Genomic DNA, 115,343 nt, shown 5'->3' with positions numbered 1-115,343 from the left:
AATGATTTCTTTTGTTGTTACTTTTCGTTTATATGAATAGCTTAATATTAAATTTATTACTGATAATAATAGAAAAAGATATTGTGGGTTAATAAGCATATTTTGAATGGTCTTAATTAATAAATATCCTGTAATAGGTAGCCCTATTATATATGATGTATATTTAAACCATTCTAAATTACTTCTATAATTAACTATACCTATTAAAATAATAGTACTACTACATAAAAATACATAAAGGAGCCCAATGGTTGAATCCGTTATAAAATAAGATATTGAAAATAATAAAAAAGTAATTAATATTCCTATAAATAACCTAATCTTATTCCAGCTTTCATTCCTTTTCATATATAAAATTCTCTCTAATACTGCTAATCCAATTAATACTATTGATAGTATCAATACAATCATAATATCACATCCTTCCCTTGCCACTTCTCTATTCTTCTATCTATAATTGCAGACATTCTCACCATGTGATTATTTTAGCTTCTCCACTATAAAGTCTAAATCTAAGAAAAATGCCTGTCTTTTATCTTCATCCTCTATATCTTCAAATCCCAATTGATAAACCTTAGGATTTGTATTAGATTTTACAGTTAACAATTTATTTTTTGAATCATAGGAACAAATATATCTAGTGTAAGTAGTTTCATTATACTTTTTATTTCTAACAAATCCATTGGGCATTGTCATTGCACTCATTATATTATAAGAATTAGAAAGTGCTTCCCTATAACTCTTAGATTTAACATTCATTTTAGTTAAGTAAAATGCTTTAATAAATCTAGAAACAGGATCATATCCTCCTGGTAAATCTTTAGAAGAGTTAAAATCATTGAGATTATCTAAATCCAAAACTTTTTTTAGTCTTCTAACATGGGATTCGAATCCTGGGGAATTAGTCATTACATCATATGGATTTTCATAACATATTAATTTCATTTTTTTAGGCTCAATAATAATACATCTTTTAGTAGAATCGGCAAACATAAAATGGAAGTCTGGTGATATTACACTTTCTCCCTTGTGATTTTTAGTAGATATATGAATATTGGGTAAATCTTCAATTAATTCCTCTACGGATTTGTAATTTGCAAGTGCATAGGTAAAATAATGCAAACTAGATATATTAACTTTTTCTGCCCTTACTTCATTAGCATAAAAATTAAATCCTGAAAAAGCATTGGTAATTCCCATTAGTCCATATTCATTTACACCGTCTTTCAATGGGTCTTTGTTCTCAAAACATATACCTAATATCTTATATTTTGAATACAAGGGATTCCCCATTAAATCATTACAAAAATTATAATTCCTTGGTAAATAAAGCACATTATAATTTAAAGGAATTTCATAGTCCATTGTTCTTCCCATAACACAACCATCTTTATAATCTATTTTTATACCTGTACACATTTTGTCCACCTCATTATTCTATAAATATCTTCATATTCTATTTTTCTAAAATCCATACTTATTTATTATTTTATATAAACTTATTTACATACTACCAAACATTCAAAAACCAATCAATACTTGTAAGATTTATAAAAACTTCTATTTACCAGTTGTATTATTATATTAAAATGGGTATTATTTAAAATAACTAATTTATAAAAAGGAGAGTTATATATGACTAAATACCTTATACTTTACAGGCATGGAATGGCAGAAGATAAATCTAGAAATACCAACGATGATCTAAGGTCACTTTCACTTAGAGGAAAAACATTATTAAAGAAAAGCATCTCTGGATTTAAAACGATGCTAGGTAACTCTAACAATATACAAATTTATTCTAGTCCAAAATTAAGAGCAAGACAAACTGCAGAAATTCTTTCAGAGGAACTATCTCTTGAAAATCCAATCTTCTTAGATTTTTTAGGAACAGGTGGTAACATCCGCCTAATTCGAGAACTTATGGAAAACACTGAACCTGGTTCTACTGTCATTATAGTAGGTCAACAACCTTTCCTTTCCATATGGAGTCAAGAGCTTTCAGGGATATTTCTTCCTTTCAAAAAGGGAAGTGCCGCATGCTTTAAATTTCCTGATGAAGTTGGAGAAGTCAAAGCTCAATTAAGATGGTATCTGCAAACCCGTGATTTTGTAAAAATAGACGACAAATAAATAATAATAATGAATTCCAATGAAATATATTTCATTGGAATTCATTATTATTAAATTACTATTATGATATAATATTATATTAGAAAATCTATTATATATACGTTAGGAGGAAATTTAATGTCAAATAGAAAATCTTGGAAGGAATATTTTATGGAAATTACTGAGTTAGTAGCAACTCGTTCTACCTGTGATAGAGCATTTGTTGGCTGCCTTTTAGTTAATGATGATAATAGAATAGTTTCTAGTGGGTACAATGGATCTGTTTCAGGAAATCCTCATTGTGATGATATAGGACATACTATGAGAGATGGGCATTGTATAGCAACTATCCATGCTGAAATAAATGCATTACTATATTGTGCTAAGGAAGGTATTTCTGTAAAGGGTTGTACAGCCTATGTAACTCATTTCCCTTGTCTCAATTGTACAAAAGCATTAATACAAGCTGGAATTAAACATATTTATTATAAAAATGATTATAGAATTGATGATTATGCTGTAGAATTACTTAATAAAAATGGAATTGGATTTGAGAAAATAGAATAACTGTAGTTTTTGGTGCCTGGCACCAAAAACTACAGTTATTATGAAAGCATTGCTTCTTTAGCTAATTTATCTGCTTCTTCATTATATTTTATTCCTGAATGAGCCTTTACTTTTATAAATACTACATTTAATTGAGATTTTATAGAATCATAAAATTCTTTATAAGCCTTAGTTCCATTTTTATTGGTTTTCCAATTTCCCTTTGCCCATTGTTCTATTCCAGTATAGTCAAAGTGAAGATATAAAGTATCTTTACCCTTCTCTATGGCTAACTCCATAGCTACCATAGCCCCTTTTATTTCTCCTGATACATTTCGCATCTCAGCTAAATCTTTATTATCTTCTCTGCCGCTATAGGTTTCTTTGCCATCTTGTGTGATAAATACAACTCCATAACTATAAGACCAACTATTTATATGGAAACTTCCATCTACATAGGCTATTGCCTCTTTTTCTTTTAGTTTAGCTTCGTCAAATTGTTCAGTTTCTTCATTTCCATTATTTATAAAATTCATTGCTTCTTCATATGTAGAGAATTTTTTATATTCTGCTCCCGAATATCCTCTTACTTGTTCTTCACATTTTGCCCAAGTTTCATATATACCTTTAGTTTTTCCTTTCCTTACTGCATAATAGAATTTTGCCACTTTTTCACCTCTTTTTGAATAATATCTTATTATAACATAATATCATTGTTTCAATTATGAATAATTAATATTTTATTCTAACAAACTAATATAATCAATGATATAATAGAGTAGATAATATGTCTAAGGAGGGAATTTGCTAATGGATATTAACTTAATAGGGGTACCATTAAAATATGGTTGTGATAGAGATGGTGCTCAATTAGGACCTGCTACACTTAGGGAAAAGGGAATTATAGATATTATTAAAAAAAATGGACATAATGTTCATGATATGGGTGATATATATATTCCTTATGTCCTACCTGAGGATAAATATAAGGATCACCCAAAAATGAAATATCTAAATACTATAGCAGAAATCAATTGTAATTTAGCAAATAATGTGTACTGTTCTCTTATGGGGCAAAACTTTCCATTTGTTATAGGTGGGGATCATGCTTTAGGTGCAGGGAGCATTGCTGGTGCTAGTAAGTTTTTTGATAATTTAGCCGTAATATGGATAGATGCCCATGGAGATATAAACACCTTTGAAACTTCACCTTCTGGGAATATACATGGAATGCCCCTAGCAGCTTCCATGAATGTTGGACATCATATACTTACAAATATTTATTATGACGGAATTAAAGTAAAACCTGAAAATGTTTATATCCTTGGTGGCAGAGATATTGATCCTGGCGAATTCGCTTTAGCAGACGAGTTAAATCTCAATATGTATACTATGGATATGGTACGCGAAAAAGGACTAGATAATATATTAAAAGAAATTATTCATAAAATAAAAACTTCTAATGTAGATGGAGTTCATATAAGTTTTGATATAGACGTTCTTGATTCATCTCTTGTTCCTGGTACTGGAACTCCAGTATCCGAAGGATTTAATATAAATGAATGCAAAGAAGTCTTCACAGCACTGTTAGATGAAAAATTTGTTACTTCTATGGACTTTGTAGAATTAAATCCTAAAATTGATAATGAGGACGGAAGAACTATTAAACATTGTATTGAAATGTTAGAACATATATTTAAAATAATTAACAGTTAAAAAATATTTTAAAAGGAGATAAACTATTCTTATATAGATTATCTCCCTTTTTTTTCTATTCTTCTTCTCTTATATTATTTAATATTGACTCCATTTGCTCATAAGTCATATATCCTGGTACTCCACCTAATAAAATTCCCTCTTTATCTACAAAGTATGATGTAGGAAAACCACTTATTAAATATGTCATAGCTATTTCTCCATCTTCATCTAAAAGTACTTCAAACTCATATTTACCTTTTTCTATATAGTTTTCAACAGTTTCCTTTTTTTCCATTACATCTATAGCTAATACAACTAAATCATCATTTTCCTTATCTAGTTTTTCAAGGTCTGGCATTTCCTTCTGACACCAGGTGCACCCCGTTGACCAAAAATTTATTAGGACTATTTTCCCTCTATAATCTGATAAAGATACTTCCTCATCCTTTAGGTTTTTAAGAGTAAAATTTGGTGCTTCCTTTCCTATGGCTATATCCAAATCTAATTCTTCTTCATCAACTTCTTCTGATATACTTTCTTCTGGTATGTTTTCCTCTGTTTTCTTATTATTCTTCTCTAGTATCGGTTTATTGCAGCCTGTTGCTACAACCATTAACAATAAAATCATTAATAAAAGTTTTTTCATATTTACCTCCCTTATTGTAATAATCTACTTATATTTATTACTTTATTAAAAAATACTAGCAATCCAAAAACTACCATAATAAAACCACTAATCATAGGCATATATTTTAAAAGTTTATCTGCCTTTTCCATGAATTTTGTAAATATATTTATAAATAAAGCTGTTAATATAAATGGTATTGCCATACCTATGGAATATACCAATAATAAATAAACTCCTTTTGAAACAGTGCCTACTCCTCCCGCATAAATAAGTATAGAAGCTAATACAGGACCAAAGCAAGGTGTCCACCCTGCAGCAAATGCCATTCCCATTAAAATTGAGCTAAACCAGTTAGTAATCTTTTTAGGTGCCTTAGTTCTTCTTTCAAAATTTAAGAATTTAAATTTTAGAATACCCATCATATTTAAACCAAATAAAATTATAATCCCACCACTAAGTTTTGAAAAAATATCCTTATTTCTAATAAACAACTTTCCCAAGAAACTGGCAGATGTACCCATTATTATAAATATAATTGTAAATCCTAATACAAATCCTATTGTTCTTGATAAAGCAAATAATTTTTTTTCTTCTAGTTCATCTTCCATATTAACACCAGTAATATACATTATATAAGCTGGTATCAATGGAAATATACATGGTGAAAAAAAAGATATAAATCCAGCTAAAAACGCTGCTGGAATTGAAACATTTCCTAATCCCATAATTCCCCTCCCTAAATTAAATTTATTTTAATACTTTTACCCTATTTTTCTATAAAAAAACATTTTACCTCATACCCCTATACCCTATTATGCCTTATATTGAATTTGAAATCAATAGTTAATTATAGTATGATTTATTTATCTAATTTACTTAAGGAGGCATATTAATGAATAAGGAAGGTATTATTACTAAGTTTCTGGATTATATAAGAATCTCAAGCCCTAGTCATAGAGAAGGAAATTTTGCTGAAATATTAAAAAAGGATATGGAGAAAATTGGATTCGAGGTAATGGTTGATGATGCTGGAACAAAGGCTAATTCTGATACTGGAAATATAATAGGATACTTAAATGGAAATAAAGATATAGAACCTATTATGTTTTGTGCTCATATGGATACTGTAACTCCATGTGAAAATATTGAACCTATTATTGAAAATGGAATAATAAAATCTAAAGGAAATACTATTCTTTCTGCCGATGATAAGGCGGGAATAGTTAGTATACTAGAGGGTATCAAATATATTAAGGAAAATAATATACCTCATGGAGATATAGAAGTTGTGTTTACAATATGTGAAGAGGTTGGTCTATATGGCTCCAAATATTTGGATTACTCTAGAATAAAATCTAAAATGGCATTTGTCTTAGATGCCAGTGGAGATATTGGAGGAGTTAATATACAAGGCCCTGCCCAAGCACAAATTTATGCAAAATTTCATGGTAAAGCTGCTCATGCAGGTTTAAACCCAGAAAAAGGTATTAATTCTATACAAATTGCATCAAGAGCAATTGATAAAATGAATTTACTTAGAATAGATGAAGAAACTACAGCAAATGTAGGTGTTATCAAAGGTGGAACTGCAACAAATATTGTAGCAGAAATTACTGAAGTAGAATTTGAATGTCGTAGTTTAAATGAAAACAAATTAAATAAACAAGTGGAAAATATGGTAAATGCTATGGAAGAAGCAGCTAAAGAATTTAATGCCACAGTAGATATAGAAATTAATCATTCCTATCCGACATTTAATTTAGACAATAATGCACATATATTAAAGATAATAGAAAATTCAATGAAAAAATTAAATATTCCTTATATGCCCAAATCTACTGGCGGTGGTTCTGATACGAATATTTTCAATAGTAAGGGGCTTAAAGCAGCTACTCTTGGAATTGGTATGTTTGGTGCCCATAGTATAGATGAATATATAGCCATAGATGATATTGTTAAAATATCAGAGTTAGTTGTTGCAATAATCCAAAATATATATGAAGAAAGTAAATAGAGGTGAAATATATGGATTTAAAGGAAATTAGAAATATAGCAAGAGAAAACCTAAAAGGATATTGTAGAGTATGTCCCATATGTAATGGATTAGCTTGTGCAGGAGAAGTCCCTGGTATGGGTGGACATTTAACAGGTTCCTCTTTTAAATCTAATGTTGAAGATTTGAGTAAAGTAAAGATAAAATTAAAAACTATTCACGATGCAAAAAAACCTGATTTAAAGTTTAATTTTTTTAATACACAACTGGAAGTGCCAATAATTAGTGCTCCTATTACAGGTACATCTTTTAATATGGGTAATGCCTTAACAGAAGAAAAATATATATCTAGTGTAGTAAATGGTAGTATAGATGCTGGGACTATTGCCATGATTGGCGACTCAGCTAATCCTACTTTTTATGAAACTGGATTGGAAATTCTTAAAGAAGTAAATGGTAAAGGTGTTGGAATATTAAAGCCTAAGGAAAATAGTATTGTCATAGAATCTATAAAGAAAGCAGAAAATATAAATACTATTGCTGCAGGAATGGATATTGATGGTGCTGGATTAATCACAATGGCATTACAAGGTGCTCCCGTTAGTCCTAAAACTGTAGATGAATTAAAGGAAATCATTCATTCTACTAACCTTCCTTTTATTTTAAAGGGCATAATGACAAAAGATGAAGCAATTCTAGCAGTAGAAGCTGGAGCTAAGGCTATAGTTGTTTCAAATCATGGAGGCAGGGTACTAGACCATACTCAATCCACAGCAAAAGTACTACCTGAAATAGCAGAAGCCGTTAAAGGAAAAATAATGATTCTTGTTGATGGTGGAGTCCGTTCAGGAATAGATGTTTTTAAAATGATTGCCCTAGGAGCAGACGCTGTTTTAATTGGCAGACCTATAGTCTTTGGTGCATATGGCGGATATAGAGAAGGGGTTTCATTAATAATAGAAAACATGAAAAACCAACTAATTCAAACAATGATATTAACTGGTGCTAAGAACTTAAATTCAATAGATAATTCTATGATTTCTATTGAATGGTAATTAAGACGGGATCTTCCCGTCTTAATTACTCTTCCCGTAGATAATTCCACCCACCAGAAACCATAATTGTAGCACCTCTAAGAGATGGGTAATAGTTAATCTGATGGATATTTTTTTAACTGGTACTCTTTAAAACAACCTCTTAACATCCCTTGTGTGTAAATACTTATCAACTGCAAATATAATAGCTAATGATATAACACCTAAAAGTATATCCATAGTATTTGAACTGCTAATTAACATTTTTCTTGCAATGGCATACAATATTACTTCAAGAACATTGCCTGCTGAATGAGTTATTAGCATAAGTGCAAGCTCTAATCCAACAACAAGCAATAGTATGTGAGTTAACAATCCTTGTAATATTTCATAGGACGCACTAGCTTCCGTCATAAAAACCTTATGAATAAGAACAATTATATCCTTTCCACTTAAAATTACTGTAACAATAATAAAAGCTGCCAATAAAATCTCTATCCATAAAATAAAGTTTTTCATTGCCTTTTCTAATTTTTTTAATAGATTTCCTAATTCATCTTGCACTTAAATCACTTCCTATTCTTTTTTTTCTATTATATCCTATTATGATAAAGTTTTCACTAAAAAAATATTGCGATAGATAAATCTTTTATCTATCGCAATTCAATATTAAAATGAACATGGACTATATCCACAATCTTGACACTCAGAACATCCACCACTATGCATCATAGCTCCCCCACAAATTGGACAAATTTCCGGATTTTCCTTTACTTGTTCTGCTGCTAATTTATTTAACTCATTTTTTAATTCATCTATCCTATCTAATCTACTTTCCTTTGGCTTATCTGTAATAAGTATACCAGATCTTGCACAACCATCACGATAAATAGTAACTCCTTTTAGTCCTCTTTCCCAAGCATATAAATAAAGTTCTTCAACTTCTTCAACTGTAAATTCATTAGGTACATTAACTGTTGATGAAATACTGGCATCAATATATTGTTGCCATGCTGCCTGAACGTCAATTCTGTCTTTATAATTTAAATTTGAAGTTGTGATGAAGAAATCTGGCAAATCTTCTTCACGAGAAATATTGTTTCTATCCATATAGTCTTTAACAATAGGTGTAAATACCTTATAATAAGTGTCAGTATTATGAAGGGATTCTGATTTTCTAGTATAAGATACTTGGAATATTGGTTCAACACCATTACTACAACCTATTAAAGTTGAAATACTTCCTGTAGGTGGTATAGTTAATAATTGACTATTTCTAAGTCCATATTCTTTAATTAATGTCAATACATCATCAGTTGCGTTTGCTAAAAGAAAAGGTGAATTAAGAACTGCTTCCTTTTTATACTTAGGGAATGTACCATGTTCCTTAGCCATTAAAGCTGATTGCCTTAAAGCCTCATTAATCATAGTATGACCTATTTTGTGAATTACAGAAATAGACTCCTGACTTCCATATTTTATTCCTAGTTTAATGAACATATCTGCTAATCCCATAATTCCAAGTCCAATTTGTCTTAATTCCCTCGACATTTCTCTTTGTGCTTCTAATGGATGCAAATCCATATTTTCATCTAATACTTCATTTAAATAAATAACACCATCTCTTACCATTTGTCCAAATTTTTCATATTCAAAATATGCATATTTTGTAAATGGATTTTTTACAAATTCTGATAAATTGATAGAGGATAAATTACAACTGCCAAAGGCCGGAAGAGTTTCTTCTGCACATGGATTAACTCCAGCAAATTCAAAATCCTTGTCTTCACTCATTAAATGCCAAGAATTTATTTTATTTGTAAATAATATTCCTGGTTCAGCCATATTCCAATTATTCTTAGCTAATTTTTTAAATAACTCTCTAGCATTTACTTTCTTGCTAATTTCTTCTCCTGTTGCTTCAACTTTAAAGTATAGATTGTATTCTTCATCATTTTTTACTGCATTCATAAACTCATCATCTATATTCACAGATATATTTGCGTAGTTAACTCTAGATAAATCATTCTTCACATCAATAAAATCCTCTATATCAGGATGATTGCAGTCCATATTCAGCATTAAAGCACCACGTCTGCCTCTCATTCCAATAAGTCCTGTTACCATAGAAAATAAATCCATAAAAGAAACAGCACCTGTTGTGGTATTTGCTGCATTATTTACTCTAGAACCTTTTGGTCTTAGCTTTGAAATAGCTAAACCTACTCCACCGCCATAAGAATAAGTCCTTGCCAAATATTTTGCAGTATCAAATATAGATTCTATATTATCTTCAACCTTTGGCATTACATAACAATTTGATAGAGTAATCTTTCTTCCAAACTTGTTTAACCCTCTACCAGCTAAAATACGTCCTGCTGGCATAAATTTTTTATCTTTTATAGCCTTTTTAATAGCATTGTTACCGCCACTGACTCTAGTTATAAACCCTTCAAAAGACTCATTTTCAAATCGATATTTCTTTTCATATATATCCCTTTGAAGATCTGACATTGTCCATCCTTGTTCTCTTAACTTAGCTCTTTCTTCTCTGTATATAATATAAACTTTTGCTACATCTGGTCTTGATTTCATAAGCTCTATCTCTACAAAATCTTGAATTTTTTCTATATTTACAATCTCTAGTTTATTAAAATCTATAAAAGCTTTATTAGCAATTTCTTTAGCTAGTCCTTCATCAACACCTAATTCCGTTTCTGCCATAGCCTTTTTAATAGCATTTACAATCTTTTCCTCTTCAAATGGAACTATATTCCCATTTCGCTTTTCTACATTTAACATAATGTTCCCCCTTAATATAGTGAATAACTATTCACTTATTTCATGATTATTTATTTTTGATCATTAACTATTCTTTCATATCAACTATATATAGTATGTATATGCAAGTTTACATACTATATATATTAAATCTACCAAATATTATATTAAAAATCAAATTAAATTATCTTAATATAACATTTGAATTAAAGGGGACAATAGACCTAATATACCTCCCAGAAGAGCACCTAACCATGTAATAGCCTTTAATTCTTTATTAGCTATTTCTAAAATTAGGTCTTCTGCAAAATCTACATCAAAACTATTAATCTTATCCTCAACAATCTTTGATACATGAAAAATTTCAATAATACGAGGAAGCTCATGTATAGCAAATTTATCAAAAATAGTTCTAACAAAATCATAAACATTCACAAATGTATCTTCATCTATTTTTTCACCTATAAAAGACATTGGCTTATTTAAAAATTGTTCAATTATATCTTTAGTAAAAATAGATATGCTTTCTTCCAGTTTATCTGAATTTAATATTGTATCTATATTCCTATTTAAATAGTTTATAATCTTCTCCTTAGTATCTAACTCTGAATCTTTTAATTTATACTGTATTGTTTCTAACAGGATATTATAATTTTCTTTATTAAAAATATATTTAAGCAAAACATCTATACTTTTCATTGGCATTTCATTATCCATACTGTTTGTTAGACTTTTTGCTATTTCCGAAGTCTTAGATTCTAATAACTTATGGATAGAAGACTTAACTATCATAATTATACTATCATTAGCTTCTTCACTTTCTATATATTTTTCAATCATATTAAACACTTTATCAGAAATTAAATCCGGGCTAATAAAGGCTGCTATTAGCTTATTTACATTTTGAAAAACTAAATCTGAAATTGAATTCTTAATTTTTATTTGGATATTAGGATCTTTAAATCCATCTTTTATACTATTTCCTATGTGATTCCCATTTTCATCAATATATTTGTCTATTGAGATTAATATATCCTTAGGAATTAATTCACATATCTTTCTCTCATCTTCAGTAAATTCCTTTAGCTTTAATTCTAGCTTATTTGCTAATCCATCCTTTAACTCATGAGAATTAGATAGCTGCAATAATATTTCTTTTAGCCTTTCATCTACTGCCCTATATACCTCTTCGGAATTAATATCATTTATTTTATCTTCAACTAATTTAAATATCGTGGATTTAATATGCTTCCCTCTAATCTGAGAAATAATTATACCCCTAAAACTATTTTCTATCCTCTCTATAAAGCTATGATAATTTTCATTTAATAAATTAAATAAAATTTCTTTTATTGAGTGATTACTTTTTTTTAATTTACTTACCCTGTCCTCTAACCATAGCCTAATTTCTTTATCCTTATTTTCATTAGATAGGGATTCAACTATGGTTTCAGGTGATAATAAATAAACTCCTACTGTTTCCCCTATACTTTTAGCTATTCTATGTCTTTCTTTAGGTATAAGCCCTGGTGTAAATGGTACCTTTACTCCCATTATTTTCTTTTCATAATGGGGTCTAAATAACATTTTTATGGCAAGCCAATTTGTAAAATATCCTATAGTAGCGCCAACAATAATTGGTATTAATATCTTCATACTTTTCTCCTTTCAAAAACAACAGGAGCGGTCCATCTCAAAACCGCCCCTTAATATTACATAAGTTCACATATATTATTTGTAAATTCAATAGGGTCTTCTATAGGTAATCCTTCTATTAATAAAGCCTGATTATATAATAAATTAGTATAAAGTTTTAGTTTATCCTTATCATTTTCATAGGCAGATTTTAATGTATCAAATACATGATGGTTTATATTAATCTCTAATATCTTATTTGCTTTTATACCGTTACTATCTGGCATTTGACTTAAAATTTTTTCCATTTCTATTGAAAGATCTCCTTCACTGGATAGACAAACAGGATAGTTCTTAAGTCTCTTAGATGGTCTAATATCCTTTACTTTCTCTGATAAGGTTTCTTTCATAAATGAAAATAGATCCTTGTTTTCTTCTATTTCCTTTTCATTATCCTGATCATTTTCATCAGATTCTATACCTAAATCCCCTGATGATACAGACTTAAATTCCTTTTCTTTATATTTCATCAGCATCTTAATTGCAAATTCATCTATATCATCGGTGAAATATAGGATTTCATAGCCTTTATCTTTTACTAATTCAGTTTGTGGTAATTTATCAATTCTTTCAACAGATTCTCCAGCTGCATAGTAAATATATTTTTGCTCCTCTGGCATCCTACTTACATACTCATCTAATGTAACCATTTTCTTTTCCTTTGAAGAATAGAAAATAAGCAAATCTTGTAATACTTCCTTGTGCATTCCAAAGTCACTATAAATTCCAAATTTCAATTGCTTACCAAAACCCTGAAAGAATTCTTCATATTTTTCTCTTTCATTTTTTAATAATAGACTTAATTCATCTTTAATCTTATCTTCAATTTTCTTGGCAATTAATTTTAACTGTCTGTCATGCTGTAATATCTCCCTAGATATATTTAAAGACAAGTCCTCTGAATCCACTATGCCTTTTACAAAACTAAAATAATCTGGAAGTAAGTCAGCACATTTATTCATAATAAGTACTCCATTGGAATATAGCTCAAGTCCTTTTTCATACTCCTTTGTATAAAAATCATAAGGAGTTTGACTTGGTATAAATAATAGAGCATTATATCTTACAACACCATCAACAGATAGATGAATTGATTTTATTGGTTCATCGAATCCAAAATGCTTTTCTGCATAGAAATTTTTATAATCTTCTTCTGTTAGTTCATTTTTATTCTTCCTCCAGATTGGAACCATACTATTTATTACTTGCTCTTCTTGATACTCTTCGTATTCATCTTCTGAACCTTCTTTTAATTTACTCTTTGTAATATCCATTTTAATAGGATATCTAATAAAATCAGAATATTTTTTTATAATTCCTCTTAATCTATACTCTTCTAAAAATTCATCATAGTTCTCGTCTTCTGTATTTTCTTTGATTTTTAATATTATATCTGTTCCAATAGTATCTTTTTCTGTAGGCTCTATGGTATATCCTTCTGCCCCTTCTGATTCCCATTTATATCCTTCATCAGAGCCAAAGGTTCTACTTATAACTGTTACTTTGTCTGCTACCATAAATGCAGAGTAAAAACCAACACCAAATTGACCAATTATATCAAATCCATCTTTTAATTCATTTTCATTTTTAAAAGCAAATGAACCACTATTTGCAATTACACCAAGATTTTGTTCCAAATCTTCCTTTGACATTCCAATTCCTGTATCAGATATGGTTAGTGTCCTATTATCTTTATCAGCAAATATTTTGATATAATAATCATCCTTATTGAAACTAATATTTTCATCAGTTAAAGCCTTATAATAAATTTTATCAATGGCATCAGATGAATTGGAAATCAGTTCTCTTAAAAATATCTCTTTATGTGTGTAGATTGAATTTACCATTAAATCAAGCAAACGCTTGGACTCTGCCCTAAATTCCTTTTTTTCCATAGATATCTTCCCTTTCCTTTTTACTATTGTAAATATTATTAGCACTCTAAGTATTGGAGTGCTAATAATATTTATATATCATATTTATTTTTTCATGTCAACATCTAAGCTACTTATTTTTTAATCTATTAAACATAATGCTCTCTATGGCTATATGCTCTATTAACCCTTCTCCCATTTCTTTTAATTTGTTATAGGTATTTACATAGGTTGGGCAACCCGTTGATGGAACTAGATAATTTTTTGTAACCTTGTTAATCCCCTCTATTAGTTCAACTATTTCTTTATTATCACCTTCCACATTCTCAACTATTTTCATTATATCTCCCAATAACTCTTCTGAAGGCTCCTTTTCATAGTCCATTATCATATAAAATAATGCCCTTTCTTCCTTTATAATATGTGATTCTAATATGGTCTTTAATTGTCCAAATAATCTATGAACCTTTTCTAAAATATCTCCACTATCTTCAAAATGAACTTTAAATATTGTATATACTAATTTTTCTATTTCTGGCAATTCCTTTTTTAATTTAATATGATAATTTCTCAAAATATGCTCTATTATTTCAGAGTATCTTACTATTTGCCAATCTACATTTTCATTATTTAATTTAGCCATCATATCTCTCCTTCAAATGTTCTCTTATAGATATAATGATACCCTGTTGTAAATTAACTAACCCTAGAATATATAAATTGCTTTCACCAAAGTCATCCCAATCCTTTTGTAATTCCTTATTTGGATGACTTCCCCACTTTAACTGAAATATTTCTCTATTCATTCTGATTTTTAAGTCCTGAGTAGCTTCAATGTAATACTTATTATTTGAATTAGAACGAATAATAAATATTCCCATATCTGATTTGGTTTACAAATACTGTTCCTTTAGCTCTTTTTTCCTATCCATCAACTAATACCCCATCTCTTTTAATATTCTAGACAAAGTTCTAAGTCTCTCACCAATAAGCTCACTATCATTACTTAAAACCTGACTAAATAATTTTATATCCTCATCTATCTTTTCATTGTCTGTACATATGGAAACTGTCATAGCATCACCTTGTAATCCAACTCTGTCTATTATAGGGTTTTCAGTATCATATAATTTATCATATCTATATGCTTCCCTAAAATGTTCTAATGCTCTACAAACTAAAATTGATAAATCAAGAACTCTATGGATAGGTAATTCTTCAGATTGTCTAGACCATTTTTCTCCTGTATATCTCCTTTGACTTTTTATGTCAATATAAAATGCTTCTAGACTATTAATAGTCTAGAAGCATTTTATCAACCCTGTATTATCTTATTTTTCTTATTAAATCTAAACTCTTTATACCCCATAATCACTACCCAAACATAAGCAAGAGTCTTTGGTATCATTAAAATTCCAATCAATGGAATTGTATTAGCCCATAATACAACAGGTATATAAAAACCAAAGGATAATATTATTGCCAACCACATAAATTTAAAATTATTATCATCATGCTTTTTAGCTTCACAATAAAAAATCCATATGATAATGATTCCCATAATGGCAAATGGAATATTTCTATATATTCCCCATAAAACAGGTGCATTAAAATTTAACCAATCATTTTGAGGAAAAAAACATAATGCTATTCTTATAATACTTAAAATATAGATTGAGAATGTAAGTCCTCTACGTCCTTGAATCTTGTAACGCTGTCTCCATATATGGTATAAAATCACATAAAATATAGTCATAGTAATAGATGTTATAAGCTTTCCTATACCAAGTATATTAGCATTATCTTCCAAACCAGTTGTAAACAAAGCATATGATCTAGGTATTAAATGAAATGAATCACCTATTCCTAATACAACTGCCATAATACCAAATAACTTAAATTCATTGTTATCTTTACTTTTAAATATCATTACCATACCTATGGTAATAACCCCTAGTAAATAAACTATGTCAAATAATGTTTCCATAATTGCCTGCATAATAATCACTCCTTATATAATATTCATGAACATTGTTCACCAATGTTTAAATTAAAAATCATACTTTAGTATGATCTTAATTTGACATTATTTTCTTTAAAATTGTTATAAAAAAACTTATATCTTCCTCTTCTTTTCTAAGCATTGTAAGCATATTTTCAAAAATAAACTGTGCCATTTTTTCTTTTGAAAATTCTTCAGACCATGGATACCCTTTTAAATCATTATCCATATCTATTAATGTTTTAATTCTAAAAGAAATTTTTTCAAAATATTTATTTTGCCTTTGTTTTCCTAATATCTTTTCTTGGGTTTTTAGTAATGAAAGCTGTTCCAACCAATTTTCTTTGAATTTATGAAGATAATGATACAATATACTATAAATCTCTTTTAAATTATCATAAAAACTTCTATAAGAAAAACTTTTCCAATCAACATTTGCAAAAGCACCTTCCCAAAATTCTTCAATAACAGCTACTAATAAATCTGCTTTTGAAGGAAAATAGTTATATACTGTACCTACAGCAATACCACTGCTCTTAGCAACGGCACGAATATTTATATTGGAAATACCTTGTTTCATAGCAATATCTTTAGCTTCCGATAAAATAATATCCTTGTAATTTTTATTATAGTTATCCATATTTTATTTCACCTCATGAACACCGTTCATATATAGTATAATAATTATTTCTTATTGTCAACATCTTTTTATTTAATAAAACAACACTCTATTTCCCTTGTATATCAATAACCACTATTTCTGGTGGGTTAAATATTCTAGGCAATCTTGGATTGAAGGACACCCCTCTACTTACAACATGAGTATAATTTTCATGCTCATATAATCCACCAGCATATTTTGGAAAGAATCCTTGATCTGGAGCAAAAAGTCCATTTAATATAAAAGGGATTCGTAACTGCCCACCATGGGAATGACCTGAAAGTACCATATCAAAAGATAAAGAATTATATAAATTAACTTCTTCTGGTCTATGAGATAATAATATATTATAACTTGACGAACTATCTATATTTAAAAATGCTTCATAAATTTCTTCATGCCAGTCAGACTTGGGTCTCTTATATCTAATTATATATGGGTCATCTACTCCCCCTATAACTAGTTTAATTCCATTTATATTTACTTCCTTATAATCATTTTCCAAAACATTGATATTAAAAGACCTAAAAATTTCTTTAATATTATCTACTTCCCCTGTCCAAATTTCATGATTACCTGTTACGTAAAATACAGGTGCTATATCTTTTATAGCTTTTAAAAACAGCTCAGTACCTTCTATAGGAACCATATCATCTGCAATATCACCAGCTAAAGCAATTATATCTGGATTTTGCTTTTTTATCTTATTTGCAATTTTACTTTGATTTTTACCATATATATGACTATGTAAATCAGATATAAGCACTATTCTTATGGACTGATTACCTAAAAGTTTATCTGTTTTAACCGTATATTTCCTTGTAACAAGCCCATTATAGAAACCTAATAAAGTAAAAATAATGAGCAGAACTAATCTAACTTTAGATTTTCGTTTTTGTTTAATCATATAGCCTCCAATGTACTTTAAAAAATATAATATCTATCCTCCATATATTATATTTTATGACAGTAAAAAATGGGTTACATATATATTACAAATTAAACTACATATTGTACTGGACTACTTCTCGGTATATTGTTCATACACGTGGCAAGGGAACCACTCTTATGCTCCTTGAGAAATTCGGATATTAAAATCTTTAATTCTTCTGCCGATACTTTTTTATCTTTCACTTAATCACTCCTTATTAATATTCTAAAATTATCCATAACTCTACCACTTTACTTCTCTATATATAGTATTATTTTCCTCTTCTTGTAAATTATTCTTTAAGATACTTGGCATAAGGACTATAATGATAATAAAGGATTAATTGCTAAGAATAGGTATAAACTAAATTATATAAGGAGGTTTCTATGAATAATTTTGAATATAATCTTGAAAAGTATGCTGAGCTTGCTGTAAAAGTTGGAGTTAATTTAAAAGAAAAGGAAGGTCTGATAATAACAGGTAATACTCATACCTTACCCCTTGCAAGATTAATAATGAAAAAGGCATATGAATTAGGAGCAAAGCATGTAGAATTTCAACTAAATGATGATGAAATGAGTTTAATAAGATTTAAATATGGAAAAGATTATGTATTTGAAAATTTTCCAGAGTGGAAAGCAAATTCCCTTGAAGCTATGTACAAGGACAATTATCATCATATTTTCATTCTTGCTTCTGACCCTGAATTATTAAAGGATATAGATGGAGAAATAGTTGCTAAAAGTCAAAAGTCAGCATCTCAAGCAATGTCACCTGTAATGAAATATAGAATGACTGGACTTACCAAATGGAATATAATAGCTATGCCATCAGCTTCATGGGCAAAGTCAGTATTTCCTGATTTAGATGAAAAAAATGCCATAGAAAAACTTTGGAAAAATATTTTTGCTGCAACTAGAGTTGATGAAGAAGATCCAATAAAGGCATGGGAAACACATGATAAAAATCTAAAAAAATATAGGAACTTTTTAAATGAAAAGCAATTTGAAAAGTTGGTATTTAAAGGGCCTGGAACTGATTTGGAAGTATACTTAGCCAATGGACACTATTGGATGGGCGGGGCAAAAATAAGTCAATCTGGAGATTCCTATGTAGCCAATATTCCTACGGAAGAAGTCTTTACTACTCCACACCGTTTAAAAGTAAATGGTACTCTAAGAGCTACAAAACCTCTAAGTTTAAATGGAAAACTTGTAGATAATTTTGGTTTTACTTTTAAAGATGGTAAAGTAGTAGATTTCTATGCAGAAAAGGGATATGATGTTTTAGAAAAACTTATGGAAAATGATGAAGGTGCTAAATATTTAGGAGAAGTTGCCTTAGTACAAGACGATTCCCCTATATCAAATACTGGTATACTATTTAATGAAACCCTATTTGATGAAAATGCCTCCTGTCATTTTGCCCTAGGTCGTGCTTATGCCTATGCCATGAGAGATGGATCACATATGACTCAAAAAGAGTTAATGGATAAAGGTGCTAACTTTAGTTTAATCCATGTGGATTTTATGGTAGGTGGGCCAGAACTCAATATTACAGCATATGAAAAAGATGGTAATATAGTTAAATTGTTTGAAAATGGAAACTGGGTGTTTTAGAAAATATAAAATTTTCACCTATTTATTATAGGTTTTCTAACCTCTAACTCTATAATAATATATTTAGACATGAGTAACAAATTAATAACTTGTCTAATATACTAGAATATAGACAGATTTAAAGTTCAATAGAGGGGAGGATAAATCATGGCTACAAAATTATTCAAACTTGCAATAGATGCTGTTACAACAACTGATACTGATCTTAAGCCAGAAATCAAACAATATTTTTATGAATTAAGAGAAGATGAAAGAACTGGTAGTACCCTTACTATCCCAGCTAATCAGTTTATAGATGACGCTGGTAATGCTATAACAGGAAATCTGACAACCAAATCTACAGACAATGGATATTATCTGTTATTTATCAATGGAACATTACAACAATCTAGTCTATTTACAGTTAGTGCTGATGGCTCTCAAGTTGTTATTACTGAAGCAGCTACAGTTCCCGTTGGTGCACCAATTACCTTAATTGTAAACAACTTTGCTCCAGCCTCTGATTCTACAACTACAATAACAACTTAATTATCATATTTGAGGATGTGCTATAAATTGCACATCCTTTTAGATTTATCCAATTATTTATTTTGGTTTTAAAGAACTCATTTTTATTATATACATAAGATAATGAAAGAAAATATCTTATATCTTTATTTTTGGAGTGATAATTATGTTTAAAGATAAACTTTCTAAAATTATTTCTTGTTTAAGAAATAAAAAAAAATCTTTTAATTCTGAAAAACAACTATTATGTGCAGATGTTTATCAATACAATACATTGTCTGATGGAATAAAAAGAATTTATACAAATGATGATGAGTTAAAAGAATATGGTAATAAAGATATTCTTGATCCCAGTAAAGTATCTTATTTTGACTTATTTATCAATGGAGTATTGCAACCAAAGGTAAACTATGAGATTCATAAAGGACTTCTTGTCTTAAATACAGAAGATATCCCCCCAAAAGGTACTACTATTATCATTAATTTTATTACCTTTAAGAAGGGTATTTCAAAGAAACTTAATTCTGCCATAGTAGATAGCAATATTCCTTCTGGATATATATCAACTGAACCTGTGACTGACATGGATATTAATATTGGAGATAATGTAAAGTCCTATCTAAAACTAAAGAAAATTATTATGTCAGGTCCCCAATGTATTTTTACAGGACATATATCCAGTTGGGAGTTCACACTATTAATAAGCAATATAGAAAATATACCAGTAAACAATATTATTGTCACAGACAATATTCTGATAGACTCTATTTTAGACATACAAAATCTTTCCTCATCTCATGGTCATATCCTTATAAAAAACAAAATGATTACTTGGAATATAGATGTTTTAAATGTAGGAGAATCTGCAGCTGCAAGTTTTAAAGTGAATGGTTATTTTAAATGTAGTGGAATTCGTTTTATCAGCAGAAGTTTCTCAACTGGAAATAGTTCACTAGGTCATGTAAAAACAGATATTATTTCTAGTATTCCAATAGAAGTTATCAAAGGATTAGATATTACCAATACTCTTACATCAGGTTCAATGGAGATAAACATTGGAAAAGTCGGTGCTTGGAGAATAGAAATAAAAATAGCTAATCTTAGTGATAATAATATATTAAATATTGTTGTAACAAATACTTTGCTTATTGAAAATATCAATAATATTAAGATTGTTAGTTTATCTCAAGGAACTGCTGACTTATCTGGGAATGAAATCCTTTGGAAAATTGATATACTAAAAAGTCTTGAAACTTCCCTTCTAGTTATAGATATAGCAGGGTCATTTTCAATGGATGGTTTTAGAAACTTATGTACTTCTTCAGTAGTAGGAAATATATCTACTGGTAAAATACTTGCAGGTCCTTCACAGGATTTTAAAATAATAGTCTTTCCACCTGGCAACCCACCAAAAGAAAAATTGCTACTTGAAAATTCTGTATTAAATAAACCTTTAGCTGCCTTCTCCAATAAATTTAAAAGATGGAGATTTTCTCTAAAAGTTACTAATCTGACAAATAATATTTTAGAAAATATTATTGTTACAAATTATTCTCTATTTGATGAACTCCATAATATCAGTATTCTATTTGTATCATGGGGACATGTTTCCATATTTAACAACTCTATTATTTGGAATATTGAAGAACTTCCTCCAAATAAAACCTTAACAGCTATCTTCGAAATAGAAGGTCTTTTTACTGCTACTGGACTACGCTCTCTAAACAAGACCATTGCTTTAGGGTTAGATCCAAATTCAAATACTTGTATACTATCAAATATATCTTCTGGGGCATCTATAAAAATCTTAGATTATTTACATGACTTCAAGAATACTTCTATCATTGTCAACAAAGTTTATTCTCAATATCAACAAAAAAATTGCTTTAAATGTATAAGTATAGATATAGGTGATAATAACTTTAAAAACATTAAATTCAAATCAGGATTTATTATAAAAAACAGTCTAGTAATAACTAAAATAAAAGATAGAATAAACTGTAAAAGAGTTGAATTTGTCTTGAGAATACCCTTTGAAATAACTACTACAGATAATACTGTTATCAAAGGACATCTTCCTGATATAGTTAAGGATATTATTATGTTTATACCAGAAGCAAGAGATGAACTTTCATTTAATATTGTAGTAGAGACTAATTCAAAGCTTTTGAAAACTCCTATTAAGTCAGATAATCAATTAAACTTTCCAGTAGGCATATTTATTATTATTAAGGCAATAGGAAAGGTTCAGATATTAATACCTAGTTTTGAATTTTATCCAGAAACTTCATATTGCCAAGATTTTATTGAGAATTCAAACTGTAGCTTTTTTAAATCTAAAGATTTTCCTAATTTTTTTCCATCTCCAGATAATTTATATATTAGAAAGAAATCATTAAATACCAATTTAGATAATAGATGTCCCTCTATATTCGGTAATTTAATCATTAAAAAATATATTGTATCAGGTCCTATTGAGATTAATAACAATATCTCTTATACATGGAAAATAGAAATTCATATATTAAATAACGGATACGGTCCTCTTAGCAATGTGATTATGACGGATACCTTATTCTTAGATAATTTAGTTAATGTTAACATCATAAGCTTAACTCAAGGTACTGCCTCCTTGGAAAATAATCAAATAATCTGGCATATAGGAAGCCTAAATTCTAATGGTATAGTTGTACTAGGGGCAGAAATTACTGGCTCATTTAATAATAACAGTTATAAAATTCTCAGTGCAGAAAACTACCAATATAATACAATTTCAAATGGAATTAAGAAAGAGTTTAACAACAATGACGAAATAAAAACATACGGTAATCAAGGAATTCCTGACCCAAATCAAGTTTCCTATTTTAATCTCTTTATTAATGGAGTATTACAGCCAGAAACAAACTATATAGTAAAACCAGGTACTTTAACACTAAAGACAGCAGATATTCCTCAAGAAGGTGTACCCATTATCCTACAGTCTCTAAAAATAAAAGATGAAAACAATCAAATTCTTAAAGCAGAAACTTATCAATTTAATACACTTGCTTGTAAAAAAATAATTTATACCAATAAAGATGAGTTGACTATGTATGGTAATAGAGGAATTCTTAACCCCGAAGAGATTTCTTATTTAATTCTTTTTATAAATGGTGTAAGTCAACCCAAAACTAATTATATAGTTGAAACAGGCATGCTTATATTAAGAACAGAATGTATGCCAGTAGAAAATTCACCTATTTGTATAAAATTTATTTCTTTATTCCTATAAATTAACCATCTTTTATATGGAATTTGTGACTTTTTTACCTTTTCTAGTAATTAATTTTAAATATAGCACCATATTCTCTAAGCTTTGTTTCATTTCCTATCCATACAGGTGTTCCTTTATCAATTAGATTATACAAGGCTTCTACATCTTCATTATACATTCTAACACAGCCTAATGAAATGTATTTGCCAATACTATTCTTGTTAGAATTTCCATGTATGCCATAGGAGCCTCCTCCCCTTATACTTAACCCCATCCATCTCTTACCAAGGGGATTATTTGGCTCTCCTCCCTTTATAGGTTTATGTTTTCCTGCCCCTCCCCATGCTGGGTTTACATATTTTGTTACTATAGTAAATTTCCCTTCTGGAGTATATTCTGGCAACTTCCCTGTTGCAACAGGATATTTCTTTACTATTTTTTTCTCCCTTATATGGTATAAGGTATTACTGCTTTTATTAATTATTATAAAATCTCCTATTGATATTTCTGAAGTAAATTCTACTTCTATTTCTGAAATACTTATCTTATTTAATTCCATATCTTCATTTATCTTTTGATATGTATTTTTCCCAACTATACCATCAGATTGCAATCCATTCTCTTTTTGATATCTAGCTACAATATTTTTTGTTTTATTATCAAAATAATAACCATCTACTATATCTGTATATCCCTTTTTCTTCAAGAAACTTTTAAGCTTCAAAACCTCATCACTAGATATGCCTTCTCTTAGCATTAATCCATTAATATCAAATTTTATAATTTCTGCTTTCTGTTCTTCCTGGACTTCTTCAGGAAGGATTTCCTTAATTTCTTTATCTATTTCTTCTTGCCTTTCTTCTTGAATATCTTCCTCAACTTCTTCCTGTTTTTTTATTATGACTTCATCCTTAGAACCTTCCTTTAATCCTTCTATTAAGCCCTGAATACTATCTGCTTTTTCTTCTGATTCATCTTGAAACACTATACTCTCTATAATATTTATTTCCCCATTATTCATATCTCCATTTACTGGATCACCTAACATAATTGGGGGAAGTATCATAAACATTAATATATAACTATTTAAGCCCATTTTAATCCTCTCCTTTTCAGATATAAGTTCTCTTAAATTGTATTTTCATATTGGAAAATTTATGAGTTAAAAATTACAATAATTCCTAGTAAATTGGTAGGTTTACTTTTAAAAATTAGTGGTATAATTATATAAATGATAATTATTATCATTTATATAATTTATTTCATGTAAAGGAGATTTTTATGGCAAAAAATTTATTAAATATAAATAGCTTGAAGGTAAATATAGAAGGTAAAGAAATATTAAAAGGACTTAGTTTACAGGTCAGAGAAGGAGAAACTCATGTTATCATGGGACCTAATGGAGGTGGAAAATCTACTTTAGCATATACATTAATGGGACATCCAAAGTATGAAATTACAGGTGGAGAAATAGAATTTGAAGGAGAATTAATAAATAATCTAAAGGCTGATAAAAGAGCTAAAAAAGGAATATTTTTATCCTTTCAATATCCAGAAGAAATACCTGGTGTTACTGTAGAAGAGTTTTTGAGAACTGCAAAAACATCAGTTTCAGGGGAAATACAAAAGCTTATCCCCTTTAAAAAGCTATTGAAAGAAAAAATGGAGCAGCTAGAAATGAAAGAAGAATATGCATCTAGATATTTAAACCTTGGATTCTCAGGAGGCGAGAAAAAGAAAAACGAAATTCTACAGATGTCTATTTTAGAACCTAAGCTTGCTATTCTAGATGAAACAGACTCTGGTCTTGATGTAGATGCCATAAGAATAGTAGCAGAAGGTGTAAAAAAAATCAAAGATGAGAAGAACTCCATTTTGGTAATAACTCACTATAATAAATTATTAGATTATCTTAACCCAGATTATATCCATATATTACTTGATGGAAAAATAGTCAAAACTGGTGGAATAGAATTAGCCAAAGAAATTGATGAAATGGGATATGAAAATATTAAATCAGAGTTTTCCATTAAATAGAGGTGAGAAATATGGAAAGAAAAAAAACATTTATCAAAGATATTAATAGGAGAATTTATGATATAAAAAATGATTTTTCTTATAAATATAAATCTGATAAGGGATTAACTCCAAAGATAATAAGGGAAATATCAAGAGAAAAAGACGAACCTGAATGGATGACTAATTTTAGATTGAAATCATTAGAAATATATAATAGTAAGCCAATGCCTATTTGGGGAGTAGATTTATCAGAACTGGATATGGAAAATATAATAACCTATATTAAACCCGATGCTGCTATGAAACATAGTTGGGATGATGTACCTGAAGATATAAAAAAAACCTTTGAATTATTAGGTCTTCCTCAAGCAGAAAGAGAATCTTTAGCTGGAGTGGGAGCACAGTATGATTCGGAAGTTGTATATCATAATATCAGACAAGAATTAGTAGACCAAGGAGTAATATATACTGATATGGAAACAGCGTTAAAGGAATATGAAGATATAGTTAAAGAATACTTTATGAAACTTGTTCCCCCTAATGACCATAAATTTGCGGCTTTACATGGAGCAGTTTGGTCAGGAGGTTCCTTTGTCTATGTACCAAATGGAATCCAAGTAGATATTCCACTGCAATCATACTTTAGACTTAATGCACCAGGAGCTGGACAATTTGAGCATACCTTAATAATTGTAGAAAAAGGAGCAAACCTTCACTTTATTGAAGGCTGTTCAGCACCAAAATATAAGGTAAACAATCTTCATGCTGGTTGTGTAGAACTTTTTATAAAGGAAAATGCAAGTTTGAGATATAGTACCATAGAAAACTGGTCTAGAAATATGTATAATCTAAATACCAAAAGAGCTGTAGTAGATAAAAATGGTACTATTGAATGGGTTTCAGGTTCCTTTGGTTCCAAGGTTTCCATGCTATATCCTATGAGTATATTAAGGGGAGAAGGTGCAAGATCAGAATTTACAGGAATTACCTTTGCAGGAAAAGGGCAGCATTTAGATACTGGTACCAAGGTTGTCCATGCAGCTCCACACACAACATCAACAGTTAATTCTAAATCCATCTCTAAAGATGGAGGTTATGCATTTTATAGAGGACTACTTAAAGTAGCTAAAGATGCATATGGCTGCAAATCATCAGTATCTTGTGAATCATTGATGCTCGATAATAAGTCTAAATCAGATACTTTGCCAATAATAGAATTGAATAATGACAATATAGATATAGGTCATGAAGCTAAAATAGGTAGAATTAGCGATGAAGCTATTTTTTATCTTATGAGTAGGGGAATTAGTGAAGAAGAAGCTAAAGCCATGATAGTTAGGGGCTTTGTAGAGCCAATAACTAAGGAACTCCCCCTTGAATATGCAGTTGAATTAAATAATTTGATTAACATAGAGCTAGAAGGCACTATTGGATAAGGAGTGATAAAATGCTTTGGAAAAGAATTGGATTAGAAGATTTTGAATTTCCTAAGGTTGCAGATTATAAAAAGGATTATATAAAACTTGAAAATAGTCTTCCCCCTGGAGTTGAGTTAATAAAAATAACTGAAGATGCAGATGACTATTTTAATATAGATGGAATTCAAGGGTTAGGTGATAAATTTATTTCCTTCGCTAAAGAATTTTATAATAGTGGTATAGCTTTATCCCCTTCTAGAAACACCAAAATTATCGCCCCTATAAAAATTGAATTTAATATAGATGATAAAAATCCTATTGTTATAGATAAAAATATTATTATAGCTGAATCAGGTAGTGAGATAACCTTAGTTATTGACTATAGCTCTAGTGAAAAAGTAGAAGGCTTTCACAATGGACTTACTGTTGTATATGCAAAAGAAAACTCTGTAGTCAATATAATAAAAATTCAGAGGATGAATGATATTTCATGTAATTTTGATTCAAATATTGCTTTTGTAGAAGGACAAGGCAAAGTAAATTGGCTCTCAGTAGAGTTGGGGAGTAATATTAGTGGTTGTAACTATACCACCTTTTTAGAAGGTGAAGCCAGTGAGTCCAATCTTTCATCTATATATTTAGGAGATGGTACACGTAAAATGGATTTAGGCTATTCCATGATACACCAAGGTTCTAGAAGTATAAGTACAATTGAAACTAAAGGAGTTCTCAAAGATAAATCTCGAAAAGTATTTAGAGGAAATCTTGATTTTAAAAGAGGAGCTAGGCATTCTAAGGGAACTGAAGAAGAATATGTAATACTGCTTGATCCCACGGTGAAATCTGACTCTATCCCCGCATTATTATGTGATGAAGATGATGTAGAGGGAGAACATGCTGCAAGTGCAGGACAAATTGATGAAAATAGACTTTTTTATCTTATGAGCAGAGGATTAGATGAAAGAGAAGCGAAAAAGCTAATTATAGAAGCATCCTTTAGACCAGTAATTGATAAAATACCCTTGGAAAATTTACGCAAATTAATTAGTAATGAAGTTGATAGGAGACTTATAAATGATTAAACTAAATCCCCAAGAAATAAAAAAAGATTTTCCTATATTTAATCAAAAAATAAACGGTAATAGATTGGTATATTTAGACAATGGTGCTACAACACAAAAACCTATACAAGTTATTAATTCCATAAATGATTACAACAAAACCTCTCATGGCAACCCTCATAGGGGGGCTCATCAACTCAGCATAATGGCTACAGAAGAATATAATTTAGCTAGAGAAAAGGTAAGAGAATTTATAAATGCTAAGTATATAGAAGAAATTATCTTTACAAGAAACACTACTGAATCCATTAATCTAATTGCCAATTCCTATGGAATGGAATTTATAAAAGAAAATGACGAAATACTCTTAGCAATCTCGGAACATCATAGCAATATACTTCCTTGGCAAAGGATAGCAAAAGAGAAAAAAGCAATTTTAAAATATATGTATTTAAATGAAGAGGGAAGAATTCCTCCAGAAGAAATAAAGAAAAAATTAACTAATAAAACAAAGATTGTATCTATTGCACAGATGTCTAATGTCCTTGGAACTATTCATCCTTTAGGCGAAATAATAGACTATGCTCATAAAATAGGCTCCATAGTTATAGTAGATGGTGCCCAAAGCACTCCTCATATTCCAGTAGATATTCAAGATCTGGATGCAGATTTCTTTGTTTTTTCTGCCCATAAAATGTTAGGTCCTATGGGAATAGGAGTATTATATGGTAAGAAAAACTTATTAGAAAATATGCCTCCATTTTTAATGGGAGGCGATATGATAGAATATGTTTATGAACAGGAAGCTACATTTGCCCCCCTTCCATATAAATTTGAAGCAGGGACACAAAATGTAGAAGGGGTTATAGGACTTAAAACAGCCATTGATTATTTACAAAAAATAGGATTAGATAATATCCATAATCACGAAAAAATCCTAGTAGAATATGCTCTAGAAAAAATGCTAAGTATACCCTATGTAAATATACAAGGACCTATAGATTTGGAAAAACGAGGTGGAATAATATCCTTCACCATAGACGATATACATCCACATGATGTGGCGTCTATTTTGGATTCCTATGGTGTTGCCCTTGGGGCAGGACATCATTGCTGTCAGCCTTTAATGAGATATATTAATATTCCTGCAACTTCAAGGATAAGCTTCTATCTCTATAATACAAAAGAAGATATAGATCAATTTATTGAAGGAATTAAAAATGTAAGGAAGTGGTTAGGCTATGGATCTTAATTCAATATATACAGAACTTATTATGGAGCATAATAGAAGTGGACACAATAAAAAGCCCTTATTAAATCCAGATATTACTGAAAATGGTCATAATCCTAGCTGTGGTGATGATATTAGTTTACAATTAAAACTTAATGGAAATATAATAAAGGATGCTTCATTTACTGGAACTGGATGTGCCATATCTCAAGCATCTACATCTATGATGATAGACTTGATAAAGGGCATAAATATAGAAGAAGCACTAAATTTAGTGGAACTCTTTATAGGAATGATTAAAAAAGAAATCAATGATGAAAATGAACTAGAAAAATTAGAAGATGCTATGGTTCTTCAAAATATTTCTAATATGCCTGCCAGAGTAAAATGTGCAGTTTTATCATGGCATACACTGAAGGAGGCTATTAACAAAATAAAGATGGTTTAAACCATCTTTATTTTGTTTTTTCACTAATAGCTACTGTTTTCTTGCTTATATCCAATATATAATCTGCTAAATAATCTAAACTTTCATCATGCATTACTGCCACTATCGTTTTCGTTCCTTTTATTGAATCTAAATATTTTACAACATTATTCTGAGTCATCTTATCCAAATTTAACATAGGCTCATCTAAAAACATATAATCACTTGGTTGGGATAAAACTCTTAATAAATTCAATTTCTGTTGTTGTCCAAAACTTAAATTCACAGGATTATTAGTTATTTCTTTCCTGTCAAAATCTATATTCAACATTTTATAAACTTTAGGTTCCGGCTCAATACCCAATAGATTATCTTTAAAACCTCCATTAACAATAAGAATAGGATAAGTTAAGTAACTATAATTATCTATATCTTTAGATATAGATAGATTTCCCTGACCAAATTCTTTTGCTAAATTTCCTGTTATATAATTTATTAACATTGATTTACCACTGCCATTTTCACCCTTTATTATTACAAATGAATTTACTGGTATATCAATACTTCCCATTCTAAATAATAAATCTGTCTTCTCATTGTTTTTATACATACTAAAACCATTTGAGCTAATTAGAGTATCTGAAGTTCTTATATCTTCAAACCCAGATGATTCTTTCGACTCTTTCTCTAATAAGTCTATTCTATTAATATTGGCTTGATTAGCTTGCTTTCTTACAATAGTTGATACTAATTCAGAAATAGGTCTTGAAATGAAATTAATTAATTGATATAAAAACAATACCTGTCCAACTGTCAATTTTGAATTAAAACCCATATAAGCTGAGATTGATAAAATTAAAATACTATAAAACTTTGTTATAATCTCAGGTATACTGGTAGATAATATTTCATACAGCTTAAATCTTGTTACAAAATCTAAATACTTATAGGATGATGAATTAAATCTATTTATAAACACTTTCTTTGTTTTAGAAATATTTATCTCTCTTTTTGATTCAATTATACTTCTAGTTTCATTTAAGAACAAATCTTGAGTAGGTAATCCCTTTTCTTGATACTCTGCAATAAGTTCACTAGGCTTAGAGGAAGCAAATAATGCTAATGGGATATATAGCATAAAAAGAATTCCTATAACTTTATTAATATAAAATATAACTCCTATCACAAATATAACAATCATTAAATTTGAAACCCAGCGAACGTATAATTCAATTGCAATACTCCCGTAAGAAAAGGCTGAGTTAGTAACTACATTGTAATAGAACCCTTTATCTTTCTTACTATAATTTTTATAGTTTAAATTTAAAAGGTTAATCAAAGCATTTTTAGATATATCAATAGAAGCAATCAATTCATTTCTAATAGGTAGGTATTTTCCCAAAAGTATTGTTGTGAAACTACTAACCATTGCTATAAAAACTGCAGCAATTATCCAATATTTAAATAAATATATTTTATTCCCTATTAGTACCTTATCTATTAGGAAAGATATGTTATATGAAAAACAAATAACTACAAAAGAATTAAAAAATAATCCTAATGCCAAAAGAAGATGTTTAGTCTTTCTTTTGTAACTTTTCATAATTCACCCTCATTAATTAAATTATATTATCTAACATATTCAAAGTCAGTCTCAACTCATCTAAAATCATTTCTTTGCAATTAGAAACATGTAAATCGTTTGCCACAAAACATCCTCTCGAACATATATATTTATATTTACACTCATTGCATTTGTCATTATGTTTATTATTATATTCCTGTATAGCTTGTATCTTTCTAGTATTTAGGCAATAGTTTGTTTCGTTAAACTTACCTATAATTAAATTTTTATCCTCAGGACAAGTGTATATATCTTTAGTATTAAAATCCAATACCCATGTATTTCCGGCTTCACATCTATTACATGATACTCCTTCTTCATTTAATATTCCTATTATTTTATTCAGCATATTAGAATTAATAGATATATTTAAATTTTCATATTTATTTAAATTACCAATACCATTAATATAATTCATGAAATCTATTTGAGAATATGAATAATTCGTATGCAATACCCTATTTAATATAATATTCATTCTTGGGGTGTTTGAAAATCTACTATTAAAATATTCCAGTGTATTAATTAAATCTCCATTATTATTCTGGTCAATATTAATCTGTATTGATACATCTTTATCTGATAATTTATACATTTCAACAACGTTAATCAAATAATCATATGTATATTTATTAGTAATACGTCTTTTATTATGAAAATCCTTAGTTCCATCTATAGTAATTATGATATTTTTAAATTGTTCATTAGCCAGTACAATATTCTTTATCTTGTCCGTATGATATCCATTAGTATATACATTAACTGTGGTGGGATATATAAACTCTAAAAATTCTAATACATTTTTAATATTTTCTTCTAATAATGGCTCTCCTCCAAATAAATAGATTTCATCGAAGTAGTTTAATATCTTTTTTAAAAATTTATAGTAATCATCTAAATTATCTATAGGATTCTGTCTATAATCATGATTCTGATAACAATATACACAATTTATATTACAACTAGAATTAAATTTCACATAAAGTTTTCTCAAAACTGGCTTCAATTCCAAGTTAATAGGATAAATTCTATCCGAAACTCTCATACTTTTATTATCTAAATCCAAATATACTCTTTGACCCCTAAATTTAAAATACATACTTTTTCCTCCAGTAACAATATAACAATAATCTGTTATTTTAATATAAGATATAAATCCTCTTAAAATAGAGGATTTATATCTTGATTTGTATAGCTAACATATTACTACGCCACTACAACAATGTCCTGCTGTGTAGAAATTACTCTTTAAAGTTTTTTTACTCCTTACAAGTACTTTCATACTATAATTACCTCCTTTATATTTATTATTTAAGCTAAAATAGCTAAAATTGCTCTCTAACAATAAAGGTTAGAAGATCATCTAATACAACTTTTTCTGGTATACATCCAGAAAATCCTAATTCTCTCTTAACTTCACATCCACCCATACATAGTGGAAGAACCTTACATTCACTACATTCTTCAGGATAAGGAAAATCTTTTCTTTCATTAATTATATTGCTTACGGTGAATTCATATTCCATACTATCATCCTTTCCAGTACATGATAGAAGCTCAAGCTTAGGAGATAAGTAGTATGCATTTTTTGTTACAAAAGGACATGGATTTGGTAAACTATTTGGAATAAGAATATCTTTACCACATAATTGGAGAGTCTTAAAACATTCCAAATAAGCCATGCAAAATTCATCATAACTAAGCATTTCGAATTCAGCATCTAAAGAATGCTTTTCCATTTGTGAAAATACAAAAGATATACGTTCCAAATATTTTGAATACCTTTTAGTCAGATATTTTATTAATTCACTAGCTTCCAAAACATTTTCTTTACATAAATTAATTCTAAAAATAATTCTAGAGTTAATTCTATCTATAATATTATCTATATTAGATATTATTTTATCAAAACTATTAAAATTAGATTTTCTTAAATGATTATGAGTATCTTTCATCCCTTCAATCGTAATTTGAATTGTTTCAAAATTAATTTGAATAATATTTTCAATATCTAATAAATATCCATTTGTTACTAAATAAGGTAAGTATAATATATGGAGCTTATCACACATCTTCTTGAATTCATTATGTAAATGTAACAGGATATTATAATTGAGCAACGGTTCTCCACCAAAATATGATATTCTCAATTCTTTATAGTTATTTATTTCAAGTAGTGTTTTTACTTTCTCTAATAATTTATTTGCTTCTTTAATTGTCATTTCAACTGGATTTCGAGTTTGATAACAATAAACACAATTAAAATTACATTTCTCAGTTAATGATAACGTTATATCTAGGCTAAAAAAATCATTTTTCACATTATAACCAACTTCCTCTATTAACTCCTTAAATTCATCAACCTCATTATCTATTAGATATCCCTGTTCAATTAATTCATTATAATATTTAGGCATATCTAGTAGATTAGAATTATCAACCTCTATTAAACCATTTTCTTTACAATTAAATACAAATTCCCTATTGTCTACTTTAAAGTGATGATTATAAATTGATTCTTTTAATTTAATCATTTTTCCACCTCTTAAAGATTTTATTTTATATCATTATGGTATAAGCTCAGAATATTGCAATTATTTTGATTATTTTTAACCTCTTATGCTTTATTTTGTCTTATATGATTTTATTTTTGTTAAGATCTTAATTATTTTATTTTTATAGCTATTAAATTTACACATATAAACAATGTACTTACAGTTCCCCCATGGAAAACAAAATATGATATTAATATCAATACATAGTAAAACCAAATTCAAATTAGCTTATGATTAACTAAATATTAATGTGTAAAATTCATCAAGAATAGTTAACATAGTATTCAAATTTTGTGTATACAGTATTATACTAACATCATATCTTGTATATTCCATATTTTTTAAGATACATTGAAATAATTTTTTGAAACTTCTTTTATATTCTATACTTTTATTTGTTTTCTTTTGAACAAAAGAAAAAAACAAAGCAAAAATAATTACCCTATTGATTTAAGTTCATCAACCTTATTATGTTTTCAGCTGTTTTTTCCATATTCTCTTGTCCTTTTTCTAATGCTTCTTCCAATGTGGTTATATCTCTTGTTATACTGAAAATAGAATCAATCCCCATAGTATATAAAGTTTCTATATTAGTTCCTACTCTACCTGCTAAGGCTACCACTGGTTTATTGTATTCTTTTGCAAGCCTTGCCACTCCAATAGGGGTTTTTCCAAATTGAGTTTGAAAGTCAATTGATCCTTCACCAGTCCATACCATATCTGCATAAGGTAATTTCTCTTCAAGCTTTGAATACTTAATTACCATATCAATGCCTTTATTTAATCTGCCATTTAAAAATGCCATAAGCCCTGCACCAAGTCCACCAGCCGCTCCTGCTCCTGACTCATATAAAACATCTATACCTAATTTCTCTTTTATTAAAATACCATAATGTCTCAAATTATTATCTAATACTTTCATAATTTCAGGGGTTGCTCCTTTTTGTAATCCAAATACATAGGAAGCCCCCTGCTTTCCACATAAAGGATTGTTCACATCACAAGCAACTTCTACAATAACATCCTTCAAACGATTATCAAAATTAGATAAATCAATTGTAACTAATTTATCTAATTCTCCTCCTCCAAATCCTAATTCCTTACCCTCTTTATCCAGAAATTTACCACCTAATGCTTGTACAACTCCTATCCCACCATCATTAGTTGCACTGCCGCCTATACCCATTAATAATTTTTTAACTCCATGATTTAAACAGGACTTTATAAGTTGTCCAGTACCATAAGTAGTAGTTATTAAAGGATTTCTTTTTTCAGAGGGTACCAAATGAATACCACTTGCACTAGCCATTTCTATTACTCCAGTTTCTCCATCTCCTAAAATACCATAACTTGCTTCTACTTCATTTCCTAATGGTCCTATTACTTCTACAGTATATATCTGTCCATTTGTAGCATCTACTAAGGACTGCATTGTTCCCTCTCCTCCATCAGCCATTGGAACATGTATACAACTAATACTATTATTTGCCTTTTTAATTCCTCTTTCCATAGCATGGCAGACCTCTTTAGCTGTCATACTTTCTTTAAATGAATCAGGTGCTAATAGAATAACAAAATCTTTTTTCATATTTAACCTCCGAATGTTATTCATAAATCTTTCACTTCAACTATAGTTAGTTTACTATATTAATGGGATTACCTGATATAAAAGCTTTTAAATTATCTACTGCTATATTCATAAGCCTTTGCCTGCTTTCTTTTGGTGCCCATGCAATATGAGGGGTAATAATTATATTTTTAGCACTAAGCAATGGATTATCTAACTTAATAGGTTCTGATGATACTACGTCACATGCTGCTCCTGCTACCTTCCCAGCATTTAAGGCATCTCTTAAATCTTCTTCTACAATTAATTGACCACGAGAAGTATTGATTATCATAACTCCATCCTTCATCTTATTAATTGTATCTTTATTAATTATGCCCTTTGTTTCTGGAAAAAGCGGACAATGTAAAGAGATGACATCTGATTTTTCCAAAAGTTCCTCTAAATCAGCATATTTACAAGTTTCTGTTTCAAGCTCTGATCTTCTATTATTACTAAATGCCAAAATATTCATCCCTAATGCTTGTGCAATTTTAGCAGTTCTTTGACCAATTCTGCCGAATCCTATAATGCCCATAGTCTTTCCATCAAGCTCAACCATTGGGTGATTCCAAAAACACCAGTCCATATTATTTGTCCATTCACCATTCTTTACCTCATCTGAATGTTCACCCACATGATGACAAAGTTCCAATAATAGAGCCATTGCAAATTGTGCAACTGCATTAGTACCATAAGTTGGAATATTGCAAACAGGAATATTTTTATTCTTTGCAGCTATTATATCTATATTGTTATATCCTGTTGCAAGTTCACCAATAAACTTTATATTAGGGCATGAATCTAAAATTTCTTTTGTAATTTAGCTCGTCCCAACTCAAGTCTCCTGGATTTAAAGTATATCCGTCTAAAACTACAATTTTCATAATATACACCTCATTAAATTTATATTTATATAGTTAGAAGCAAAAATAACTTCTTATACCCATATCCTTAAACCACATAAGTATCTCAATTTTTTTAACATATATCTATTATATTCTATATTTAATCTTATAACCATATTTGTTATACTTTCTTCCAAATATACAATTTTTGGTATATTAACTTTTTGGGTTTACATAATAAAGATACTCTTATATAATATTCCATATTGCATGCAATCATAACTGCTGAATCCTAAATATTATAAGTAGGTAGGGAACCTTCTATCCCAAGCCCGTCAGCTAACTTCGGAAGCATTATTACGGAAGGAGTGTGTATGCCAATGAAAGGAAAAAAAGTATTATCAGTCTTGATAGTTTTAACATTGTTATTGGTACCAATAAGCAAAGTATTTGCAAGGGAAAGTTATATAACTTTAAAATTTGGCAACAAAGGAAAAGCAGTTTCTAAGCTTCAACAGGCATTAAAAAATCATGGATATTATAGAATTTCCATAGATGGTGTCTATGGTAAATCAACTGAAAAAGCTGTTGTTAATTTTCAAAAGGATAATAAATTAGTAATTGATGGTATTGCAGGAAAACAAACCCAAGAAACTCTATATAGTAAATCTACTACAGTTTCAAGAGGAACCACTTCCTCTAGAACACACAGCAATGATGACATACTTTGGCTGGCTAGAATAATTGAAGCAGAAGCAGGAGGAGAGTCATATAAAGGCAAAGTAGCTGTTGGAAGCGTTATTCTTAATAGAGTTAATTCTAAAGAATTTCCTAATACTATATATGGTGTAATCTTTGAGTATTATGGCAAAATACCTCAATTTAGTCCAGTGGCTGAAGGAACAATATATAATAATCCATCACAGGATAGTATAAAAGCAGCTAAGGATGCTCTAAGTGGAGCAAAACCAGTAGGAAATTCAACATATTTCTTTAACCCATCCAAAGCAGCTGGAACTTGGATCGTAAAGAACAAGACCTATGTAACAAAAATAGGTGGACATAGTTTTTATGCGTAACTAATACCCTGCAAGGAGTTTCTTGCAGGGTATTAGTTATTATATTTAATCATTAGTATTAGATTTTTTTAACATAGTCGATAAAATTATATATATAATAATAGATATTAATATTGAATTTATTGCCGTAGAACCGAATTTAAATATATATGAAAATAATCCCCCTACAATTACTGAAATGAAAGCAATTGGCTTTATTTTTTCATATTCATGTTCTCCATCAAACTTATATTTTTCTTGCTCCTTTAATATATAGTAATCAGCTATTAGTACACCACCAAAAGGAGGTAAAAATGTACCTAATAATTCTAAGAAATAAATAAAATAATTTTGTATCCCCACTGTAGCAATTAAAGTAAAAATAATTCCACAAACTGCAGTAATCTTATGCTTATTAACTCCAGGCTTTATATTGATAATTCCTAAAGCAGCAGAATATAAGTTATTATCGTTACTTGTCCATTGTCCAAGTATTACTATCATCAAAGCCATGGTTCCTAAACCTAAAATGATTAAGCCGTCCATAATAGTTGATGCCATAGTAGCCTTTGCTATTACTAAACCACCCCAGTTAGCAACTGCAAATATTATCATAGCAATAACAATACCAATTCCATTATGCTTTGGTGATTTAGCATATCTAGAAATATCTGGCTGTAAAATAGCTCCTGTAATCCAGCCTCCCACAACTATAGTTATACCTATTCCTAAAGAAGCTGGATTATCAACACTAGATTGAACAATAGCACTATATCCATATTGGTTGATGGCATGAATACCAGAATATAGACACATTCCCAACAGCAAAGGAGATGCAATCATACTCAAAGCTGTCATACCTTTAAAACCAACAATAGCTGTGGACATCATCAGTATACCACCCCATAAAGTAGCTATTTTAGGATCTGCCCACTTTGCATTAGGTACTAATAGATGAATAGTTTCCCCAAAATATCCACATTGGTAAGAAAACCAACCCAACATTGAAATGGCAAATACTAAGCCTACAATCTTTGAACCTTCTCTTCCAAAGGGTTTCCTAGCCAACATTGAGAAAGACACACCTTTGCTGGCACCAATCCCTCCAGTAAAAGCTGCTATAATTCCAAGAATAATACAGCCTATAACTATTGATAAGACAGCATCTCTATAAGACAATGTTTGAGCTAAAGATGCACCTGTATAAAGTGTAGACATAGCTACTGCCATTCCAGTAGTAACTACTGCAATATTTATCTGTGAGCGTCTTTTATCAATAGGTACTGGTCTATCAGGATAATCATAAAATTGGTCTTCCTTCTCTTCATTATATTTTAACTTATCATCCACTTAGTTTCCCTCCCATTTTAAAGTTTAAAATCAGTATAAGTAAACTTAAATTTTGATATAGGTTATCTCAATATATTTCATCAAGATAACCTTATCAATTAAAGGCGTTCTTCTATAGGCTTATAATCTATATCATATCCAAAGTATCTTGGTCCTAATACTCCAATTCCCTTTTCTGTTTTAAATATTTCTCTTGCTTTTAAACCAATAACACAGACTTCATCACCAACTTTTAATAATGGATTAGCATATGGCTCACCAGTTTTAGCATCTACTACAACAATTATATCGGGACTTGTTATAATAGGTTTATCGTTTTTCCACATTATATGATTTTCGTTTTTAAACCAGATTTTATATATATTATCCTTAAATCCTTCTTTACCAGTAATGGTATGGGTTCCCCAGTAATATCCTAGTTTATCCTCAGTATCCTTTCCAGTTACTGTACCTTTTACTAATAGGTATCCATCTAATTTTTTAATTATTTCTTCAATAGGATTAAATCCCTTTTCTCTGGATTCTCTTATCATTTTTCCTAATTCATAACATTCAGTAAGAGTACCAGGGATGATAGTTTCTTTCATCTCTTTACCAGTCATTAGGAACCCAGCTTGACCAGCTAATCCATATGCTCCTGAAGCTATTAGTTTTCCTATCCTCTCTACCATTCTATAATTAATAGCTTTATCAATTATACAAATGTTATCAAATTCATCTACAGATGCTACTGGCCATAAAACCTTTCCATTTATATAAGGTGTTGTCTGCAAAATTTCTGGTATAGCTCTTCCAGTATAATCTCCATCTACGCAAGGAATTCCGTTTAATATCCCTGCAGCCAAAGGCCCTGGCGTATTAGCTCCGCCTAACTCAATAGGCACCACAGCTCCTATTTTCTTTCCTGTATACTTTGAAAGTTCAGCCACTGCTTTACCTAATCTCTCTTTTTCTTTATTAATAGAATCAGTTAATCCAAATCTTTCCATTTCCTTCTTTACTTCATCTGTATGAGGAGCAATAGAACCCATTAAAAATGGACATACTGTTATAGTATCATCATCTATTTCATTTACATCTATCCATCCAACTTCATTTCCCTTTTCGATTTCTGACATCAATGAATCTATTCCATTACTTGGTAATCCTCCACCTCCAGTTCCATAAAATGTGCAACCTCTTACGAAATCTTCTACTTCTACCCTATTTGTTAGCCTTTTTGTTGCCATTATTTAAGCCTCCTTTTAATCACTTATCTTATGAATTTACCTTACTTATTTTTCTATGATATAATCATACTATAGTTTAAAATGTGTATGTGCACATAAATTTTGATATTGCCTGTGCTACATATACATTCGTGTATTATCTAACTAAAGTAATCTTCCCATGGAATTTGTACTGAAAAAGATACAGTAGTATGATAATGATATGCTTTTACAAATAAACTATATTAAAGATTAATTCTTGGGCTAATCTAAATCATTAGGAGTGATCTTATGCTTGAGTTAAATGAAATAATGAAACTAGATATTATGAAAGGGGCAAAAATTTTATCTGGTAAGAAAAATCTAAATAATAAAATACGAAGTGTAAGTGTATTAGAGATTCCCGAAGCAACACCATTTATAAAGGATTCTGAATTATTGATATCTGCCTTTTACTCCATACGTACAGATATAAAAAAACAGATAGAAGTTATCAAGATGTTAAAAAACGTTGGATCAAGTGGTCTTATTCTATCCCATGTAGGATTAATATTAGATAGAGTTTCCCAAGAACTTATAGATATTTGCGAAGAACTGGATTTTCCTCTTATTTTAGCTCCAGCTGATTTAGCCTATATTGATATTATTTCACCTATTATGGATACTCTATTATATAATCATAATAAAGAATTAAAACAGACATTGAAAATATATGATATTATGTCAGAGACAATAATAGATAAGCAAGATCCTACAAATATTTTAGAGACACTTTATGACCTAATAAATAGACCTATACTCTATTTTGATTGCAATCAGGATTGTGTCTTTCAGAAAAGCATTGATAAAGAAAGAGAAGAAGTAAAATCCTTTATTATAGAACAAATAAATAATAATTTTAATACTTTTCTAGATAAAAAAGATGTATATATCAATTATAAAGATGACGTAATTCAATGGCTGCTAACACCTATAATAAGTAATTTTAGATATTATGGTATATTGGCAATATTCCTTCCTACAAAATTAAATGATTTAGATTGGATAGCAATTAATCAAACTAAAAACTTTATATCAATAGTAACCTTAAACAATATAAATAGAAGGGATTATAAAATATCCGTAAAAAAGGAATTTATTATTGACTTAATAAGCAAAGAGCCAGTTAATGAAGAAATGACTATAAAAAGAGGCTTAGGACTAGGCTATAATATTGACCTATTAAAATTAGCCATTGTAATAGATATATATGATTTTAACTCGTTATCAGAAAATAGATCTGAATACTATTTGATTCAACTTAAAAAAGATATTTTCCAAACTGTTGAAAATAATATCTCTATGAAATCTAATGAGTACATTATTATAGACTATAGTGATAAGATTATTTTATTATTATATAAGGATATAGATGAGAAAACCACAAAGGAAAAAGCCCTTAAAATAAGCAATTATCTTATAGAAAAAATAAAAACTACAAATAAGATTGATGTTTCTATTGGTATAGGTAAATACTATGAAAAATTTAAGTATATCTATAAAAGTTATAATGAAGCACAGACTGCAATAAAAATCTCTAATAAATTATTTTCAGTACCTCAATGTACTTCCTATAATGAAATTGAAATATATCATTCTATCCTTGAAAATGCAGACTTTAACTGGGTAAATAAAATCATCAAGGAACTATTTGGCAAGCTTATAGAATATGATAATGTAAATGACTCAGAACTTTTATATACACTAATTAAGCTTCTAGAAAATAATCTCAATACAAAAATGACAGCAAAAGAATTATTTATCCATAAAAATACAATAGCACAACGAAAGAATAAGATCATAGAGATTCTAGAAGTAGATCCATTTACTTATCCTAATATAACAAAATATACTTTAGCAGCCTTGTTGTATAAATATTTCCATAATAATTTCTTGAAAAACAATTAATTATAAATTCAATAATTTAAAATCTAATGCTGATATATAAAGTTTATTAATGTCTCCATAATAGCCATAGCCATTTTCAGCCACCCTTTCTGGCATTAATAATCTAATTTTATAATAATGGTACAATGTATTAATTGATACACCAGAAACTTTAGCTACACCATGTACTGTATATACCACTTAGCACCACCTCATAATTAAGTATAAACCCTTACCTTAGGTTGTGGTTAAATCATTTTAAAAATACTTTTATATAGAATCTCTGTATAGATTAAAGGAATACACGCAAAATCTTACACTAACTATCACAAACGCCTAAAGTGCAATAGTGTATGGTATCATTCCATGATTATTAACCACAGCTCTCTCTAAACTTATTGCCTAGTCAACAGGATTGATTTTTCTTATCCATTTTGACATTAATTCCTTGGACATAAATGCAACATACTTTTCTCCAATTTCTTCATATTGGACTTTTGAATATAAATTTCTTTACTATCTTGTTTTTCTCGTTCCCACTATGTCATCACTGAAATAAGCCCTGCCATCTACTTTTTGCCTTTTCACCACAATACATCATTGAAATTATAGCTTTCTGCAAATCATATCTAACTCTGCTCGTGTTGTTGGACAAGCATGGCATAGGTAATACATTAGATTTTTCAATTGTTTCACTCACTCACAATCCATGCTACGACTTCGACATGTCTTGAGAAGATAATAATGATGTCATAGGAAGATGGTAAACCCTTGGTTTATATATTATTATAACACACCTATCTTCTCATCTTGAGACCTCCACTTTTTGGTAAAGTTATACTCTAAGTTGAAAATTCAAGATACTCTAAATCATGTATTTTATTAGTTTTTCAATTAACCTTTTCGCATTTTATATAAACCTTATAATTTCTTTATAATTAGATGCTAAACTATATATAGCAATTTATGAGGAGGGTTATTATATGACTTTAGAGAACAGTACAAAAGAAGCCAAAGGGTGCTATTATTAATTTCAGTTTAAAAGCAAAATAAGCTTACTTTTATAAGTCCGACTTATAAAAATAAGCTTTTTGCCCTAGTATTAGAGGATTTCACTCCTTCTTTCCGGATAATTTTATTTCCCACATAATACATCTGACATTTATAAAGTGAAATCCATTTTTCTCCTTAAAAACTTGATTAATTCAATGATTTAAAAATATATAATCTTCTTAATTAATAACTACTGGATTTTCCATGACTACTTTATTGATTCAGCAATTTTCACATTTTCGTCTCTTCCAAAATTAGTGTACATTAAATATCTTACACCATTTGTTTCCCAAACAATTCCCTCATCTCCTATAATAGCTTCTTCACCATTTATTTTTACTTTTTGAACATTGTTAAAAAATGTTTCACTGGATGATTCTTCACATATATAGGTCTGAAATATGGATACTATTTCTTCTGTTTTGTTATTTATATAATATACGCCACATCCCCCATCAAAAATCTTTCCATTATCATCTTTATAAAACTCAACATAATCAAATTCAAATCTTTCTGGCAAATAAGCTGGTAACTTTATATCAAAACAAGTATATCCATTTATTTTCTTAGGATCTTTAACTATTACATCATCAACTAGATGCTCTTTTGCATTTTTCTCCATATTTTCTTTTTGTACTGCCTCTGTTATCAATGTTCCATCAGAATCTATTCCAAAAACCTTTTCTCCATTTCCATTATACATTTCATCTTTGTTATCCAATGTAATCTTTTTTATTATATTTCCATCTTTATCAAATATTTTTCCTTTAGCTACTTCAGGTATTTCTTGGTCCTTCCACTTAATATCTTGGCTTTCAAATATTGTTATATTGTTTAGAGATAGAGATCTAATAATTTTATCTACCAACTCTTGTGCAAAAGCTGTTTGCATGGTTATTGTCAATGCACATAAAACAGATGCAGCTATAATGCCTGCTTTTTTCATATTTGTTGTCTTTTTCATATTTTCTTCCTCTCTATTTTTGATAACACTTAATATATTGTCAAATTCTTTGTTAATATCTTCTGGTATTTTGTTCAATTCTTTCTTAAATTTTTCTTTCATCTTAGCATCAAACATTTTATCATTATTCACCATAATTAATAATCCTCCCCTAATGTTTCTTTTAGCTTTGATCTAGCCCTACTAAGCCTTGATTTGACTGTCCCTTGTGAAATATTTAAAATTTTCGATATATCCTTAACTGAAATATCTTCAAAATAGAATAACGTAATCAATATCCGTAATTCTTCATCTAATAAATTTATTGCTCTAACTAAATCCATATTTTTATAATCATCGGTATATTGTTCCCCTACATCTCCAACATTTTCATCTAAAAACATATTTCCTTTGTTTTTCCTCAATATTTGATTACACTCATTGATTAATATTCTTATCAACCAAGTTTTAAAATACTCATCTTTTTTCAAGGTACGAACATTCTGAAATGCTTTAATCAATGTATTTTGAATAGCATCTTTTATATCTTCTTCATTTTTCAAAATTCCTCTAGCCACTCTATAAATGTTTAATCTATTTTCATCTATAAGTGCTAAAAATGCTTCATTATCTCCTTTCTTCGCTTTATATACTTTTGTCTTTTTTCTATATTTAGAAAATGATATTAGTTCCATTTTGTCCTCCTATTCCTCTTTTACTTAGCTAAGTATTACACTTATTAGATGGATAACAATCATATATGGTTCTCTATATTTTATTTTTTTAATATTAGCGTAAAATAATATGACCTCTGCCATTTAAATCTATTTCTTTTCTATTGATAATACGCACTACCACTTTAGACTCTTCGCTTTGGATCCTTGCATTTTGGCAAGTCCCCCTTCACACAACTATTCATTTTATTATATTATCATAAGTCTTATTCTTGTATAAAAGATAAAATAAAAAATCAGATTGTTCAGATTTTCTATGATTATATGGTTCTAATATAGTGCTATTATCAACACCCCGTAAAAACTCCCATCGGTTTTCACCAGATAATTCATAATACCACTGCTGCTGCAATATCCAAAACTTACAGGTACAACAAGTCCTGGAAGAATAAAGTCCGTATAGTTTTCACTTCCAATAACCTGCATGGACTGTCCAACAACAGCACTATATGAAACCAACCAAAGTATATTATGTAAAATAAACTTATTCCTCGCTTTTTGTGTCCTCTTTTGTAAACTCTACCTTCCTGCAATAAAATTTTCTTATCAAGTTGATTTGAGTTTAGTTCATAAAAAATCCGAAAGCACAGAACTTCCGTCTTCTTCACCCAAACTGTAAAATGGTATAGGAATCGAACCCTAGGTGGAGGTTATTCTAAATCATTTGAGAGCAACCATCAAATAGACCAGAATATTAGTTAATCTAACGCAGGACGGACTTTAAGAGCGTATGCCCGTTGTCTTCGTTATTGCTCCATTTAGATACGGTGAAGAAGTGGACTAAATAAACGCAGGGTAGTAATTTTATTTTTCACCGTAATTCCTTCCTTTATGTTTTCAGCTATAAAAAGAGGGCTAAATTTATTTGGTCTGATATGCTAACCTAAAAACTTATCCTCCTTTATTTTCTGTATTTAGTTTTGCAAAAGGAAAACACTAAGACTTTTACATCTCAGTGCTATTGATATTTTTGAATTTAATTCTAAAGATAATATAATTGTTCTTTTGGCTCTCTAGCAAATTCTATGCTCTTTTCTATCATTTCGTTATAATCTCTTCAAGAGTTATCTGTTCCAAGAAATAAAAAAACCCGTCCTCCCGCCTGATTTCCGATAAATTTATCTTGTTCAGGTTGGTATGTATCTTCCATTAGTGTAAAATGAAGTTTTTTGTATAAAATTCTATAGCTTTATCATAGTCTTTTACTACTAAAGCAACGTGTACAACAGATTGAATTATTTTTATTTACCTCACTTTCTATACAGAATATAAATTACCTAACATAATATGAGAACTATGTCTTAACTTTACTTAATGCCATCTATCTCTAACATTAACCTATTAAAATAATCTTCCATAAATTTAAGTCTTTCTTTTCCAATTTCTTTAGCCTTTTTTGTATACAATTTATTGGGAATTTTTTTTAACTTCACTTTATACTCAATGAAAGGTGTATGTTTTGAGATATCTTTTAACCGTCCTTTTTCAACAGTATTAGATTCGAGATAGTCATTAAGTGGCTCGTTTGCTATTAATCTTTGTCCAAACTGTCCTGCTAACATAAAAGTACGTGCAATTTCACTACCCAAGATAGCATGGTCAAGTTCTCCTGTTTTATCTTTACTCTCTTCTACTCTAGCAATATCATGCAACAATGCTGATGGAATCATAAAATTATTCTATTTCTTCCCTGCTGTAACTTGTTGCCAATCACATCTCACTCTGCTCGTGTTATTGGACAAGCATAGCATAGGTCATAAATCAGATTTTTCAATTGTTTCATTCCCTCACAATCCATGCTACAACTTCAACATGTCTTGAAAAGATAATAATGGTGGCGGAAATATATAGTCCTCCCTTAGTAGCAGAATATATTTCCAAATTAGAATTTCCATCTAAATCATGATATATCACCCTATATTTTTTATACCAATTTCATCACTTTAGCCCACATCTATAGCATATTATAATTTCCATTATTTTCTTATAGCCTTTTTACAAACTCAGCCATAACTAACCACCATTCTGCCAAGAAAGATATAAGTCAAAGAATAGACAAAATCTTTTTAGCTATTTCATTCATTTTCATCAACTATTATTGATATATAATAAAGATTAGTATAACTATTAACAATAGATGTAGTTTATACTAATCTTTTAAATTTGCTAACTATTATTTTAATTTATTGTAGATTTTCTCTAAATCTTATTTGTCTATATCATCTTAAATTAGAAATAGTTATTCACATATATCAGGAAGTTCATTTGAGGTGTCTGTTTTATTACTATTGAATTTCATACCCACCACTGATGCACTGACCAGTGCAATTAATGAACCTAGTGAAATAGCTCTTAATACAATAATTAATATATTGATTTTACTCATTTTTGCATCATGTAATTTTATAATATTATCCAATATTTTTGTTGGCATCCCTACAAATAGTAACCCTATTACATTATTATTTTTATCCTTTATGGGCTGGTATGCAGTATAATAACTTTCACCTAGTATTTCTGCCTCCCCTATATACAACTCACCATTTATTACTGTTTGATATGCATTATGATCAGTTCCTAAAAATGTACCTATTGCTCTTTCGTTTTCGTCAGACATAATATTTGTTGAAATTCTTTTAAAGTCATCTTTAACCTTAACAAAAATAGTAGACTTATCTCCTAAGTCTTCTAATACAGTATCTACCACCCCAAACCTACCTTCTATACTATTGCCATCACTATCAAGTAAAGTTCCATCTCCTTGAGTTAATGTCCCATAAGAGTTATTGATATATTTCATCGTTAAATTTATATTATTTTCAACATGCTTTTTTAACAATTGATTCTTAATATCATTTATATTTTTTGTACTGTTTGAAAATCCTAATAAACCTACAATCATACTAGCTAATAAAGCTATCATCCCACAATATGCTATTAACTTTGTTTTATTAATTTTCATAAATTACTCCCTCCGTTTTACCATTTACACTCCCCACTTTATATAACAAATATTTATTCCTAAGACTATTCATCTAATCCTACAAACACTTTCTTAAAACCTAGCCATGCAAAACATGATATAGCAGCTATTGTTCCCAGCCTTCCGCCAATACCTATATATGCACTTCTAGCTGCTATAAACAGTATTCCTGTCATTAAAGATATTACAGCCATTTCTAAAAGATTTAGTGCATTCTCAAGAGAAATCATTCCAGCATAAGAAGAACAAGCTGCAGCTGTTGCTAATACATTCCCCATTAAAGGAAAAAAATAGGGAAGCATAAGCCCAGATACTAAAGTTATGATGGCTGAAGCAATAACCGCTCCTCTCTTTAAAATATTGGATACTATATAGGTAGCCATACCTGCAACTATTGATATTATTAAAATGATTACTTCTTCCATGAAATACCTCCTAACTAAAAATCCTCATTATTGTTTTCGCAATTATTGTAGACAACGCCGCCGTAGTTCCACCTTTTCCACCAATACCTGCATAAATTTCTACAGTAGTTAAAAGAATTAATCCCACTATTAAACTTCCTAGTGCAGCTGCTGCCATAGAGGGTATTACTGCCAATGAACTCATTCCAACAAAGGATGATGTATATGTTATACCTGCCAAATCATTTGGAAGAAATATGGCAGCCATTACACCTACTAATCCATTAGCAATAACTGCTCCATATCCCATCTTATGATTTATAAACCATGTTAAAGTAACCCCTATAAATGAACATATTAAAACATATAAACTTCTCTTATTAAATTTAATTTTATCGTCTTTTCCTATTAATTTTTTAAAATGATCTGCTAAACTTATAGCAAAAAAACAGCCAAAAATTATTAAAATTTCTGTCTTATAAAAATTTTCTTCATTAGCGGCTGTTGAAATAATTAATCCCCCTCCAGTTGCAATAAAAGCCATTAATCCTAATAGCCTTCTACTCCTTTTACTAAATAACTTTCTATTCATTTTGTCGCTACCAAAGATTTATAAAATTCTATAATTTAAGTGTTTTTCTATTATCTAATTCCTTGGTAACTTCCTCCCTTTTATTTGTTTTATATTTTTCAATATTTGGCAAATGATTATCAAGTGCCATTATGCTATATACCTTTAGTTTAATTTATATTCATTTAGAAAGCAATATTGAATTAAATTTCCTTAAATTATAAAAAGAAAAAATGTTAATGTAAGTCTAATAAAGTCTTTACTTCTAGTCTTTCTATCCTATATATTGAAGATTACCATAGAACAATAATCTTTAAGATAGTCAAAATATATAAAACCCACATATGATTATTGTACTAATTGTATGAATAATGTTTTTATATTGGTTTTCCATATAGTTCACCCTAGTTTATTACATAATTTGAAAATTCTTTGATTATATTATTGCCTTTAGTGTCAATATAAAATAAGTTTTAAATCTAATTGGAGATGAATTTATTTCTAATGAATATAAAAAAATACACCTTAATAGAAATATACATCTTTCTAAGGTGTATTTAAAATCATCAATATTATTCTATATTAGTTGCATCTATTGCATCAATTTCTTTTCTATATTGTTCAAGCTCACGTTGATTTCCATAGATAAAATGTCCTTCAATAATTTCTTCCCAAACTGGTTTATCTACAGAATAATCATGAACTGACGGATCATAAACAATTAGCTTTTTATTCTTTTCTATTTCTGGATCTGGCTGTGGTACTGCTGATAGTAAGGCTTTTGTATATGGATGTAAAGGATGTCTAAATAATTCTTCAGATTCTGCCAATTCCACTATTCTTCCTTTACTTATAACTGCAATTCTATCAGATATAAAACGTACTACAGATAAATCATGAGAAATAAATAAATAAGTTAATCCTTTATCCTTTTTAAGTTCATTTAGTAAATTAAGAACCTGTGCACGAATAGAAACATCTAATGCTGATATGGGTTCATCTGCTACTATAAACTCTGGTTCCATAACTAAGGCTCTTGCTATACCAATACGTTGTCTTTGACCTCCTGAAAATTCATGTGGAAAACGAGAAGCAAATTCTGGCAAAAGACCTACTTCAAGTAAGGCATTTCGAACCTTTTCTCCACGATCCTTCTCATCTTTATATAGGTGGAAATTTAACAACCCTTCTGATATTATATATTCAACTTTTGCTCTTTCATTTAGAGAAGCCATAGGATCTTGAAATATCATCTGACATTTTCTAATAACTTCTTCATCTAATTCTTTAGAAATTTTACCATTTATCCTTCGACCTTTAAAATAAATCTCACCTGATGATGTTGGGTTTAATCTTAATATAGCACGACCTATAGTAGTCTTTCCAGAACCCGACTCCCCTACTAAAGAAAAGGTTTCACCTTTATAAATATGAAAATTAACATCATCTACTGCTACAAATTTTTTTTTACCTTTTCCAAACGTTATTTGTAAATTTTTTAGTTCAACTAACTTTTCTCTTTCTGCCATCCCCTTAACTCCTCTCTATCTTATGATTATGAGCACGCAATCTTTTAATAGTCTCTGGCTGTTCTATCTTTGGAGCTCTTGGATCTAAATACCAAGTTTTTGCCTTATGAGTTTCGGATATACTAAAAAATGGTGGTTCCTTTACAAAATCTATTGCTAATGCTCTTTTATTACGAGGAGCAAATGCATCACCTTTTATTTCATGGAATAAATTTGGTGGAGTTCCCTCTATTGATGGCAATGCTTCACCTTTTACAGTTAACTGAGGTAGTGATGACAACAATGCCCAAGTATATGGATGCCATGCATTGTAAAATATCTCATTTAAAAGTCCATATTCTACTATCTGACCAGCATACATAACTGCTACACGTTCAGCTACATTGGCTACAACTCCTAAATCATGAGTTATATATATAACTGTCATATTCAATTCTCTCTGTAAACTACGAATTAAATCCAGTATCTGTGCTTGAATTGTAACATCTAAAGCCGTTGTTGGCTCATCACAAATTAATATCTTGGGAAGACAAGCCACTGCTATTGCAATAACTACACGCTGTCTCATACCACCTGAAAATTCATGTGGATACTGATTGTAACGACGTTCTGGATCATCAATTCCTACTTTGGCTAGCATATTAATGGCAATTTTCTTAGCATCTTCTCCCTTTAAACCTTGATGTAACTCTACACTTTCCTGAATCTGCTTTCCTATAATCTTTAATGGGTTAAGTGAGGTCATAGGATCTTGCATTACCATAGCTATCTCTTTACCTCTAATATTAAGCCATTCTTTCTCTGTTTTATATTTTGAAATATCTTCTCCTTTATACATAATAGATCCATTAGTGACACTACCATTAGCATCTAACATACCTACAAAGGATTTTGTAAATACTGATTTTCCCGAACCTGATTCTCCTACAATTGCTAATGTTTCACCTTCATATAAATCTAGAGAACAGTTACGGATTGCATTTAATTTTTGTCCGCGTAGACTAAATTGAATTTCCAAATCTCTTATGGATAAAATTGGTTCCTTTTTCATTAATTCTTCCTCCTGTTCTGAAACTTATACATGGTTTCTTGGATCCGATGCATCAGAAAACGCATTCCCTAAAAGGTAAAATGTTATAGAAATAATAGATACAATAACTGCAGGGAATATCAATAAATATGGGTAGTCCAAGAAGAATGTTCTGGCATTTCTAAGCAGTATACCTAATGAAGGTGTATTTATATCAAGACCGAGTCCCAAATATGATAGCATTGATTCTGTGGCAATTGTACTTGGTATTGACAATGCCAATCTCAATATAATAACGCTTACTAATTGTGGCAAAATATTTTTTAGTAAAATTCTCCATGTAGGCGTACCTAATGATCGAGATGCAAGGTTGTATTCCCTATCTCTATGAATCATAACTAAGTTTCTTACATTTCTTGCCATCACTAACCAACCAAATGCAATAAGAGATATTGCCATAATCCAAAAACTTTGTCCTACTACAAGTGCAATTAAAGTTAAATATATTATACTCGGAACATTATATATTAAATTATATAACTCTGTAAAAAATCTATCTAGTTTTCTAACATAACCCCATAAACACCCAATAATAACACCTACTATACACTCTCCTAAACCAACTATTAAAGCTAGTTTAATAGATATCTGAGAAGCATACCAAACTTGAGACCAATAGTCACGACCTAAGTTATCTGTTCCAAACCAATACTCAGAATTTGGGCTAATAAATCCTTTTGTAGTATCTGGAACTAAGGATGCATAGTCATATTTGCCTATTTTCAAAGCTATAAAAGAAAATATCACCAATGCCAAGAATACAAAACTTAATATTACTGCTGATTTTTTCTTTAAAAAGTTTTGAAATACCGATTTCCAATAGGAATAATCTGAATATCCAATTTTTTCTGCAGCTTCAGGAGAATAATCTACAAAGTAAAAAAGCTCATCCTCATTTATTATTTTTTCATCTAATGTTTTATTATGCACAGCCATTATCTAGAACCTCCTTCACTAGTCAGTGTAATTCTAGGGTCAATTAACATCATAAGTATATCTCCAAAAAATACACCTAATATACCTAGTGTGGCATATAAAATTGTTACTGTCTGAACAACATTTAAATCATACCTATTTATTGAATCTACCAATAAAGGACCCATTCCTGGTATAGAGAAAAAACGCTCCACAAGAATTGAACCACTTACAGTTGATAGAAATGATGCTGGTAAATACTGAGCTAACGGTACAAATGCATTCCTCAGTACATGTTTTCTCATTATCTTTTTATTAGGCATTCCCTTTATTCGTGCTAGTTTTATATAATCTTTATTAATTTCATCTACCATATACCTTCTAGTCCACAACGCCCACCATGCAATACTGCTTATACATAAACATATAACCGGTAAGATACTTGATGGTCCTGGATTTCTTGTAGAATACATGGATGGTAAATTTAATAATCTTGTCCCCAATATTAAGACCAGTGAATATGATACCAGTGGTGGCACTGCATTAGCAAAAATAGTATAAGCTGTACCAATATGATCTCCTAATTTATCCTTAAATCTTGACTGAATGGTACCCATGGTCACCCCAGTAATTAATGAAATACCTAATGCTGTTATTCCTAGCTTCATAGATATGGCAAATCTAGTAGATATAATTTTAACTACAGGTACACCATTTTGAATTCTTCGGGATTCCCCAAAATCAAAACGAGCTAATTTCCCATAAAAATCGACTAATTGTTTTGGTATAGGATCTAGTAATCCTGCTGCTAACAATTGTTCATTTTTCTGTGCTTCTGTAAATTTCATCAATTGTTCTTCAGTAAAATAATAATCCGTTGGAAGCATCCTCATAAGTAAAAATACTATTGTTGCTATTAGTAAGACTGTTACAATAGATTGTAACAGTCTTTTTGTACTATACTTAATCATATATAGTCACCATCCTATTTCTTCCCTTTATTATGCGCCTCTTGAAGAGCTGCAGCTTCCTCTGTAGTGTATCCATTAGAGTTTGTTCTTATATTTTTTAATTTTTCATTTTGTATACCAAACATGGCATTCATTTTACTAGTATTATCGTATTTAGCCAATGCAACCATCTGTTGATACATAGCTGGTATAGTAAATGCATTGTCTAGCATATAAGCTTCTGCTTTTGCATAAGCCTTATAACGAGCATCTAGGTCAGTAGTTATAGCATCTGCTGCTTCTACTAATGCAGTAAATTCTTTATAAGCTGTAAGTAATTCTTTGTTTGCTTCTGTCTCTTTTGTTATCTCATTTATATATGAATAGTTTGCTGAATAGTAAGCATTGTCACTACCATATGTTTCTTGTCCTAGATAATTTTGTGGATCACCATAGTCTGCACCCCATCCGTTAATTGCTATTGAGTGAAGATGTGGCTGTACAACTTCTTTTCTAATTGATGATACATAAGTTTTTATATTAAATTTTACAAAATCATCTCCCAAACTCTCTGAGAATATTTGTTTTAATACGTTAGCTGTATCTAAAACAGTTTGGTTACCTGCTGCGATATAATAATCAATTTCTACTGGGAAAGTAACACCTAATGCTGTTAATTCTTCCATAGCTTGTTTCTTTAACTCAGCTGTTTTTGCCTCATCTAGTCTCACCATTTTCTTTCCATTAAGTTCTGGTAAGCCCATTTCTTGTCTAACTAATTCTGTATATTCTGTACCGTCTGAAGTATATACTAAACCCTTCATAGTATAGAAATTATTCTCTCCTATATATGGGTCTAAGGCATTTTGTCTCTTATAATAATTTTCTAAATTTAATCCATAGTACCAAGTTTGTCTAAATGCTTTATTTGCAATTGCTGTATTCCAATTTGTATCAGGTGTTCCATCTTCTTTATTTTTATTAAAGTTAAAATGGAACTGATATGAGTACTTAGACAGTACATCTGGTACTAAATAGTTATAAAATTGGTGATTTTCATCTTTACTTATTGTATTTACTTGACTCTCTGTTAATTGAACATAATCAATTTCTCCTGATTGATATAATTGATATGCCACGTCTAAGGATTCTACCATCTTTATAGTTACTGTATCAAATAACTGTGCTTCCTTATCCCAATATAATGGATTTTTAGTAAATACTTTTTCATTACCTTGGATATATTGGGTCATTGTATAAGCTCCACTATACCACATATTTTCATTGTTCATAGATCTAACATTGTCTGCTCCACCTAGTTCATCAACCATTTGTTGCGACAATGGATATAAACAGTTATAAGTTGCTACTGTATCAAAATATGGTTTTTCTGTTATACATTTATAAACTAATTTGTTACCGTCTATTTCCAATCCAACCATTTCACGGAACTTTGAACCCGCTTCTGCTGTTAAAGCTTTTGCTTCTTCTGCCGAAAGAGTTTTTGTCCACTCATAATACTCTTCAGCGCCTTTTATCATTTCAATTGGCATTGATGTATTTGATGAATCGTTTTTATGGAAATTAAGAATCCACTCAAGTCCTGTTGCAAAGTCTTCTGCTGTAAGAGCTGCCTTTTCTTTACCATTCATATCAACCCATTTAACCCCATCACGAATTTTAAACGTCCAAGTTAATCCGCCATCTTCCGTATTCCATTCTTCTGCTATTGCTGGAACCAATTCACCATATGTATCCACTTCTAGCAATGGATCAAGTAAATTAGTTAAGTTTTCAGAGTCTTCAGCTCTTTGGCTATATAAAATATTGAATGTTTCTAGTTCTCTAGTTTGTACCTTAGATATAACTAAATCCTTAATAGCTGTGGCTGTTTTTGTCTCTCCACCATTATCAGCATCGTTATTACCATTAGTTTTTGAGTCCTTACCACTACAAGCACTAACCACTAAAACTAATACTAGAATTAATGATAGTAATTTGAAATTTCCCTTTTTCATAATATTTCCCCCTTTTGTGATAAAAAAATAACAAAATATAATTGTTCATTTCATCCTAATTTTGATATAAACGCTTAATATTTCAAAATTATAATTTGTTAATTTGTTGATAATATTCTGAACATTAATTATATTTATTAAAAATATTTTACCAAAAACAATTTACATTGTCAATCAGATTTGAAATGGCTAAACATTCCTATAAAAACTAATAGATTATATAATCCTTTCAAAATCTGATATTTATTGTTTATAAACACATAATGATTATTGAAGGAATTAAAAAACAAATTCCTGTTAAAATGTTAGCTATCAGTGCTGATAATACTTCATCTTTTTCTTCAAGCTCATCACTTGTAACTTCTCCTTCTAAAAAGTCAATTATATTCTTTGGTTTATAACTAGACTTATCTTTTTCCTGACGACTCTTTCTTACCATACCAATACTAACTCCATCTAACTTTAGATAGTTAAACCATGCCATAGTTAATAGAACCACTCCTATAAAAAAGAAGGCCTCTTCAACCATTATGTATGTTTCACCCTCATTTATAAAATAATTCCACAGTAATGACAAAGTAATTCCTAAAAATGCCCTTGATATAATCTTATATATAGTTGGCTGTATCAAATACGAATATATCCTTAATAATTTTTTCATTTTAAAAATCCCTTCTATATAATAAAGTCAACCTAATAAATAATTTATAGTTATAAATAATAATATATAATATTTAACTTGTTTATAATGTGTAATATGAACAATATATAAATGTTGTTCCATATATTGGATACTATTTATTATTATCTTTTACAAATTCTAATTTCTTTAAAAGTTCCTCTTTAGTTTCTTCAGTTAAATATCTTGTTGGAACAATATGTGCAGTAAATCCACTTAGATAAATAAGTATCATATCCTCATAGACTTTTATCTCTTTTATACCTTCTTTTGATGTTATTTCAGTAGAGTGTTCACTAATAACTTTTATATTATTTCCTTTTATTATCATGGTATTATGACATATCATAAATGAATTATCTCCATCGTTCAGCATATCTTTGGCAGATTTTCTTATTAATTTTTCATATGTTTTAGGAAATCTTATTATCCATATTAATATAAATAGTATAGAAATAATACCCCAATAAAGTTTTGGTTGTTTGTATAAACTTGGTCCTGTAAAAAATATGACTACTCCACATAAAATAGGAATTATATATTTAAGCATATTGTATGTTTTTTTATGAGATTTTGAATTCTTAGCATGATATATATTAAACTTTATATAATCCTCTTCTGTTACTTCATACTTTAGTTCCATAATATTCCTCCTTAATTCCATATAAATTTGCAACTAATTCATCAATGTTATACTCAGTTCCTAATTTCTCATTATCAGTATCACAAGTATAAGAAAAATAAATCTTTACCTTTGATAATTCAATTGGTATCTCTATAAATCCATTCATTCTAAAATATCTTGTTATAGCCCATTCTCCTATTCCACTCATTCCAAAATGCTATATACCCATTTCTTTCAAACTCATCTTCTGGTATAGTTTTAATTGTAGATTCCTTATAATAATTTTCTACTATATTGGCAAAACTCATAACTTCCTTTTTATATTGAAGATAATAAAGAAAAGCAGTATTTCCACTTTCAGTTATTAATTTAATGATTCCATCATCATGTAAAACAGTCCAATCTATGCCATCATTACATCCAATTATGTCTACCTCATCTAAAGTTTTGTTGGCTATCATAGTATGTCCACAACAAGGTAGCATTTGTTCACCTTCTGTTGGTAAATGATCTTCTGTTAGTGTTTTTAACATTCTAAGGGCTGAGGCACTTACTGTTGCTCCAATATAAGATAGTTCTTCTCCTCCTATGATAACTACTATGTCTCCATGTAGACATAAATCATTGGGATCATCCTTTGACTTATTTATCCAATACAAATCTTTTACCTTTATTTTAAAATTTTCACAACCTGTAAATACATCATCATAAAACTTTTCCCACAGACTTAGTAAATCTTCCTCTTTTTTAGCATATAAAATAAGTCCCCTATCATCATATAAATGAAAAATATATCCATTATCTATATCCATAATAAATATAGATGAAACCAAATCTAGTTTCCCTCCGATATCTGATAACACTATTTCTCTAAATAGATTTTTAATATCTATCTCATCTACTTGATATATATATCTATTACATATATAGGTATCTTCATCATCGGGGTATTTCCATTTTAATTTATAATTATCATATTGAGTTGTATTCTCTAATATACTTTCAATGAATTCCCTTTCCTTTAAACCATGATTACCATATATATCGTCATAAACAATTAGTAAATTATTGCTAAATTCCATAATTTTATATACTTCCATTGCTTTTTCAGTACATTCTTTTACATAATCTTCATTTAGACTATTATCTTCTAAATACGGATACTTCTCACTTAAGTTTATATGAAGCATATTCTTATACTTTAACTGAAATAAGACTGTATCTTTAGTTTTATATTGTTTTAATATTTCATTAAAATTTTGTTTTAAATCAGCTTTTATATTCATATTTATCACCCTCTTTTAGAACAGTTAAATTAAAAACTCTTTTTAAAATCCTTTCATATACAGGGTTTTGAAGTATTTATAGTAAATAATTCAATAGTTCTCCACCTTTCTTGTATACTCTATGGTAAGCTTGTTATGCATAGCACTTTGAAGCTTCAATGTAAATAGATATTTTAATTATCCCTATGCTAGATATTATTGATAGCATAAGTATAAGACTCATAATCCTAGTAGTCAACCTCATTGTTTCTCTTTCTACCACTAAAGCTTTAGCAAAAATTCAATCTTTTCATCATGTAACATTACCTTCTAGTAATCATCTATTTACTTAAAAATAGAACATATTTCAATGTATACACAATTATCACATTGAGGTTATAGTCATTAACAACTGCCTTACAATTAAAATAATCTTTAATGATATACCATTTCTCCTTGGATGAAAATTAAAAACTAGAACTATTAATTATTCAATTCCTTTGCTTAAAATCCATAGACCATTTATTTATTAAGTTATAGTCTATTTCTAATACCTAAAATATGTTTTTCCATTAGTAGTAAAAATTTTGTTATGGCTTCATAATCAACTTTATCTATCGTCGTATTATTATCTGCTGCTATGATTATATAGATACTTATAGATTTACTAATACAATCAACTCCAGAGAGTATGATAATATATTATTGCTTTGATAAATAAGTTTCCAAATCTTAAATTAATTTCACAAAATGCCTCTAATACATATTCTATATTCTATCAAAAATTCTCATCTGGAAGTAATTTAATTCAATGATAGATTTCATTTATTAAAGAATCTGATGGATTCCCGTAAGATGTTTTTAACAAGTCATTTAAAAACAAAACCAAATAAAGCATTCTCACCATATCCTTTGTTTAATAAAATATAAGTAACATTTACCATTATTATGGTATTTGTCTTTAAAAAGATTTGTCTAAATCTAAGACATTTAAATCTTCAACAAGAAATATATTTGTATTATATCTATCATTATTGTTTCCTTTTATTAATATGATATATAATATATCTGTCTTCTTCTCGGATGAAAGATTAAAATTATGTTTTATTTTCTTTGTGTAATAATAATCCGAATTAAAATCAATTCTATCTTCTTTTTCGATATTCAAATCATCTTCTATCTCAATAATCCTTTTCTTTATATTAGAACTCATTTTATGTAGATATAAATTGTTAACCTCAATATAATTTAATATATTTTCTGAATTACTTACTTCAAACCAAATAAACTTATTATGTTCTCCATGCCATTGTGGTCTACTTATTTTCATTTTTTTTAGCTTATCTTCCTTATCTATATCAATACCCCATTTATTTCTTAATTCAGTTTTTATATTCTGTTCTTGCTTATAAGCTTTGACGATATTAAAGCATACAAAAAATAAGGATATGACAAAAAGTAAAATAATAGATTTCTTTTTCATAAAAACCTCCTAATGGTTGAATTTCATCATTACTATCTTCTCAATATACCTTATTATAAAATTAATTAGCTGAAAATAATTATTATTTATTCTGACTTAATACAAGTGTTACGAATGCAAAAGAAGATTTGTTTATCTTACTTCTAATTAATAAGCAATGTATGTATTTATCTTCCACCATATAATCATAATATTTTTCTAAGTCTTGAATTTTCTCAAATATAAATTCTGTATTTCCGTCTTCTATTGAACTTAATATAAGTGGATTTATATCATAATCAGAAACAATATTACCTCTGTCATCTACAATATAATCATAAACTTCAAATTCAGTTGTTTCAAAATTCAGTGCTTCAATTTCAATTTTTTCTCTAAAATCAACAATTGGCAACTCAACAAATTTTTTACCCACCATATAACTTTTTATCCCTTCTTCAATATCTTCTTTCTCTTTATTATTTCTATCTCCATAATAAATTAACTTTAATTCTTTAGAATCATATAACATTTTAATAGCTGGCTCTTGTATCATACTATTTTGACAAGATGATAAAACTAATAATATTAATAATGTACTAATTATAATAAGTGAATTCTTAAAGCTTTTCACACTATTTCATCTCCTAAGACATAAATTTTCTTTACTTCTCATAAACCTAATTTTTCACCCCTATATGTTTATTCGATGTTATTTCTCTCTATATAAACCATAATAAGCTCAACCATTATTTCAATCCAAAGTATTGACCCTAATTCACCAAAATTCATTTTCTAATAATTATAAATAGATTACAATAAACCAAACAACTAAGTTAATATCCTGTAAACTAATATCAATATATTAAAAAGAAAATTGTTTATATGACAAAAAGGTAAACAACAATCTATCCCCTTAGTTCAAAAACCAACTGGTGAAGCTATACAAAGGTAGTAGTCTAAGAGTAATATTATGGATGAATATAACTTAACACCTACTCCCATTAGAGTTAATAAAAGATTGAGTTATGTATGTTTGAGAAGTAATTGGCTATAGTGATAATTCTAGCAAAGATTCACCTCTAGCTTATAGAACATTTGCAAAAGTTAAAGCTAAATTAGATGATATTATACTATTTAATATGGGAAGACGTTTTTAAATTTAATTATGATATAAAATATATAATGTTTTTTAGTTGTTGTGCTTTTACAATATCTTAATGAGATAAAACTAATTAAGCACATATCCCCTTTAACAAATAAAGGTTTTATTTAAATTATATCATTTCCATTCTCTATACAAAGTCCATTTTTTATTACGGCTACTGTATTCTAGATATATTGAGATATTAGTGAAATATTCTTTTCTTTTAAATACATCAAAAATTTTGTCATAATTATAATTTTTTCCAAGTTTACTTATTTTCACACCTGTTTTCCCATTATAAAAAGTAATGTTTTCAAAATCAAACAAAATTCCATCTTGAGAATGTTTAAAGATATAATCAATAATATCATCTGGCAAAGGTTCTATATGTTTTTTTCTTCCTTTTAGTGCATCTAAAATTTTACCATGCATAACAGACTTATAATCTTGGATGTTTTCCATATATATTTTAGTCCAATAATCATCATCATGTGCTAAGTATATATATTTATTATTTAGCCAATTCATAAAAGGCTCATTTAATGGCTTAAAGGTATGTCCAATATATAGAAGTTCTGCTAACTCTAAACTACTCATATTATTTATTATATTAATATCATCATAATCCACCCAAATAAAATCTCCATAACCATAGACGTCATCATTTATCAAATCTTCCATATTCTCTGAATCTACATAATCAAATCCAATATTTGTATTGTACTTTCCATCTCCAAATGAAGCCTTTAATAGAAGAATGTTGTTTGGCTTAACTTTTATGAATTTCATAAAATCTAAAAATGTCGCCCCACAAGAAAACACTTCGTTTTTTTCAAAATCACATATAGTATAATAAAAATATCTACATTTCATCCATATACCCCCAATAAATATAAATCTTAGCTTCTTGCCGAACTGTGAAGCTTACATATTAACTATCTTTCAATCTATTAAAATAGTTAGCTCCATTCATCTTGAATAAATATACACAGTAATATCATTAGATTCTGCTCTGAAGTTATTATTACAGATTAGTTGCAATCTAAATAATAACACACTACCGCTTGAACCTGTTTGAATCCTTCCTGAATATATAGGGATTTAGCCTTTTGATTATCAGCATTAACACATAGATAAGTCTTCATCGTATAGAAAGGAATCATCTACATCACCCCTATGTCTTTTACAATAATCATTAAATTCATTGATTCTATCACTACTCAATTCTATAGCTTTCATAAAAAATAAACCATCCTTCCTATTGAAATAACAGTTTTCACTAATCTTTTTCCTATTTTACCACATACTTCCTCTCAAGTCATTTATAAAATTTAGTAAACTATTTAGCAAAATTCTCTTTTTGTCAAACAGTCTTGTCCCCTAACCTAAAAGTTCCCTCAAACCGTAATTTGAGGGAACATAAATCAAACTTCACTATTCAGTAAAAATCCTTTAAAACTTTAGCATCAATCTATTCTTTAACTAGCAACATAATGGTCTCCACATGGGTTGGGAGATAGGTCAATAATGATGTTCTAAGTTAATATTACCTCTTTGGTAGTGGAATCATATGTTTTTATTCTAAAATTTAATTTCATTATACATAAAAACAAAGTTTACTCCAACGGATTCATGCATACTCCTACAAATAACAAACTACCATTTGATTCAGTTATACCGTATATAAAGGGACGATTAAGAATCATATCTGCACGCCCTTCTGGCATAGCACTCCCTGCATAATAAATTTGTGTAAATGCAGAGGCTTCAACCCCTTCTTCATCTATTGAAATACGGGTTTGTTGCTGTATCTGGCTAATATAAGCCATATGGTTTGTTATACCAGTAAAATCTGCATTCGGTGCAAAGGCAAGTTTTATATCTAATGCTTCTAGTTTATCTTTTAATTTTAGTTGTGAATCAAAATTAAACTTTGGTATCTTCCATACTATTTCCCCATGAAAATCCTTTCCTTCTTCAAAAATTTCTTTTATTTGTTCTGGTGATGACAACAGTTCATAAGTCGAAACTCCCTCATCTGGTAGTATAAATACCATTCGTCCACCATTTTTTAGTCCTAAGCCGGCTCTAGTAAAATTAGTTCCTTTAGAAAATCCAGCAGAACCAAATGTCTGATTCATAAAATCCACCTTTACTTCTCCCTCATTTAGTAGATAAAATACATCTTTTAATGTCTTTTCTTTATCAAAACGGTTAATCCATTGGTCATAAAAATATACTGTATTAATGATAGATAGTATTTGTTGGGGATTAGTTTCTATATCTGGTATTAATGTTCCATTAGTATTTTCGGCTATCCAATTACTCATAGTCCTTCCCGTTTCCTTATGAGAAAAATCTACATTATAAGAACTGGCATACCCAATAAATTAAGCAATTCCATTTCAGTTTCAGCCTTTGCTCCTATTGTTGCAAGTGCCAGAGAATAATATAACGATAGAGGTGAATAGTTTATATTCTTTTTAGACTCCTTAAGAATTAAGAAGCTAGTTTTATAGGCAAAGTCATTTATTACCCTAATTGTATTATCATCCACCGGGTTTTCATCTATTATCTTTCTCCAATTATCATAATCTCCAAATGCATATGCTTTTGGATATATAACTTCTGTAATAGGCTTAACATATTGATTACCTACCCTATCTCTCATTAGTAAACCTATGCTTATTATTACTAATATACTAGCAGCTAAAGTTAATATTCTTTTCATTTTAAACCTTAACCCCTTATTTGCTTTTACTTCCTCAATTAATTCATCATCAATATCTGTAATAGCATTGAATATTTTTTTCTCATTCATAGCAATACCTCCTCTTTTTAAAGAACATCTTTAAGATTAAGTCTTAGGCGAAACATATGACTGGCTAATTTATTTGGAGTTGTACCTATTCTTATTGCTAGTTTCTTTATAGAGTCACCATACCAATATCTTCGAACAAATAATATCTATAAGTAAATTCCATTAAGTAATCTATTTTCATAACTCTTTCTTGCAACACATGAAGAAAATCACTTAGTGTCAACTAATATATTGTCATTTATTATCACGTTACTATCTATCTTGGTTAGGGTTTTTGAAAACACATACTTCTTCTTACTATGAACCATTTCCCAAATTTCTATTTCCATATTAGGAGTTTCATTTTTACATAGCTCAAGGGGATAATATGATAATACTGTGAATTAATTTAATTAAAAAATAAACAACCTCTAGCTTATTATATTTAGTAATCTTCTTGGGTTATTTTGAAGTATATTAGTAATATCTCTGGATGATATACCTATGGATTGTAATAAAGGGATTGTATATTCAAACAAATAGTTGTATCCTAAGTTTAAATTAGCCTGATTCAAACAAGGAGAACCATTCTTCCACTTCCAATTACAGTCAGAACTAAGTAATACATTTTGTGTGTATCCTTCAATAATGAGTGACTCAACAAATTTCATTATTACTTTAGTTTTCTTTGATTTTGGGGCTGTACCAAAATCATTTATCTGTAAAAAGCTTCCACTATTTGCAATTGTTAACGCTTCTGAAACAAATTGCTCGCTACTAAGTTTATTATATTGTTTTTCATAATGACATATCATTAGTAATCTAGGATTCACGCCCATTTTTAAAAGTTCACAAAAATGATTATATGTATTATTTGGACAATGAAATGCAATAGGAAGATTAAATTCATTACTTAATTTAATAGCTGCGTTGATAAATCTACATTCATAATCTTTAAGTTGGTTTCTTGAGTTAGTTGCAATCTTTATTATTCCTGGTTTAATTTTTCTACTACTAATCCCTTTTATATATTTATTTCTTAGGCTTTGATATAGCTCTTCAACAGTTTTTCTTTTATCACTTTCTTTCACTTGACGACCACAATAGAATCCTATGCAGCATATAATTTCAACTGGAGAATTGTCAATAATATCTAAGTATTTATTCAAATTAGCATAAGGGGTTAAGTCTACAATATAGTCTATATCATATTTTGCTACCTTATCTAGTAATTTCAAAACATATTTTGTATTCTCTTCTGTTTTGGAATATGGATAGAGGTTAAATAAATGTTCATGTACAAGTATATAACCCTTTGATTTAATATTCTTCAATTATCTTCCCTCCATGTGAAGTCGTCAACTACAAATACAGTAAATCTTACTTCAAGTTATCCAAATGAAGTTACTATCTCAGTAACAACATCAGGTACTACTCTTTCATTAACTACTGCTGCCAAGGCAGAAGTGGAGGCTGGCAGAGTTAGGCTGACTAATACTGGTAAATACAGCTCATGATCTTAAAATATTTTACAAATCAATCTTAAATTTTTTAAAGTTGAACTATGAAATTATAGGATATTAAAAACGTTTGTTTTTTATTCTCATTTCATTATCAGAAGCTAGTACTAATTCTTGATTTCTTATACCACCAAACTCTTTAAATTATTTTTATTGTGTATATAAATCTTTTTCTTAGTCTGATATTTTTAATTTGTTGTAAATTTTCTCTGTATCTGTTAAATTGTATTGTTCAGTTTGACTATTTCCATCTGCATGTGCTGTAACTACTATGTATTCTCTATTATTTACTTCTCCAGAACTTACTAAACACAATCCTGCTGCTTCCGTATATCCTGTTTTTCCACATTTAATATAATTTTTATCTATGTCTAACACACTTCTTTTTAAAAAAAGATGGTTATTTATAGTATGCTTAGTAAAAGTTCCCTTTACTCCACGAGCCTCATACTCTTTTGATTCAACTATCTTTTTGAATTTTTTATTTTCTAATGCATATTTAAAAAGTATTCCTATATCTTCAGCTGTACTATAATTTTCACTATCTGTTATTCCTGTAGAGTTGGAAAAATGTGTATTCTTCATTCCTAATTCGTTTGCTTTTTCATTCATTAAACTAATAAATTTTTCTTCCGTACCAGAAACATATCTAGCTAAAGCTATACTAGACTCTCCTCCTGACTCTAAAAGTATTCCATACAATAAATCTATTATTTTAGGATTGTCCCCTGGTTCAAAACCTGAAACGCTTAATCCTTTAGTAATACAATAATCTATAATATCTTGTGTAATATTTGTTCTTTCATTTAAATTCCTAATATTTTCAATACCTACCACGGCTGTCATCACTTTAGTCATTGATGCGGGATGTATTCTTTCATTATAGTTTTTTCCCATAACTATTTTTCCTATATCTTTCTCTATTACTACAGCATTTTCAGACACAATATCTTCTATACTAATATATTCACTACTTGCCTCAATAGAGATTTTTTCTGTCTCACTTCCTATAAGATTACTTAAATCTAAAAATGTAGTTAATTTAAATAATACAACTATAGTTAAAATTCCCATTACCAATTTTTTTAAACACCTTTTTTTCTTCATTTAAATCACCTCTAATAAGAGATTACTATATGAAAGTGACTTTTACGTGACATTATAGAATTTTACTTCGAAAGTTAATCCATTATCATTAAAAGCAATTATATCTCCATTATGTTCTTCTATAATTGATTTTGATAGATTTAATCCTATTCCATATCCCGGTAAGGATGTATCACCTCTATAAAACCTATCAAAAATTCTCTTCAATATTTCTTCTTGTACTCCACTACCATTATCAGATATCTTTATAACCTTATAAATAGGATTAGAAGTCAATTCTATACTTACAGTATTTCGTGTATGTTCTAAAGAGTTTTTTATTATATTTAAAAAGGCTTCATAAAGCCATATTTCATCTCCTAATACATAAAAATCTTCTCCATGATATTCTATATTTATCTTTCCATCTCTATTTAAACTATTCAATATATCTTCTATTATCTCTAGCATAGATAGCTCTTTAAATTTATACTCTATAGCATTAGAGTTTATTTTCGAAAGCTTTAGAAGTACCTCTGTAAAGTTTTTAAGCTTTTCTAACAAGGTAAGTATTAGATTAAATTATTTAATTGTCACGTAAAAGTCATTTTCATATTGTATGATCTTTCTAGGAGGTAAGATATATGGAAATATTAAAAATTAAGAATTTAAAAAAAATGTATGGAGAGGGGCAAATTAAGGTTGAAGCATTAAAAGGAATAGATCTTTCTATTGAAAGAGGTCAAATGGTTGCAATAATGGGTCCTAGCGGCTGTGGCAAATCCACCCTTTTAAATTTATTATCAGGCATAGACACCATTACATCTGGAGAAATTAAAATTGAAAATACAAATATCTCAATTTTAGATGAAAATAGTCTTGCTCTTTATAGAAGAAGACAGCTGGGAATTGTTTATCAGTTTTTCAATCTAATTCCTAATCTTTCTGTAGAAAACAACATAAAATTACCTGTCTTAATGGATAATAAAAAAGTAGATCAGGAATATTTTAATGATCTAATAAAAAGCTTAGGTATTCAATCTAAATTAAAAGTATTTCCTGATAAGCTTTCTGGCGGACAACAACAAAGGGTAGCAATTGCTAGAAGTTTAATTTATAAACCTAGTATAATATTAGCAGATGAACCAACTGGTAATTTAGATAAACAAAATGCTAGGGATATAATAGAAATTTTTAGACTTTCAAACTTAAAATACAATCAAACTATAATAATAGTTACTCATGATGAAGAAGTTGCTCTATCTGCTGATAAAATAGTCCATATGGAAGATGGTCTAATCATTAGTAACGAGGTGATAAGATGATTTTACATGAATATGTAAAAGGAGATATAAGCTTAAATAAAAAATCTTATACTTCAACAATTATTACTATATTTCTAGCTGTAGTTATTCTTTCTACTTTTGTTTTTGGTGTTTCATCATACTACAAATGTTATAGAGATATAATAGGTAAAAGCACAGGAGGCTATCACTTCAGAATTGTAAATAGTATTTCTAGTAATGATGCAAAAAATTTACAAGAAAACAGATATATAAAGAAACTAGGATTATTTAATAATAAAGTTATAGACGAAGGTTTTGGATCCAAAGGAAAAACCAAATTATGCCAAATGGATAATAATGCTCTTTCTACTATTGAATCTTGGTTGAAAGAAGGCAGTCTTCCTAAACCTAATGAAATTATGATAAGTAATGATATGGCAAAAGAGATTAATAAAAATGTTAGTGATACTCTTGAAGTAAATGGTAATAATTATGTAATTTCAGGTATTTATTACGATACAACTTATGAATATCAAAATTTCTATAATATATTTTTAAATGTAGAACAAGATAAACTTTTAGAAAGTGGAGAAGAACTTTCTCCATTTATATGGTATAAAAATATATTCAAAACTTATAGCTTAAGTAAAGAAATAATAAACAATCTAGAAACAGAGTATATTACGTATAACTACAATTTAATGTATTTAGATCGATCCTTTGTTTTTGATCCAGAAGATAATTTATTAAAAGATCATACTTTCCAAGTAATTGTATTGATTTTATTCTTCATATTAATAATACTTTTTCACTCTATTATTACAAACTTATTTTTAGTACAAGAAGCAAAATCTATACAAGAATATTCCAAATTAAAAGCTATAGGTGCAACTAATGGAGATATTAATAAAATAATAAAACTAAAAGCATTATATATCTCTCAAATACCAATACTTTTAGGTATGTTTTCATCTGTTGGAATAGTGAAACTACTATTTTTTGCTATAAATAAGGTTGAAATTTACTTTTCTAAATCTAAAGAAATTCTTGAAAGTACTATGAATTTAAATCTAAGTTTAAACTTTAAATTTGCAATACTTATTTATATTTTAAGCTCAGCAATAATCTATCTAAGTACAAAGAAACCTATAAAGAAACTTAAGAAAAATTCTATTTTAAATGGGTTAAAAGGAGAAATAGACTCTAGATCTTATAAAAAACATGATCTTAAATATAATGGCAATATAGAAAAAAATTTATCTAAACAATTTTATAAAAATAGTAAGAAAAGCTTTAAATTTACAGGAATAACTTTAAAATTAGGATTTATTTTAATGGCTTTTATTATGACAATAATAACATACTATTCTTTAGAGGAAAAATATAATAATGTTGATAGATATACAACTTATGGTATCCAAGGAGAATACGCTACTATAAATCCTTTAAATGAAGATTTAATTAGTAACATAAAATCACTTAATATAGATGATTTTGTAAACTTTAGAAGTCAATCAGTATATATTGATTATAATGAAAATTTAATTGATAATGATTTTAAAAACTCTGGCAGTTTAAATAATCTAGAAGAAAATATTATATCTTTAGAAAATACACGGCTTAATATAATTGGATTGGAAGATAATAAATTCAATGAATTAGTAGCTAAAAGAGGATTAGATCCAAGTAAATATAAAAGTAATAGAGTCCTATTATTAAATACTGTTGGAGATAATTTTAATATTCCAGCATCAAGGATTACAGATAAACAATTCCTCAAAGAAGATATAAAAACTTTTTCCCTTTCAGAGTATGGAAATATTCTAGATACTAGGGGATATGAGTTTATTTTAAATGTAGAAGATAAAATCTATACACCACTTTTTGACTATCCTATATATAAAAATAGATTAAATTGTTATATGCCTAAATCTGAGTATATAAAACTATTTAGCAACTTTGAAAGAATTGCTGATTTAGATCAATTTGAATATATTGCTATTAAATCTTCTAATATTGAAAAAGACCAGACTGTGATAAAGGGTATGTCTCTTGATTATTTTAAAGATAGAGATTTTAGTTTGGTATCAGAAGTTGATGAAAATAATTTAATCCAAAAAAGAACTATAATAGGAAATATACTAGCTATATTCTTTAGTGTATTCTTTATTGTAGTAGGATTCTCTAATTGCTATTTTGCCTTTTATAATTTATTCTTAGAAAAAAAGAATGAATTAATATTATATAAATCTATAGGAATGGATGAGACACTACTGAGGAATATATTAAGACGCGAAAAAAATAAGATACTATTTAGTTTTATATCTTCAATGCCTATTCTATTAATTATATTAGCTATTATAGTATCTAAGTCTTCAAAAGTCTTTACTGCTATAGATATATTAACAAATATCAACTATATATTTATACTTGGATATGTTGCCCTAATATATGTATCTATATCAAAAATGTATAATAACTATAAAAGAGAAATAATTTAAAATAAAAAAGGTGTTTTATAACTAATTAATTTTAGCCATGGAATACCTTTTTCTATTTTATTTTTTACCTTTACACTTTTATAGTACCAAAAAAGCCCTACACAATGTGTAAGGCTATGTTTAATGTAGTTTTAAAAATCCCAGCATCTTATTATAGCTTAAATACTCTTAATTGTGCATCTAAATCTTCTGCTATTTTTGCAAGCTCTTCACTTGAATTAGCTATTTCCTCCATAGAAGCAGTTTGTTCTTCTACAGAGGCTGATGCTTCCTGAGTTTCTGCCGCATTTTCTTCAGAGATTGCTGATAAATTTTCTATTATAGATATAATGCTTTCTTTTTTCTGTTCCATTTCATCACTAGAATTACTAACCTTATGAGTTATATCCCTCATTATCTCTATTGCTTCTGCTATTCCCCTGAATTTATCGTCCGTTGTATTCACACTTTCTGCTTGAGAAAAAACAATTTGTCTTGATTCTTTCATAATATTAACTGAATTCCTTGTTTGAACTGTTAGCTCATTTATAAGATTTATAATTTCCCCTGTAAACTTATTGGATTCTTCTGCAAGTTTTCTTATTTCCTCTGCGACTACAGCAAAACCTCTCCCTAATTCCCCAGCCCTTGCTGCTTCTATAGCTGCATTTAAAGATAATAAATTTATTTGTTCAGATATACTCTCAATCATCTCACTATAATTAGCAATTTTTTCTGTACTTTCATAAGTGTTTTGAATGGCCTCTTGAGTTTGACCAGCTAAATTGCTGCTAACATCCATCTTTTCTACGAGATCTTTTAAGATTTCCAGTCCTTCATCCTTTAAACTATTTACTTTTTCCACAGAGGTATTTAACTCTTTCATCATATTTCTATTATCCCTTATTAAGTTTCCAAGTTCTAAAATAGAAAAGTTCCCTTGTTCTATATCTTTTGCTTGTTCACTTGCACCATTAGCAATATCCTCAATGACTACTGCTACTTCATTGGCAGCGGCAGCTGTTTCTTCACTTGTTGCAGTGAGTTGTTGGGAAGCAGCTGCCACTTGCCCTGACATATTTAATATATTTTGTATAACATTTTTCATAGCATTTTGCGTCTTATTTATAGCTTCAGATATTTCACCCAGCTCATTATTCTGATCCATTAAATCTTTTGGTATAGGATTAGATAAATCTCTTGATGCTATAAATCCTAATTTTTCTTTCAATTTATCTATAGTTTTTACTACAGAATTTGACATCCTGTATAAAACAATTCCTAAGAAAATAAAGATTATTATACCTAAAATACTAAGTGTAATAACATTTTTATAGATAATTGACTGCATATCTCCCACGGAATAATCTAGATGTAATGCTCCCATATGATTCCCCTCAATGATTAAAGGAATGCTTATTGCATAAACTTTTTCTTTCTTCTCAGGATGAAAATATTCACTAAAATGTATAGTACCTTCCTCTGCAGCTATCCTACTTCCTTCATCCTGTAATACTTCTCCTACAAGGGTTTTATCACTACTAGCAACTATCTCCATGCTCCTATTAAGCAGCATTACATCAATTATTTCTTCATGAGACATTATATCTTCTATTACACCTTGATAACCTAATTCATCCTCAATGTTTTTAATTTCATTAACGATTATCCCTATCTGAATAAAATTTCCATTTGATCCCTTCATGTAGCCATTTTTTTCAAAATTATCTGAAAACACATCTTTTCTAACCTCTTCAAATGTTTCCTTTTCATTATTCTTGATGAAATCATATATAGGATGCCCTTCTGTTGCTACCCATCCTATATTGTCAGCTATGGTAGAATAAATAATTCTACCTTCTTTATCGTACCAAGATATTTCATTAACCCCTAATTCATTAGATATTTTTCGTAATAAATCATTATTTATATTATCTTCATTCTTAATAACAGCTTTTCCCACATCACTGATTCTAACTTCTAGCATTGAATTTAGAGTTTCTAATAATTTTGAATTTTGTATAAGCCTTCCTATAACAGTTTCAGATATAAATTCTATATTGTGCTTAATTTCTTCCTGTAAGCCTTCCCTCATCATATAAGAAGAAGTAATCGTCACTCCTACTATGGCTATAAGCACAATTAATAATGGCATTAAAATTAACTTCTTCTTAATTGAACCTTTTTTTGTATTTTCCCTTGAAATTTTTGTTAAATTTTTTCTTAAACCTTTGCTCTCCAAGTTTTCCACCCTTTCATTTTGTATTTTGTTATCTATAATTTATAAAATACATACTTCTACTATCTCTTAAGTATTTTTAAATTTATTTTAAATTTCTATAGATTATAATTTAAAATATAAAAAATATTGTAGAAAATAGTAATAAGTATGCACTTTTATTCATTTAAGAATAAGAAAACTACAAAATTATTCAGAGAAGCTTCCCTGAAGAGCCGCAGCATATATGTCTAACTTCTCTAGAACGATATTATTATAACACATATAGAGTTACAATAACACTACTAGAGTTAATATTTATTGTAAAATGATATAATTTGTCGAAAATTTTATTTTAGTCATTTGTTTCCATCTCAACCATTACTTCTATCACACGTAGGATCCTTTCTTGTTCTTTACTTGGCAAGTGATTTATTTCCTCCCAAAGATTAGAGGCTTTTATTTCATTACCCTTAACTAAAACATCCTCAAGTAGTATATCAGTAGATACTTCCAAAGCATTGGCAATCCGTATAAATGTTTCTAATCTAGGGATCTTAACCCCCCTCTCAATAGCACTCATATAATTAGGACTTAAGCTCACACGCTCTGCTAACTCTTCTTGTTTCATCCCTAATTCTTCTCTACGATTTTGAATTCTTTTTCCTATATTTGATAAATCCATTTTTTCACCTTCCTAATAGAGTTACTCTAATACCTTTAGTATAGTTTTTTGACTAATTCTAATACAGTATCTATAAGCGTTACATCAACTCTATAGGATATGTAATTGCACAAAGATTACACGAGTTTAGTAATATGAATTTTCATTCTTATGGATTTCCTTTGATTTTTATTATATTTATCTTTTAAGGTTCATCCTACTTAATCCTTAAACACAACTTTTCCATATGATTGCCTTTTTACACATTAAAAACTATTTTTTTAAAATTAAAAAGCCATACACGCTCTGTGTAAGGCTATGGCTAATGTATAGTATATAAAGAATACGAAGTGATTACTTTTCAATATAATTAAAATATCTAATCTGATTTTCATCATCAAATGTACTATTAAAAGGTATCAAATCATTTGAATTAAATTTTATATAATCACCTTCATATTCACCAAAGTCAAATTCTAATCCAGTATTATTAGGGTATCCGTATAAATAACATACAACCTCATTATCTTTAAGAAATACTATTTGATTCATATTCTCATTTACAGTTTCACTTATATTGTCCCATTTATATCCAACAACCTCATACACTCTCTCTTTTGATACATATGGTCTAAAACTATACATCACATCCCAATCAAAAGGTGTCCATTTGTATAAGTCATCAATGACAGCAGTGCCACTTATAATATCAAATGAATGTCTCAATTGTTCAGCATTTACATCCCAAATATCTTTTTTAAGATAGCTTAATGAAAATAATATCATAATGCTTATAGTTATAATCACAGTCCATATATTCTTGTTTTTCTTCTTCATGAAATAAACCTCCCTTTAATTATGAATTAGTTGAACATAAATCTACTATACTGTAACTATATAGTGACAAAACAATACTTATCCAATTTCTTCTTCCATATAATTCATATAGTGAATATTTCCCATATTCTAATAAAAACATAAATAAAAAGAACATACAAGCAAGGTAAAATTATAATATATGTTAATGATAAGTAAAATCTACATACTTTTGCTTAGATTTTCAATATATATTTCAGCCTCATTTAAATCATTATTTATTATACCCATATATAATTCTAAAGCTTTATCTCTTTGATTTTTCAAAATAAGTATTCTAAAATCTTCATCTAAGCAATTTTCACCCTTTGTACCATCATCATTAATATAGAATCCATCAATAATTTCCCTTATTCCCCCTCCAAAATACCAATTATTTGATTCAACAAAATCAATAAATTTATCCCAAAACTCATCTTCAGATAATTCCATTGGCACCTCTATACATCCATTAATCTCAAATTCCCTTCTCATAGCCTGTCCTCCTATTACACTCATTCCAGAATTCTATATATCCATTTCTATCAGACTCATCTTCTAGATATGGATATTCCTCACTTAAGTCTATGTGAAGCATATATTTATTTCTTAATCTAAATAAAATTGTATCTTCAGCTTTATATTGTTTAAGTATATTTTCGAGAATTTCCCTCTAATAAATTCCAGTGTATTTTTTCAAATATTTCATATTAAGCTAGATTTATTAAACATTTTACCTAACCAACAATCCGTATAATCTTTATCACCTTCTACATAGAAATTCATTTCTATACATGAATTGTTTTTTACGACATCTTCATCTAATATTTTTATAAAGTCATCAATGTTTATTTTGTCCATATTATATTCCCCTAACTTATAAAGAATTGCTGCAAACTTTACTATTATTAAATCCCTGTCTTCATATTCTTGTATTTAAATATAATTATTAATTCATAGTTGTGTCTATTTTATCATATAGATTTTATCAAATAAACCTATATTTCCTTATTTTACTCATCACCAAATACAATCCATCTTTCCCTATCATAATCTTCATATTTTTCTGTAGTTACATTTTGTTCATAGTAAGCTCCAAGGAGTCTTTTAATATCCTGAGTCTTCTCCAGTACTATACCATACCCAATATTCCTGCCACCAAGGACGCCATATACATTTGTCTTTTCTTCTCTTCTTGGAATAGGTACATAAGAGAAGGTATCATTTCTGTCATCAGTTACTGGATTCGTCGAAGGATTTTTATCTAAATCTACAATCTTAATATTTATAATTGATTTAGCAGTTCCACTGTATATTCAGAACAAAAATACTTCTTTATAGCTTATTTTAGAAACCTTACCAAAGTTAAGGCGAACATTAGTTGGAGATTTATCTGATTCTCCTTTCTACAAAGAAAAACACTGCATAATAGCAGTGTCTACCTCAGTCATATGTATTTAATTCATATTTCCTATCAGTTTGTTTATATCTCCCTCTCCATCAACTTTTGTACCTTACCCTTCACTAATATCGTCAATTTGCTTTGCCTCTCTATTGGAAAAGTTTTTTTACATCTCTATCCATAAATAAACTAAACGTCGTTTTAAATTGTATTTTTTGCCCCATTTAATACTACCGATACAATGCATAATATAAATTATGTGCAACAATCATTAACTTAAAGCTACATAAATTAAATTTGAAACTGCATAAATAGCAAGTAATAATGAACTAATTGGAATTAATAAGTGTATCTTTCTTTTTGTTCCCTTGTAGTTAATCCATTCATCTATTGCTTGATTTGCAAGTATTATAAAGAGTACAGGGGTAAGAACTTTTGTAAGGACATCACTCTTCATAAAGAAAAGTATTAAATACATAACTGAAACTATACCTACAATAATGTGTCTTATCTTTGCCATATAACCATCTCCTAATAATATTTAAAAAGTCTTCTATAAGTTCTTTATCTATTAGATTTGTTTTTAATATTACTGCACATAAATCTACTAATATGCTCATCTATATTATATAATTCGCCTATCAATATAGCAATCAAATTTAACCATTTCATCCTGAAATCACTATTATGTTGTGGTTAAATCCTAATATTCTTCCCTAGAACCACAATAGACAATTAAAATTATTGCTTCACATGTTTAATTGCATATTCAGCTACCCTTTAACAAAATCTCATCTCTTCTGTTATAATTGTTTTCATAAGGAAAGATTCCTTCTATTTCAGAGGTATTTCCTTTTTTATTTTTTCTTGTTACAAATGTATTGTCTCCTGTGATTTAAACATCTTTTTATTTTTATCACAAAGCTCAATAATTAAATCTATTTCCCCTCTAATAACATGGAATAGCAACACCTTTAGTGATAAGATTTTAATGTTCTTTCACTTAGAATCAAATTATTAAATATTTAGGGTTGCATAAAAATCCTTTATAGTGTATAATTAAATTTATATTAGTTTTATATTTAATTTTCAAGTTTAATATGTTTAGAATTTTGATTCACATAAAATTAGAGATTATAAATTGGAACTAAGTATAATCTGTAATTTTATGTGAATTTTTTATTTCCATAAATTACAGAAATAAAAAATAATGGAGGTACCATAATATGACAGGTACAGTAAAATGGTTTAACGCAGATAAAGGATACGGATTTATTACAACAGAAAATAGTGAGGATGTTTTTGCTCATTTTTCACAAATTCAATCTGATGGATTTAAAACTTTAGCCGAAGGTGATCGTGTAAGTTTTAATGTTGAAAAAGGCACTCGTGGTAATCAAGCTGAAAATATAGTAAAACTATAAATGATTTAAAATCATAGATGTTATGATGTGAACCCTTTAATCCGGACTTTCGGATAATATTAATTATTCGGCTTGTTGCCTATACTCAATAGGTGACAGGCCGTTTAATTTTTCTTTTATTCTTTTGTTATTATACCAGTTAATATATCCTATAATGTTTTTCTTCAACTGATTAATTGATGTGAATTTTTCTCCATAGTACATTTTTTGTTTCAATAACCCGAAGAAGTCTTCCATTGGAAAGTTATCTATACAATTTCCTCTTCTAGACATACTTGGTTCAATATTTCTATTTTTTAACCTTTTCACCCATTGAACATGCTGATAATGGAAGCCTTGGTCAGAGTGAATTGTTAATTGATGCTTCATTATTACTTCTTCTACTGTAGGTTTCTGAGTGTTTAATGTATACATGTTACTACTGTATCTTTTATCTTCAGTAAATCCTTCACTGCTGAGATTTCATTACTTTTTTCGTTAACAAAGACTTGCCCTTTTTTATTAATTCATTAGTTATTATATCACTTTCTAGTAATAAAAATCTATTTCACTCTCATCAAATTTTTTAAAGCTCTTCTAATTTTTTCGCTTTTCGTGCTACAAAATTCACCTTCCTAATTTTAGGGTACATGTTTTTTGCATTAAAACAATTATTACCTAAAAGTGTTAATTTATTAATTTATCCTGGGTAAAACATGCAAGGTGACTACCATATTTTATAGGCACTTTGCATAACATTTATTAAATAACAAATTTTTTTAAATCTAGTTTTGAAATTTAAATAATGAATGCTTTTGGAGAATCACCCCATCACATGGCCAATTTTTACATATATGTGGGCTGTACCCATTATAAGAGTGTTAGTATTATTTGGTTGTTAATATAATCCTACTCTCTCTTCGAAGTTATATGGTGTTGTTTATCAATTCATTAAAATATCTACATAATATTCTCACCAATATAAATCCCAAAACTAAAATTTGAATAATCAGTATCAGATATATTATTCCAATTGGAAAAATCAAACTTTCAACATCAAATGCACTTCTAAAAATATTTATTATATATGTGAATGGTGATAAAAGAGCTACTCCTTTAAAACCAGAGTTCATCAATCTGTAAGGCATATAACATGCAGAGAATATCAATATAACACTCATCATTATGGAGCTGTAGGCAAACCTCTTTGTTTTAAGAGTAAATGCTGCTAGAATGCCGCTTATAATCGCTGATATAACAACTATTATTCCCATAAATAGTACTGTATTTATTATGGTATATATTGAAACTTTCACATCAATAATTCCATAGATATTCATCACAATTAAAACCAGAATATATTGGCTTAGATAAATGAAAAAATAAAAAATCGTTTGAGCAAAAATATACTCCGTTATTTTAATATTAGCAATCCTAAAATTTATCATTTTTTCGCTAATAATCTCTTGGTAAAGTTCGTAATTTGCTGCAATAACCGTATTGCTTATTATTCCTGCAATAATTAAAGTTAATAAAGTAAACCTTATGCTTTCTGCTCCCCTTGATTGTGATAGAGCGAAGTAATAGAAAGGAATCACACTTAGATAGATTCTTAATGTATTTAACAACAATTCTTTCCAGTTTCTTTTATAAAAAAATACATTCTTCAATATAATGCTACCCATAGAATCCTCCTGATAAAATGTACTTCTTTATGCTTTTTTCTGTGTTCCATAATGCAAACGCCATCATAATTAAAAAAACCAAAATTGCTATTTCTATATGAGAAACATTTCCTTCAGAGAAACTAATAACATGGGTTATTGGTATAAGCTGTGAAACTCCTCTTAGAAATCTTGGAAGTATACTTATAGGGTATAATACACCACTTATTATATAGATAATATCCATTCCAAAGTTGAACCTATTGAAATAGTTTTGGGTTTTTAAGTGAACGGCAAGCATGATGTTGCTCACAATTACATTGTTGATAAAAACAAAGAAAGCACAAATAATTGCAAATATAAAATCAATATTCAAATGGAATATAAAATTATAAAGATACAGTGTTATAAGAAGCGATGGAATATATAAAATATTTACCGCAACTGTCTGATAGAAATTATATTTATGTAAGCTAATTCTCGAAAGTAACACATCCTGAATTTTCTCACTCCCAAAAAATTCCATCCTCCTTGAGATTATCTCGAATATAGTAAAATAAAAACATGACCACAAGCAAATCTTTAGAATTATGGTTTTATCTATATTTGTGCCTATTACACCACTTAATAAGATTACTGGAAGAACAGCATTTACAGGGGAGATTAAAAATAATTTAACCATGTTCCACTTATTTCGAAGAAGACTTTTTAACATAAGGTATATAAGCATTTAGTTTCCCTCCAATCTATCCTTATACAATTCATAGAAAAATACATCTTCTAATTGTACAGGTCTTTCATTGAACGAACTTATTTGAAGCTTTGAAATAAAAGTCTCCTTACGTGCTATCTTCTCCATTATTAAGGCAGTGCTGTTATCATTCTGACTCCAAATAATGTATTTCTTTATGCCGTAATCTCTAAGCCTCTTATCCATTTCTTTGGTCTCATCTTTAGATATCCTAAGCTCTATAACATCCTTATGGAATTCCTTAAAAATATCGTCCATATTGTTATCTTTTATGATCTGCCCCTTATTAAGGAACACAACTCTGGTGCAAAGTCTTTGAACCTCATTCATAATATGCGAACTTATTAAAATAGTTATATTCATTTCTTTAGAAAGTGTATATAACAGATTGTGAACATCTGATTTAGATACAGGATCCAACCCACTTGTAGGTTCGTCCAGTATTAAAAATTGAACCTCTAATAGAACAATTCTTATTATGTTAAGCTTCTGCTTCATTCCAGTGGATAAACTATTAACTAGGGAACTTTCTCGACCTTGCAGATTAAACCTTTTTAGCAGGCTCATAATTTCCTCTTTGTTTTTCTTTATTTTGTGCATTTTCAAGAAAAATTGAATATTTTCCATAACAGTTAAGCCATCATACATCTGGTTTGAATTCAAAACCAAGCCAACCTTAGGGACTTTCATTTTTCCTTTATAGATATCATCTCCTAAGATTTTAAATTCTTCATATTCTGTTGGTTTTAAAAGTCCGCTTAAAGTTTTTATAAGTGTTGTCTTACCGGCTCCATTAGGTCCGATAAGTCCAACTATCTCACCTTTCCCGATTTTTAAATCAATATTTTCTATACTAAAAAATTCATTTTTATTATATTTTTTACTACAATTCTTTATCTGAACAATATTCATTCTATAGCTCCTCCAATTGGATCTAGATATTCATTATTATGGCTTAAAAGATTTTCAATTAATTTCTGACTATCATCATTGTAATTATCAAATAAATCATCTAAGGTATTATATTTATTCTTTATGCTAGTGTAAAACACCTTTTCTGTTATATCGAACCAAATAGGAAATTTAAATGCACCTATGTCTAATAATTCTAAAAATTTATTTTTAGAGAAAATATTATTTTGAATATTAATTTTATACCCTAATAATTGTATAAGTTTTTGCACATTCTTGTTAAATGTTAGGATATCACCATTTTCTAGCTTAAATTTTAAATCTTTACTATATACGCATAATATTGTAACCTTTCCTATATTGTCTTTAAGCATATATTTCTCTATAATTTTGAATATTTCTGAATGAAATACATCCAAATTATGCTTACTTACAACTACATTTAAGTCTATACAGCTGTTATTCTTCATAAGTTTATTTAAATTTTTTTCAATGATATGAAAATCCTGAATTCCTCTATGAACTCTCATTGTATTTTGCAGTCCATCTATACTTAGAATAAATTTATCAACTAATTTAATAAGTTCTTCAGGTATTTCAATTGTACAATTAGTTGTAATGTTAGTCATAAATCCAAATTTTTTTACACCTCTTAATGTTTCTAAAAGCTCTGGCCACAATAAAGGTTCTCCTCCAGTAAAATGAATGGATTCTATACCTTTTTCTTTAAATTCATTAAGTTTTTCTAATATTTGTTCTGAATGAGTTTTTTTAATATTATGCTTGCTCTTTTCTCTATAACAATATTTACAATTTAAATTGCAAATATTACTTACATAAATGTTAAGATTTTTCTGATATGACATTTACAATACCTCCAAATGGGAAAAAAGAAAATGGCCAAATTGTAAGATATTCAGCTCTGATATATCTACAATTTTCAATGAATTTATTATGAGCAGGAGATTTATTATATTTTTCGAGATTTAATGCTAATGATTCTTTTAAAATATTCCCAACTGTTAATTCCTTATTTTTAATTCCATACGGAATAATACTTCCACTTTCATCAATATAAAGTTCTCTTGGAAACTTACTTTTTACTGTATGGCAATTTGCCCCAGAGCATAAATATATATTACACGGATGTTCAATACAAGTTTGTGTTGGGATAAAACTTGATTCATAATATATTTTTACACTTCTCGGAATTTTCTGTAATGCATCATTAAACTGTTTCATATTAATTAATATCTTCTTAACAAAAAAAATTTTAATAATAATGTATTCATATCTTTCTAAGATTTCTTCTTTTTCCTTGAAAAAATCCAGCATACCTTCTATGGAGTTATCTTTATTGAAATCTAAGTTATAGATAAATATCTCATTTATATTTGGATCCTCCTTTAATTGCTCACTCATATAGAATACTTCTTGATTTTCTTGCTTATTTAACAGCCTATCCTGATAAACATAAAACTCAATTTCACTGTTATATTTGAGAAGATATTTATTTATTTGTTTCATTTTTTTCTCCTCTTCAATATGAATAATACACTTATTAAATCCCATTTTAATGCAGTCATTTATTAATTTTTCAAAATCAATTTTCTCGATTATACTGCTTTCAATCTCTACAGTTGCTTCTTCAAAATTATTGTATAACATTCCGTATACCTCTTTTCCTTCTAATTTACAATCTTACAGTTTGGGTCTTTTCTCCTAATGTCTCTATATTTTTCATAAGCAAGCCCTGTACAACCTGTACAACACTTTTTATGCTTACAAGAGCTACATTCTTTCTTATCATTTCTGTTAAGATTTACCAATTCTAAGAATTTTTTATTATTCCATATCTCATCATGAGTGTCTGTTAATATATTGCCCATTTTAAATTCAGGAAATCTAAGATAATCACAAGGATATACATCTCCATTAGAGTCAATGTTCATTTTAACTATTCCAGTGCTACATTTAATCTTAAATATTAAATTTGAGGTTTTTTCATCTATTTCCCCATAGCAAATACTCTCTTCCTTCATAATGTTTTGGATATAACCAAAATGAAATTTCTCCAGCTTAATTTTCTTTTTATCATCATAATAATCAATCATCGCTAAAATTTGATCAAGTATATTGTGATCTATTTCAGGAGGTTCAAATTCCTTACCTCTTCCCGTTGGGAGTAGCATAGTTATTCCAAATGAATTTAGATTATATTTATGTAGATATTTATACATTTCAAAAATATTATCCTTGTTAAAATTTGTCACCACCATTTGAACTCTCAAATTGATAATGCCTCGATCTGATAAGAGACTTATAGCATTGGTAGCATATTGAAAGCTATTTTTTCCTCTCTGTTTGTCATTAATAATTTTATCTGATGAATCCAAACTCACCTTTATTCTTAAAAATTCCTTAGGCATTTTCGAAAGTCGTTCAGCTGCATCAGAGTCAATTCCGCTCCCGTTTGTTACTAATTCGACGAATATATTGGAATAAATTAATTTTTCAATAATATCTAGATATCTAGAATGAAGGGTAGGTTCTCCACCTAAGAGCTGTATATATGAGACTTTATTTTGGATTAAATAGTCAACTATTTTCATACAACTTTCATAATCAAGTTCTTTGGATTTCTTTTTATTCGCATCAGCACTACAGAAAAAGCAGTTTAAATTACATTCATTCACTAAGTTCCAAGATACAAAACTTGGTTCAGTTGGTCTTACATTTTTAGTAAACGCTTTGTATGCTATTCTTCTAATAAAATTACTAGGATGATAATCTGCGAAAAAAGAATATTCGTTTATTTTTTTTAGCTTATCAACAATATTCAAGATTAATTACCCCTTCCATCTCAAGCTCCTTAACCAAATTACTCTCACATTCATTATCAATATTTATCCCACTATATATTTTTTCAATTACATCAATATACTCTTTACTCAATTCAAATATTTCTCCAGTAGACATATTTATAATTAACATTTCATCTCCTATTATTTTATATAAAAAATTTCTCTTAATTTTCATACTTATCAACTCCAAACTTAATACAAGCTACAGGATCAGGGTTCGTTATTCCTCCTAAATATCTCATTGCTCTTGCTCTGCATCCACCAGTACATCTTTCAATAAATTCGCAATCACTTTTTTCACAACTAAGTTTATTAAATTTCTTCAAGTTATCTACAATGTTTGATAGATCCTTATCATATATAGTTCCTAATTTGAAGCCTTCAGTAAGGCTTGGACATAATGTTACGTCACCAGATGCCGTAATATAAATCATAGATTTTCCTACACCACAAAACTCTCCTGATATTTCCTTGTTAAATGTCTCTATATTTTTTATACATATTTCTTTTTTCTCTTGGAAACAGTTCATTATTGTTGAAATAACCAACGCATTCTTTTTAACATTCTCATTTATTTCTTTTTTAGTTCTCATTCTTCCTTCAGGAATTATGTTATCTAAATTACATATAATACCTTTAGCCGTAAAACCTTTAAATATTTCAACTACATCTTGGTGATTGTCATCCATAACCATGGTATTAACTTTTACTTTTATTCCAGAATCTAATAACAACTTAATGTTATTTTGTGTTTTTTGGTATGCATTTTTCCCACCTCTAAAAGCATTGTGCTTTTCAGGTGTATTATAGTCGATACTTGTGATTATATCTCTTAAGCAACTATACTTCTTCAATTTTAAAATTTGTTTTTCATTTAAAATTGTTAGATTTGAGAATAAAGTTACTGTTACTGGCTTCTGAGATAAATATTCCAATAATTCAAAAATATAATCTTCCATAAAAATTTCCCCGCCAGTAAAATCAACTTGGGTTATACCAACCTCAATAGCTTTTTCTACGAATTGAATTATATCTTTTTTCGTTAATTTCGTTGTTTTGCTCGGACACGATTCAACATAACAGTGTTTGCATCTTAAATTACATTGCTCAGTAACTTGAATAAATACTCTATTTAATTCTGTTTGAATATGTTTTTGCTTTTTTACAAACGGATTATATTTATTGTTTGAATTTACCGTTATAACAATATTTTCATCAATCAAAAATTGATCTACATCTTTTTCACAATTAAATTCTTTAAAACCACTTTCATATAATCTTTTCAAGTAATCATACATCTCATCATTAATATCATAAAAATCACAACTATTTTTAATTTTAATTTTATCTTTGAGAATTATTATCTTATTTGAAAATCCTAACATAAATTCCCCCCTATTTATATTAGTACACTCTCAAAAGTCCTAGAGTGTCACTTTGCTTTGTTTTAAGGGCATGCTATAAAGCCTCACCGCTAACTTTTATATCAATACCCCCAGAGTACACCGGAAATATCATCCTATTGATCTCCTTTAAATTTTGTGTATAAAGTTATTACCTATACTCATCTTATAAAGAAGAGAGCAATATAATATTGCCCTCTTCAGATTAGTTACTACAATGGCATGTACCAGAAGCTCCAGAAGGACCTTCTGAAACTTTCACTTTTACTATTGAAGGTTTTTTTTCTTTTTTACTCATTTTGTTCACCTCCTTTAACATGATAATAGCGTTAATCATAACTCCTAACACTTGGAATCACTATAATATAAACAGTGACTTTTTCTTATAACTCTAAAATATCTCTATTTTCAAAAAGGGTTTTCGCCTCTCTATGTTGAATAATATAAGTACGACCTAATATTATGTTAAGGATCCGAAAGCCCTTGTATGAACGTCAACTAACTTTTAATAACATTAATTTATCTAATTTTGGACCTTTTCCCTTATTATTCTGTGCTTCAATCATTTAAAAACATCTTGCCTATTAAAATTTCTTCTAAAAATTTATGCCTAATTATATAGCCTTGTAGATAAGTTAATTAACATCGTCAACAGAATATTTGCTTCATTTGAATCTTCACAGTAACACTTTCTAGTCATTAAAATCTCATCTTATCTTTAATGTATTATGTCAATCCAATATTTCTCTTATTTGTCTTTTACAATTTAAGCAACTGATTTTTATAAAATTAGTAATAATATCTTTATATTAATTATGTATTATACTGTCATTTATATCAACAAGATATTTACCTGAATTTTCAACATGTTGCGACATTTTTTTACTTAAGTTATTAAATATTTTAGCAAAATTAAAATTTTCCTGTAGAATGATAACTTTTTTATACAAAATTATTCTTAATATCATATTATTATTTATTCTAGCTGATTGTTTTTCTATATTCCAGGAAAGTTATATGATCTAAAACTCCGTGAGTTCTAATATATCAATTTTGTTTTAATATTTTATTTATGGCTTCACTTACAGCATTGTTATAAGGATTTCCTTTTCTACTTAGTCTTCAATTTTTAAAGTTTTGTAGTACATCTTCTTTTTTTATTATCATATTTTCTAACACCATCTGAATGAAATGCTTTTATATCTCTTAAAGAATATCTATAGCTCAAAAGAACTCTCTCCATTAAACTAACACCTTTATTTCTTCCAAATGAATAATAGATTCTCTCTCTATTATGAAGGTCTATTAGAGTACATATATAATTCCATTTATTTTTTACCCTAACATAGGTCAGATCACTTACTGCTATTTCTAGTTTTTTTATCATTAAACTTTCTATCTACTATATTTAAAACCTCTGATTTATTATACTCTTCACAAGATTTTTATATGAAAGAACTTATTAAACTATTAGATGAAAATCTAGAATATGTTGATTATTCTATCTTAAATGATAATATTTATATAAATGTAAGGTCAGTACGTGAATATGCTATATGTCCATATTGCAATACTCATTCTACTAAAGTACATTCACATTATAAAAGGAACTTTCAAGATCTGACTATACAGTAAGCAATAGAAAGATGTTCTGTGTAAACAAGGATTGTAAGCATACAACATTTACCTAAACTTTTGATTTTATTGAGTTTAAATATAAAAAGACTAGCCGTTTACAAAATGAAGCAATTAATATATCTCAAAACGTTAGCTCTATATCAGATGTGAAGATGATAAATACTAGAATTTCGAGCATAGGAAAAAGTACTATTTGCAATTTCTTAAAAAACAATGATAAGTATTAATAAGAATAATATAAAAAAGGTATATTGATTATTTTGCAATAAAAAAGCGTGAAACCTATGGAACAGTTATGATTGATATAGATACTCATAGAGTTGTTGATATGCTTAACTCTAGGGAATATAATGATATAGTTACCTGGAAGACATTTCCAAATCTTAAGGTAGTTTCACGAAATGGCTCTATTACATATTCTAATTCCATTTAAAATTCTCATCCAGGAGCAATTCAAGTCAGTGATAGATTTCATTTATTAAAGAATCTTACGGATTACTGCAAGAAGTTTTTAATGAATCATTTAAAAGCAAATGTAGAAATAAAAGCTGAAGTAAAAAGATGGAAAAAGAAATAAATAATAAACCATTGTCTTCAATTGAGAAAATAGTTAAAGCTGGTACTACAAATACAAAAATTTATAGATTGTTAAAGTCTGGAAATCATTTTTAAATTTTCAATATCCGGCATTCCCTTATAGGGTTCCCATTTTATTATCGCAGTTCTTGATACGAATAATCTTTTTGCCAATTCCTCTCGAGACAATCCGTTCTGTTTTCTTGCTTCTCTTATTTTCTTTCCAAATGTCATAGAATATCCCTCCATACAAAATTTAAATTGCCAAGTAGTTTCAGTAGAGGGTGTTGGGGGGTATCCTGCAAGAAACGTGTTTTTTCATAATGGTTAATTTGCGTAACGTACAATAATAAAACCATACTCTAACAAATCTATCTTATACTTTAACACTTTTAAATAGTTATTCAATCCTATAAACTATTATCAGTAAAATGGAGTCAAAATATTTAAAATGTCTAATTTTAGGTAGTCAAACATACGTGACATAGACCTCTGAATAATTTTATCTGATTAATTTTATAGTTTTCTTAAATTGCTAATAATTATTTTGTCAAGTAGAACGTGATAACAATCTTTGATTAAATAATTATTAGCAATATCATCTTAAGCAGCATTAAATGCATCCTTTCTATGGACTTCTCCTCATTTATATTCCTTATGTCAGTCTCTAAAAAATTTTTTTAGAATAAATTTATAGAATATTTATCTTAGATTTTCAAAAAATCTATTATTATTTATTACATACATAAATACACCGTAACAATTTAAGAGATAACATACTTTAATTTTATAGTATACTCCATGTTTTCTTAACCTATGATTCCATCATTTACGAAATATAAAGATTATTTTACCTATTCATTTCTACAAAATACTCCAACATTAAAACCCTTAGCTCTGTCCGAAGACTTTAATCTTAGAATATTTATATTAACATCAGATCAGTAACTTTTCCTCAATCTATGTTACTGCTCCTATTTATTTAATCATAATAATCCACCATCTGTTCCATCACTATTCCTAATTCAAACTGTATTTCTAGTCTTTCTTCTTTGTTTACCTGATTATTTTGATTAATCTTCTTACTAAATTTGTCAAATTCCCTTACTTGTGGTCTTCCAGTCTTTGAAGTACAGTTCATCACCACTGATTAAAAAATCAAGTGGATATGTTTCCACATACAAAAACCATCAAATGTCATCCACACATTCAATGGCTCAAACTCTTGCTATCACTATATTTTATTATCTTTCTAGTTTCACAATTACTTCAACGTTCCTTGAGAGGTCAATAAAGATGTCGTAAGTATCTAGTACCCCCTTGGTGGTAAAATTCATATCTCTCATTTATCATACTTTCTTTTTTTTGAATCCCATTTTTCAAAGAATTCATCTTCCTTAAGAATTGACTCATAAGGTGGTGATATAAAGTCAATAATTATATTAACAACATCTATAAAATCTAATTTATAATTTAATATCTTATTGCAGAAATTATCCCATCTTTTTTGAACTTCTGTATCTTCCGTTAGTCTAAGGATATCAGTAATCGAGTCCTTCTCATATGCTCTTCCCCTATTTGATAAGGTTTCATACAGTGCTTCTTGCAATTTTCTTCCCTCAAAGTCGAATGTTGTTGCTATATAGAATATGTCATAAAAATCCTTCATCCTACCTGTCATTTCCATAAGTGAAATAATTGCATCAATTTTTTCTGCTATTGTTGATTCTAAGGAATAAGTAAAAATCTTAGGCTGTTCAAAATCTGGAAGTAAAACTGGCAAAGTCCTTTCAACTGGTGAATGAACTATAATATCCCCAACACCAAAATCTATGCTAAAAGGAGTTCTGGTTCTTCCAATAATTCCAATAAGGTTAACTCTAACACCACTGTATTCCTTAAACTCACTAATGACTTCTAAGTTTCTAATCTGAAGCTCAATAAAATCATTCTTAGTTTTTACAAGGAGAACTTCGTTAATAAGCTTTTCTATGGTATTTATATCATTAGAATAATTTCTCAGCAAATAATCTGCATCAATTGTTGGTCTGGAGGTGAATTCACTAATTGAATATAAAAAATAGCCACTTTTAAGAATTAAGTTGGTTTTGTAATTTGACATAGCAAGTCTTCTAATAAATTCTTCTTGGCAAAATAAATTTAGTAATTATTGTAATGAAATACCCTTTTTCTTTGATTCATTTTTAAGTCTTGCTAATATTGACTCTAATTTATTTTTCATTATAACCACACTCCAATATATGTTTGGACTTTATTCTTTAGATTTAATACCTTAGAATATTCTAGGAGCTTTTTTATATCCTTTTTTGGGTCTTTTACATATCTTTGAATAGCATTGCTAAATACTTCCCTTTCTATTTTACTTTCATGTCGTAAAACATCACATATTGTTCGATCTCTATTAAATATTTTTACATCTACACCCTCTATTTGATTTATATCCACTCCCACATCTAAAAGTTTTGATTCCATATAAAATACATCTATTAATGGATAATCTATTTTATATTGATTTTTTTCACTGTTCCTATCTACAGCTATTTGCCAGGATGAAGGTATCCTATCTGTATATTCATATACCATCAAAGCGGATTCAAGAAAAATTACTGCATTAGGAAATAATCTTGCTATTACAACTTCTTCTGGGTATATATTACCTGTAAGTTCATAAAATCCTCTTTTTATCTTTACAATGTCACCATTTTCTATTAATTTATTTATTTGTCTACTATAAAATCCGAGTTCATTAAGTTGATAAGTTCTTAGTATTCCACCATTATTTTTGAAAGCTTTATAAAGATATTTTTTATCCATTTCGCACCTCCATACCCACATCTCTAATTAGGGTGTGGGTTGTTTAGTGCAATTATAACACAAGGCTTAATCTAAAGTAAAGTTTTTTAATTCTTGTAAAATAATAAACTATATCATTGCTACTCAGAAAAATTAGTACCCATAACTATTAGCTGTTCTATTCACTCCAATGATTTACCATACATAAATAATTTTGACATTATTCTCATTCCTTTCTTTTCTGTTTTTAGGCATAAAAAAATGACGAAGTTTATTTGGTCTTCTTGACCTAAACTTCGCCATTTTTTTATTAAATTTCAGGTTCATATAACTACACCATGTTACGCACTATGACAAATCCAAATTTATAAAATAAGAAGGCAGAGTACTTAAACATAACCTACCCCAGTAATATCAATTGTTTAGTAAATTTCTTTTAATCTGTCATATCTACTATTAGGACAAATTAAATCTAATACGTTTATCACACATAATATAAATTCTTTTCTACTGACTTATATCATAATTTGTTCAGTCCCTATACTCTTGTTCGAGAATAGAATATAACAATGAATCTATCCATTGCCCTTTTTGTAATTTATTTTCCCTTAAACATCCTTCTTTAATCATTCCTATTTTTTGTAAGACCTTTGCTGAACCAAAGTTATCTGGATCACAAGTTGCAAAAATTCTACGCAGATTCAAATGTCTAAATCCAAACTTGATAATTGCTTTAGCTGCTTCTGTAGCATAACCATTTCCCCAATATTGTTGATTATAGCAATACCCAATCCATCCTTCTCTATTATTGAGATTCGATAAATGTATTCCACAAGCCCCAATTAATTTATTGTCATCTTTTTTAACTACTGCAACCTCATAATCATATCTTGGGTTATCAAATTGATACTTAATATTTTGGTCTAAAAATAATTGAGTATCTTTTTCGCTATTAGGACCCTAGGGTTGATATTTTACAACTTCTGGGTCTGAAGCATAATTATGAATTGATAAAAAGTCCCCTTTAACAAATTCTCTTAAAATAAGTCTTTCAGTTTCAATATTAATTTCAACCAACCTCCCCAATAATAAATAATTTAAATTCAAATATGAAATATTAATATTCATAAATTTATTTATTATATCTTTATATGAAAATATTTTCTATATTTAGGTTTTACTCAATTCTTATTATGGCAAATTCAGAAACGTTAAAATTAGCCCCTACCCTATGTGTTAGTCACTAATAGTGTTTAGGTTCGCAGCTTATCAACATTGTTCACCATTCGCCAAATCCTTATAGTAAATTCTATATTTTTCGAATTTATAAACATTATACAATTTATTCTAAATCAAATGAAAACTCAATTATTGACTTTTCATCCAAATCAATATTTTCTACAAATACTTTATCAATTAATGTTTCATAAATTTCATTATAGCAATTTAATTCATCAACTGCATCATCAAATTGCTTCTGTTCAAATATCTTGCCAACGGTTAAATGAGGAAAATATGTTACCTTTCTAAATATAAACTTTTCTAATAATCCACTATATAACTTATCATGTAATTCAATAATATTATCATTCCCCTTCTTTACATTAAGAAATAGATATCCATCTCTATAATCACCTGTAATATTATTAAGCATGATGTTAAACTTTTTTATGCCTTTCAATGACTTATTGAAATGCTCTTTTAATTCATGCGTTGTCAAATCAGATTCAAATGGAAAGACAATTGTAATATGAGGTGCAATGTAATTAGCAAGTGGGTCATATTTACCCCTTATATTGTTAATAGTATCAATGTTATTAAACTTTGGAAATAAAATTACTGCCCTTTTCAATTAAATCACTCCTTTGCGATTCACTGTAGATTATGTTTATACTATTTATTTTTCTGAATTTCCAAATACTTCTTCACAATCAATTTTGCATTTTGGGAAATGTCTTTAGTTCCGTCCACTCGCAAAACTGGGCAAGATAACTCTGTCGTCCATTGTTCAATCCTTGATATAGAACGTGAGGCTACGAAATCAACAAATTTTATGTGTTGTTCATACATATCGCCCCCTTTGCGGATGCGTTCTCTGTGTTTATCGTACTCTCGTTGTTCTATGCGTTTAATACGCAGTTCTATCGGTGCCGAGATAAATACAGCGAGTTCGTACAATTTTGGAATTATGTCACCAAAGTCTCCAGTGACTGCAGAGATGACAAAAGAATGATGTTTCTTTATGTCAGAGAGTATTGAGTTCAAGCAGTCTTCATACGATCGTTCTACCGTGTATGGAATTTCTGATTTTTCAAAGTGATAATCCTCTATGTCCATATGTTTAAAATTCAACATGTTAGCCAACTCACGTCCAAGCGTAGTCTTGCCGCTTCCGTTTGCCCCAAATATGATTATACCGCGTGGGTTACTCATTTTTAGACCTCCTGAACACTTTATAAATAATTCGACATTAATTTATTCATTTGTATTCTTACTTAATCCATATATGCCCTTGAGGATATGCTGTATTCATAGCATTTATGAACCAGTCATATCTTTCTTTATCGAGTTTATTTATTACCATATCAAAGTCATGTTGATAATCACGATTTTCATAGTTTCGAGATTTATAGAGTAATACAATTTCAGGAGCAAGAATACTAACTTCTCCCCTTTTTATAAATGCACTATCTATATCAAGTGTAATATTATGATTCTTTTGATAATAAAAAATACTATTCTCTATTTTATTAAATATTACTTCTATAAAGTCAAGTTTTGTTTGCTCTCTATCAATAAATTTCATATACTTAAATGGTCCATCAACTTTTTCAGTTATTATAAAATCTGCCCCTTTCTTATAGCACCATATATTATCAAAATTTAATTCTGAATGTTGAAGAGCAAATTCCACTGGTACTAACCTTTGATTACCAACAGGTGCATCTATTTCCCACCCCTTTGATTTAAGGTATTGAATACATTCTTTCATATCATTAAAACTAACCGTTATATCTATATCTTTGTGCTTTCTTGTTATGTTTCCTAAATAAGCATCGATAGCAAACCCGCCACATAGATACCACTCTACATCCATACCAGATAAATGCTCACTTATTTCATTGAATAATTTCATTTTTTAACCAACCTCCCTCATATAACTATAACTTTATTAATATAATATATATATCTGAATGAAAGGGGAATTGCTTATGAATAAAAAACTTAATGGAATTAATAAATTTGGATATTTAGGCTTATTAGGATTATTCGGTTTACTGGGAATATTTACAGATAACACAAATTTATTAGGGCTATTTGGATTCTTTGGTTTCTTTAAAGTGGTACAAGACTAATTGTTTTCCTAATAAGGAACGTCGTACTTTTATACTTTTATTCATCTACAGTATATAATTCACCTACCATAATATCAACTAAATTTAACCATTTACTCTTCAAATATCCCTAATTATCCAATGTCATCTGTCAAACACCCTATTTTTAAGGGTCAAAAAAGGGTATTTTTTCACCAATTTTTGTCCCAAAACCACTATATGTTGTGGTCAAAGTCTATTATTCCTTGTCCCAACCACAATACGTCATCAGAATTGCTGCCTCAACGTGCCTTGAGAGGATAATAATGATGTCGTAATATGACATTGCTCCCTTGGTGGTAGGTATATTTCTTATTTATTATACTTTCTTTTTTGAAAGTCCAATCATCAAAAAATTCATCTCCCTTAAAAATTAAATTATAATGGATATAGAAAAAGCCCTAAAGTTAGCTGCTATATGGCTTAGGATTATTGTGATCTAACTATATTAAATTTTGATATTCTCTTCTTCCATCAACTATAGCATATATAATAACTGTTTTCTTTTCTTCATTTACTTTGTAAAATATAAGGTGTTTCTCTACAATGACTACTCTATACCCTTGTTTTTTCAAAATCGAATATCTAGGTATGCTTCCTGAGTTAGGAAACTCTTTTAAACGATTAATGGATTCTTCTATTTTATCCAAATATTTGAGAGCAGTATCAACACTACCTGAATCATCTGCAATATAATATATTATATCTCTCAGTTGATCTTCTGCTTTGTCTGTTCTCATAATCTTATACATTTTCATTCTTCCTATTTACCAAAGATTCACGAAGTCTATCTAAAGATTCTTGCATGGAATCCACTCTTCCATTTTTGACATCATCTTCCGCTTCTGCAAGAGTTCGAAGCAATTCTAATTCCGCTTTCATTTGCTTGTAATCCTGTAATCCAAGAATAGCTGTATCGCCACGACCATTTACAGTAATAATCACAGCTTCTCTAGTTTCCCTGCACTGTTTAGATATTTCATTATATTTATTTCTTAAATCTGCTGATGGTCTAATATTTAATTCCATTTTAGCACCTCTTTCCACCTTATTGATATATGTATATTATATCATAATTTGCCTATCATGTAAGTCTGAATATTTTTATTCAATCTAGATACAGAAAAAGTCCCTTAAAGAATTTAATTTTAAAATCTGAAGCAATGTATCCACATTTATCCCATCTTTTGTTAACATTAATAACATTGCAGTTGCAACCTTTTACACCTCCTTGGCAGTTAAAATAATTATTAATGACTATGCCACTTTTCCTTGGTTGAAAATTAGGAACCATAAGCATTGAAGCCCTAACCCTATTTATGAAATAAATAGTGGTAGGTCTCATGCCAATAATGTCCAAGAACTCGACCCTAGAGAGAAATGATTGGAAACATTCTACGGCTGTTGCTCTATTCCTTCCAAGGATGTACCATACATAAATAATTTTGACATTTTTCTCAGTCCTTTCTTTTCTGTTTTTGGGCATAAAAAAAGGCCAAGTCTCCTTAGCCTTTAATTTTCCCAAACCTTGGTATTTCTATTTTATTATATAGTTTTTCATTTTTTGTTCCAATTCTAGGGCAACGAATCACAAATCTCTTGATAGTAATCATATTAATTATATATAATATAATTACCTATAACCCTGAAATACAGGTGGACTTAAAGGTGTAAGGATTGTATTCAGGAACAATTCCTGACAAAAAACCACCACTTATATAAGTGTATTTACTATCAGCTAAACCATATTATCATATTATAATGATTTTGGATCTTTATTGATTTTATATAACAGTCTTATATAATGTATAAAAGTTTCTTATATTCAAACAACCTACCAATATTCTCTGTAAAAAACTCCTTTATTTCATTAACAACTTCTGCATCATATACATATTTCCCATATCCAAATTGTCCATATTTGAACTTCCGTTCTTCATCTTTCATTGGAAGTTCACTTTCTGGGAATACTTGGAGGATCCTATTCTTTGCTGTTATTGTATATCTATGTGATATGATTTCAAATGTTATTGGGAACTTTAAATTGTTTGGGAGTTTCTCCGCTAATTCCATTAGCAAATCACTATAATCTTCTTTCCAACCAGGATAAATAAATACTGGTGCTATTAAAAACCCTATGGGGTACGCTGCTTTTGCAACCTTAATACTTGCCTCTATCCTTTTATTCCGAGAAGTAGTAAAATGTTCATATTTATCTATAATAAATGATGTATTTATACTAAATCTCACTTCCGTATGACCATTATGTTCTATATCTAGAAGTGTATCTACATCATTATATTTCGTTACAAATCGAAATCTGGCATTATCTAATTTGCCAAAAAATTCTATAGACTGTCTAAGGGAACCTGTATATGGTTCTACCGGTACTGGATCAGAGGTAGCAGCTCCTTCAAATATTGTTATTTCTGGTAGCCTTTCATTTATATACTTTGTAGCAGTATCTAGAATCTCTTCTATGTTTACATATACTCTAACAAAGGGCTTATCCCCTAATCTGGTGTTTAAATAACAATATTCACATTGTCCCATACATCCAGATACTAGGGGAAGTTGAAAATGGGCGGATGGTTTGCATGACTGAAACTTGATGCCCCTTTTAACCCCAACTATCAAAGTTTTCTTGCCTTCTCTGTATTGAGAATATAAATTATCCCCTGGAATATACTCTTTGTATTTATTAGAGTTTAAATTTATTATTTCAATATTATCTTTTGAACTAAAATTATCATATATATTTCTTCCTATATTATAATTTATTGAACCTTTTTCAAATATAATTCTACTAGGTATAAACATATTTTTTCACAATAAATCATTACTTAATAATTTATTAACTCCTTTAATATATTAAATAAATAGATGTTGCTATTAAATAATCTATTGAAGATATTTTTTATATTCTTCTATACTATTTCTCTCAAATGTAAGTAACTCATTAGCAATAGAAAGTACATACCCTTTTACATTATTATATTCTTTCAATTTTTTTGTCATATCAATAATACCCATAGTACTACCCTGAATTAACATCTCCGAAATATATGAGGTAGACTTATTTAACATGGTTTTTAGATTTATCATGGTAGAAGTTGACGATTTTGAAAAAATATTAATCCCTTTTGCCTTTTTATTTATTTCTTGCAATTCTTTTTCTGTATTATCATAAATTGTTATATATGTTATCAAGTGTGATTTAATCAATTCCTTATAATTATCATCCTCAGTGATGTCAATTAATTGAGAAAGTGTATTTTTCCCCATTTCTGCATTTTGATAAATATAATTTAAAAATTCAACATTTTTATCCATATTAAACACCTGCTTTATTAGTATGTTTTAAAATAAACTTTTTATTATAAATTTAATTCAATTTTGTTTAAGAATTTTTAAGAGCAACAAATTATAGATGATATATTAGTAATCCTTATTTGGTCAGGTATAGCAAGCAGGTCTTTCAGTATAATAATTTGAATAAATAAATTTGTTATAGAGATAATAAATAATAATCTATTATTAAAAGAGGAGAGATTTAATGTGAAAAAAGGAATCTTACCAGCATTACTTGGAATAGCTGTTACAGGTGGAGCTATTGCAATGACTCAAACTGATATTACAAGAAAAATGATGAACTCTAAAAATAGAAAAGCTATGATAACAACTGGGATAATTGGTTATGGATTAGCACATATTGTCTTAGGATGCCTTGATATATTAACAGAATAATAAATATATGGCTTTTTAAATGCTTTAGCCTGATAAATTTTAAATTCATCAGTTTTTTCTATTTAATAAACTGTTCGCAAAATCACTTATGTTACAATTTTGTAAGTTATAAGTTTATTTTAATAAAAATGAGAAATACTAAGACTAAATAAATATTTACAAATTATAAAATTGAAAGGAGAAATTTGATGGATACATTGAGCTTGATTTTAGTAATAATAGGAGCATTAAATTGGGGATTAATTGCATTATTTAAATTTGATTTAGTAGCCACAATATTTGGAGGACAGGATGCATTTCTAAGTAGAATTATATATGGCCTAGTAGGATTAGCAGGAATATATTGTATAAAATTTTTAATGGAAAGAGATAGGGATAAACCAGTAATAAAAGAATAGAAATAAAATCTCTACTACCTTACATTATTACTAAAATAAATTATTGAAAGCTTGAACAATAGTATTCATCTATATATTCAAGCTTTTTAATATATTCTTTATACATATTTTAATCGTTACAATTCATTTGTATATTATAGTTACCTAACACAACTTAATTCTAGAAAAATTATCATTTTATACCATAAAATCCTTTTGAATCCATAAATAATGGTATATGTAATGGATAAAATGTAAAAATCATAAAGCCTAAGCCTAGAAGTATAAGCATCATTAATCCAAGACTATCAGGTAAACTTATACTTATTTTCGTAATATTATAACTTATTACTTGGCAAATTAATGCACCTATTACAAAAGATCCAATATCTACTATTAGATTATGACTTCCAGTTATAGCCTCATAGCTGTAAAATATAATTATAATGAATATAGACATGGATGTTATTCCCACAAACTTCCCCGTAAAGAAATTTTTTATATTGTTTCCTATGAAAAAATACTCTAATTTCATAAAAAATAATAATGAAAAGTATCCTAATTTCAAATGTTCCCATATGCTCTCATTTGCCGCACTAAATAAAGCCACCAATTTAGACTCTCCAGATAATTCAAAAGTAAAATGTAGCAGTGAACCTAATAGTACAGTCCACAAGCAACCAAAATTCTCCTATTTTTTTAAAGATAGGTGTTTTAACATTGTCTCCCTCCACATATATATTATGTCTTAAGAAATATACCATATGCATTTATTTATTAGGGATATCCTTTATATAACTACTTTTGTGTTGAACTTAGCAACATATCAAAAATAGCTTTCCCATTTTATAAAGATAATAATAAACAATAAAATGAAGATGGCATTCTTAATGATAATGCTTGATAACTTCTTTTTCCAAATAGACTTATATATAGTATATGATTTACCCACCATTCTAACAACGAATTTAATCATTTACCCTTTAAATATCTCTAATTATCGAATGTCATCTGTCAAACGCCCTATTTAAAAGGGTCAAAAATCGGTGTTTTTTAGCCGATTTTTGACCCAAATTCCGTCCCCAAACCACTACATGTTATGGTGGAAGCTTATTATTTCTTATCAGAACCACAATACGTCATCAGAATTGATACTTCAGCCGTAGAATGTACCAATCAGCCTTCGCTATCGCTCGTCTTCTTAGACATTCCTGGCATGAGGCGTACATCTACTTACAATTCACTTCATTCCTTGTAAGCAGTGTTACGACTTCAACGTGCCTTGAGAGGATAATAAAGATGTCGTGAAAAGATAGTATCCCCTTGGTGTAAAGGCGTATTTCCTAATTTGTACATATTTATCATTAGTTTTTAAAATTTTTTCATCAATATTGTAAGAAACAAAGCTCTCAAATTAATAAATATTTGAGAGCTTTGTTTTTTGCAATTTAAATTATTTATTCTTCATATTTTCTTTTAATTTTCAAAGGCGGCAAAATATTTTCGTATTAATTATTATCTATTCTCCCAGTGTTTCTTTGCATTATCAAACATTTCATCTAAAGACATACCATCAAATATTTCATCTTCTAGTTTCAAATAATCTTCTTTGCTTATACCCTCGGAGTGGCGTATAAACCGTAAGAATCCAGAGTAGCCCAGTTCCTTTATTAATGCCCTAGAACCTTTTTCTATTATTTCTTTATCTGTGAATTTGCTTTTTTCATTCAATAACATCAATATCCATCTCCTTTCTAAGAAAATCTATAGGATTATATAGTTTAATATTTTTGATTGTTTCTTTCAAATGATTTCTATTTTTTTCTACTGTCTTTATAAATTTATCATCACAGGTTATAAAATATTTACAACCTCCATATACAGCTGAGGCAAGATGTAATGCATCTTTATCTTTTGTATTTGATTTCATAACTATATCTTTGGCTATCAATTTAATATTATCATTAGGCTGTATTACCTCATTACACAAGGTAGAAATAGATATGATATTAAGTTCCCTCTCTATAAAAGGATTTCTACTATTTTCATATTCCAAAACAAAGGACCATACTAATTCATATTTTTTCTTTTCGATTAGTTCAAATAAAATATCTATTGCAATAGACTCAAATCTTATTCTCATCTGTGTTTGATCATCAAACACCCTATTGTATATGTTCATATCAAAATATATTTTCATCTATATTCCCCCACCTATATGCCTCTTATACTTATTATATCATATTCAGAGAAAATCTGTCCTATTTAGTATAGCCTATCCAGAATAAAAGAATCTTGGTATACTATAATTTACTTAGTTCATCCATCATTGCAGGTCTGTTCCTATATCTTAATCTCCAATCACTTACAATTTCAGATACCTTTTCTTTACCTTCTGGATATTTCTTCATTCGTCTTAAAATAGATACTATCTCTCTATAGTGTGCCCTGCCAGAAGTATTCCTTGCCATAGTTTTTACTGTATTTTCATATTTATCAAGAAGTTCTTTTGGATAAATATCTTTTAAAATTTTTTCATACTCTATTAGCATATACAATCCATTAGAATTTATAATTATATTAATTAATCTATCATATAATTCCTCAAGTTCATATAGTTTATCAATTCCTCTATAAGGGGATAATTTACTAAAAACTATTTCCCTCTTTTCCATCCATTCTTTATCTGTATAAAATGATTTTAATTCTTTATATAATTCCATATCTCCTGCTTTATAGTTTAATACTAATGACCATAGTTCTTCTTCATAAAGTTTCTGTTCTCCAATTTGTTTATATAAGTCCTTTAGCTTCAAGCTATAATTGGTTACAATTCCTGGCCAATCTTTTTCCTTGTCTTTACCTTCCCTAAGTAATTTAATTGCCATATCATAGTCTTTTCTATTTATGTAAATATCAATATAATGTTTTCTCACTTCATTAATTTCCAAATTTTCCTTCCAGTAATCTTCAATTATATTTTGGCTTACCTCCATTTCCTCCATAATATTTATACGTCGTAGGATCATTTCACCAAGTCCATAACTATTAAACCATGAATTTTCCTGTTTTTTATATTCTCTTATCTTATTGTCCAGAAAAATAATTTTCTCTTCCATAAATTCATCTTCTTTAAAGTCATCAAATATAATTTCTTCTATATAATCCTCCATGTAATCTATAACTGAACCATTCAAATGCCCAGTGAACCAATTGTATATCTTTCTTTTAAGCTCAATACTACTCTTATCTAATATTTCTTGCCATATCTCTAAGCAACTATTGGCCACCAGGCCGGTTCCTCCATCGGAATCATCCATATCTTGATTTCCTACTTTAATAAATATATAATTAGTAAGTTCAAAGGCCTCTTCCAGTTGATTATTATCTACCATTGCTTGTATATCATTATCTAGAATCTCTTCAAGTTCTGATATGAAGCCCCAGGCATTTTTATAATCAACAAAATCATGATGTCCTGCATATCTCTTAAAAATACTATTTACTTGATTTTTATAACGCTTCATATCTGCGGGTGAAATATCACATTGCAATCTACTTTTAAACCTATTTAATAATTTTTCATCATTTTTCAGAATATCGATCAAAAAATCTTCAACTAGAACAGAGTCAGCTTCTTTTACTAATTTAGTGATGCTTGTTTCTATATCTTCTATTTTTAAGACTCTCTCTTTATCCTCTAAATAAAATAATACTGCAGCCATATGCTTGCAATTATTTCCACCATCTGCATATGGACAGTTGCAACTTAATTCTATTATTTCATCATTCTTTTTCACAATCTCAACTTTATATTCTTCAGTTCCATATACAGTAGCTTCTATTATATTGTCTTTAACATATACATTTGTAACAAGATTACAAATAAAATAATCTAACCCTCTTCCTAATATGTGATCTTGAAATAAATGTTTCCACATTATCTCAGCTCCTCTATACTAAAATATATTCCCTTTTCACTAGTACTGCTATATTCTATAATAATATAACTATCTCAGAAATTCTATCCTTTTAAAAACCCTTTACTATTAATTCAAATAATAACAATAGATTCTTTCCAGCCATATGGTGGGAATTGTTTTCCATTATAAACTTGTATTGGATCATTTGAATTTTTATATAAGACACCATGGGGAGTTACCCTAGCAATTTTATTGTTTCTAATTACATCCAGTGCATAGTATTGCCCATCTAGTCATCTAATTCCCTAGTTGCTATTGCCATTTTTTCAGTTAGATATAGATCCTTGCCTAGCTTATCAAAAGGCCACTGCATAAAACTTTTCTATTTCTCTTGGACTAAAACCATCAAACCTTTTCATTAAATAATTTAAATCATCTATATTTACATCTTCATCAGCTATAATATTTAAAAACCTTTCATCCCTAGCATCTTCTATATGGCAGTTTGAATCTATTGTCATTTCTATTCCTAACTCCTCACATACTTTTCCTAGTTCTTCTTCCTCCAATCTATTCTATATTCCATTCCTATTTAGTAATTAAAAATAACTCTGCACCATATCTATTAATTAAGGCAGAGTTAATAATTGCTTTAAAACTTATATCTTCAATTAAATCCTTGTCTGCAAGTTCATTTGTTTTTATGCACTCCTTGCCAGTTGATAGAGTCCTTGCAGTTTGGTATAGGGCATAGGAATTTGTATCTATATCTTTAAGACAAATACTTCTAAAATCAACTTTATTATTCTTTAGTATTTCTTCTGAGTTTCTCCATAGGTTTTTATCAGCAGATAAAAGAAAAAGAATAGCAAGAAATCTTGATGATGTATCATCTATCCCACAGCCTTCCTCTTGGAGGAAATTATAGAACCTTTCCTTGTGCTGGTAATTTAAAAATACTTCTCCTTTAAAACTTTTACTAAGTTCCTTTAATCTATCTCTTAAAAAATTGTTATTTATTCTACCAGAGCAATCCATTACTAAATCCTTGTATCTTTTCTTATCTGCATTGACTTTGAAATTCCAATCATTATATCCACAGTTCCTACAACTATTATCAACATTAATCATACTTAGCTTACATCGCCTCCTTGGCAATTAAAATAATTATTGATGACTGTCCCACTTCTTCTTAGCTGGAAATTTGGAACCATGACCATTAATTGCTCTATTCCTTCTAAGCCTGTTCCATACATAAATAATTTTGACATTGATCTCATTCCTTTCTTCCTATTAGTTTTTTAAATAAAAAAGAGGCGAAGACTATCGATTATAAGTTGACCGAAGACTTCGCCTCTTTGGGTTTCTTTATTTAGTTTTGGATTATATAAAATAAAAGCACCAGATTTTTACATCTTAGTGCATTTATAGTTACATTTTTTAAGTAATTATTTGCGGCTACAAATTAGAATTTGTGAAATACGTGTTATGCTCATAATAGTTAGTGCCTAAATTTCGAATGTTTCTTTTTATACAAAATATAAAATAGAGAATAAATAGGTATTACTAAAAGCAAAATCAAATAAAAATCACGAGTTGCTGAATATGAAGTGGCATTCCATCCTTTAATCATAATATGACTTACAATATAAGAAATGGGAATAAATAGTATTTTTACTATTATGGCTTTAACTTTTTCTTTCTTTCTGAATATTACAACAAGTATTGCCAAAACAAGTGCAAACAAAATGGCAGTGACAAAATAATAATTCAAAAACAATCGAGGTAAGGTCATAACTCCTCCATTATTAATTGGATTTCTTCCATAGATTACTTTATTTTCTTGCCCACCATTAGACACATAATAAATAGTATTAACTGTTTCTCCGTTTGGATTTACCGTTATATCTTGCTTTTTCTCGATATTAAAGAGTTTGTTCCAGATTGTATTATAGATACTAATATCATATACACCTTGCTCACTTTGATAAATCTCATATTCACCTGTAAAAGAAAGCGTTACACAGCCATTATTATCCTTTACAGAAATAATATCAAATGATTCATCATAAGGTAGATATTCAGGTGCTGTTAAATATGCAAATGATAATATTACAACGATGGCTGAAATAACTGCTGAAAGAATACCTGTAAATACTCGTTTTTTCTTTATATCAAATCCTATTTTTTTTATCACTTCAACACCGCTATCCTTTTCCGAACAAATTTTTTTAACAGGTATATCTGTTTGTGATAGTTCCAATTCATTTTTGCACTCAGCACAATGACTTAAATGCTCATCTACAAATTGTTTTGTATCGTCACTGATAACATTTTCAACATACAAAGGTAATATATCACGAACAATACTACACTCACGATTTTTCATTGTTTTGTTCCTCCATTCGTTTTAATATTTGATTTTTAGCTCTGTGGTAGGTAACGCAAGCCCAATTATCGGTCTTATTGAATATTTGACCAATTTGCTTGAAACTCAAGTCTGCAAAAACTCTCCACATAAATACTTCTTTATAAGGTTCTGGGATAGTATGCAATACCTTTTGAATTTGTACTGTTTGTTCGTGGGTAATGATTTTTTCATCAATCAATGAATTGAGGTCTACTAAATCTTCTACTTCCACTCCTTCAATTTTGCTAATATTTTTTTGCTTTTTTAGATGGGAATAATAACAATTTTTTGCTATTTGGCACAACCACACACGTAAATCGCAATCTCCTCTAAAGCTATCAATGGATTGCATTGCTTTAAAGAATGTTTCGCTTGTTATCTCCTCGGCGATATGTTCATTACCTGATAACTTTCTGATATATAAGTATACATGGTTAAAGTAAGTATTGTATATCTGTTCAAACTCCATTACTCTACCACCTCCTTTCACTTATAAGACTTCGCATATATAGAAATCTTACAAAACTTTTCAAATATTTTTATTTGGCTTTTGAAAATAGCTGTCCACAAATGCAGACAGCTATAATAGAGGTTATATAAATAATCTTCCCTACAACTTCCTATTTATATATTTGATTATAAATAATACTTAGATCGCAATATATAAATTACGTGAACTATTAATATTTTAATTTCATTTTTAAATATTTTTCTAAAGTAGAAACGTGCATTGGATAAAATAAACTCTTATCACCTTCTAATAATTCCTTTAGTTCTATTAATGATATCCATCTAATATTTTTCGTTTCATTACTCTTGTTTAATAATTCTCCATCAGCCCTACATATAAATGTTTGCACCATTATTGGATATTTTCCTTGAATATTTTGGCTACAAGAAAACGGAGTATAGTTTAGCACTTTATATCCATTAGATTCAAAAACTATTACTTCATTCTCACCTTTAATATTTGTAACCTTTAATCCAGTTTCTTCCCAAATCTCTCTTCTCAAACAATCGAAAACATTCTCAAATTCTCTTATTTTTCCAGCAGGAATTTGTAATAGTCCATACTCCAATATAGCTTCATCCTTGCACCTATCTTGAGTTAATATGTAATCTATTCCATCAACATTTTTCTCTATTATTCCAGCTACCCCAAGTTTAGCAAATAACTCCATTTTAAAATCTCCTTATAGACAATAATTTACTTACGTTCATCTATAGTATATAAGTCATCCATCCATTTATCAACCTAATTTTCCCAATTACCATCTATCATAACTCTAATTATCCAATGTCATCTATATTTTAGCCGATTTTTGACCCTTTTTTCAGCCTACAACCACTATATGTTGTGCTCAAGTCTTATTATTTCTCCTCTGAACCACAATACGTCATCAGAATTATACTCTCAACGTGAGGAGTCCTAGGAAACTGATCCATACATTTTACCTTCTCTATTTTATATCCTCTTTCAATGAATACTTTCAAGTCCCTTACTAAAGTAATAGGATTACAAGATACATATACAAATACCTTTGGATTAAAGTCTATAATCTTATTTATAGCCTTTGAATGAATTCCATCTCTTGGTGGATCTATAACTATTAAATCTGGTTTCTCTTTTAAATCATCTACAGCCTTTAGCACATCTCCAGCTATAAATTCTACATTATTTAGATTATTTAACTTTGCATTTTCACGAGCCTTCTCAACTGCTTCTTCTACTATTTCAATACCTATTACCTTTTTAGCTACAGGTGCCATTATTTGAGCAATTGTACCAGTACCTGAATATAAGTCAAATACCACCTTATCATTTATATCTCCTGCAAACTCTCTTACCATTGTATATAATTTTTCAGCACCAAATGTATTAGTTTGAAAGAAAGAGAAGGGTGATATTTTAAATCTTAATCCTAGCATTTCTTCAACAATATAATCCTTACCATATAATAGCTCAAGTTTATCTGCCTTTACTACATCAGACAAACTATCATTAGTAGTATGAAGTATTCCTGTTATTTTTCCCATAACCCTGAGACTATTTAATCTATGAAGAAATCCTTCTTTATCCAACTCTCCTTGACTAGAAGTCACTAAATTTACAAGTATTTCTCCTGTAGATAATGCTTTTCTAACTACTAGATGTCTTAAAAATCCTGTATGTGACCTTTTATTATAATAAGTAGTATTTAATTCTTGAAAGTAATTCAAAACATCGGCAAGTATTTTAGTAAAATCACTGTCTACTATATTACAATTTCCTACATTAACTACTTCATAAAATCTACCTTTACGATGAAGTCCTAATGCTAATGGTCCATCTTTTTTTTCATCTCCAAAGGTATACTCCATTTTGTTTCTATATCCATTTACTACAGGACTTTTCTCTATACCTAAAAAATTAAAATCTAGATCCTCTTGTTCAAACAATTCTCTTACTTGATTTTCCTTTAATTTTAATTCATTTTCATAGGATAAGGACTGATAAGTGCATCCACCACAAAATCCAAAATGAGGACAAGATGAGTCAGTTTCAATGGGGGATTTCTCAAGTATACTTACGAGCTTTGCTTCAATATAGCCTTTTCTTTTTCTACTAACTCTTGCTTGCACTTTCTGTCCCTTTATTCCACCTTTAAACTTAATATTATGTTCTTCATATATACCCTTACCTTTATTTGGAAATCATACTTCCTTTATTTCAAATTCAATTAAATCATTTTTCTTTACCATATTACACCTCCAAAAAATGTGACAGGAAGACAAATGAAAAGTCCCCCCGCCTAATACAATAATCTATCTTATTTCTTATTAATGAAATAATTATACAAAAAACCTATAATGTTTACAAGTATAAAGCCAAGGTAAGAAAACTACTAATTACCAGAATTTCTCTAAAACCTTCTTTATAGTCATATCATTCCTTACATTTTTAAATCCTAACCATTCATTAGGAAATAAGGACTTATATTTACTTGTTCCATATCTATCATCTATAAGCAGAATAGCTCCCTTATCCTGTGGAGATCTGATTACTCTTCCTGCTGCTTGTAATACCTTATTCATGCCAGGATATACATAAGCATATTCATATCCTTCACCTAAATTATGTGTAAAATAATCTTTGATTATATTTTTCTCAAAACAAAGCTGTGGCAAACCCACTCCTACTACTATAGCTCCAATAAGTTGTTCACCAGTTAAATCTATACCTTCTGAAAAAATTCCACCCATCACTGCAAAAGCAATAAGATTATTTCCCTCTTTAAAATTTAACAAAAACTCTTCCCTCTCAATTTCAGACATATTACCATTTTGTATAATTATATTCAAATCTTGATTTCTATTAATAAGCAAATTATATACTGTGGTCATATAGGCATAAGAAGGAAAGAATACAAAGTAGTTTCCTTCTTTAGCAGAAATAAAAGCTTCTATATATCTGACAATATCTATATAAGTCCGTTCCCTATCTCTATATCTTGTAGAAACATTATTACCAACCATAAGACATAAATTCTCCCTCGGAAAAGGTGAGCTAAGTTTTATATTATAGTCTCCTCTCTTTCCCCCAAGTAAATCCATATGATAATCTAAAGGAGTTAGAGTAGCAGAAAAAAATATAGCAGCTCTCCCTCTTTCTAAAGCCTCCCTTAATAAATATGATGAATCTACACAATATAATTTCAATATTAAATCTTTAGATTCCTCCTTAATATATGTGACATAATGATTGTCATAAAACTCAGAAATCCTATTAAAAGTTATTAAATTAAAATAAAGTTCTAAGACCTTATCATATTCTTCATGACTTTTTTCCTCTATAAGCCAAGGTTCTAAGACTGTTACAAGCCTTTTAATGGGATAGTATAAATCAGTTATTTCCTCTTTTTGATAATATTCTCCTTCTATTTCCAGCTCTCTTTTTAACTTATTTAATATACTATTTATTTTATTTAGACTCTTATAAATAGGAGGATATGTTTCTTTAAAAATATCTTTTAATTCCAAAAAATTATTTTTCTTTATTTCAGCTGAAAACATTTCCCTAGATCTATCTACTAAATTATGAGCCTCATCTATTAAAAACACATAGTTTTCAAATGGATTTTCAAAGAATCTTTTTAAATATACTTGAGGATCAAAAACATAGTTATAATCACATATAACTACATCTGACCAAAGGCTAATATCCAAGACAAATTCAAATGGACAAACATTGTGCTTTCTCCCATAAGAAATAGCCACATCTCTAGTAATCAAATCTTCATTTTCAAAAATATCCATTATAGCTGCATTAACTCTATTATAATGTCCCTTTGCAAAAGGACAATCTCTAGGATTACATTTAACTTCATCATTTAAACAAATCTTATCCTTTGCTGTAATTACAATGGTTTTAATCCTTAATCCTTTTTCTGTCATCATCTCCATAGATGCTATGGGAACTTCCCTAGTTATGGTCTTAGCAGTAAGATAGAAAATTTTCGAAGTAATTTCTTCCCCAATAGATTTAACAGATGGAAATAATGTAGACATAGTCTTGCCAATTCCTGTAGGTGCTTGAGCAAATAAACTCTTTCCTTCCTCTATAGTCTTATATGTAGCAACAGCAAGTTCCCTTTGTCCTTTTCTATAGCTACCAAATGGGAAAGATAATTGTTTGATAGTTTTATCCCTAGTTTCTGCCCAATAAAAAGTAATACTAGCCCATTCAATATATTTGTCTGTTAAGGATAAGAAAAACTCCTTCAATTCATCACAAGTATATCTTCTTTTAAATATCTTCTTTTCTTCTGATTCTATATGAAAATATGTAAGTTGAATATATATATAATTTAAATCATTTTGAATACAATAAATATATCCGTAACATTTAGCCTGAGCCCAATGTAATTCATTATAATTCTCATCAATATCTTCTAAATCCTTAGTAGTACTTTTTATTTCATCTATAATTATCTCATCAGAAAATGTAAATATGCCATCGGCACGCCCCTGTAATTCTATGATGAAATTATCATAATATACATTATGTTTTAATGTTACCTCTGGCTTATACTCAATACCATAGGATTTTTGCACCTTCTGATGAGCCTTAGTGCCTTCCAATGCCCTTGACATGGAAATAAAGCTATTGTCTATATCTCCCGAACGAAGAACAAACTCAACTAAATTTCTAACGGATACTTTAATTATATTACTCATATTATCTTCCTTTTTTATTATTTAAAATTATTATAATGTTTATTATATCAAAAGACACTCCACAAAGGAGTGTCTTTCATATTATTTATTTTCTTGTATTAAAACATTTTCATAATTTATTATGCCTAAAGGACTCATTCTTGCACCAACTATATTTTCCTTTGAAGCTAATGCTGTCCTAGGATGATAAATAGGTACCCATGGATAATCATCTATTATAATATTTTGTATATCTTTATATATTTCCATTTTCTTATTAGGATTAATTATTTCTTTTGCCCTATTCATAAATTCTACAACTTTAGGATTATTATATCTTGTAATATTTGTTTGATTATTATAATTAAATAAAGGCTGTAAATAATTATCAGGATCTCCTGTATCCGCTATCCATCTCCCTATAAATATATGACATTTTGCAATGATATCTGCATTTAAATAATCTTTATTAGGAATTTTACTAACCTCAACCTTAATTCCTAATGCTTCTAAATCTTTAATTATATATTGGCTTACTCTATAGAATAAAGCTGTTTCTGGCTCATCTCTTATAATTACCTTTATAGGATTCCCTGATTTATATAATCCTTCCTTATTTAGAATATCCTTGGCAATAGAAGGATTATATGAAATACCTTGTAAATAATCATTATCAACAATCTTAGGTGGAATAGGTCCCTTTGCTTCTTCTCCTAAATCCCCCAAAATATCATTTATTATTTTCTTTTTATTAATTCCCATATTTAATGCTCGCCTTGCTTCTCTACTCTTTGCAAATATAGAGTCCCCTTCCAAATTAAATCCTAGGTAATATGTTCCCATTACATCGTTTAAGCTTATATTTACATTAGGTAATCTTTTTATTCTTTCAAGGTCTTCTTTATTATTAAATGTAGCAAAATCATACTTACCTTCGATGAAACTCTGTGCCATATCTTCATTTTTATAGTTAACAATTATTTTATCCTGATAAGGAGCACCACCATAATACTCTTCAAAAGCTTTAAGAACACAATATTCATCAGTTGTTTCCTCTAAAACATAGGGACCACAACCTGTTATTTTTCCCTTTTCAAAGTCCTCCCTTGCTAAAATACTTGTACTGAATTGACCTAGATTTAATAAAAATCCACTATAGGGACTAATCAACTTAATGGAAAGTCTATATTTATCAAGCACTCTAACACCTGTTATTTCTTTTGCTTTACCATTTGCATAATCTTCTGCTCCTTCTATATGATTTAAAAACCAAGTATTTGGAGATCCAAGCCTTGGAGACATCATCATTTCATAAGAATACTTAATATCATTTGCAGTTATTTCTCTGCCATTATGAAACTTTGCCCCTCGCCTTATGTTAAACACCCAAGTAACTCCATCATCCTCTACATACCAACTTTTTGCTATTCCAGGAGAGATTTCTCCAGTTGCTCCAATATAAAGAAGAGCTCCATGAACATTAAATAAAACTTGAGCACTATCCTGATCTTTTGCTAATTGAGGATTAAATTCTAAGGGTTTAGAATTTAAAGATATATTTAAAATTGTTTCCTCTGCTCTTTCTGTTTGAATATTTTCTAGTAATTTATCCGATATAATCTTTAAATCCTTAGATACTCCTGCTAACATGTCTAAGGATGTTTTAGCATATTTTGTATTTAAAGAAGCAATGTCTACAAGAGATGTTACCTTATTTGAATTATTAGTCATATCAGAAGTTAGGCTAATTACACTTTCTAAACTCTGAGTTTGCCTAGCTATAGCATTATTTATTTCTTCCGTAACCTTTGATGTATTATTAATTGCATTGATTATTTCATTGAAAACTACCATAGTATTATTAGCAATTTCCACTCCCTCTTGTATCTTGCCCATACTATTATTCATTGCATTAATGGTATTAGATACCTCGTCATTAATCTCTTTAATAACCTGAGATATTTGGCTTGTTGAATTAGCACTATTCTCTGCAAGCTTCTTTACTTCATTAGCTACAACAGCAAACCCACGCCCAGCTTCTCCAGCTCTTGCTGCCTCTATGGACGCATTTAATGCAAGTAAATTTGTATTATAGGAAATATTATTTATAACCTTTAACATTTCATTAATACGCTCTGATTTTTTATTTAAATCATTCACCACATTTTTAGCATAAATTACTGATTTCTCTATTTCTTTCATTGCATTAATAGAGTTATTTACAGCATCATTACCAGTGTGTGCAATATCTAATGTATCTGCTGCAATCTGCCTAGAGTTTTCTGTACTTGCATAAACCTCCTCTGCTAGTGCTGAATAACTGCCAATTTCATCTATTACATTATGAATTGAATCCATCTGAACTTCAACGTGATCTGCTAAATCATATGTAATTTGTATTAAATTATCTGTTGCAAAGGCTGTTTCATCAATTTTCATAGTAAGTCTTTCTACTATATGTTTTTGATTTTTCTTTAAAATACCTATATCACTTGATAATTCTTTTATTTGTACTAAGTCCTCTTTATCCTCAAATACAACCATCTCTTGTTTTTGATTTTTTTTAATAAAATTAAACATCGTTTCCCCCCTACTAGAGTTAAAAATATAAATTACTATTATATATCTTATATTCTACAAAAGTTTTTAAATTCCTTCTTTTTATATGAATTTTACAAAAATAGATATCTAAATCTTAGATATCTATTTTTAGGTCTAATCATATTATTTAGTACTTAAATTTGGAAACATTTTCTTGCATTTCTTCTGCTAATTTTGATAATGCTTCACTTGCACCTGAAATTTCTTCTATGGAGGCAGTTTGTTCTTCTACAGATGCTGACGATTCTTCTGTTCCAGCTGCATTTTCTTGTGATATAGCAGACAAGCTTTGTATTATTTTTATAATCTCTTCTTTTTTCTTCTCCATCTCTATTCCTGACTTAGCAATAGATTCTATTGCCTTTTGTACATCTTCAATTGTATAAGCAATTCCATGGAACTTATCATTAGTTAACTTTACACTTTCATTTTGAGACTCTAAAGTTCTTCTAACCTTTTCCATTGTATTAACTGCATATTCTGTTTTACCTGCTAAGCTTTCTATTATCACTGTTATATCTTCTGTGAAAGAATTAGATTCCTCTGCTAATTTTCTTATTTCTTCTGCAACAACTGCAAATCCCTTGCCTGCTTCTCCTGCCCTCGCTGCTTCTATAGCTGCATTAAGAGCTAATAAATTAGTCTGGTCTGCTATATTTCCAATCATCTTACTAGCATTTTTTATTTTCTCTGCACCTTCATTTGTGTTTTCAATAATTTCATATATTTCTGCAATGGATTTATTGGTAATATTATTTTTCTCAACAAGTTCTTCTATGATTACGATACCCTCATCCTTTAACTTACTGACTTCATTAGCAGCATTATTTAGATTAATAGCATCTTCTTGATTTTTTTCTATTTCTTTTCCCAATTCATCTATTTCAATTGCTCCTCTTTCTGTGTCCCTTGCCTGCTCACTAGCAGCTCTTGCTATTTCATCAATTGCTCTTGCTATTTCTTCTGATGCTGAAGCTGACTGCTGAGTAGTAGCCATTAGTTCCTCGGAAGAAGCTGCTACTTGATTAGAAATATCAGAAACCTTTTTAATCAAACCTATAAAATTTTTATGCATAGTTGCCAAGGATTTAGCAATAAGTCCTATTTCATCTTCCCTTTTTAAGTATTTTATCGCACTACTATTTTCATCAAATGTTAAGTCAAAATTTGATAACCTTTCAACAACTTGAGATAGATTTACAATTGGTTTTGTTATGGTATTAGTAATTACTAAAGTAAATACTATTAAAATCATTATTCCTATAACACCCGTAACGATAGTCCTCGTTATAGATTCTCTTGTTTTTTCAAATATTTCATTACGTGGTATAATGGATATAAAAGACCATTTTGTACTGGTTCCACTTATACTTAAAGGTATTATAGTAAAATATTCTTTTTGCCCATTTGTTGAGGATATTCTCTCTAAATTAGCTTGTCTCCCATTTTCCACAATTTCTTGTATTTCCTCATCAGGAAAGAGTTCAAATATATTTTTTCCAAGCATTTCACTATCCTTGTGTCCTAAAATTAGTCCTTTTCCTGTAATAAATTGAACATATCCACTATCATATAGAATTATATTAGATATAACTTCCTGTAGTCTATCTAATGAAATATCAACTCCTGCAACACCTATGACTTTATCATTATAAATAATAGGTGCTGTGACAGAAACTAATATGACATCTTTTCCATATAGGTTATATGTTTGTGGTTCTAATACTGCTGGCTTTTTAGAATTCTTAGAAGTCTGATACCATAATCCACTTTCATCTAAATTGTCATATGTATCGTCACAAGTTTGAATATCAACAGTTCCATTTCCTCGATTCCAATATGGAACAAAACGACCTGTTTTATCATTTCCATCTGTATCTGCATATTCACTATCATTTCCATCTAAAGCATTGGGTTCCCAAACTGTCCATACTCCTATTAAATTGGGATTTTTCTCTATTGTGTTTTTTATAACTTGATTTATTGTACCTCTATCTATATTTCCACTTTGTTTCATGCCTTCAAATGTCCTAGACAATGCTGTAGTTACTATTAATGCATTGTTCATTTCTGCCTGTGCTAATTCTACATATTTCTCTGTTTTTGCTGTTACATAATTTATTGAATCCTTTTTCTGCATATCATAAGAATTAATTGTAATAATTCCAACAACTGATGCAAATATTATTAATACAACTGATAAAATACTTATTAACATTTTGATTTTTATAGATTTCATTTTTCTTCTCCTTTATTTTAACAGATATTTAATAGAAACTATTAATTTATTGTAAACAATCCCCAAGATATTATATATATCACTTCCAATACATAATTACAGTTAATTTTAACACACTTCGACAAAAATCACCATATTTTTACATTTGTTTTGAAATAAAAAAACCTTCATCTTTATATAAATGAAGGTATATATTTATAGCCATTTCTTATTTACTTGTTTTACAGTATAATCCCTATCACTCATTTTACAATAAGGACATCTTCTAACTCCTAACTCCTTATCTCTTATAAATATAACGGGTTTGGAACAATAAGGACACCAAAGTTCTCTTGGCTTTAACTTTACTCCATCTGGAATTTTTGTATCTGGAGTTTTATTATTTGTATTTATTATACTAAACATATCTGTTTGCTTACCCATGTCATCACCTATCTATATCAGATTAATATTAGAACTTATGTTTATCATTTTACTACTGATTATTGATTTTGTCAAAAACAATGCTCTTTTCTAAAAATCTAGAAAAGAGCATTGTTTTTATAATCTTTTTTCAATTGTTCCATCAGAATATTTTGCAAATCTATCTGTTTCATAGAAATGTACTGGATCTTCACGGTTCCAAGGCCATCCACCAAAACCAGTTTCCTTATAATCCCTAGATGCTTGGTGAATTTCTTCCATGGTATTCATAACAAATGGTCCATAAGCTACAACTGGCTCATTAATAGGTTCTCCTTCAAGTAAAAGTAAGTTGCTTTCTTTATTACCATTTGTTATTAAAATTGCATTCTCTCCTGATAACTTAATTCTATTAGATAAATTAATTGTCGATATATCTATACTTATGCTCTCACCATCATAATAATATAGATTTCTAGTTATGGTGCTAGATGATGCTGGAAGTTCAAATTTTGCTTTTGGTTCCATTTTTATTATCCATATATTTACATTGTTTTTCTCGTCTTTTGCCCATGATGCTGGTGTTGGTTCTAATGCCTGTGTTCCATTATATTTACCTGAAATGAGCTTTATGATAGTCTTTTTTTCATTTTCATCTATCTCTTCTATTACGGGGATGTCCTCTGCCCAAAGCATCTTATAATGAGGATCAGAAAATTTATCCTTTTTAGGTAAGTTTAACCACACCTGAAATAAATGAAGTGGATTATCTTTGTCTTTATTTATTAATGGAAACATTTCTGCATGCTGTATTCCTGCTCCAGCAGTCATCCACTGTACATCTCCACTTCCATATCTTCCAGCTGCTCCATGAGAATCAGAATGATCCACAAAACCTTCCAATACAATGGTTACAGTTTCAAATCCTCTATGTGGATGAACTGGAAATCCTGGTATGGTTTTACCATGATACATTCTCCAACCATTCCTTAGAATAAAATCATTTCCTATGTTCCTCCCTGATAATTCTGATGATGATGGTTCCAATTTATCATTGCCTTTAGGATAATTATCTTTATGATGAGCACAAAATAGAAAGGGATCTTCAGTTTGCCACATAAAATCTAATTTTTCAATTTTGAGTATTGAATTTTTTGACATATTATTCCTCCAGTTTATATTTTATTAATTTTATACCCTTTATAAAATTTTTATCCCTTTGAACTTTTTAATATTTCATTTAATTAATATCGGTATTTCCATCAATGAATGAAAATTTATATTCTACTCTAGTTCTATTAAAGGTTAATCCAGTAGAGATTAACATTAAAAATGCTACTATTTACATTCTACTATTGGATAGGTTACACTTAATAGGACAGATCTTTACTTAACATGGTACAATAAAATCAGGAGGAGATTTTAATGACCAGAAAACGTTATGATGAAGATTTCAAAAAACAGTTAGTAAAGATCTATAACCAAGGAAATCACAGTTACAGAAGTCTAGGTTATGAATATGGTGTAGCCGCCCCTACTATTAGAGCCTGGGTACTAAGATATAATAATTCTAATTCCTTTGATGTGGAAGATAATAGAACTGAAGAGGAAAAAGAATTAATTGAACTTAGGAAGAAAGTAAAGCAACTTGAAATGGAAAATGATATTTTAAAGCAGGCAGCACTACTACTAGGCAAAAAGTAGACTTATCATTTCTAATAGAAAGAAATACAGTATTAGTGCAATGTGTGAACTTTTAAAGGTCCAAAGAAGTTTAGTATATTACCATTTAAATAAAGAGCCTTCTACTCCTTGCAATAAAGAATCCATAATTACAAAACACATTAAAGATATCTTTATGCGTAGTAAAAATAATTATGGAACAAGAAAAATTAAAGTAGAACTAGAAAAATTAGGCCATAATGTTTCAAGAAGAAGGATATCTAGAATTATGAAAGAGAATAGCCTAGTATCTAACTATACAGTGGCTCAATATAAGGTTCGTGCTGCTAATTGCAATGAATCTCCTATTCCAAACATAGTAGATAGAAATTTTGATAATAGAAAGAAATTAGAGGTAGCAGTAAGCGATTTAACTTATGTCAAAGTATCTGATAAATGGAACTATGTATGTACTTTAATAGATTTATATAATAGGGAGATTATTGGTTATGCGGCTGGGGCTAAGAAAGACGCCAAACTTATAGAGACAGCTCTTTTAAGATGTAAATACTCCCTAAAAGATATCAAGATTTTCCATTCAGATCGTGGTAATGAATATGATAATGCACTAATAGATAACATTTTAAGTACTTTTAATATAGAAAGATCTTTAAGTAATAAGGGAACCCCCTATAATAATGCAGTTAGTGAAGCTACCAATAAAATATTAAATACAGAATTCATATATCAAAGAAAATTCGAGACCTTAGAACAACTACAATTAGAGCTAGCGGAGTATATCTATTGGTATAACAACCTAAGGATTCATGGATCTTTAGGGTATAAGACGCCAATTGAATATAGGGAACTAAGTATTATGACATTAGGAAAGGCATCATAGGTATTTAATAAAATCTATGTTAAGTAGGATTTTGTCCAAAAAGGGGTTGCCAATCCACTATAGTTCTATTAAAGGGATTAGTGTTAAAACAACCTTACCAAAATGTATATTTATTTACATTCTACTCTAGTTCTATTAAAGATGG

Annotated in this window: 117 protein-coding genes and 4 pseudogenes (1 of these 121 running past the window's edge); 25 read left to right on the top strand and 96 right to left on the bottom strand. The window is 28.8% G+C overall.

All coding sequences use genetic code 11. The features are described from left to right. A protein-coding gene (locus BUB33_RS05230; protein WP_143154885.1) for a hypothetical protein crosses the window boundary here: on the bottom strand, positions 1 to 435 show its 5' portion. It extends 279 nt beyond the left edge of the window; the window shows 435 of its 714 coding nt (coding positions 1-435); the start codon lies at positions 433 to 435; the stop codon falls past the left edge of the window. 45 nt (positions 436 to 480) lie between these two features. Beyond that, complete coding sequence (locus BUB33_RS05225; protein ID WP_072973972.1) at positions 481 to 1,419, bottom strand: linear amide C-N hydrolase; 939 nt, start codon at positions 1,417 to 1,419, stop codon at positions 481 to 483. Positions 1,420 to 1,635: 216 nt separating this feature from the next. On the opposite strand from BUB33_RS05225, the gene BUB33_RS05220 reads away from it, so the two are divergent. Further along, on the top strand, positions 1,636 to 2,133 hold the full coding sequence (locus tag BUB33_RS05220; protein WP_072973959.1) for a SixA phosphatase family protein: 498 nt from the start codon (positions 1,636 to 1,638) through the stop codon (positions 2,131 to 2,133). 117 nt (positions 2,134 to 2,250) lie between these two features. After that, the gene (locus tag BUB33_RS05215; RefSeq protein ID WP_072973957.1) at positions 2,251 to 2,679 is read left to right on the top strand and encodes a deoxycytidylate deaminase; all 429 of its coding nucleotides are present in this window, start codon (positions 2,251 to 2,253) and stop codon (positions 2,677 to 2,679) included. Positions 2,680 to 2,717: 38 nt separating this feature from the next. Here BUB33_RS05215 and BUB33_RS05210 read toward each other — a convergent pair whose 3' ends face one another. Further along, positions 2,718 to 3,326: a ribonuclease H1 domain-containing protein gene (locus BUB33_RS05210; RefSeq protein ID WP_072973933.1), complete on the bottom strand. Its 609-nt coding sequence runs from the start codon at positions 3,324 to 3,326 to the stop codon at positions 2,718 to 2,720. Positions 3,327 to 3,468: 142 nt separating this feature from the next. Here BUB33_RS05210 and rocF point away from each other — a divergent pair, with 142 nt between their 5' ends. Further along, on the top strand, positions 3,469 to 4,374 hold the full coding sequence (rocF, locus tag BUB33_RS05205; protein WP_072973931.1) for an arginase: 906 nt from the start codon (positions 3,469 to 3,471) through the stop codon (positions 4,372 to 4,374). A 55-nt stretch (positions 4,375 to 4,429) separates the two neighbouring features. Here rocF and BUB33_RS05200 read toward each other — a convergent pair whose 3' ends face one another. Together BUB33_RS05200 and BUB33_RS05195 are read right to left on the bottom strand one after the other, a co-directional pair. Further along, entirely contained in the window at positions 4,430 to 5,002 is a 573-nt protein-coding gene (locus tag BUB33_RS05200; protein ID WP_072973929.1) for a TlpA family protein disulfide reductase, read from the bottom strand. Between the two features lie 11 nt (positions 5,003 to 5,013). Next, positions 5,014 to 5,709: a cytochrome c biogenesis CcdA family protein gene (locus tag BUB33_RS05195; RefSeq protein WP_072973927.1), complete on the bottom strand. Its 696-nt coding sequence runs from the start codon at positions 5,707 to 5,709 to the stop codon at positions 5,014 to 5,016. Between the two features lie 167 nt (positions 5,710 to 5,876). Between BUB33_RS05195 and BUB33_RS05190 the strand changes: the two genes are divergently transcribed. Together BUB33_RS05190 and BUB33_RS05185 are read left to right on the top strand one after the other, a co-directional pair. After that, positions 5,877 to 6,998 carry a M20/M25/M40 family metallo-hydrolase gene (locus tag BUB33_RS05190; RefSeq protein ID WP_072973925.1) on the top strand — a complete coding sequence of 374 codons (1,122 nt, stop codon included), beginning with the start codon at positions 5,877 to 5,879 and terminating at the stop codon, positions 6,996 to 6,998. A gap of 11 nt (positions 6,999 to 7,009) precedes the next feature. Next, positions 7,010 to 8,032, top strand: a complete 1,023-nt coding sequence (locus tag BUB33_RS05185) for an alpha-hydroxy-acid oxidizing protein (RefSeq protein WP_072973923.1) — start codon at positions 7,010 to 7,012, stop codon at positions 8,030 to 8,032. 129 nt (positions 8,033 to 8,161) lie between these two features. Here BUB33_RS05185 and BUB33_RS05180 read toward each other — a convergent pair whose 3' ends face one another. The 11 genes from BUB33_RS05180 to BUB33_RS16735 form a co-directional block, all read right to left on the bottom strand. Next, a complete protein-coding gene (locus BUB33_RS05180) occupies positions 8,162 to 8,575 on the bottom strand; it encodes a hypothetical protein (RefSeq protein WP_072973921.1) in 414 nt (137 codons plus the stop codon). Between the two features lie 105 nt (positions 8,576 to 8,680). After that, positions 8,681 to 10,813, bottom strand: a complete 2,133-nt coding sequence (locus BUB33_RS05175) for an adenosylcobalamin-dependent ribonucleoside-diphosphate reductase (protein WP_072973919.1) — start codon at positions 10,811 to 10,813, stop codon at positions 8,681 to 8,683. A 168-nt stretch (positions 10,814 to 10,981) separates the two neighbouring features. After that, a complete protein-coding gene (locus BUB33_RS05170; protein WP_072973917.1) occupies positions 10,982 to 12,448 on the bottom strand; it encodes a DUF445 family protein in 1,467 nt (488 codons plus the stop codon). Between the two features lie 56 nt (positions 12,449 to 12,504). After that, on the bottom strand, positions 12,505 to 14,382 hold the full coding sequence (gene htpG / locus BUB33_RS05165) for a molecular chaperone HtpG (protein WP_072973915.1): 1,878 nt from the start codon (positions 14,380 to 14,382) through the stop codon (positions 12,505 to 12,507). Between the two features lie 109 nt (positions 14,383 to 14,491). Continuing rightward, positions 14,492 to 15,004 (bottom strand): hemerythrin domain-containing protein, encoded by a 513-nt coding sequence (locus BUB33_RS05160; RefSeq protein ID WP_072973913.1) that lies wholly within the window; start codon positions 15,002 to 15,004, stop codon positions 14,492 to 14,494. Then, on the bottom strand, positions 14,997 to 15,242 hold the full coding sequence (locus BUB33_RS05155; protein WP_072973911.1) for a GIY-YIG nuclease family protein: 246 nt from the start codon (positions 15,240 to 15,242) through the stop codon (positions 14,997 to 14,999). The genes BUB33_RS05160 and BUB33_RS05155 overlap by 8 nt, the downstream gene beginning before the upstream one ends. Positions 15,243 to 15,296: 54 nt before the next feature. Further along, positions 15,297 to 15,629, bottom strand: coding sequence for a DUF6530 family protein (locus tag BUB33_RS05150; RefSeq protein ID WP_268807664.1), 333 nt, complete (start codon positions 15,627 to 15,629; stop codon positions 15,297 to 15,299). Between the two features lie 47 nt (positions 15,630 to 15,676). Beyond that, positions 15,677 to 16,360 carry a hypothetical protein gene (locus tag BUB33_RS05145; RefSeq protein ID WP_072973909.1) on the bottom strand — a complete coding sequence of 228 codons (684 nt, stop codon included), beginning with the start codon at positions 16,358 to 16,360 and terminating at the stop codon, positions 15,677 to 15,679. A 76-nt stretch (positions 16,361 to 16,436) separates the two neighbouring features. After that, complete coding sequence (locus BUB33_RS05140) at positions 16,437 to 17,003, bottom strand: TetR/AcrR family transcriptional regulator (protein ID WP_072973907.1); 567 nt, start codon at positions 17,001 to 17,003, stop codon at positions 16,437 to 16,439. Positions 17,004 to 17,091: 88 nt separating this feature from the next. Beyond that, the gene (locus tag BUB33_RS05135) at positions 17,092 to 17,931 is read right to left on the bottom strand and encodes a metallophosphoesterase (RefSeq protein WP_084725188.1); all 840 of its coding nucleotides are present in this window, start codon (positions 17,929 to 17,931) and stop codon (positions 17,092 to 17,094) included. A 92-nt stretch (positions 17,932 to 18,023) separates the two neighbouring features. Continuing rightward, a complete protein-coding gene (locus BUB33_RS16735; RefSeq protein WP_268807663.1) occupies positions 18,024 to 18,158 on the bottom strand; it encodes a hypothetical protein in 135 nt (44 codons plus the stop codon). 183 nt (positions 18,159 to 18,341) lie between these two features. Between BUB33_RS16735 and BUB33_RS05130 the strand changes: the two genes are divergently transcribed. From BUB33_RS05130 to BUB33_RS05120, 3 genes are all read left to right on the top strand, one after another. Beyond that, positions 18,342 to 19,574 (top strand): aminopeptidase, encoded by a 1,233-nt coding sequence (locus BUB33_RS05130; RefSeq protein ID WP_072973905.1) that lies wholly within the window; start codon positions 18,342 to 18,344, stop codon positions 19,572 to 19,574. Positions 19,575 to 19,721: 147 nt separating this feature from the next. Continuing rightward, positions 19,722 to 20,102 carry a DUF4183 domain-containing protein gene (locus BUB33_RS05125; RefSeq protein WP_072973903.1) on the top strand — a complete coding sequence of 127 codons (381 nt, stop codon included), beginning with the start codon at positions 19,722 to 19,724 and terminating at the stop codon, positions 20,100 to 20,102. Positions 20,103 to 20,247: 145 nt separating this feature from the next. After that, positions 20,248 to 23,352 (top strand): DUF4183 domain-containing protein, encoded by a 3,105-nt coding sequence (locus BUB33_RS05120; protein WP_072973901.1) that lies wholly within the window; start codon positions 20,248 to 20,250, stop codon positions 23,350 to 23,352. A 43-nt stretch (positions 23,353 to 23,395) separates the two neighbouring features. On the opposite strand, the gene BUB33_RS15700 is transcribed toward BUB33_RS05120, so the two are convergent. Beyond that, positions 23,396 to 24,430 carry a L,D-transpeptidase family protein gene (locus BUB33_RS15700; protein ID WP_084725186.1) on the bottom strand — a complete coding sequence of 345 codons (1,035 nt, stop codon included), beginning with the start codon at positions 24,428 to 24,430 and terminating at the stop codon, positions 23,396 to 23,398. A 185-nt stretch (positions 24,431 to 24,615) separates the two neighbouring features. Here BUB33_RS15700 and sufC point away from each other — a divergent pair, with 185 nt between their 5' ends. From sufC to sufU, 5 genes are read left to right on the top strand one after another with little or no spacing between them, the layout of a single operon-like run. Next, positions 24,616 to 25,371, top strand: coding sequence for a Fe-S cluster assembly ATPase SufC (gene sufC / locus BUB33_RS05105; RefSeq protein ID WP_072973899.1), 756 nt, complete (start codon positions 24,616 to 24,618; stop codon positions 25,369 to 25,371). 11 nt (positions 25,372 to 25,382) lie between these two features. Beyond that, positions 25,383 to 26,789, top strand: coding sequence for a Fe-S cluster assembly protein SufB (gene sufB, locus BUB33_RS05100; protein WP_072973897.1), 1,407 nt, complete (start codon positions 25,383 to 25,385; stop codon positions 26,787 to 26,789). Between the two features lie 11 nt (positions 26,790 to 26,800). Next, on the top strand, positions 26,801 to 27,853 hold the full coding sequence (gene sufD, locus BUB33_RS05095; RefSeq protein ID WP_072973895.1) for a Fe-S cluster assembly protein SufD: 1,053 nt from the start codon (positions 26,801 to 26,803) through the stop codon (positions 27,851 to 27,853). Then, positions 27,846 to 29,084 (top strand): cysteine desulfurase, encoded by a 1,239-nt coding sequence (locus BUB33_RS05090; protein ID WP_072973892.1) that lies wholly within the window; start codon positions 27,846 to 27,848, stop codon positions 29,082 to 29,084. The genes sufD and BUB33_RS05090 overlap by 8 nt, the downstream gene beginning before the upstream one ends. Next, positions 29,074 to 29,511 (top strand): Fe-S cluster assembly sulfur transfer protein SufU, encoded by a 438-nt coding sequence (sufU, locus tag BUB33_RS05085; RefSeq protein WP_072973889.1) that lies wholly within the window; start codon positions 29,074 to 29,076, stop codon positions 29,509 to 29,511. The genes BUB33_RS05090 and sufU overlap by 11 nt, the downstream gene beginning before the upstream one ends. A 7-nt stretch (positions 29,512 to 29,518) precedes the next feature. Here the strand turns inward: sufU and BUB33_RS05080 are convergent, their stop codons facing one another. The 5 genes from BUB33_RS05080 to BUB33_RS05060 form a co-directional block, all read right to left on the bottom strand. Next, on the bottom strand, positions 29,519 to 31,093 hold the full coding sequence (locus BUB33_RS05080) for an ABC transporter transmembrane domain-containing protein (RefSeq protein WP_072973887.1): 1,575 nt from the start codon (positions 31,091 to 31,093) through the stop codon (positions 29,519 to 29,521). A 16-nt stretch (positions 31,094 to 31,109) separates the two neighbouring features. Then, positions 31,110 to 32,213, bottom strand: coding sequence for a radical SAM/SPASM domain-containing protein (locus BUB33_RS05075; RefSeq protein WP_072973885.1), 1,104 nt, complete (start codon positions 32,211 to 32,213; stop codon positions 31,110 to 31,112). A 226-nt stretch (positions 32,214 to 32,439) separates the two neighbouring features. Next, positions 32,440 to 33,648, bottom strand: coding sequence for a radical SAM protein (locus BUB33_RS05070; protein WP_072973883.1), 1,209 nt, complete (start codon positions 33,646 to 33,648; stop codon positions 32,440 to 32,442). A 463-nt stretch (positions 33,649 to 34,111) separates the two neighbouring features. Beyond that, positions 34,112 to 35,257 carry a glycerate kinase family protein gene (locus BUB33_RS05065; RefSeq protein ID WP_072973881.1) on the bottom strand — a complete coding sequence of 382 codons (1,146 nt, stop codon included), beginning with the start codon at positions 35,255 to 35,257 and terminating at the stop codon, positions 34,112 to 34,114. Positions 35,258 to 35,303: 46 nt separating this feature from the next. Then, entirely contained in the window at positions 35,304 to 36,056 is a 753-nt protein-coding gene (locus BUB33_RS05060; protein ID WP_234949991.1) for a D-2-hydroxyacid dehydrogenase, read from the bottom strand. Positions 36,057 to 36,503: 447 nt separating this feature from the next. On the opposite strand from BUB33_RS05060, the gene BUB33_RS05055 reads away from it, so the two are divergent. Next, the gene (locus BUB33_RS05055) at positions 36,504 to 37,202 is read left to right on the top strand and encodes a cell wall hydrolase (RefSeq protein ID WP_072974292.1); all 699 of its coding nucleotides are present in this window, start codon (positions 36,504 to 36,506) and stop codon (positions 37,200 to 37,202) included. Positions 37,203 to 37,247: 45 nt separating this feature from the next. On the opposite strand, the gene BUB33_RS05050 is transcribed toward BUB33_RS05055, so the two are convergent. Beyond that, positions 37,248 to 38,531: a purine-cytosine permease family protein gene (locus BUB33_RS05050; RefSeq protein ID WP_072973879.1), complete on the bottom strand. Its 1,284-nt coding sequence runs from the start codon at positions 38,529 to 38,531 to the stop codon at positions 37,248 to 37,250. 98 nt (positions 38,532 to 38,629) lie between these two features. Continuing rightward, complete coding sequence (locus BUB33_RS05045; protein WP_072973878.1) at positions 38,630 to 39,760, bottom strand: DUF917 domain-containing protein; 1,131 nt, start codon at positions 39,758 to 39,760, stop codon at positions 38,630 to 38,632. Positions 39,761 to 40,030: 270 nt separating this feature from the next. On the opposite strand from BUB33_RS05045, the gene BUB33_RS05040 reads away from it, so the two are divergent. Continuing rightward, complete coding sequence (locus tag BUB33_RS05040) at positions 40,031 to 41,686, top strand: PucR family transcriptional regulator (RefSeq protein WP_072973876.1); 1,656 nt, start codon at positions 40,031 to 40,033, stop codon at positions 41,684 to 41,686. Here the strand turns inward: BUB33_RS05040 and BUB33_RS05035 are convergent, their stop codons facing one another. The 24 genes from BUB33_RS05035 to BUB33_RS04935 all read right to left on the bottom strand — a co-directional run bounded on the left by BUB33_RS05035 (position 41,687) and on the right by BUB33_RS04935 (position 64,164). After that, entirely contained in the window at positions 41,687 to 41,866 is a 180-nt protein-coding gene (locus tag BUB33_RS05035) for a MerR family transcriptional regulator (protein ID WP_115322196.1), read from the bottom strand. A 346-nt stretch (positions 41,867 to 42,212) separates the two neighbouring features. Then, entirely contained in the window at positions 42,213 to 42,365 is a 153-nt protein-coding gene (locus tag BUB33_RS16010) for a hypothetical protein (protein WP_159429166.1), read from the bottom strand. Between the two features lie 561 nt (positions 42,366 to 42,926). Continuing rightward, positions 42,927 to 43,817, bottom strand: a complete 891-nt coding sequence (locus BUB33_RS05030) for a DUF4367 domain-containing protein (RefSeq protein WP_072973874.1) — start codon at positions 43,815 to 43,817, stop codon at positions 42,927 to 42,929. A 2-nt stretch (positions 43,818 to 43,819) separates the two neighbouring features. Next, on the bottom strand, positions 43,820 to 44,356 hold the full coding sequence (locus tag BUB33_RS05025; protein ID WP_072973872.1) for an RNA polymerase sigma factor: 537 nt from the start codon (positions 44,354 to 44,356) through the stop codon (positions 43,820 to 43,822). 1,188 nt (positions 44,357 to 45,544) lie between these two features. Next, entirely contained in the window at positions 45,545 to 45,631 is an 87-nt protein-coding gene (locus BUB33_RS16880; RefSeq protein ID WP_234949990.1) for a VOC family protein, read from the bottom strand. 71 nt (positions 45,632 to 45,702) lie between these two features. Continuing rightward, on the bottom strand, positions 45,703 to 46,065 hold the full coding sequence (locus BUB33_RS05020) for an HD domain-containing protein (RefSeq protein WP_200778132.1): 363 nt from the start codon (positions 46,063 to 46,065) through the stop codon (positions 45,703 to 45,705). 569 nt (positions 46,066 to 46,634) lie between these two features. Continuing rightward, positions 46,635 to 47,357 carry a Cache 3/Cache 2 fusion domain-containing protein gene (locus BUB33_RS05015; RefSeq protein WP_072973870.1) on the bottom strand — a complete coding sequence of 241 codons (723 nt, stop codon included), beginning with the start codon at positions 47,355 to 47,357 and terminating at the stop codon, positions 46,635 to 46,637. Positions 47,358 to 47,422: 65 nt separating this feature from the next. Continuing rightward, the gene (locus BUB33_RS05010; protein WP_072973868.1) at positions 47,423 to 47,803 is read right to left on the bottom strand and encodes a hypothetical protein; all 381 of its coding nucleotides are present in this window, start codon (positions 47,801 to 47,803) and stop codon (positions 47,423 to 47,425) included. A gap of 10 nt (positions 47,804 to 47,813) precedes the next feature. After that, the gene (locus tag BUB33_RS16305) at positions 47,814 to 48,374 is read right to left on the bottom strand and encodes a hypothetical protein (RefSeq protein WP_200778131.1); all 561 of its coding nucleotides are present in this window, start codon (positions 48,372 to 48,374) and stop codon (positions 47,814 to 47,816) included. A 551-nt stretch (positions 48,375 to 48,925) separates the two neighbouring features. Next, complete coding sequence (locus tag BUB33_RS05000) at positions 48,926 to 49,882, bottom strand: ATP-binding cassette domain-containing protein (RefSeq protein ID WP_072973865.1); 957 nt, start codon at positions 49,880 to 49,882, stop codon at positions 48,926 to 48,928. 4 nt (positions 49,883 to 49,886) lie between these two features. After that, a complete protein-coding gene (locus tag BUB33_RS04995) occupies positions 49,887 to 50,933 on the bottom strand; it encodes an ABC transporter ATP-binding protein (protein ID WP_072973862.1) in 1,047 nt (348 codons plus the stop codon). A gap of 24 nt (positions 50,934 to 50,957) precedes the next feature. Continuing rightward, positions 50,958 to 51,908 carry an oligopeptide ABC transporter permease OppC gene (oppC, locus tag BUB33_RS04990; protein WP_072973859.1) on the bottom strand — a complete coding sequence of 317 codons (951 nt, stop codon included), beginning with the start codon at positions 51,906 to 51,908 and terminating at the stop codon, positions 50,958 to 50,960. Further along, on the bottom strand, positions 51,908 to 52,858 hold the full coding sequence (locus BUB33_RS04985) for an ABC transporter permease (RefSeq protein ID WP_072973856.1): 951 nt from the start codon (positions 52,856 to 52,858) through the stop codon (positions 51,908 to 51,910). Before BUB33_RS04985 ends, oppC begins: the two co-directional genes overlap by 1 nt. A gap of 14 nt (positions 52,859 to 52,872) precedes the next feature. Further along, entirely contained in the window at positions 52,873 to 54,855 is a 1,983-nt protein-coding gene (locus BUB33_RS04980) for an ABC transporter substrate-binding protein (RefSeq protein WP_072973854.1), read from the bottom strand. A gap of 250 nt (positions 54,856 to 55,105) precedes the next feature. Continuing rightward, on the bottom strand, positions 55,106 to 55,516 hold the full coding sequence (locus tag BUB33_RS04975; protein WP_072973852.1) for a hypothetical protein: 411 nt from the start codon (positions 55,514 to 55,516) through the stop codon (positions 55,106 to 55,108). 133 nt (positions 55,517 to 55,649) lie between these two features. Further along, positions 55,650 to 56,177, bottom strand: a complete 528-nt coding sequence (locus tag BUB33_RS04970; RefSeq protein ID WP_072973850.1) for a YcxB family protein — start codon at positions 56,175 to 56,177, stop codon at positions 55,650 to 55,652. Further along, positions 56,161 to 56,367 (bottom strand): hypothetical protein, encoded by a 207-nt coding sequence (locus tag BUB33_RS16005; RefSeq protein WP_132983257.1) that lies wholly within the window; start codon positions 56,365 to 56,367, stop codon positions 56,161 to 56,163. The genes BUB33_RS04970 and BUB33_RS16005 overlap by 17 nt, the downstream gene beginning before the upstream one ends. After that, a complete protein-coding gene (locus tag BUB33_RS04965; protein WP_072973848.1) occupies positions 56,327 to 57,445 on the bottom strand; it encodes a DUF3885 domain-containing protein in 1,119 nt (372 codons plus the stop codon). Before BUB33_RS04965 ends, BUB33_RS16005 begins: the two co-directional genes overlap by 41 nt. 940 nt (positions 57,446 to 58,385) lie before the next feature. Then, on the bottom strand, positions 58,386 to 58,907 hold the full coding sequence (locus tag BUB33_RS04960; protein WP_072973846.1) for a hypothetical protein: 522 nt from the start codon (positions 58,905 to 58,907) through the stop codon (positions 58,386 to 58,388). Positions 58,908 to 58,989: 82 nt separating this feature from the next. Further along, positions 58,990 to 59,517 (bottom strand): hypothetical protein, encoded by a 528-nt coding sequence (locus BUB33_RS04955; protein ID WP_072973844.1) that lies wholly within the window; start codon positions 59,515 to 59,517, stop codon positions 58,990 to 58,992. 648 nt (positions 59,518 to 60,165) lie between these two features. After that, on the bottom strand, positions 60,166 to 60,903 hold the full coding sequence (locus BUB33_RS04950; RefSeq protein WP_072973842.1) for a hypothetical protein: 738 nt from the start codon (positions 60,901 to 60,903) through the stop codon (positions 60,166 to 60,168). 743 nt (positions 60,904 to 61,646) lie between these two features. Then, positions 61,647 to 62,360 (bottom strand): serpin family protein, encoded by a 714-nt coding sequence (locus BUB33_RS04945; protein ID WP_072973839.1) that lies wholly within the window; start codon positions 62,358 to 62,360, stop codon positions 61,647 to 61,649. A gap of 29 nt (positions 62,361 to 62,389) precedes the next feature. Further along, positions 62,390 to 62,851 carry a serpin family protein gene (locus tag BUB33_RS04940; protein WP_072973837.1) on the bottom strand — a complete coding sequence of 154 codons (462 nt, stop codon included), beginning with the start codon at positions 62,849 to 62,851 and terminating at the stop codon, positions 62,390 to 62,392. Positions 62,852 to 63,261: 410 nt separating this feature from the next. Continuing rightward, positions 63,262 to 64,164, bottom strand: coding sequence for a phosphotriesterase family protein (locus BUB33_RS04935; RefSeq protein ID WP_072973835.1), 903 nt, complete (start codon positions 64,162 to 64,164; stop codon positions 63,262 to 63,264). Between the two features lie 15 nt (positions 64,165 to 64,179). Here BUB33_RS04935 and BUB33_RS16000 point away from each other — a divergent pair, with 15 nt between their 5' ends. After that, entirely contained in the window at positions 64,180 to 64,347 is a 168-nt protein-coding gene (locus tag BUB33_RS16000) for a hypothetical protein (protein WP_159429165.1), read from the top strand. A 177-nt stretch (positions 64,348 to 64,524) separates the two neighbouring features. On the opposite strand, the gene BUB33_RS04930 is transcribed toward BUB33_RS16000, so the two are convergent. After that, complete coding sequence (locus tag BUB33_RS04930) at positions 64,525 to 65,457, bottom strand: D-alanyl-D-alanine carboxypeptidase family protein (RefSeq protein ID WP_072973833.1); 933 nt, start codon at positions 65,455 to 65,457, stop codon at positions 64,525 to 64,527. 42 nt (positions 65,458 to 65,499) lie between these two features. After that, on the bottom strand, positions 65,500 to 66,000 hold the full coding sequence (locus tag BUB33_RS04925; RefSeq protein ID WP_143154884.1) for a sensor histidine kinase: 501 nt from the start codon (positions 65,998 to 66,000) through the stop codon (positions 65,500 to 65,502). Between the two features lie 80 nt (positions 66,001 to 66,080). On the opposite strand from BUB33_RS04925, the gene BUB33_RS04920 reads away from it, so the two are divergent. Further along, complete coding sequence (locus tag BUB33_RS04920; protein ID WP_072973829.1) at positions 66,081 to 66,761, top strand: ABC transporter ATP-binding protein; 681 nt, start codon at positions 66,081 to 66,083, stop codon at positions 66,759 to 66,761. Further along, positions 66,758 to 69,223: an FtsX-like permease family protein gene (locus BUB33_RS04915; RefSeq protein WP_072973827.1), complete on the top strand. Its 2,466-nt coding sequence runs from the start codon at positions 66,758 to 66,760 to the stop codon at positions 69,221 to 69,223. Before BUB33_RS04920 ends, BUB33_RS04915 begins: the two co-directional genes overlap by 4 nt. Before the next feature lie 151 nt (positions 69,224 to 69,374). On the opposite strand, the gene BUB33_RS04910 is transcribed toward BUB33_RS04915, so the two are convergent. The 6 genes from BUB33_RS04910 to BUB33_RS04890 all read right to left on the bottom strand — a co-directional run bounded on the left by BUB33_RS04910 (position 69,375) and on the right by BUB33_RS04890 (position 74,861). Continuing rightward, positions 69,375 to 71,444, bottom strand: coding sequence for a methyl-accepting chemotaxis protein (locus tag BUB33_RS04910; RefSeq protein WP_072973825.1), 2,070 nt, complete (start codon positions 71,442 to 71,444; stop codon positions 69,375 to 69,377). A 331-nt stretch (positions 71,445 to 71,775) separates the two neighbouring features. Further along, positions 71,776 to 72,105, bottom strand: a complete 330-nt coding sequence (locus tag BUB33_RS04905; protein WP_072973823.1) for a helix-turn-helix domain-containing protein — start codon at positions 72,103 to 72,105, stop codon at positions 71,776 to 71,778. A gap of 333 nt (positions 72,106 to 72,438) precedes the next feature. Beyond that, positions 72,439 to 72,921: a hypothetical protein gene (locus tag BUB33_RS04900; protein ID WP_072973821.1), complete on the bottom strand. Its 483-nt coding sequence runs from the start codon at positions 72,919 to 72,921 to the stop codon at positions 72,439 to 72,441. Positions 72,922 to 73,122: 201 nt separating this feature from the next. After that, positions 73,123 to 73,434 carry a YggL 50S ribosome-binding family protein gene (locus BUB33_RS04895; RefSeq protein ID WP_072973819.1) on the bottom strand — a complete coding sequence of 104 codons (312 nt, stop codon included), beginning with the start codon at positions 73,432 to 73,434 and terminating at the stop codon, positions 73,123 to 73,125. A 210-nt stretch (positions 73,435 to 73,644) separates the two neighbouring features. Further along, positions 73,645 to 73,800, bottom strand: a complete 156-nt coding sequence (locus BUB33_RS15995) for a hypothetical protein (RefSeq protein ID WP_159429164.1) — start codon at positions 73,798 to 73,800, stop codon at positions 73,645 to 73,647. An 812-nt stretch (positions 73,801 to 74,612) separates the two neighbouring features. Then, positions 74,613 to 74,861 carry a hypothetical protein gene (locus BUB33_RS04890; RefSeq protein ID WP_072973816.1) on the bottom strand — a complete coding sequence of 83 codons (249 nt, stop codon included), beginning with the start codon at positions 74,859 to 74,861 and terminating at the stop codon, positions 74,613 to 74,615. A 706-nt stretch (positions 74,862 to 75,567) separates the two neighbouring features. Between BUB33_RS04890 and BUB33_RS04885 the strand changes: the two genes are divergently transcribed. Beyond that, on the top strand, positions 75,568 to 75,765 hold the full coding sequence (locus BUB33_RS04885) for a cold shock domain-containing protein (protein WP_072973814.1): 198 nt from the start codon (positions 75,568 to 75,570) through the stop codon (positions 75,763 to 75,765). Positions 75,766 to 75,828: 63 nt separating this feature from the next. Here BUB33_RS04885 and BUB33_RS04880 read toward each other — a convergent pair. The 10 genes and pseudogenes from BUB33_RS04880 to BUB33_RS04835 all read right to left on the bottom strand — a co-directional run. Beyond that, positions 75,829 to 76,122: pseudogene (locus BUB33_RS04880) on the bottom strand (transposase); the annotation flags it as partial. A 548-nt stretch (positions 76,123 to 76,670) separates the two neighbouring features. Beyond that, positions 76,671 to 77,429, bottom strand: a complete 759-nt coding sequence (locus BUB33_RS04875; protein WP_072973810.1) for a hypothetical protein — start codon at positions 77,427 to 77,429, stop codon at positions 76,671 to 76,673. Further along, positions 77,422 to 78,138 carry a hypothetical protein gene (locus BUB33_RS04870; RefSeq protein ID WP_072973808.1) on the bottom strand — a complete coding sequence of 239 codons (717 nt, stop codon included), beginning with the start codon at positions 78,136 to 78,138 and terminating at the stop codon, positions 77,422 to 77,424. The genes BUB33_RS04875 and BUB33_RS04870 overlap by 8 nt, the downstream gene beginning before the upstream one ends. Beyond that, on the bottom strand, positions 78,139 to 79,071 hold the full coding sequence (locus tag BUB33_RS04865) for an ABC transporter ATP-binding protein (protein WP_072973806.1): 933 nt from the start codon (positions 79,069 to 79,071) through the stop codon (positions 78,139 to 78,141). Further along, a complete protein-coding gene (locus tag BUB33_RS04860; protein WP_072973804.1) occupies positions 79,068 to 79,937 on the bottom strand; it encodes a radical SAM protein in 870 nt (289 codons plus the stop codon). Before BUB33_RS04860 ends, BUB33_RS04865 begins: the two co-directional genes overlap by 4 nt. Continuing rightward, positions 79,915 to 80,739 carry a hypothetical protein gene (locus tag BUB33_RS04855; protein WP_072973802.1) on the bottom strand — a complete coding sequence of 275 codons (825 nt, stop codon included), beginning with the start codon at positions 80,737 to 80,739 and terminating at the stop codon, positions 79,915 to 79,917. The genes BUB33_RS04860 and BUB33_RS04855 overlap by 23 nt, the downstream gene beginning before the upstream one ends. Before the next feature lie 20 nt (positions 80,740 to 80,759). After that, entirely contained in the window at positions 80,760 to 81,914 is a 1,155-nt protein-coding gene (locus tag BUB33_RS04850) for a radical SAM/SPASM domain-containing protein (RefSeq protein WP_072973799.1), read from the bottom strand. After that, the gene (locus BUB33_RS04845) at positions 81,901 to 82,110 is read right to left on the bottom strand and encodes a hypothetical protein (protein ID WP_072973797.1); all 210 of its coding nucleotides are present in this window, start codon (positions 82,108 to 82,110) and stop codon (positions 81,901 to 81,903) included. The genes BUB33_RS04850 and BUB33_RS04845 overlap by 14 nt, the downstream gene beginning before the upstream one ends. Next, on the bottom strand, positions 82,100 to 83,320 hold the full coding sequence (locus BUB33_RS04840) for a radical SAM/SPASM domain-containing protein (protein WP_072973795.1): 1,221 nt from the start codon (positions 83,318 to 83,320) through the stop codon (positions 82,100 to 82,102). Before BUB33_RS04840 ends, BUB33_RS04845 begins: the two co-directional genes overlap by 11 nt. Before the next feature lie 1,074 nt (positions 83,321 to 84,394). Then, a pseudogene (locus BUB33_RS04835) lies at positions 84,395 to 84,765 on the bottom strand (IS3-like element ISSwo1 family transposase); the annotation flags it as partial. 22 nt (positions 84,766 to 84,787) lie between these two features. Between BUB33_RS04835 and BUB33_RS15805 the strand changes: the two are divergent. Together BUB33_RS15805 and BUB33_RS15800 are read left to right on the top strand one after the other, a co-directional pair. After that, complete coding sequence (locus BUB33_RS15805; RefSeq protein ID WP_132983273.1) at positions 84,788 to 84,973, top strand: hypothetical protein; 186 nt, start codon at positions 84,788 to 84,790, stop codon at positions 84,971 to 84,973. 298 nt (positions 84,974 to 85,271) lie between these two features. Continuing rightward, the gene (locus BUB33_RS15800) at positions 85,272 to 85,409 is read left to right on the top strand and encodes a hypothetical protein (RefSeq protein WP_115322197.1); all 138 of its coding nucleotides are present in this window, start codon (positions 85,272 to 85,274) and stop codon (positions 85,407 to 85,409) included. Positions 85,410 to 85,624: 215 nt separating this feature from the next. Here the strand turns inward: BUB33_RS15800 and BUB33_RS04825 are convergent, their stop codons facing one another. The 9 genes and pseudogenes from BUB33_RS04825 to BUB33_RS04795 all read right to left on the bottom strand — a co-directional run bounded on the left by BUB33_RS04825 (position 85,625) and on the right by BUB33_RS04795 (position 91,502). Beyond that, entirely contained in the window at positions 85,625 to 85,786 is a 162-nt protein-coding gene (locus BUB33_RS04825; protein WP_084725182.1) for a helix-turn-helix transcriptional regulator, read from the bottom strand. A gap of 748 nt (positions 85,787 to 86,534) precedes the next feature. After that, positions 86,535 to 86,693: a hypothetical protein gene (locus tag BUB33_RS15990; RefSeq protein WP_159429163.1), complete on the bottom strand. Its 159-nt coding sequence runs from the start codon at positions 86,691 to 86,693 to the stop codon at positions 86,535 to 86,537. Between the two features lie 201 nt (positions 86,694 to 86,894). Then, complete coding sequence (locus tag BUB33_RS04820; protein WP_327191965.1) at positions 86,895 to 87,689, bottom strand: nucleotidyl transferase AbiEii/AbiGii toxin family protein; 795 nt, start codon at positions 87,687 to 87,689, stop codon at positions 86,895 to 86,897. 104 nt (positions 87,690 to 87,793) lie between these two features. Continuing rightward, positions 87,794 to 88,387, bottom strand: coding sequence for a type IV toxin-antitoxin system AbiEi family antitoxin domain-containing protein (locus BUB33_RS04815; protein WP_200778130.1), 594 nt, complete (start codon positions 88,385 to 88,387; stop codon positions 87,794 to 87,796). 510 nt (positions 88,388 to 88,897) lie between these two features. After that, positions 88,898 to 89,308, bottom strand: a pseudogene (locus BUB33_RS16300) (GNAT family N-acetyltransferase); the annotation flags it as partial. An 18-nt stretch (positions 89,309 to 89,326) separates the two neighbouring features. Beyond that, positions 89,327 to 89,494: a hypothetical protein gene (locus BUB33_RS16295; RefSeq protein ID WP_200778129.1), complete on the bottom strand. Its 168-nt coding sequence runs from the start codon at positions 89,492 to 89,494 to the stop codon at positions 89,327 to 89,329. A gap of 214 nt (positions 89,495 to 89,708) precedes the next feature. After that, a complete protein-coding gene (locus BUB33_RS04805) occupies positions 89,709 to 90,218 on the bottom strand; it encodes a 2'-5' RNA ligase family protein (RefSeq protein ID WP_072973789.1) in 510 nt (169 codons plus the stop codon). Between the two features lie 41 nt (positions 90,219 to 90,259). Continuing rightward, positions 90,260 to 90,799 carry an AAA family ATPase gene (locus BUB33_RS04800; RefSeq protein WP_072973787.1) on the bottom strand — a complete coding sequence of 180 codons (540 nt, stop codon included), beginning with the start codon at positions 90,797 to 90,799 and terminating at the stop codon, positions 90,260 to 90,262. 58 nt (positions 90,800 to 90,857) lie between these two features. Beyond that, positions 90,858 to 91,502, bottom strand: coding sequence for a nucleotidyltransferase domain-containing protein (locus BUB33_RS04795; protein ID WP_072973785.1), 645 nt, complete (start codon positions 91,500 to 91,502; stop codon positions 90,858 to 90,860). A gap of 76 nt (positions 91,503 to 91,578) precedes the next feature. Between BUB33_RS04795 and BUB33_RS15985 the strand changes: the two genes are divergently transcribed. Then, complete coding sequence (locus BUB33_RS15985) at positions 91,579 to 91,722, top strand: hypothetical protein (protein ID WP_159429162.1); 144 nt, start codon at positions 91,579 to 91,581, stop codon at positions 91,720 to 91,722. 461 nt (positions 91,723 to 92,183) lie between these two features. Here the strand turns inward: BUB33_RS15985 and BUB33_RS04790 are convergent, their stop codons facing one another. The 5 genes from BUB33_RS04790 to BUB33_RS04770 all read right to left on the bottom strand — a co-directional run bounded on the left by BUB33_RS04790 (position 92,184) and on the right by BUB33_RS04770 (position 95,073). Then, positions 92,184 to 92,492 (bottom strand): type II toxin-antitoxin system RelE/ParE family toxin, encoded by a 309-nt coding sequence (locus BUB33_RS04790; protein ID WP_200778128.1) that lies wholly within the window; start codon positions 92,490 to 92,492, stop codon positions 92,184 to 92,186. Then, positions 92,485 to 92,769 (bottom strand): type II toxin-antitoxin system Phd/YefM family antitoxin, encoded by a 285-nt coding sequence (locus BUB33_RS04785; protein WP_072973781.1) that lies wholly within the window; start codon positions 92,767 to 92,769, stop codon positions 92,485 to 92,487. The genes BUB33_RS04790 and BUB33_RS04785 overlap by 8 nt, the downstream gene beginning before the upstream one ends. Before the next feature lie 79 nt (positions 92,770 to 92,848). Continuing rightward, positions 92,849 to 93,265 carry a hypothetical protein gene (locus BUB33_RS04780; RefSeq protein WP_143154883.1) on the bottom strand — a complete coding sequence of 139 codons (417 nt, stop codon included), beginning with the start codon at positions 93,263 to 93,265 and terminating at the stop codon, positions 92,849 to 92,851. 272 nt (positions 93,266 to 93,537) lie between these two features. After that, positions 93,538 to 94,560 (bottom strand): spore photoproduct lyase, encoded by a 1,023-nt coding sequence (gene splB, locus BUB33_RS04775; protein ID WP_072973779.1) that lies wholly within the window; start codon positions 94,558 to 94,560, stop codon positions 93,538 to 93,540. Positions 94,561 to 94,641: 81 nt separating this feature from the next. Next, positions 94,642 to 95,073 (bottom strand): hypothetical protein, encoded by a 432-nt coding sequence (locus BUB33_RS04770; RefSeq protein WP_072973777.1) that lies wholly within the window; start codon positions 95,071 to 95,073, stop codon positions 94,642 to 94,644. A 225-nt stretch (positions 95,074 to 95,298) separates the two neighbouring features. Between BUB33_RS04770 and BUB33_RS04765 the strand changes: the two genes are divergently transcribed. Further along, complete coding sequence (locus BUB33_RS04765) at positions 95,299 to 95,487, top strand: hypothetical protein (RefSeq protein ID WP_072973774.1); 189 nt, start codon at positions 95,299 to 95,301, stop codon at positions 95,485 to 95,487. A gap of 188 nt (positions 95,488 to 95,675) precedes the next feature. Further along, positions 95,676 to 95,885 (top strand): DUF378 domain-containing protein, encoded by a 210-nt coding sequence (locus BUB33_RS04760; protein WP_072973772.1) that lies wholly within the window; start codon positions 95,676 to 95,678, stop codon positions 95,883 to 95,885. A 172-nt stretch (positions 95,886 to 96,057) separates the two neighbouring features. On the opposite strand, the gene BUB33_RS04755 is transcribed toward BUB33_RS04760, so the two are convergent. The 16 genes from BUB33_RS04755 to BUB33_RS04685 all read right to left on the bottom strand — a co-directional run bounded on the left by BUB33_RS04755 (position 96,058) and on the right by BUB33_RS04685 (position 113,796). After that, positions 96,058 to 96,540: a DUF6512 family protein gene (locus tag BUB33_RS04755; RefSeq protein WP_072973770.1), complete on the bottom strand. Its 483-nt coding sequence runs from the start codon at positions 96,538 to 96,540 to the stop codon at positions 96,058 to 96,060. Positions 96,541 to 97,379: 839 nt separating this feature from the next. Beyond that, the gene (locus BUB33_RS04750; RefSeq protein WP_072973768.1) at positions 97,380 to 97,601 is read right to left on the bottom strand and encodes a hypothetical protein; all 222 of its coding nucleotides are present in this window, start codon (positions 97,599 to 97,601) and stop codon (positions 97,380 to 97,382) included. Further along, positions 97,588 to 98,064: a PIN domain-containing protein gene (locus BUB33_RS04745; protein ID WP_072973766.1), complete on the bottom strand. Its 477-nt coding sequence runs from the start codon at positions 98,062 to 98,064 to the stop codon at positions 97,588 to 97,590. The genes BUB33_RS04750 and BUB33_RS04745 overlap by 14 nt, the downstream gene beginning before the upstream one ends. Before the next feature lie 103 nt (positions 98,065 to 98,167). Continuing rightward, positions 98,168 to 99,805 (bottom strand): SWIM zinc finger family protein, encoded by a 1,638-nt coding sequence (locus BUB33_RS04740; protein ID WP_072973764.1) that lies wholly within the window; start codon positions 99,803 to 99,805, stop codon positions 98,168 to 98,170. A gap of 338 nt (positions 99,806 to 100,143) precedes the next feature. After that, positions 100,144 to 100,356 (bottom strand): hypothetical protein, encoded by a 213-nt coding sequence (locus BUB33_RS04735; protein ID WP_234949986.1) that lies wholly within the window; start codon positions 100,354 to 100,356, stop codon positions 100,144 to 100,146. A gap of 19 nt (positions 100,357 to 100,375) precedes the next feature. Beyond that, positions 100,376 to 100,918 (bottom strand): hypothetical protein, encoded by a 543-nt coding sequence (locus BUB33_RS04730; RefSeq protein ID WP_234949985.1) that lies wholly within the window; start codon positions 100,916 to 100,918, stop codon positions 100,376 to 100,378. Between the two features lie 2 nt (positions 100,919 to 100,920). Continuing rightward, the gene (locus BUB33_RS16545) at positions 100,921 to 101,058 is read right to left on the bottom strand and encodes a hypothetical protein (protein WP_234949984.1); all 138 of its coding nucleotides are present in this window, start codon (positions 101,056 to 101,058) and stop codon (positions 100,921 to 100,923) included. Positions 101,059 to 101,288: 230 nt separating this feature from the next. Further along, positions 101,289 to 102,176, bottom strand: a complete 888-nt coding sequence (locus BUB33_RS04725) for a zf-HC2 domain-containing protein (RefSeq protein ID WP_072973762.1) — start codon at positions 102,174 to 102,176, stop codon at positions 101,289 to 101,291. Next, positions 102,163 to 102,666 (bottom strand): RNA polymerase sigma factor, encoded by a 504-nt coding sequence (locus tag BUB33_RS04720; RefSeq protein ID WP_072973756.1) that lies wholly within the window; start codon positions 102,664 to 102,666, stop codon positions 102,163 to 102,165. The genes BUB33_RS04725 and BUB33_RS04720 overlap by 14 nt, the downstream gene beginning before the upstream one ends. Positions 102,667 to 102,877: 211 nt before the next feature. Next, on the bottom strand, positions 102,878 to 103,378 hold the full coding sequence (locus BUB33_RS04715) for an NUDIX hydrolase (RefSeq protein ID WP_072973755.1): 501 nt from the start codon (positions 103,376 to 103,378) through the stop codon (positions 102,878 to 102,880). A 190-nt stretch (positions 103,379 to 103,568) separates the two neighbouring features. Then, positions 103,569 to 104,870, bottom strand: coding sequence for a 23S rRNA (uracil(1939)-C(5))-methyltransferase RlmD (rlmD, locus tag BUB33_RS04710; RefSeq protein ID WP_234949989.1), 1,302 nt, complete (start codon positions 104,868 to 104,870; stop codon positions 103,569 to 103,571). A 216-nt stretch (positions 104,871 to 105,086) separates the two neighbouring features. Continuing rightward, the gene (locus tag BUB33_RS04705; protein ID WP_072973753.1) at positions 105,087 to 107,414 is read right to left on the bottom strand and encodes an ATP-dependent DNA helicase; all 2,328 of its coding nucleotides are present in this window, start codon (positions 107,412 to 107,414) and stop codon (positions 105,087 to 105,089) included. 81 nt (positions 107,415 to 107,495) lie between these two features. Continuing rightward, positions 107,496 to 109,973 carry an ABC transporter substrate-binding protein gene (locus tag BUB33_RS04700; RefSeq protein WP_072973752.1) on the bottom strand — a complete coding sequence of 826 codons (2,478 nt, stop codon included), beginning with the start codon at positions 109,971 to 109,973 and terminating at the stop codon, positions 107,496 to 107,498. A gap of 148 nt (positions 109,974 to 110,121) precedes the next feature. Then, positions 110,122 to 112,233: a methyl-accepting chemotaxis protein gene (locus tag BUB33_RS04695; protein ID WP_072973751.1), complete on the bottom strand. Its 2,112-nt coding sequence runs from the start codon at positions 112,231 to 112,233 to the stop codon at positions 110,122 to 110,124. A gap of 195 nt (positions 112,234 to 112,428) precedes the next feature. Then, positions 112,429 to 112,656 (bottom strand): hypothetical protein, encoded by a 228-nt coding sequence (locus tag BUB33_RS04690; RefSeq protein ID WP_072973746.1) that lies wholly within the window; start codon positions 112,654 to 112,656, stop codon positions 112,429 to 112,431. 117 nt (positions 112,657 to 112,773) lie between these two features. Beyond that, positions 112,774 to 113,796, bottom strand: a complete 1,023-nt coding sequence (locus BUB33_RS04685) for a pirin family protein (RefSeq protein ID WP_072973745.1) — start codon at positions 113,794 to 113,796, stop codon at positions 112,774 to 112,776. A 264-nt stretch (positions 113,797 to 114,060) separates the two neighbouring features. Between BUB33_RS04685 and BUB33_RS04675 the strand changes: the two are divergent. Continuing rightward, positions 114,061 to 115,198: pseudogene (locus tag BUB33_RS04675) on the top strand (IS3 family transposase). Positions 115,199 to 115,343 lie beyond the last annotated feature (145 nt).

The organism is Tissierella praeacuta DSM 18095 (genome assembly GCF_900128955.1).
GTDB classification, from domain to species: domain Bacteria; phylum Bacillota; class Clostridia; order Tissierellales; family Tissierellaceae; genus Tissierella; species Tissierella praeacuta.
The sequence above is the reverse complement of the archived record's forward strand: the minus strand, read 5'-3'. Positions and strand labels throughout refer to the sequence as shown.

What these genes read in the sequence shown, in the direction of transcription:
- BUB33_RS05225 (WP_072973972.1), bottom strand. Translation starts at nt 1,419, where the DNA reads ATGTGTACAGGTATAAAAATAGATTATAAAGATGGTTGTGTTATGGGA.
- BUB33_RS05220 (WP_072973959.1), top strand. Translation starts at nt 1,636, where the DNA reads ATGACTAAATACCTTATACTTTACAGGCATGGAATGGCAGAAGATAAA.
- BUB33_RS05215 (WP_072973957.1), top strand. Translation starts at nt 2,251, where the DNA reads ATGTCAAATAGAAAATCTTGGAAGGAATATTTTATGGAAATTACTGAG.
- rocF (WP_072973931.1), top strand. Translation starts at nt 3,469, where the DNA reads ATGGATATTAACTTAATAGGGGTACCATTAAAATATGGTTGTGATAGA.
- BUB33_RS05200 (WP_072973929.1), bottom strand. Translation starts at nt 5,002, where the DNA reads ATGAAAAAACTTTTATTAATGATTTTATTGTTAATGGTTGTAGCAACA.
- BUB33_RS05195 (WP_072973927.1), bottom strand. Translation starts at nt 5,709, where the DNA reads ATGGGATTAGGAAATGTTTCAATTCCAGCAGCGTTTTTAGCTGGATTT.
- BUB33_RS05190 (WP_072973925.1), top strand. Translation starts at nt 5,877, where the DNA reads ATGAATAAGGAAGGTATTATTACTAAGTTTCTGGATTATATAAGAATC.
- BUB33_RS05185 (WP_072973923.1), top strand. Translation starts at nt 7,010, where the DNA reads ATGGATTTAAAGGAAATTAGAAATATAGCAAGAGAAAACCTAAAAGGA.
- BUB33_RS05175 (WP_072973919.1), bottom strand. Translation starts at nt 10,813, where the DNA reads ATGTTAAATGTAGAAAAGCGAAATGGGAATATAGTTCCATTTGAAGAG.
- BUB33_RS05170 (WP_072973917.1), bottom strand. Translation starts at nt 12,448, where the DNA reads ATGAAGATATTAATACCAATTATTGTTGGCGCTACTATAGGATATTTT.
- htpG (WP_072973915.1), bottom strand. Translation starts at nt 14,382, where the DNA reads ATGGAAAAAAAGGAATTTAGGGCAGAGTCCAAGCGTTTGCTTGATTTA.
- BUB33_RS05160 (WP_072973913.1), bottom strand. Translation starts at nt 15,004, where the DNA reads ATGGCTAAATTAAATAATGAAAATGTAGATTGGCAAATAGTAAGATAC.
- BUB33_RS05155 (WP_072973911.1), bottom strand. Translation starts at nt 15,242, where the DNA reads ATGGGAATATTTATTATTCGTTCTAATTCAAATAATAAGTATTACATT.
- BUB33_RS05145 (WP_072973909.1), bottom strand. Translation starts at nt 16,360, where the DNA reads ATGCAGGCAATTATGGAAACATTATTTGACATAGTTTATTTACTAGGG.
- BUB33_RS05140 (WP_072973907.1), bottom strand. Translation starts at nt 17,003, where the DNA reads ATGGATAACTATAATAAAAATTACAAGGATATTATTTTATCGGAAGCT.
- BUB33_RS05135 (WP_084725188.1), bottom strand. Translation starts at nt 17,931, where the DNA reads ATGATTAAACAAAAACGAAAATCTAAAGTTAGATTAGTTCTGCTCATT.
- BUB33_RS05130 (WP_072973905.1), top strand. Translation starts at nt 18,342, where the DNA reads ATGAATAATTTTGAATATAATCTTGAAAAGTATGCTGAGCTTGCTGTA.
- BUB33_RS05125 (WP_072973903.1), top strand. Translation starts at nt 19,722, where the DNA reads ATGGCTACAAAATTATTCAAACTTGCAATAGATGCTGTTACAACAACT.
- BUB33_RS05120 (WP_072973901.1), top strand. Translation starts at nt 20,248, where the DNA reads ATGTTTAAAGATAAACTTTCTAAAATTATTTCTTGTTTAAGAAATAAA.
- BUB33_RS15700 (WP_084725186.1), bottom strand. Translation starts at nt 24,430, where the DNA reads ATGGGCTTAAATAGTTATATATTAATGTTTATGATACTTCCCCCAATT.
- sufC (WP_072973899.1), top strand. Translation starts at nt 24,616, where the DNA reads ATGGCAAAAAATTTATTAAATATAAATAGCTTGAAGGTAAATATAGAA.
- sufB (WP_072973897.1), top strand. Translation starts at nt 25,383, where the DNA reads ATGGAAAGAAAAAAAACATTTATCAAAGATATTAATAGGAGAATTTAT.
- sufD (WP_072973895.1), top strand. Translation starts at nt 26,801, where the DNA reads ATGCTTTGGAAAAGAATTGGATTAGAAGATTTTGAATTTCCTAAGGTT.
- BUB33_RS05090 (WP_072973892.1), top strand. Translation starts at nt 27,846, where the DNA reads ATGATTAAACTAAATCCCCAAGAAATAAAAAAAGATTTTCCTATATTT.
- sufU (WP_072973889.1), top strand. Translation starts at nt 29,074, where the DNA reads ATGGATCTTAATTCAATATATACAGAACTTATTATGGAGCATAATAGA.
- BUB33_RS05080 (WP_072973887.1), bottom strand. Translation starts at nt 31,093, where the DNA reads ATGAAAAGTTACAAAAGAAAGACTAAACATCTTCTTTTGGCATTAGGA.
- BUB33_RS05075 (WP_072973885.1), bottom strand. Translation starts at nt 32,213, where the DNA reads ATGTATTTTAAATTTAGGGGTCAAAGAGTATATTTGGATTTAGATAAT.
- BUB33_RS05070 (WP_072973883.1), bottom strand. Translation starts at nt 33,648, where the DNA reads ATGATTAAATTAAAAGAATCAATTTATAATCATCACTTTAAAGTAGAC.
- BUB33_RS05065 (WP_072973881.1), bottom strand. Translation starts at nt 35,257, where the DNA reads ATGAAAAAAGATTTTGTTATTCTATTAGCACCTGATTCATTTAAAGAA.
- BUB33_RS05055 (WP_072974292.1), top strand. Translation starts at nt 36,504, where the DNA reads ATGAAAGGAAAAAAAGTATTATCAGTCTTGATAGTTTTAACATTGTTA.
- BUB33_RS05045 (WP_072973878.1), bottom strand. Translation starts at nt 39,760, where the DNA reads ATGGCAACAAAAAGGCTAACAAATAGGGTAGAAGTAGAAGATTTCGTA.
- BUB33_RS05040 (WP_072973876.1), top strand. Translation starts at nt 40,031, where the DNA reads ATGCTTGAGTTAAATGAAATAATGAAACTAGATATTATGAAAGGGGCA.
- BUB33_RS05030 (WP_072973874.1), bottom strand. Translation starts at nt 43,817, where the DNA reads ATGGTGAATAATGATAAAATGTTTGATGCTAAGATGAAAGAAAAATTT.
- BUB33_RS05025 (WP_072973872.1), bottom strand. Translation starts at nt 44,356, where the DNA reads ATGGAACTAATATCATTTTCTAAATATAGAAAAAAGACAAAAGTATAT.
- BUB33_RS05020 (WP_200778132.1), bottom strand. Translation starts at nt 46,065, where the DNA reads ATGATTCCATCAGCATTGTTGCATGATATTGCTAGAGTAGAAGAGAGT.
- BUB33_RS05015 (WP_072973870.1), bottom strand. Translation starts at nt 47,357, where the DNA reads ATGAAAATTAATAAAACAAAGTTAATAGCATATTGTGGGATGATAGCT.
- BUB33_RS05010 (WP_072973868.1), bottom strand. Translation starts at nt 47,803, where the DNA reads ATGGAAGAAGTAATCATTTTAATAATATCAATAGTTGCAGGTATGGCT.
- BUB33_RS16305 (WP_200778131.1), bottom strand. Translation starts at nt 48,374, where the DNA reads ATGAATAGAAAGTTATTTAGTAAAAGGAGTAGAAGGCTATTAGGATTA.
- BUB33_RS05000 (WP_072973865.1), bottom strand. Translation starts at nt 49,882, where the DNA reads ATGGCAGAAAGAGAAAAGTTAGTTGAACTAAAAAATTTACAAATAACG.
- BUB33_RS04995 (WP_072973862.1), bottom strand. Translation starts at nt 50,933, where the DNA reads ATGAAAAAGGAACCAATTTTATCCATAAGAGATTTGGAAATTCAATTT.
- oppC (WP_072973859.1), bottom strand. Translation starts at nt 51,908, where the DNA reads ATGGCTGTGCATAATAAAACATTAGATGAAAAAATAATAAATGAGGAT.
- BUB33_RS04985 (WP_072973856.1), bottom strand. Translation starts at nt 52,858, where the DNA reads ATGATTAAGTATAGTACAAAAAGACTGTTACAATCTATTGTAACAGTC.
- BUB33_RS04980 (WP_072973854.1), bottom strand. Translation starts at nt 54,855, where the DNA reads ATGAAAAAGGGAAATTTCAAATTACTATCATTAATTCTAGTATTAGTT.
- BUB33_RS04975 (WP_072973852.1), bottom strand. Translation starts at nt 55,516, where the DNA reads ATGAAAAAATTATTAAGGATATATTCGTATTTGATACAGCCAACTATA.
- BUB33_RS04970 (WP_072973850.1), bottom strand. Translation starts at nt 56,177, where the DNA reads ATGGAACTAAAGTATGAAGTAACAGAAGAGGATTATATAAAGTTTAAT.
- BUB33_RS16005 (WP_132983257.1), bottom strand. Translation starts at nt 56,367, where the DNA reads ATGAGTGGAATAGGAGAATGGGCTATAACAAGATATTTTAGAATGAAT.
- BUB33_RS04965 (WP_072973848.1), bottom strand. Translation starts at nt 57,445, where the DNA reads ATGAATATAAAAGCTGATTTAAAACAAAATTTTAATGAAATATTAAAA.
- BUB33_RS04960 (WP_072973846.1), bottom strand. Translation starts at nt 58,907, where the DNA reads ATGAAAAAGAAATCTATTATTTTACTTTTTGTCATATCCTTATTTTTT.
- BUB33_RS04950 (WP_072973842.1), bottom strand. Translation starts at nt 60,903, where the DNA reads ATGAAATGTAGATATTTTTATTATACTATATGTGATTTTGAAAAAAAC.
- BUB33_RS04945 (WP_072973839.1), bottom strand. Translation starts at nt 62,360, where the DNA reads ATGAGTAATTGGATAGCCGAAAATACTAATGGAACATTAATACCAGAT.
- BUB33_RS04940 (WP_072973837.1), bottom strand. Translation starts at nt 62,851, where the DNA reads ATGAATGAGAAAAAAATATTCAATGCTATTACAGATATTGATGATGAA.
- BUB33_RS04930 (WP_072973833.1), bottom strand. Translation starts at nt 65,457, where the DNA reads ATGAAGAAAAAAAGGTGTTTAAAAAAATTGGTAATGGGAATTTTAACT.
- BUB33_RS04920 (WP_072973829.1), top strand. Translation starts at nt 66,081, where the DNA reads ATGGAAATATTAAAAATTAAGAATTTAAAAAAAATGTATGGAGAGGGG.
- BUB33_RS04915 (WP_072973827.1), top strand. Translation starts at nt 66,758, where the DNA reads ATGATTTTACATGAATATGTAAAAGGAGATATAAGCTTAAATAAAAAA.
- BUB33_RS04905 (WP_072973823.1), bottom strand. Translation starts at nt 72,105, where the DNA reads ATGGATTTATCAAATATAGGAAAAAGAATTCAAAATCGTAGAGAAGAA.
- BUB33_RS04900 (WP_072973821.1), bottom strand. Translation starts at nt 72,921, where the DNA reads ATGAAGAAGAAAAACAAGAATATATGGACTGTGATTATAACTATAAGC.
- BUB33_RS04895 (WP_072973819.1), bottom strand. Translation starts at nt 73,434, where the DNA reads ATGAGAAGGGAATTTGAGATTAATGGATGTATAGAGGTGCCAATGGAA.
- BUB33_RS15995 (WP_159429164.1), bottom strand. Translation starts at nt 73,800, where the DNA reads ATGGACAAAATAAACATTGATGACTTTATAAAAATATTAGATGAAGAT.
- BUB33_RS04890 (WP_072973816.1), bottom strand. Translation starts at nt 74,861, where the DNA reads ATGGCAAAGATAAGACACATTATTGTAGGTATAGTTTCAGTTATGTAT.
- BUB33_RS04885 (WP_072973814.1), top strand. Translation starts at nt 75,568, where the DNA reads ATGACAGGTACAGTAAAATGGTTTAACGCAGATAAAGGATACGGATTT.
- BUB33_RS04875 (WP_072973810.1), bottom strand. Translation starts at nt 77,429, where the DNA reads ATGGGTAGCATTATATTGAAGAATGTATTTTTTTATAAAAGAAACTGG.
- BUB33_RS04870 (WP_072973808.1), bottom strand. Translation starts at nt 78,138, where the DNA reads ATGCTTATATACCTTATGTTAAAAAGTCTTCTTCGAAATAAGTGGAAC.
- BUB33_RS04865 (WP_072973806.1), bottom strand. Translation starts at nt 79,071, where the DNA reads ATGAATATTGTTCAGATAAAGAATTGTAGTAAAAAATATAATAAAAAT.
- BUB33_RS04860 (WP_072973804.1), bottom strand. Translation starts at nt 79,937, where the DNA reads ATGTCATATCAGAAAAATCTTAACATTTATGTAAGTAATATTTGCAAT.
- BUB33_RS04855 (WP_072973802.1), bottom strand. Translation starts at nt 80,739, where the DNA reads ATGTTATACAATAATTTTGAAGAAGCAACTGTAGAGATTGAAAGCAGT.
- BUB33_RS04845 (WP_072973797.1), bottom strand. Translation starts at nt 82,110, where the DNA reads ATGAAAATTAAGAGAAATTTTTTATATAAAATAATAGGAGATGAAATG.
- BUB33_RS04840 (WP_072973795.1), bottom strand. Translation starts at nt 83,320, where the DNA reads ATGTTAGGATTTTCAAATAAGATAATAATTCTCAAAGATAAAATTAAA.
- BUB33_RS15805 (WP_132983273.1), top strand. Translation starts at nt 84,788, where the DNA reads ATGAAAGAACTTATTAAACTATTAGATGAAAATCTAGAATATGTTGAT.
- BUB33_RS15800 (WP_115322197.1), top strand. Translation starts at nt 85,272, where the DNA reads ATGATTGATATAGATACTCATAGAGTTGTTGATATGCTTAACTCTAGG.
- BUB33_RS04825 (WP_084725182.1), bottom strand. Translation starts at nt 85,786, where the DNA reads ATGACATTTGGAAAGAAAATAAGAGAAGCAAGAAAACAGAACGGATTG.
- BUB33_RS15990 (WP_159429163.1), bottom strand. Translation starts at nt 86,693, where the DNA reads ATGAACTGTACTTCAAAGACTGGAAGACCACAAGTAAGGGAATTTGAC.
- BUB33_RS04815 (WP_200778130.1), bottom strand. Translation starts at nt 88,387, where the DNA reads ATGGATAAAAAATATCTTTATAAAGCTTTCAAAAATAATGGTGGAATA.
- BUB33_RS16295 (WP_200778129.1), bottom strand. Translation starts at nt 89,494, where the DNA reads ATGAATATTAATATTTCATATTTGAATTTAAATTATTTATTATTGGGG.
- BUB33_RS04800 (WP_072973787.1), bottom strand. Translation starts at nt 90,799, where the DNA reads ATGAGTAACCCACGCGGTATAATCATATTTGGGGCAAACGGAAGCGGC.
- BUB33_RS04795 (WP_072973785.1), bottom strand. Translation starts at nt 91,502, where the DNA reads ATGAAATTATTCAATGAAATAAGTGAGCATTTATCTGGTATGGATGTA.
- BUB33_RS15985 (WP_159429162.1), top strand. Translation starts at nt 91,579, where the DNA reads ATGAATAAAAAACTTAATGGAATTAATAAATTTGGATATTTAGGCTTA.
- BUB33_RS04790 (WP_200778128.1), bottom strand. Translation starts at nt 92,492, where the DNA reads ATGTATAAGATTATGAGAACAGACAAAGCAGAAGATCAACTGAGAGAT.
- BUB33_RS04785 (WP_072973781.1), bottom strand. Translation starts at nt 92,769, where the DNA reads ATGGAATTAAATATTAGACCATCAGCAGATTTAAGAAATAAATATAAT.
- splB (WP_072973779.1), bottom strand. Translation starts at nt 94,560, where the DNA reads ATGTTTATACCTAGTAGAATTATATTTGAAAAAGGTTCAATAAATTAT.
- BUB33_RS04770 (WP_072973777.1), bottom strand. Translation starts at nt 95,073, where the DNA reads ATGGATAAAAATGTTGAATTTTTAAATTATATTTATCAAAATGCAGAA.
- BUB33_RS04760 (WP_072973772.1), top strand. Translation starts at nt 95,676, where the DNA reads ATGGATACATTGAGCTTGATTTTAGTAATAATAGGAGCATTAAATTGG.
- BUB33_RS04750 (WP_072973768.1), bottom strand. Translation starts at nt 97,601, where the DNA reads ATGTTATTGAATGAAAAAAGCAAATTCACAGATAAAGAAATAATAGAA.
- BUB33_RS04745 (WP_072973766.1), bottom strand. Translation starts at nt 98,064, where the DNA reads ATGAAAATATATTTTGATATGAACATATACAATAGGGTGTTTGATGAT.
- BUB33_RS04740 (WP_072973764.1), bottom strand. Translation starts at nt 99,805, where the DNA reads ATGTGGAAACATTTATTTCAAGATCACATATTAGGAAGAGGGTTAGAT.
- BUB33_RS04730 (WP_234949985.1), bottom strand. Translation starts at nt 100,918, where the DNA reads ATGATTAATGTTGATAATAGTTGTAGGAACTGTGGATATAATGATTGG.
- BUB33_RS16545 (WP_234949984.1), bottom strand. Translation starts at nt 101,058, where the DNA reads ATGTCAAAATTATTTATGTATGGAACAGGCTTAGAAGGAATAGAGCAA.
- BUB33_RS04725 (WP_072973762.1), bottom strand. Translation starts at nt 102,176, where the DNA reads ATGAAAAATCGTGAGTGTAGTATTGTTCGTGATATATTACCTTTGTAT.
- BUB33_RS04720 (WP_072973756.1), bottom strand. Translation starts at nt 102,666, where the DNA reads ATGGAGTTTGAACAGATATACAATACTTACTTTAACCATGTATACTTA.
- BUB33_RS04715 (WP_072973755.1), bottom strand. Translation starts at nt 103,378, where the DNA reads ATGGAGTTATTTGCTAAACTTGGGGTAGCTGGAATAATAGAGAAAAAT.
- BUB33_RS04705 (WP_072973753.1), bottom strand. Translation starts at nt 107,414, where the DNA reads ATGAGTAATATAATTAAAGTATCCGTTAGAAATTTAGTTGAGTTTGTT.
- BUB33_RS04700 (WP_072973752.1), bottom strand. Translation starts at nt 109,973, where the DNA reads ATGTTTAATTTTATTAAAAAAAATCAAAAACAAGAGATGGTTGTATTT.
- BUB33_RS04695 (WP_072973751.1), bottom strand. Translation starts at nt 112,233, where the DNA reads ATGAAATCTATAAAAATCAAAATGTTAATAAGTATTTTATCAGTTGTA.
- BUB33_RS04690 (WP_072973746.1), bottom strand. Translation starts at nt 112,656, where the DNA reads ATGGGTAAGCAAACAGATATGTTTAGTATAATAAATACAAATAATAAA.
- BUB33_RS04685 (WP_072973745.1), bottom strand. Translation starts at nt 113,796, where the DNA reads ATGTCAAAAAATTCAATACTCAAAATTGAAAAATTAGATTTTATGTGG.